At 69.6% G+C, this 115,343-nt stretch carries 92 protein-coding genes, 1 tRNA gene, 2 rRNA genes and 1 other RNA gene (1 of these 96 running past the window's edge); 34 read left to right on the top strand and 62 right to left on the bottom strand.

Annotated features, from left to right (window positions below; genetic code table 11):
* Positions 1-127 precede the first annotated feature (127 nt).
* The 3 genes from OG510_RS24330 to OG510_RS24320 all read left to right on the top strand — a co-directional run bounded on the left by OG510_RS24330 (position 128) and on the right by OG510_RS24320 (position 2,373).
* The gene (locus OG510_RS24330) at positions 128-592 is read left to right on the top strand and encodes an Asp23/Gls24 family envelope stress response protein (RefSeq protein WP_406139552.1); all 465 of its coding nucleotides are present in this window, start codon (positions 128-130) and stop codon (positions 590-592) included.
* A gap of 168 nt (positions 593-760) precedes the next feature.
* Positions 761-1,378: a hypothetical protein gene (locus OG510_RS24325; protein ID WP_406139550.1), complete on the top strand. Its 618-nt coding sequence runs from the start codon at positions 761-763 to the stop codon at positions 1,376-1,378.
* A gap of 5 nt (positions 1,379-1,383) precedes the next feature.
* Positions 1,384-2,373, top strand: a complete 990-nt coding sequence (locus tag OG510_RS24320) for an SRPBCC family protein (protein WP_406139548.1) — start codon at positions 1,384-1,386, stop codon at positions 2,371-2,373.
* A 175-nt stretch (positions 2,374-2,548) separates the two neighbouring features.
* Here OG510_RS24320 and hppD read toward each other — a convergent pair whose 3' ends face one another.
* Positions 2,549-3,694: a 4-hydroxyphenylpyruvate dioxygenase gene (gene hppD / locus OG510_RS24315; protein ID WP_164265224.1), complete on the bottom strand. Its 1,146-nt coding sequence runs from the start codon at positions 3,692-3,694 to the stop codon at positions 2,549-2,551.
* Positions 3,695-3,838: 144 nt separating this feature from the next.
* Between hppD and OG510_RS24310 the strand changes: the two genes are divergently transcribed.
* From OG510_RS24310 to OG510_RS24290, 5 genes are all read left to right on the top strand, one after another.
* Positions 3,839-4,321 (top strand): Lrp/AsnC family transcriptional regulator, encoded by a 483-nt coding sequence (locus OG510_RS24310; protein ID WP_164265223.1) that lies wholly within the window; start codon positions 3,839-3,841, stop codon positions 4,319-4,321.
* Positions 4,318-4,965 (top strand): ABC transporter permease, encoded by a 648-nt coding sequence (locus tag OG510_RS24305; RefSeq protein WP_164265222.1) that lies wholly within the window; start codon positions 4,318-4,320, stop codon positions 4,963-4,965. Before OG510_RS24310 ends, OG510_RS24305 begins: the two co-directional genes overlap by 4 nt.
* Before the next feature lie 85 nt (positions 4,966-5,050).
* The gene (locus tag OG510_RS24300) at positions 5,051-6,277 is read left to right on the top strand and encodes a betaine/proline/choline family ABC transporter ATP-binding protein (RefSeq protein ID WP_406142521.1); all 1,227 of its coding nucleotides are present in this window, start codon (positions 5,051-5,053) and stop codon (positions 6,275-6,277) included.
* The gene (locus OG510_RS24295) at positions 6,274-7,185 is read left to right on the top strand and encodes an ABC transporter permease (RefSeq protein WP_406139546.1); all 912 of its coding nucleotides are present in this window, start codon (positions 6,274-6,276) and stop codon (positions 7,183-7,185) included. The genes OG510_RS24300 and OG510_RS24295 overlap by 4 nt, the downstream gene beginning before the upstream one ends.
* Positions 7,185-8,168 carry a glycine betaine ABC transporter substrate-binding protein gene (locus tag OG510_RS24290; RefSeq protein WP_406139544.1) on the top strand — a complete coding sequence of 328 codons (984 nt, stop codon included), beginning with the start codon at positions 7,185-7,187 and terminating at the stop codon, positions 8,166-8,168. Before OG510_RS24295 ends, OG510_RS24290 begins: the two co-directional genes overlap by 1 nt.
* Before the next feature lie 147 nt (positions 8,169-8,315).
* Here the strand turns inward: OG510_RS24290 and OG510_RS24285 are convergent, their stop codons facing one another.
* The 3 genes from OG510_RS24285 to OG510_RS24275 form a co-directional block, all read right to left on the bottom strand.
* On the bottom strand, positions 8,316-9,104 hold the full coding sequence (locus OG510_RS24285; RefSeq protein WP_406139542.1) for a S16 family serine protease: 789 nt from the start codon (positions 9,102-9,104) through the stop codon (positions 8,316-8,318).
* 235 nt (positions 9,105-9,339) lie between these two features.
* Positions 9,340-9,981: a helix-turn-helix domain-containing protein gene (locus OG510_RS24280; protein ID WP_164265217.1), complete on the bottom strand. Its 642-nt coding sequence runs from the start codon at positions 9,979-9,981 to the stop codon at positions 9,340-9,342.
* Positions 9,982-10,286: 305 nt separating this feature from the next.
* Positions 10,287-10,793 carry an ATP-binding protein gene (locus OG510_RS24275; protein ID WP_406139539.1) on the bottom strand — a complete coding sequence of 169 codons (507 nt, stop codon included), beginning with the start codon at positions 10,791-10,793 and terminating at the stop codon, positions 10,287-10,289.
* A gap of 178 nt (positions 10,794-10,971) precedes the next feature.
* On the opposite strand from OG510_RS24275, the gene OG510_RS24270 reads away from it, so the two are divergent.
* From OG510_RS24270 to OG510_RS24245, 6 genes are all read left to right on the top strand, one after another.
* On the top strand, positions 10,972-11,886 hold the full coding sequence (locus OG510_RS24270; protein ID WP_406139537.1) for a Scr1 family TA system antitoxin-like transcriptional regulator: 915 nt from the start codon (positions 10,972-10,974) through the stop codon (positions 11,884-11,886).
* Entirely contained in the window at positions 11,843-11,977 is a 135-nt protein-coding gene (locus OG510_RS24265; protein WP_406139535.1) for a DUF397 domain-containing protein, read from the top strand. Before OG510_RS24270 ends, OG510_RS24265 begins: the two co-directional genes overlap by 44 nt.
* 120 nt (positions 11,978-12,097) lie before the next feature.
* Positions 12,098-12,421 (top strand): hypothetical protein, encoded by a 324-nt coding sequence (locus OG510_RS24260; protein ID WP_406139533.1) that lies wholly within the window; start codon positions 12,098-12,100, stop codon positions 12,419-12,421.
* On the top strand, positions 12,421-13,608 hold the full coding sequence (locus tag OG510_RS24255) for an RNase A-like domain-containing protein (protein WP_406139531.1): 1,188 nt from the start codon (positions 12,421-12,423) through the stop codon (positions 13,606-13,608). Before OG510_RS24260 ends, OG510_RS24255 begins: the two co-directional genes overlap by 1 nt.
* A gap of 36 nt (positions 13,609-13,644) precedes the next feature.
* A complete protein-coding gene (locus OG510_RS24250) occupies positions 13,645-14,406 on the top strand; it encodes a contact-dependent growth inhibition system immunity protein (protein ID WP_406139529.1) in 762 nt (253 codons plus the stop codon).
* 34 nt (positions 14,407-14,440) lie between these two features.
* Positions 14,441-14,944 (top strand): hypothetical protein, encoded by a 504-nt coding sequence (locus tag OG510_RS24245; RefSeq protein ID WP_406139527.1) that lies wholly within the window; start codon positions 14,441-14,443, stop codon positions 14,942-14,944.
* Positions 14,945-15,002: 58 nt separating this feature from the next.
* Here the strand turns inward: OG510_RS24245 and OG510_RS24240 are convergent, their stop codons facing one another.
* The 4 genes from OG510_RS24240 to OG510_RS24225 form a co-directional block, all read right to left on the bottom strand.
* Entirely contained in the window at positions 15,003-16,784 is a 1,782-nt protein-coding gene (locus OG510_RS24240) for a DEAD/DEAH box helicase (RefSeq protein WP_406139525.1), read from the bottom strand.
* 117 nt (positions 16,785-16,901) lie between these two features.
* A complete protein-coding gene (locus OG510_RS24235; RefSeq protein WP_406139523.1) occupies positions 16,902-17,282 on the bottom strand; it encodes a type II toxin-antitoxin system death-on-curing family toxin in 381 nt (126 codons plus the stop codon).
* Positions 17,279-17,479: a ribbon-helix-helix protein, CopG family gene (locus tag OG510_RS24230; RefSeq protein ID WP_406139522.1), complete on the bottom strand. Its 201-nt coding sequence runs from the start codon at positions 17,477-17,479 to the stop codon at positions 17,279-17,281. Before OG510_RS24230 ends, OG510_RS24235 begins: the two co-directional genes overlap by 4 nt.
* Positions 17,480-17,518: 39 nt before the next feature.
* Positions 17,519-18,970 carry an MFS transporter gene (locus tag OG510_RS24225; protein WP_406139520.1) on the bottom strand — a complete coding sequence of 484 codons (1,452 nt, stop codon included), beginning with the start codon at positions 18,968-18,970 and terminating at the stop codon, positions 17,519-17,521.
* Between the two features lie 206 nt (positions 18,971-19,176).
* On the opposite strand from OG510_RS24225, the gene OG510_RS24220 reads away from it, so the two are divergent.
* Positions 19,177-19,248, top strand: a tRNA-Cys gene (locus OG510_RS24220).
* Positions 19,249-19,456: 208 nt separating this feature from the next.
* Here the strand turns inward: OG510_RS24220 and OG510_RS24215 are convergent.
* From OG510_RS24215 to OG510_RS24170, 10 genes are all read right to left on the bottom strand, one after another.
* Positions 19,457-20,404, bottom strand: a complete 948-nt coding sequence (locus OG510_RS24215; protein WP_406139518.1) for a hypothetical protein — start codon at positions 20,402-20,404, stop codon at positions 19,457-19,459.
* Between the two features lie 56 nt (positions 20,405-20,460).
* Complete coding sequence (locus tag OG510_RS24210) at positions 20,461-21,111, bottom strand: hypothetical protein (RefSeq protein ID WP_406139517.1); 651 nt, start codon at positions 21,109-21,111, stop codon at positions 20,461-20,463.
* A gap of 265 nt (positions 21,112-21,376) precedes the next feature.
* Entirely contained in the window at positions 21,377-21,961 is a 585-nt protein-coding gene (locus tag OG510_RS24205) for a DUF1269 domain-containing protein (protein WP_406139515.1), read from the bottom strand.
* A gap of 222 nt (positions 21,962-22,183) precedes the next feature.
* Complete coding sequence (locus OG510_RS24200) at positions 22,184-24,385, bottom strand: germacradienol/geosmin synthase (protein WP_406139513.1); 2,202 nt, start codon at positions 24,383-24,385, stop codon at positions 22,184-22,186.
* Between the two features lie 265 nt (positions 24,386-24,650).
* Positions 24,651-26,966 carry a xanthine dehydrogenase family protein molybdopterin-binding subunit gene (locus OG510_RS24195; RefSeq protein ID WP_406139511.1) on the bottom strand — a complete coding sequence of 772 codons (2,316 nt, stop codon included), beginning with the start codon at positions 26,964-26,966 and terminating at the stop codon, positions 24,651-24,653.
* A complete protein-coding gene (locus OG510_RS24190; protein ID WP_406142519.1) occupies positions 26,963-28,621 on the bottom strand; it encodes a 2Fe-2S iron-sulfur cluster-binding protein in 1,659 nt (552 codons plus the stop codon). The genes OG510_RS24195 and OG510_RS24190 overlap by 4 nt, the downstream gene beginning before the upstream one ends.
* A gap of 92 nt (positions 28,622-28,713) precedes the next feature.
* Positions 28,714-29,610 (bottom strand): xanthine dehydrogenase family protein subunit M, encoded by an 897-nt coding sequence (locus tag OG510_RS24185; RefSeq protein WP_164266012.1) that lies wholly within the window; start codon positions 29,608-29,610, stop codon positions 28,714-28,716.
* A 288-nt stretch (positions 29,611-29,898) separates the two neighbouring features.
* On the bottom strand, positions 29,899-31,581 hold the full coding sequence (locus OG510_RS24180; protein WP_406139509.1) for a beta-N-acetylhexosaminidase: 1,683 nt from the start codon (positions 31,579-31,581) through the stop codon (positions 29,899-29,901).
* Between the two features lie 137 nt (positions 31,582-31,718).
* Positions 31,719-32,012, bottom strand: a complete 294-nt coding sequence (locus OG510_RS24175) for a DUF3039 domain-containing protein (protein ID WP_164266014.1) — start codon at positions 32,010-32,012, stop codon at positions 31,719-31,721.
* Between the two features lie 30 nt (positions 32,013-32,042).
* The gene (locus OG510_RS24170) at positions 32,043-32,699 is read right to left on the bottom strand and encodes a YqgE/AlgH family protein (protein WP_406139507.1); all 657 of its coding nucleotides are present in this window, start codon (positions 32,697-32,699) and stop codon (positions 32,043-32,045) included.
* 292 nt (positions 32,700-32,991) lie between these two features.
* Here OG510_RS24170 and murA point away from each other — a divergent pair, with 292 nt between their 5' ends.
* On the top strand, positions 32,992-34,338 hold the full coding sequence (gene murA / locus OG510_RS24165; protein ID WP_406139505.1) for a UDP-N-acetylglucosamine 1-carboxyvinyltransferase: 1,347 nt from the start codon (positions 32,992-32,994) through the stop codon (positions 34,336-34,338).
* A 109-nt stretch (positions 34,339-34,447) separates the two neighbouring features.
* Here murA and OG510_RS24160 read toward each other — a convergent pair whose 3' ends face one another.
* The 4 genes from OG510_RS24160 to OG510_RS24145 are packed head-to-tail and all read right to left on the bottom strand — an operon-like array spanning position 34,448 to position 38,350.
* The gene (locus tag OG510_RS24160) at positions 34,448-35,497 is read right to left on the bottom strand and encodes an ABC transporter ATP-binding protein (RefSeq protein ID WP_406139503.1); all 1,050 of its coding nucleotides are present in this window, start codon (positions 35,495-35,497) and stop codon (positions 34,448-34,450) included.
* Positions 35,494-36,321: an ABC transporter permease subunit gene (locus OG510_RS24155; RefSeq protein WP_164266018.1), complete on the bottom strand. Its 828-nt coding sequence runs from the start codon at positions 36,319-36,321 to the stop codon at positions 35,494-35,496. The genes OG510_RS24160 and OG510_RS24155 overlap by 4 nt, the downstream gene beginning before the upstream one ends.
* Complete coding sequence (locus OG510_RS24150) at positions 36,309-37,205, bottom strand: ABC transporter permease (protein WP_406139501.1); 897 nt, start codon at positions 37,203-37,205, stop codon at positions 36,309-36,311. Before OG510_RS24150 ends, OG510_RS24155 begins: the two co-directional genes overlap by 13 nt.
* A 2-nt stretch (positions 37,206-37,207) precedes the next feature.
* Complete coding sequence (locus OG510_RS24145; RefSeq protein WP_406139499.1) at positions 37,208-38,350, bottom strand: ABC transporter substrate-binding protein; 1,143 nt, start codon at positions 38,348-38,350, stop codon at positions 37,208-37,210.
* A 263-nt stretch (positions 38,351-38,613) separates the two neighbouring features.
* Here OG510_RS24145 and OG510_RS24140 point away from each other — a divergent pair, with 263 nt between their 5' ends.
* Both OG510_RS24140 and OG510_RS24135 read left to right on the top strand, forming a co-directional pair.
* A complete protein-coding gene (locus OG510_RS24140; protein ID WP_406139498.1) occupies positions 38,614-39,372 on the top strand; it encodes a GntR family transcriptional regulator in 759 nt (252 codons plus the stop codon).
* Positions 39,369-40,055, top strand: a complete 687-nt coding sequence (locus OG510_RS24135; protein ID WP_406139496.1) for an HAD family hydrolase — start codon at positions 39,369-39,371, stop codon at positions 40,053-40,055. The genes OG510_RS24140 and OG510_RS24135 overlap by 4 nt, the downstream gene beginning before the upstream one ends.
* 78 nt (positions 40,056-40,133) lie before the next feature.
* Here OG510_RS24135 and OG510_RS24130 read toward each other — a convergent pair whose 3' ends face one another.
* The 11 genes from OG510_RS24130 to OG510_RS24080 form a co-directional block, all read right to left on the bottom strand.
* Positions 40,134-40,415 (bottom strand): HU family DNA-binding protein, encoded by a 282-nt coding sequence (locus tag OG510_RS24130; protein WP_003968811.1) that lies wholly within the window; start codon positions 40,413-40,415, stop codon positions 40,134-40,136.
* A 301-nt stretch (positions 40,416-40,716) separates the two neighbouring features.
* Positions 40,717-42,150, bottom strand: a complete 1,434-nt coding sequence (locus OG510_RS24125) for an NAD-dependent malic enzyme (RefSeq protein ID WP_406139494.1) — start codon at positions 42,148-42,150, stop codon at positions 40,717-40,719.
* Positions 42,151-42,613: 463 nt separating this feature from the next.
* Complete coding sequence (locus OG510_RS24120; RefSeq protein ID WP_406139493.1) at positions 42,614-45,046, bottom strand: HelD family protein; 2,433 nt, start codon at positions 45,044-45,046, stop codon at positions 42,614-42,616.
* Between the two features lie 153 nt (positions 45,047-45,199).
* Entirely contained in the window at positions 45,200-45,781 is a 582-nt protein-coding gene (locus OG510_RS24115; protein ID WP_406139491.1) for a CGNR zinc finger domain-containing protein, read from the bottom strand.
* A gap of 155 nt (positions 45,782-45,936) precedes the next feature.
* On the bottom strand, positions 45,937-46,476 hold the full coding sequence (locus tag OG510_RS24110; RefSeq protein ID WP_406139489.1) for a GNAT family N-acetyltransferase: 540 nt from the start codon (positions 46,474-46,476) through the stop codon (positions 45,937-45,939).
* A 51-nt stretch (positions 46,477-46,527) separates the two neighbouring features.
* Positions 46,528-47,679, bottom strand: coding sequence for a uroporphyrinogen-III synthase (locus OG510_RS24105; RefSeq protein WP_406139487.1), 1,152 nt, complete (start codon positions 47,677-47,679; stop codon positions 46,528-46,530).
* Positions 47,680-47,809: 130 nt separating this feature from the next.
* Positions 47,810-48,706: a hypothetical protein gene (locus OG510_RS24100; RefSeq protein WP_406139485.1), complete on the bottom strand. Its 897-nt coding sequence runs from the start codon at positions 48,704-48,706 to the stop codon at positions 47,810-47,812.
* A 32-nt stretch (positions 48,707-48,738) separates the two neighbouring features.
* Positions 48,739-50,073, bottom strand: a complete 1,335-nt coding sequence (locus OG510_RS24095; protein ID WP_406139483.1) for an acyltransferase — start codon at positions 50,071-50,073, stop codon at positions 48,739-48,741.
* Positions 50,070-52,298, bottom strand: a complete 2,229-nt coding sequence (locus tag OG510_RS24090; protein WP_406142517.1) for a glycosyltransferase — start codon at positions 52,296-52,298, stop codon at positions 50,070-50,072. Before OG510_RS24090 ends, OG510_RS24095 begins: the two co-directional genes overlap by 4 nt.
* A gap of 68 nt (positions 52,299-52,366) precedes the next feature.
* The gene (locus OG510_RS24085; RefSeq protein ID WP_406139481.1) at positions 52,367-53,059 is read right to left on the bottom strand and encodes a hypothetical protein; all 693 of its coding nucleotides are present in this window, start codon (positions 53,057-53,059) and stop codon (positions 52,367-52,369) included.
* A gap of 208 nt (positions 53,060-53,267) precedes the next feature.
* Positions 53,268-54,260, bottom strand: coding sequence for a LysR family transcriptional regulator (locus OG510_RS24080; protein ID WP_406139479.1), 993 nt, complete (start codon positions 54,258-54,260; stop codon positions 53,268-53,270).
* A gap of 78 nt (positions 54,261-54,338) precedes the next feature.
* On the opposite strand from OG510_RS24080, the gene OG510_RS24075 reads away from it, so the two are divergent.
* Entirely contained in the window at positions 54,339-55,598 is a 1,260-nt protein-coding gene (locus OG510_RS24075) for an MFS transporter (protein ID WP_406139477.1), read from the top strand.
* Between the two features lie 226 nt (positions 55,599-55,824).
* Here OG510_RS24075 and OG510_RS24070 read toward each other — a convergent pair whose 3' ends face one another.
* The gene (locus OG510_RS24070; protein WP_406139476.1) at positions 55,825-56,526 is read right to left on the bottom strand and encodes a TetR/AcrR family transcriptional regulator; all 702 of its coding nucleotides are present in this window, start codon (positions 56,524-56,526) and stop codon (positions 55,825-55,827) included.
* 108 nt (positions 56,527-56,634) lie between these two features.
* On the opposite strand from OG510_RS24070, the gene OG510_RS24065 reads away from it, so the two are divergent.
* Positions 56,635-57,852 carry a cytochrome P450 gene (locus OG510_RS24065; protein ID WP_406139475.1) on the top strand — a complete coding sequence of 406 codons (1,218 nt, stop codon included), beginning with the start codon at positions 56,635-56,637 and terminating at the stop codon, positions 57,850-57,852.
* A 20-nt stretch (positions 57,853-57,872) separates the two neighbouring features.
* Positions 57,873-58,064, top strand: coding sequence for a ferredoxin (locus OG510_RS24060; protein ID WP_406139473.1), 192 nt, complete (start codon positions 57,873-57,875; stop codon positions 58,062-58,064).
* Between the two features lie 120 nt (positions 58,065-58,184).
* On the opposite strand, the gene OG510_RS24055 is transcribed toward OG510_RS24060, so the two are convergent.
* Both OG510_RS24055 and OG510_RS24050 read right to left on the bottom strand, forming a co-directional pair.
* Positions 58,185-58,949, bottom strand: a complete 765-nt coding sequence (locus tag OG510_RS24055; protein ID WP_406139472.1) for a hypothetical protein — start codon at positions 58,947-58,949, stop codon at positions 58,185-58,187.
* 39 nt (positions 58,950-58,988) lie between these two features.
* Positions 58,989-59,921 carry a hypothetical protein gene (locus OG510_RS24050; RefSeq protein WP_406139471.1) on the bottom strand — a complete coding sequence of 311 codons (933 nt, stop codon included), beginning with the start codon at positions 59,919-59,921 and terminating at the stop codon, positions 58,989-58,991.
* A 1,692-nt stretch (positions 59,922-61,613) separates the two neighbouring features.
* On the opposite strand from OG510_RS24050, the gene OG510_RS24045 reads away from it, so the two are divergent.
* Positions 61,614-62,168 (top strand): hypothetical protein, encoded by a 555-nt coding sequence (locus OG510_RS24045; RefSeq protein WP_406139470.1) that lies wholly within the window; start codon positions 61,614-61,616, stop codon positions 62,166-62,168.
* Positions 62,169-62,203: 35 nt separating this feature from the next.
* Here the strand turns inward: OG510_RS24045 and OG510_RS24040 are convergent, their stop codons facing one another.
* The 7 genes from OG510_RS24040 to ftsE form a co-directional block, all read right to left on the bottom strand.
* Entirely contained in the window at positions 62,204-64,294 is a 2,091-nt protein-coding gene (locus tag OG510_RS24040; protein ID WP_406139468.1) for a hypothetical protein, read from the bottom strand.
* Positions 64,295-64,315: 21 nt separating this feature from the next.
* A complete protein-coding gene (locus tag OG510_RS24035) occupies positions 64,316-64,633 on the bottom strand; it encodes a hypothetical protein (RefSeq protein ID WP_406139466.1) in 318 nt (105 codons plus the stop codon).
* 653 nt (positions 64,634-65,286) lie between these two features.
* Positions 65,287-65,675: a transfer-messenger RNA gene (gene ssrA, locus OG510_RS24030) on the bottom strand.
* Positions 65,676-65,855: 180 nt separating this feature from the next.
* Entirely contained in the window at positions 65,856-66,335 is a 480-nt protein-coding gene (gene smpB / locus OG510_RS24025; protein ID WP_164266070.1) for an SsrA-binding protein SmpB, read from the bottom strand.
* 18 nt (positions 66,336-66,353) lie between these two features.
* Entirely contained in the window at positions 66,354-67,523 is a 1,170-nt protein-coding gene (locus tag OG510_RS24020; protein ID WP_406139464.1) for a S41 family peptidase, read from the bottom strand.
* Positions 67,524-67,591: 68 nt separating this feature from the next.
* Complete coding sequence (ftsX, locus tag OG510_RS24015; RefSeq protein WP_406139462.1) at positions 67,592-68,512, bottom strand: permease-like cell division protein FtsX; 921 nt, start codon at positions 68,510-68,512, stop codon at positions 67,592-67,594.
* Between the two features lie 9 nt (positions 68,513-68,521).
* Positions 68,522-69,211 carry a cell division ATP-binding protein FtsE gene (gene ftsE / locus OG510_RS24010; RefSeq protein ID WP_164266073.1) on the bottom strand — a complete coding sequence of 230 codons (690 nt, stop codon included), beginning with the start codon at positions 69,209-69,211 and terminating at the stop codon, positions 68,522-68,524.
* 246 nt (positions 69,212-69,457) lie between these two features.
* Here ftsE and OG510_RS24005 point away from each other — a divergent pair, with 246 nt between their 5' ends.
* Positions 69,458-69,652 (top strand): hypothetical protein, encoded by a 195-nt coding sequence (locus tag OG510_RS24005; protein WP_164266074.1) that lies wholly within the window; start codon positions 69,458-69,460, stop codon positions 69,650-69,652.
* 107 nt (positions 69,653-69,759) lie between these two features.
* On the opposite strand, the gene OG510_RS24000 is transcribed toward OG510_RS24005, so the two are convergent.
* From OG510_RS24000 to OG510_RS23985, 4 genes are all read right to left on the bottom strand, one after another.
* Positions 69,760-70,662: a hypothetical protein gene (locus OG510_RS24000; protein ID WP_406139460.1), complete on the bottom strand. Its 903-nt coding sequence runs from the start codon at positions 70,660-70,662 to the stop codon at positions 69,760-69,762.
* Positions 70,663-70,965: 303 nt separating this feature from the next.
* Positions 70,966-72,072, bottom strand: coding sequence for a peptide chain release factor 2 (gene prfB, locus OG510_RS23995; protein WP_164266076.1), 1,107 nt, complete (start codon positions 72,070-72,072; stop codon positions 70,966-70,968).
* A 64-nt stretch (positions 72,073-72,136) separates the two neighbouring features.
* Positions 72,137-73,417: a serine/threonine-protein kinase gene (locus OG510_RS23990; protein ID WP_406139458.1), complete on the bottom strand. Its 1,281-nt coding sequence runs from the start codon at positions 73,415-73,417 to the stop codon at positions 72,137-72,139.
* A gap of 285 nt (positions 73,418-73,702) precedes the next feature.
* Positions 73,703-75,340 carry a serine/threonine-protein kinase gene (locus OG510_RS23985; protein ID WP_406139456.1) on the bottom strand — a complete coding sequence of 546 codons (1,638 nt, stop codon included), beginning with the start codon at positions 75,338-75,340 and terminating at the stop codon, positions 73,703-73,705.
* Between the two features lie 515 nt (positions 75,341-75,855).
* On the opposite strand from OG510_RS23985, the gene OG510_RS23980 reads away from it, so the two are divergent.
* The 5 genes from OG510_RS23980 (at position 75,856) to OG510_RS23960 (ending at position 84,393) form a co-directional block, all read left to right on the top strand.
* Complete coding sequence (locus OG510_RS23980; RefSeq protein WP_406139454.1) at positions 75,856-79,443, top strand: FHA domain-containing protein; 3,588 nt, start codon at positions 75,856-75,858, stop codon at positions 79,441-79,443.
* A gap of 154 nt (positions 79,444-79,597) precedes the next feature.
* Complete coding sequence (locus OG510_RS23975; RefSeq protein ID WP_406139453.1) at positions 79,598-81,043, top strand: ABC transporter substrate-binding protein; 1,446 nt, start codon at positions 79,598-79,600, stop codon at positions 81,041-81,043.
* A 7-nt stretch (positions 81,044-81,050) separates the two neighbouring features.
* Entirely contained in the window at positions 81,051-82,400 is a 1,350-nt protein-coding gene (locus OG510_RS23970) for a carbohydrate ABC transporter permease (protein WP_406139451.1), read from the top strand.
* Between the two features lie 119 nt (positions 82,401-82,519).
* On the top strand, positions 82,520-83,323 hold the full coding sequence (locus OG510_RS23965) for a carbohydrate ABC transporter permease (RefSeq protein WP_406142516.1): 804 nt from the start codon (positions 82,520-82,522) through the stop codon (positions 83,321-83,323).
* 272 nt (positions 83,324-83,595) lie between these two features.
* Positions 83,596-84,393 (top strand): class I SAM-dependent methyltransferase, encoded by a 798-nt coding sequence (locus OG510_RS23960; RefSeq protein ID WP_406139449.1) that lies wholly within the window; start codon positions 83,596-83,598, stop codon positions 84,391-84,393.
* A gap of 75 nt (positions 84,394-84,468) precedes the next feature.
* Here OG510_RS23960 and OG510_RS23955 read toward each other — a convergent pair whose 3' ends face one another.
* Together OG510_RS23955 and OG510_RS23950 are read right to left on the bottom strand one after the other, a co-directional pair.
* A complete protein-coding gene (locus OG510_RS23955; protein ID WP_406139447.1) occupies positions 84,469-86,472 on the bottom strand; it encodes a glycosyltransferase family 2 protein in 2,004 nt (667 codons plus the stop codon).
* Positions 86,473-86,640: 168 nt separating this feature from the next.
* The gene (locus OG510_RS23950) at positions 86,641-87,249 is read right to left on the bottom strand and encodes a TetR/AcrR family transcriptional regulator (RefSeq protein ID WP_406139446.1); all 609 of its coding nucleotides are present in this window, start codon (positions 87,247-87,249) and stop codon (positions 86,641-86,643) included.
* A 262-nt stretch (positions 87,250-87,511) separates the two neighbouring features.
* On the opposite strand from OG510_RS23950, the gene OG510_RS23945 reads away from it, so the two are divergent.
* Together OG510_RS23945 and OG510_RS23940 are read left to right on the top strand one after the other, a co-directional pair.
* On the top strand, positions 87,512-88,372 hold the full coding sequence (locus OG510_RS23945; RefSeq protein WP_239074466.1) for an ABC transporter permease: 861 nt from the start codon (positions 87,512-87,514) through the stop codon (positions 88,370-88,372).
* The gene (locus OG510_RS23940; RefSeq protein ID WP_406139445.1) at positions 88,365-89,237 is read left to right on the top strand and encodes an ABC transporter ATP-binding protein; all 873 of its coding nucleotides are present in this window, start codon (positions 88,365-88,367) and stop codon (positions 89,235-89,237) included. Before OG510_RS23945 ends, OG510_RS23940 begins: the two co-directional genes overlap by 8 nt.
* A gap of 273 nt (positions 89,238-89,510) precedes the next feature.
* Here OG510_RS23940 and OG510_RS23935 read toward each other — a convergent pair whose 3' ends face one another.
* From OG510_RS23935 to OG510_RS23925, 3 genes are all read right to left on the bottom strand, one after another.
* Entirely contained in the window at positions 89,511-94,493 is a 4,983-nt protein-coding gene (locus OG510_RS23935) for an NAD-glutamate dehydrogenase (RefSeq protein ID WP_406139444.1), read from the bottom strand.
* Positions 94,494-94,833: 340 nt separating this feature from the next.
* Positions 94,834-95,529, bottom strand: coding sequence for an HAD family hydrolase (locus OG510_RS23930; RefSeq protein WP_406139443.1), 696 nt, complete (start codon positions 95,527-95,529; stop codon positions 94,834-94,836).
* A 130-nt stretch (positions 95,530-95,659) separates the two neighbouring features.
* Complete coding sequence (locus OG510_RS23925) at positions 95,660-96,166, bottom strand: DUF6912 family protein (RefSeq protein ID WP_406139441.1); 507 nt, start codon at positions 96,164-96,166, stop codon at positions 95,660-95,662.
* 346 nt (positions 96,167-96,512) lie between these two features.
* Between OG510_RS23925 and OG510_RS23920 the strand changes: the two genes are divergently transcribed.
* Complete coding sequence (locus OG510_RS23920; RefSeq protein WP_406139439.1) at positions 96,513-96,911, top strand: Rv3235 family protein; 399 nt, start codon at positions 96,513-96,515, stop codon at positions 96,909-96,911.
* A gap of 189 nt (positions 96,912-97,100) precedes the next feature.
* Here the strand turns inward: OG510_RS23920 and secA are convergent, their stop codons facing one another.
* Positions 97,101-99,920 (bottom strand): preprotein translocase subunit SecA, encoded by a 2,820-nt coding sequence (gene secA, locus OG510_RS23915; RefSeq protein WP_406139437.1) that lies wholly within the window; start codon positions 99,918-99,920, stop codon positions 97,101-97,103.
* A gap of 280 nt (positions 99,921-100,200) precedes the next feature.
* Here secA and OG510_RS23910 point away from each other — a divergent pair, with 280 nt between their 5' ends.
* Together OG510_RS23910 and OG510_RS23905 are read left to right on the top strand one after the other, a co-directional pair.
* On the top strand, positions 100,201-100,776 hold the full coding sequence (locus OG510_RS23910) for a GNAT family N-acetyltransferase (RefSeq protein ID WP_406139436.1): 576 nt from the start codon (positions 100,201-100,203) through the stop codon (positions 100,774-100,776).
* A 73-nt stretch (positions 100,777-100,849) separates the two neighbouring features.
* Positions 100,850-102,034 (top strand): winged helix-turn-helix domain-containing protein, encoded by a 1,185-nt coding sequence (locus OG510_RS23905; protein ID WP_406139434.1) that lies wholly within the window; start codon positions 100,850-100,852, stop codon positions 102,032-102,034.
* A gap of 81 nt (positions 102,035-102,115) precedes the next feature.
* On the opposite strand, the gene OG510_RS23900 is transcribed toward OG510_RS23905, so the two are convergent.
* From OG510_RS23900 to mtnA, 7 genes are all read right to left on the bottom strand, one after another.
* A complete protein-coding gene (locus OG510_RS23900; protein ID WP_406139433.1) occupies positions 102,116-102,862 on the bottom strand; it encodes a response regulator in 747 nt (248 codons plus the stop codon).
* Positions 102,863-103,057: 195 nt separating this feature from the next.
* Positions 103,058-103,747, bottom strand: coding sequence for a ribosome hibernation-promoting factor, HPF/YfiA family (hpf, locus tag OG510_RS23895; protein ID WP_164264553.1), 690 nt, complete (start codon positions 103,745-103,747; stop codon positions 103,058-103,060).
* 349 nt (positions 103,748-104,096) lie between these two features.
* The gene (locus OG510_RS23890) at positions 104,097-104,819 is read right to left on the bottom strand and encodes a ComF family protein (protein ID WP_406139431.1); all 723 of its coding nucleotides are present in this window, start codon (positions 104,817-104,819) and stop codon (positions 104,097-104,099) included.
* Between the two features lie 146 nt (positions 104,820-104,965).
* On the bottom strand, positions 104,966-106,822 hold the full coding sequence (locus OG510_RS23885; protein ID WP_406142514.1) for an LpqB family beta-propeller domain-containing protein: 1,857 nt from the start codon (positions 106,820-106,822) through the stop codon (positions 104,966-104,968).
* An 85-nt stretch (positions 106,823-106,907) separates the two neighbouring features.
* Entirely contained in the window at positions 106,908-109,022 is a 2,115-nt protein-coding gene (gene mtrB / locus OG510_RS23880; protein WP_406139429.1) for an MtrAB system histidine kinase MtrB, read from the bottom strand.
* Position 109,023: 1 nt separating this feature from the next.
* Positions 109,024-109,701, bottom strand: coding sequence for a two-component system response regulator MtrA (gene mtrA / locus OG510_RS23875; RefSeq protein ID WP_005486885.1), 678 nt, complete (start codon positions 109,699-109,701; stop codon positions 109,024-109,026).
* A 15-nt stretch (positions 109,702-109,716) separates the two neighbouring features.
* Positions 109,717-110,835: an S-methyl-5-thioribose-1-phosphate isomerase gene (gene mtnA / locus OG510_RS23870; protein WP_406139427.1), complete on the bottom strand. Its 1,119-nt coding sequence runs from the start codon at positions 110,833-110,835 to the stop codon at positions 109,717-109,719.
* Between the two features lie 193 nt (positions 110,836-111,028).
* Here mtnA and OG510_RS23865 point away from each other — a divergent pair, with 193 nt between their 5' ends.
* Positions 111,029-112,300, top strand: coding sequence for a hypothetical protein (locus tag OG510_RS23865; RefSeq protein WP_406139426.1), 1,272 nt, complete (start codon positions 111,029-111,031; stop codon positions 112,298-112,300).
* Between the two features lie 176 nt (positions 112,301-112,476).
* Here the strand turns inward: OG510_RS23865 and rrf are convergent.
* Both rrf and OG510_RS23855 read right to left on the bottom strand, forming a co-directional pair.
* Positions 112,477-112,593 (bottom strand): 5S ribosomal RNA (gene rrf / locus OG510_RS23860).
* 78 nt (positions 112,594-112,671) lie between these two features.
* Positions 112,672-115,343, bottom strand: a 23S ribosomal RNA gene (locus OG510_RS23855); it runs 452 nt beyond the window's last position.

The raw sequence follows: 115,343 nt of genomic DNA, 5'->3' as shown, positions 1-115,343 counted from the left end.
ATGGCGGCCTGCCGGGGGCCGGAGGACATTGGGATGAGAGGGGCGTACCGCGATGCCGGTCAGCACCGGCCGGCCGCTTCCGGTCGCCCTCACCGACGCCGGCCTTCTTCTCACTGGAGGATTTCCCATGGCCAGTAACGACAGCACCGGCAGCACTCACTCGACCACTCTGGGCAACAGCGGCGACAGCGCCGGCACCCGGGGCACGACCACCATCGCGGACACGGTCGTCGCGACCATCGCGGGCATAGCGGTCCGCGAGACCGACGGTGTGTACGCGGTGGGCGGCAGCGCCTCCCGCGCCATCGGGTCGGTCCGCGACAGGGTCTCGAAGACGCCCGCGCCCAGCAGGGGAATCAAGGTCGAGGTCGGGGAGACCCAGGCCGCGATCGATGTCGAGGTCATCGTGGAGTACGGCGAGCCCATCGCGGACGCCGCGAAGGAGATCCGCAGCCGGGTGACCGACGCGGTGGAGACGATGACGGGTCTGGAAGTCGTCGAGATCAACATCAAGGTCTCCGACGTGCACCTGGCCGGATCCGACGACGACGAGGACGAAGAGGACAACGAGCCGAGCGGGCGGGTGCGCTGAGGCGGAAGCTCGCTCGTCTCCGGGCAGCCGGACGGGGGTGCGCGGAGCGGCGCCGGGGGCCGCCCACAGGGCTGGGGTTCTCCGCGCCCTGCTCCCGCTCCGCACCCTCACCGGATGCCTGTGCCCGGAGTGGAACAGCGGTGATTCGGCTCTGATTGAGGAGCGCTCATGGAAAACAGCACGAAGGTCTCACTGACCGCTGCCGTGGCGGCTGGTTATGTCCTCGGGCGGACGAAGAAAGGGAAGCTGGCCATTGGTCTTGCTTCCCTGGTGGCGGGCCAGCAATTGCCGCTGAATCCGCGGGACATGATCAGCATGGGCGCCCGGAAGCTGGCGGAGAATCCACAGGTTGCTCCATTGATCGAGCAGGTACGGGGTGAAGTGCTGAGCGCCGGGCGTACGGCCCTGTCGGCGCAGGCGAACCGCCGCCTGGAATCCGTCGCCGACGCACTCCAGCAGCGGACCAGTGCCCTGCTGGAACAGCCCGGTGAAGAGGAAGAGAACGAGGACGAGGACGAGGACGAGGAGTACACGGAAGAGGACGAGGAGGAGCCCGAGGACGAGGAAGCCGAAGAGGAAGAAGGGGACGAGGAGGAAGCGGAAGAAGAAGAGCCGCCCCGTCGTCCCACGAAGCGGCCCGCGGCGAAGAAGCCTCCCGCCAAGAAGGCGCCCGCGAAAAAGGCACCGGCCAAGAAGGCGGCGGCGAAGAAGACAGCGGCCAAGAAGGCTCCGTCGAAGAAGGCTGTCGCCAAGAAGACTTCGAGCCGTAACAGCCGTAGGAGGTAGCTCTCATGGCCAAGCAGGAGGACGCACCTACGGACCAGGGAATGTCCGCCCTCGACCGGGTCAAGGACGAGCTTTCCGCCTATCTCGGCGCCCAGGGGCAGCGGTTGATCGATTCGGCCGGCGGAAAACTCTCGGATCTGGCGGAGGGTCTTGGGGATTCCGACGGCGGCGGGGGCGGCGGCCTCCTCGACGTCGGGAAACGCGTCATGGGCGGTGAGAACCCCGTCAAGGCATTCGTGGGCGAGAAGGCCGGCTCCATGAAGGACAAGGCGGTGGACTCGGTCAAGAGCGCATTCGGCGGCGGGGGTAGCAGCAGTAAGGCCGGCAGCCCCAAGGTAATGAACATGATCGAGACCATCGATGTCGGAAAGCCACTGCGCACGGTGTACGACCGATGGGCCGAGATCGAGGAATTCAGCTCGTTCACCAAGGGCGTCACCGGTGTGAAGCAGTCGGACGAGATCGAGAGCGACTGGAAACTCAAGGTCGCCTTCTCCAACCGCAGTTGGAAGGCCACCGTGCAGGAGCAGGTGCCGGACGACCGCATCCTCTGGACGTCCGAAGGCGCCAAGGGCACGACCCGCGGCGCCATCACCTTCCATGAACTGGCCCCGAGCCTGACCCGTGTCGTCGCTGTCGTCGAGTACACGCCATCCGGCTTCTTCGAGAAGACCGGCAACCTCTGGCGCGCCCAGGGCCGCCGGCTGCGCCTGGACCTCAAACACTTCCAGCGTTACGTGACCCTGACCGGGGACGACGAGGAGGTCGAAGGCTGGCGCGGAGAGATCCGCGACGGCGAGGTCGTCCGCAGCCACGAGGAGGGCCTTGAGGACGACGAGGACCAGGGGGATGAGGAAGAGGGCGAAGAGGAGGGGGACGAGGACTACGAGGACGAGGACGAGAACGGGGAGGAGGGTGACGACGAGGGCGAGGAAGAAGAGGAAGAGGACGACGACGCGTACGAAGACGACGAGGAGGACGAGGACGAACGCTGATGCGGCAGGTGGGCGGGGGCCGGAATGAATTCCCGGCCCCCGCCCACCACGCGCCCACTGGACCACTCGGGTCAAGCCGCGCAACCGCGCAACCGCGCAACCACTCAGCCGTGCAGCCGCTCAAGCAACCAGCGCAACCGCTGAGCCGCTTACCCGCTCAGCCCGCCTCAGCCGCTCACAGATTCCCGCGTCGCTCCTGCTCCCGCTCGATCGCCTCGAACAGCGCCTTGAAGTTCCCCTTGCCGAAGCCCATCGATCCGTGCCGCTCGATCATCTCGAAGAAGACCGTCGGCCGGTCCTGGACCGGCTTCGTGAAGATCTGCAGCAGATAGCCGTCCTCGTCGCGGTCGACCAGGATCTTCTCCTGCCGGAGGGTCTCGACGGGGACGCGGGTCTCGCCCGCCCACTCCCCCAGCGTGTCGTAGTACGAGTCGGGCGTGTCCAGGAACTGGACGCCCGCCGCCCGCATGGCGCGGACCGAACCGACGATGTCGTTCGTCGCGAGCGCGATGTGCTGGACACCGGCGCCGCCGTAGAACTCCAGGTACTCGTCGATCTGCGACTTCTTCTTCGCGACCGCCGGCTCGTTGATCGGGAACTTCACCTTGAGCGTGCCGTCGGCGACGACCTTCGACATCAGGGCGGAGTACTCGGTGGCGATGTCGTCGCCCACGAACTCCTTCATGTTGGTGAAGCCCATGACCTTGTTGTAGAAGGCGACCCACTCGTTCATCTTGCCGAGTTCGACGTTGCCGACACAGTGGTCGATGGCCTGGAACGTACGCCGGGCGGGCGGCTCGACGATCGGGTCGGCGGCGGCGTACCCGGGCAGGTACGGGCCGTCGTAGCCGGTGCGCTCCACCAGCGTGTGGCGGGTGGTGCCGTAGGTGGCGATGGCCGCCAGGACCACCGTGCCGTGGTCGTCCTTGACCTCGTACGGCTCCTGGAGGCCGGTGGCGCCGTGCGCGGTCGCGTAGGCGTACGCGGCGCGGGCGTCCGGCACCTCGATGGCGAGGTCCACGATGCCGTCGCCGTGCTCGGCGACATGGCCGGCGAGGAAGCGGCCGTGGTCGGTCGCGGGCTTGATGACGGAGGTGAACACGAAGCGGGCCGAGCCGTTCGTGAGGACGTAACTCGCGGTCTCGCGGCTGCCGTTCTCCGGTCCGGAGTAGGCGACGAGCTTCATGCCGAAGGCGGTCGCGTAGTAGTGCGCGGCCTGCTTGGCGTTGCCGACGGCGAAGACGACCGCGTCCATTCCCTTCACCGGGAAGGGGTCGGCCTCACGCGCGGTGTCCGGGGTGTGCTGGGTGGTCTCAGTCATGGGGGAAGCGTCCCGCCGTATCGCAAGGTGCGCAATAGTTCGCGATTTGGCTGGGCAATCTGTTCAGTATGGGACCAGGATGGGCGGTCCATCTGTACAGGGTGACCACAGCACGGTGGCATCCGTGAGCGGCGGGAGCCACGCATGGGCATCGACGAACTGGACGGCCGGCTGATCGTGCTGCTGGCCCGCGAGCCCCGGATCGGGGTGCTGGAGGCGTCCCGGCGGCTCGGCGTGGCGCGCGGGACCGTACAGGCGCGGCTCGACCGGCTCCAGTCGCATGGAGTAATCCGGGGATTCGGCCCCGAGGTCGATCCGGCGGCCCTCGGCTACCCGGTGACGGCGTTCGCGACGCTGGAGATCAAACAGGGCCAAGGGGCCGATGTACGGGCGCACTTGAGCGGCGTGCCCGAGGTGCTCGAACTGCACACCACGACCGGTCACGGGGACATGCTCTGCCGTCTGGTGGCCCGGTCGAACGCGGATCTTCAACGGGTGATCGACCTCGTTGTGGGTTTCGATGGCATTGTGCGCGCCTCCACGGCGATCGTCATGGAAAACCCTGTGCCTCTGCGGATCATCCCGCTGGTGGAGCAGGCGAGCCGAGGAAGGGGCCCCGAGGGATGAATTTCTGGGAATACCTCGGCAACCGCTATCAGCAGTTACTGGCCGACGCGGGCCAGCACGCGAGCGCGGTGTTCCAGGCGATGGTCATCGCGACCGCGCTGGGGGTGCTGATCGGCGTCCTCTCGTACCGCAAGGAGTGGGCGGGCAACGTCGCCGTCGCCACGACCTCGTCGATCCTGACCATCCCCTCGCTGGCCATGATCGGTCTGCTGATCCCGATCGTCGGCCTCGGTGTCGCGCCGACGATGATCGCCCTGGTGCTGTACGGGCTGCTGCCGATCGTCCGCAACACCATCGTCGGGCTGCGCGGGGTGGACGAGGACCTGGTGGACGCGGCCACCGGGATCGGGATGTCCCGGATCAGCCGGCTGCTGCGGGTGGAGCTGCCGCTGGCCTGGCCGCCGATCCTCACGGGGATCAGGGTCGCCACCCAGATGCTGATGGGGATCGCCGCCATCGCCGCCTTCGCGTCGGGGCCCGGCCTCGGTAACCAGATCTTCCGCGGGATCTCCAGCCTCGGCAGCGCCAACGCGCTCAACGAGGTGCTGTCCGGCACGCTCGGGATCATCATCCTGGCGCTGCTTTTCGATGCCGCGTACGTCCTGATCGGACGCCTGACCATTTCGAGGGGTATCCGTGCCTGATCACGCAGAGCCCGCTCAGGCGCGTAAGGAGAACCCCGCCTCCCCCGCCGAGACACGTACGGAGAACGCCGTCACCGGCGCCACCATCCAGCTGGAGAACCTCTCCAAGCACTACGCGGGGACCCCGCTGCCCGCCGTGGACAGCGTCAGCATGGACATCGCGGCCGGTGAGATCGTGATCCTGGTGGGCCCTTCGGGGTGCGGGAAGTCCACCACGCTGCGGATGATCAACCGGCTGATCGAGCCCACGTCCGGGGTGATCAGGATCGGCGGCGAGGACGTCACCGGCATCGACCCGGTGAAGCTGCGCCGCAAGGTCGGGTACGCGATCCAGTCGTCCGGCCTCTTCCCGCACATGACGGTCGCCGACAACATCGCCCTCGTACCGAAGATGATCGGCTGGTCCAAGCAGCGGGTGAAGGACCGGGTCGAGGAGATGCTCGATCTCGTCGGGCTCGACCCGCGTGAGTACCACGGCCGCTATCCGCGCCAGCTCTCCGGCGGCCAGCAGCAACGCGTCGGTGTGGCACGGGCCTTGGCGGCCGACCCGCCGGTGCTGCTGATGGACGAGCCGTTCGGCGCCGTGGACCCGATCACCCGCGACCACCTCCAGGACGAGCTGATCAGGCTCCAGCACGAGCTGCACAAGACGATCGTGTTCGTCACCCATGACTTCGACGAGGCGATCAAGCTCGGCGACCGGATCGCGGTGCTGCGCGAGCAGTCGCACATCGCCCAGTTCGACACCCCCGAGGCGATCCTCACCAACCCGTCCGACGACTTCGTCTCCGGTTTCGTGGGGGCGGGCGCCGCCCTCAAGCGGCTGAACCTGACCCGCGTACGGGAGGTGGAGATCGCCGACTTCCCGACGGCGACGATCGACGATCCGCTGGAGTCCATCTTCACCCTGCTGCGCACCGGCAGTACGAACGAGGTGCTGCTCCTCGACAAGAACCGCCGCCCCTACAAGTGGCTGCGGCGCGGCGATCTGATGCGGGCCCGCGGCTCACTGGCGCGCGCCGGGACGCTCGTACACGACCATGTGACCCGGGACGCGACGCTGCGCGACGCGCTGGAGGCGGTGCTGACCGACAGCGGCGGGCGGACCGCGGTGACCGGCCGCAGGGGCGAGTTCATCGGCGTCGTCACCATGGAGACGCTGATGAACTCGGTGCACGAGATGCTGGAGGCCGACCGGCTCGCCGCGCTGGAGCACCAGCAGGATCTGGCGGATCTGCGCGCGCAGCAGACCCACGCGCTCCAGGAGGGTGTGTCCGGCGGTGTGGCCGGCGCACGGGAGGACCCGTCGTGAGCTCCGAACAGCGGCGCCCGCCGCAGCGGCCGCACGGGGAGCACGAGGTCCGCGGACTCGCGTTCCGCGACGAACAGGCCGAGCAGGCCGAACAGGACGAGCGCACCGGGACCGAGGGGGCCGGGACCGGACAGGGCCTGACGGCCGCGCCCCGGCCCCTGGGCCGCAGGCCCGTGCGCCGGCTGACCTGGCTCAAGCTGCTCTTCATGCCGGTGCTGCTGGCCGTCGTAGTGGGCGCGACCCTGATCTGGATCACCCACACGAACCTGGATTCGATCTCGCGGAACTCGCTGGCCCACGACGCGACCCAGACCGCCCTGTGGCAGCACGTCCAGCTCACCGCGATCTCCACCTTCTTCGTCCTGATCATCTCGATCCCGCTGGGCATCGCGCTGACCCGCAGCGCACTGCGCAGGGCGTCGCCTTACGTGGTGGCGCTCGCCAATATCGGCCAGGCGACCCCCGCGATCGGGCTGCTCGCCCTGCTGGTGATCTGGCTCGGCACCGGCCGGGAACCGGCGCTGATCGGCATCACGATCTACGCCGTGCTCCCGGTCCTCAGCAACACCATCGCGGGCCTGCGCGCCACCGATCCCGGCCTGATCGACGCGGCGCGCGGCATCGGGATGTCGGCGCCCGGTGTGCTGTTCCGGGTGGAGCTGCCGCTGGCCGTACCGCTGATCCTGGCGGGGGTACGGACCGCGCTGGTGCTCAATGTGGGCACGGCCACGCTGGCCACGTTCGGCGGTGGCGGCGGCCTCGGGGACCTGATCAACGCCGGGATCACCAACCAGCGGATGCCGGTGCTGATCCTGGGCTCCGTACTGACCGTGGCGCTGGCGCTGCTGGTGGACTGGCTCGCGTCGATCGCCGAAGTGCTGCTGCGGCCGCGCGGACTGGAGACGTGATGCGCGTACGGACGACGCTCGCAGCGGCCGGGGCCGGTGTCCTGGTGGGGGCGGCCGCGCTGTCGGGGTGCGGGCTCACCAGTGGCAGCCCGATGGTCGACGATGTGAAGCCGGGGTCGATCGGCCGGGGCCTGCCGCTCAAGGGGGCCAGTCTGACGGTCACGTCCAAGCAGTTCACCGAGCAGATCATCCTGGGCCAGATGATGGGGCTCGCGTTCAAGGCGGCCGGTGCGTCGGTCCTGGACCGGACGGACATCCAGGGGTCGATCGGTGCGCGCGAGGCGGTCAAGTCCGGTTCGGCGGACGGGATGTACGAGTACACGGGCACGGCCTGGATCACCTATCTCGGCCATACGAAGCCCATCCCGAGCCCGCAGAAGCAGTGGCAGGCGGTGCACGACGCGGACCTCAGGAACGGCATCACCTGGCTGCCGCCCGCGCGGCTCAACAACACGTACGCGCTCGCGGCGAACAAGAAGAACGCCGAGAAGTACCACCTCAAGGACCTCTCCGACGTGGCACGGCTGGCGAAGCAGAACCCGTCGGCGGCGACGGTCTGCGTCGAGGCGGAGTTCGCGGTACGCAACGACGGGCTGCCCGGGGTGGAGAAGGCGTACGGCTTCTCGATCCCGCCGTCGCACATCAGGAAGATGGACAGCGGGGTGGTCTACACCCAGGTGTCGGGCGGCAGGACCTGCACGCTGGGCGAGGTGTTCACGACGGACGGCCGCATCCCGCATCTGGGGCTCAAGGTCCTCACGGACAACAAGAAGTTCTTTCCCAACTACAACGCGGCGCCGGAGATGTACAGCAAGGCGATGAAGGAGCACCCGGCCATCGCGAAGGTGCTCGACCCGATCACGAAGAAGCTGACGACCCAGATCGCGCAGCAGCTGAACGCGAAGGTGGACGTGGAGGGTCAGGACCCGCACGAGGTGGCGAAGGCGTGGCTGATCAAGGAGGGCTTCATCAAGAAGGGGTGAGGGGGGTCGGCGAGGTCGGCCGGGGTGCGAGGCCGGGGCGGGCCGGAAAGGCCGGCACGGGAGGGTGAGCGGGGTGAGCGGGGCCGGCGAGGTCGGCGAGGTCGGCCGGGCAGCACAGCTCGGGAGGAGTCAGCGAAACCGGCCGGGTCAGCAGCTCGGCAGGGAGCCACCCTTCTTCAGCGTCGCCAGGACCGACACCGTGCCCTTGAGCGTGGTGACCGGGATCAGCCGCAGCCCGTGCGGAAGCTTCGACTTGGCGTCCGCGCACTCGGCCTTCGGTACGAGGAAGACGGTGGCCCCGTCCCTGGCGGCGGACTGCGTCTTCAGCGCCACGCCCCCGACCGCGCCGACCTTCCCCGCCGCGTCGATGGTCCCCGTACCCGCGATGGTCCGGCCGCCGGTGAGATCGCTGCCCGCACCGTCGCCGTCCAGCTTGTCGATGATGCCGAGCGAGAAGAGCAGCCCGGCGCTGGGCCCGCCGACATCCGCGAGGTGCAGACCCACCTTGACCTTGTCCGGGCTGTCGCCGAGATAGGAGAGCGCGGCCTCGGTCGCGGCGTCCTGCGAACCCTTCATCTCGTCGAGGTTGTGCTGCTCGATCTGGGCGTCGCTGCCGCCGCCCGGGTAGACGGCGTCGCGCGGCATGACCGCGCGGTCGGTACGGAACCAGCCGTCGACCACCTGCCCGAGATCGATGTCCGTGGACGGCCCGGTCGCCTCGATGGTCACCATCCGCAGCTGCCCGGACGTCTTCCGCACGGGCGCCCCGGAGATGCTGATCACCGGCTGCCCCTTGTCGTCACCGAGCACATTGGCGGTCAGCCCCGGCTGCGCCACCGAGAACGGCAACGGCGCGAAGGCGGCCGTACCGAGCAGGGCAAGCACCAGAACGGCACAGACGGCAAGGACACGGGAGCGCGGATCACGGAGGAGCACGAAGCCAATCTATCGGGCGGCGCGCAGCGGACTGCCCCGGCGGGTGGGGCAGGGACCGCGGTCCGGATCCGGCACAGCAGCCCGATCAAGCCCGTCCTGGGGGTCCCCCCGGACGAAGTCTGGGGGGAGATTGAGGACCGGGGTCCGGGGCAGAGCCCCGAGCCCACAGCGGCCGCCGTGGCCGCAGCGGCCCCAGCAGCCACGGCGGCCCCGGCGGCCCCGGCCCAGCCCCCTGTCACCGCAACGCCTCCGCCACCTCCCGCGCCGCGTCGACCACGCGCGGCCCCACCTCTTCCGGTATCGAATCGGCGAGCATCACCACTCCCACGCTCCCCTCCACCCCGGTCACCCCGACCAGCGGCGCGGCCGCGCCACTCGCGCCGGCCTCCAGTTCGCCATGGGTGAGCGTGTAACCGGGCCCGTCGGGCAGCCCCTGCCGGGAGGCGAGGATCGCGCGCCCGGCGGCCCCCCGGTCCAGCGGATGGCGGAAGCCCGCCCGGTACGCCACGTGGTAGTCCGTCCACGTCGGTTCGACCACCGCCACGGCGAGCGCGTCCGAGCCGTCGACGAGCGTGAGGTGTGCCGTGGCACCGATGTCCTCGGCGAGCGAGCGCAGCGCGGGCAGCGCCGCTTCCCTGACGAGCGGGTGCACCTGGCGGCCCAGCCGCAGCACACCGAGCCCGACCCTGGCGCGGCCGCCCAGGTCGCGCCGGACGAGGGTGTGCTGTTCCAATGTGGCGAGCAGTCGGTAGACCACGGTGCGGTTGACCCCGAGTTTGTTGGACAACTCGGTGACGGTCAGCCCGTGGTCGGTGTCTGCGAGCAGTTTGAGGACGCGGAGTCCCCGGTCGAGCGTCTGAGAAGTCTCGGCGGTCACGACGCCCACTCCTTACGTGGTAGTCGCGGCGGCTCACCACGAAAGTCACGGCGCCGGTTCCCGTCGGCGACGCGCGCAGCGGCCGCCGGCAGGCCAGGGCACCGGCTGCGCTCCGAGGCGGCTCTGCCACGGGGCGTATGCGTTGCCGGGACAGTAGCGAGCCGGTCCGCTCAGCGGAAGGGCAAGTCCAGAATCCGGGCAGTCGGCGCGAGGTATGCCCCCGTTGCGACGGAATGACCGCAGTCCGTGACCGGATTCCCTTTCTTTATCGTCGCCTTTTTTATGCCGAGCTTTTACCTTCGCGGTTACGGGGTGGCGACCACGTCCGCCCACACCGTCTTCCCGATAGGTACGCGAGGCTCCCATCCCCAGCGGTCGGCGAGGACATCAACGAGGAGCAGACCGCGACCCGATTCTCCCTCGGCCGTAAGGGAGACAGGATGGACCGGCAGTCGATCCGGACATGCATCGGAAACCTCGATACGGAACCGGCTCGCCCGCCCGTCAAAAGCGACGAGCAGATGGAAGTCGCGCCCGGGCACCCGGCCATGCCGAACGGCATTGGCGGCAAGCTCAGCGACCAGCAGAGCGACCGTGCACGACGCCTCCGACATCGGAGGAAACCCCCACTCCCCCAGATGCCTCACGGCCATCCGCCGGGCAAGCCGGGCGCCTCGCGGCGAAGACGTGAACTGCCTGGAGAGAACCGGTCGTTGAGGTTCAGGGGCAGCCGGATCCGGTCCGTCCGACTGCGCGGCCCCTTCTGTCCCCTTCTTCGAGCCCTCGTCCGGCGCAGTCTCTGGTTTCAACATGGCGTGGCCCTCCCGGGCGGTCGATCCTTCACGCGTCCCGCAGAGTGTGGGATTCGTGACGTTCCGTGCTCAAGAATCGGCCGTTGGCCCTAGGCTCGAAAGGTGACGAAGCCTTACCTTCCAGGCCGTAAAGAACGGAAGTGCCGTCTTGGCCAGACCAATTGACCCCCAGACCTCGATGGCCGCGCTCTTCGGCTCACGGGTACGGAAGCTCCGTACGGCGGCGGGACTGACCCAAGTCGAACTGGGCGACATGACGCACGTGGTGAGCACCCGCATCACCCAGATCGAGCGCGCATCCGGTGCGAAACCGACACGGGAGCTGACGGAGGCGCTGGACACCGCGTTGGTGGCGGACAACCTGCTGATCGACTTGTGGCCGTACGTGTACCGGGAGACGTTTCCCGACTGGTCGCGGGCATTCATGGGACACGCGGCACGCGCGGCTTCGATCCGCGAGTACGCATCGCACGCGGTGCCGGGCCTGTTGCAGACTCGGGAGTACGCCCGAGCACTTCTGAGCGTCGGCCGGTCCCTCAAGAGCGAGGAACACCTGGAGGAACGGCTCACGGCCCGAATGGAGCGCCAGGAGCGCCTGGCTGGGCCCGATGCCCCTGAGCTGTGGGCGATTCTTGACGAGGCGGTCCTACGGCGTCCTGTCGGTGGCCCGGCTGTCATGCGGGCGCAGTTGAACCGCTTGCTGGAGGCGGCCGCAGCACCTCATATCACCGTGCAGGTACTGCCGTTCAGCCAGGGCGAGCATGACGTGATGGGCGGCTCCCTCACCGTTCTCGGCCTGCCGGACGGCGCTGAAGTCGCCTACACGGAAGGCGCCCATTACGGCCAGCTGATCGAGGAACCGGAAGAAGTCAGGCGCTTCGCGGTGACCTACGATCAGCTGCGGGCAGTGGCACTGCCCCCGCTCATGTCACTGGACATGATCCGATCCGTCATGGAGGGCAACCACCGTGAAGCGAGTGTCCCGTCTCGATCTGACCGTCGCCGCCTGGCGCAAGAGCAGCTACAGCAATCAGGAGGGCGGCAACTGCGTGGAAGTGGCGGACGGATTCCCCGGCGTCGTCCCCGTCCGTGACAGCAAGAACCCGGACGGCCCCGCCATGGCATTCCCCACGACCTCTTGGACCGCGTTCATAACCGGCCTGAAGACGGACAACCAACCCTAGGAGCGCCCGGCGCGCCCGCACCAGACCACACAACACCCGTGCGCGGCAGAGACAGCAACAGTCTCTGCCGCGCACGACTTGTGCACGCGATAGGTATCCGCTCGTACGCAGGGAGACGGCATGGGGGAATCAGAAGCGACAGCCGAGTTGAAGCGGCGCGCCGAGACACTCCGTTCAGCAGCACGCCGTGCGCGTACCGCCGCTCACGGCCTTGGCAGCTATCTCGACAACGAGGTGAACCAGGCTGCAGGCACCGGAAAGGACCGAATAGCAATATGGAAAGGGCCCTACGCGGAATCCACCACTGCGAAGCTGAAGGCTCACAGCCGCACGCTCCACACGATGGCGAGTGACCTGGTTGCCGACGCCCGGCGCTGGGACAGCGAAGCACGAAACCTCGACGAGCGCGCCAAGCACGCCGCAAAGCACAAGAGCGGCCACTGATGGGATTCAGAGGGTTCGATGAGGGAAAAGTAGCGAAGCTCGCGGCAGATCTGGAGAAGGCCAGTGCCGGTGCAGGTTCGCTGCACCGCAGCATCGGCTCGATCCTGACCGACGCGCAGGAAGCGCTCGACCCCGGACAACAGGCCACCCACAACCCGAATCTGCAGCGCGTCCAGGAGACCTCTGCCGGCAGCGGGGTGCTCGCGCCGACCGCACCAGCTCCTACTTTCGCGGGCCTGCCCGGCTCACTCGGCGGGGAGCTGCACGTCATGTCTGCCGAGATCAAGCTGCGCCTGCGCATGTTCGACGAAGCAAAGGGCCCCCACGGCTTCGGCGAAGGAATTTCGCCGGTGGACGCCTTCAACGGCATCACCACACGTGCCAAGCCGGAAGCGAAACCAAAACCGAAGAAGCGTCCCTGGTGGAAGAAGTGGGTGGTCGACCCTCTCGAAAACACCGGCACCGAGGTCGCCGACTTCATGCAGGTGGCCTTCAGCCCTGATTCTCTCACCGGCGTCTTCGAAACTGCGGCAGGTATCTGGTTGATGTCAGCCGGCGTTGGCGGAGAGTTCGGCGGCGCAGCCCTCGATGCCACCGGCGTAGGCGCTTTTGTCGGCGTCCCCGTAAATGTGGTCAGCGGCGCGGCCATAGCCGGCGGTGGCGCTCTGACCTACAAGGGCTTCGACGACTTCATAACGGCGATGTCCGACGGTGACTACAACGCCTGGAATCGCGCCAGCCGCAAGGGCCCGAAGCCGCCACAGACCCGCGAGGCCGACCCGCTCAAGGACGAGGGCTACGGAGGGCACGGTGTCACCAAACACGTGGGCCGCAGCGACGAGCAGATGGCCGATCGTCACGCTCAGTGGAAGCCGAGTAGGAGGCGGGCGGATCCACCCAGGGAGGTCTCGACATATCGAACCGTCGGCGACGCGCAGCGGTTCTCCCAACGGGCCATCGACGCCAACAAGCAGAAGATCAGTAACTGGCTGAAGAACGACACCAACGGACACCCGCGGGAGTTCGACCTCAAGAACTCTGGCGAGGTCACCGGACGGTCGCTGTCGCGGGAAGACTGGCAGCAGGGCATCGGTGCCCGGGAGGTCCGCGGTGCCAGGGTGGTTCTCAAGCCCGATCCGGACGCTCCCGGCGGCTACTACGTCCTCACTACCCACCCCATAGGCTGACCAGGCACGCATGAACGGCATCGGCGAGGAAAGACCATGACGCAACCGGACATCTTTGACGACGAGGCGCCGTGGGCAGAGTGGCTGCCGGAACTGCGCCTCCTGCTGGAGTCGTACTCGGCGGTGAACCGGGAGGAGGCATACACCGACACGGATGAGGCTCCGTCAAAGGCTATGCGCAGTTATCTGCGGATGGCGACGTATTACCCCGGCCGAGCCTTCCGGGCAACTCGCGAGATTCTGGACGTGCTCAAGTACGGTCTCGACGAGGCCGATGTGGCGTCCAATCTGGCTTCCATGCCCCCGATGATCACCCCACCCGGCCGCACCCGCGAGGACTGCCTGATTGCCATGCTTCCTCACCTTGCCGCGTTCACCGAGGGTGGCGAGGTGGCCGAGCCCGCAGTCCCGGAAACCAGCTGGGAGTGGTGCGAGCGCCTGCCGAATCTCAACAACCTGCTCGGTGGCTACTTCCACCAGGATGCCGAGCTCCCGACTGACGCGCTGCTGGACGAGTACATGGCCGCCGGAGCCGGGGGGCCGGAGCACGAAGTCGCCGCTGCTGCCAAGGAGATCGGCGAACTGCTTGAGATCTGCCCCGGTGAGGACTGTGTGGAAGAAGCGGTGGAGGGGCTCGCCTGTTCGCTCATGCCACCCATGGGGAAGACCTACACGCAGTGGATGGATCACATCGCCAAGCGGCTCAACGCCCACCTGGAAGCCGTGGGATACCAGCCTCCGGTAGGGCGGAACCCCGCGTATCCGCCGCATGACAAGCGGGCGGTCGTCCAGCAGTGAGCAGCGGGTCCAGAACCCACGAGAGAGGCACGGCATGGCGAAGAAACGCTCGCCGCTGAAGAACCGACTGGCGCGGTTCGAGACTGCCGGCTGTCACGGGGTACGGGTCGCGGTGCTGCGACCCGAGGCGTCCGGCCTGTCCATCGGCGACGTGTGCTGGCAACTGCTCCAGCCAGTCTGTCCCCTTGAGGTCGCGGATGCCTCGGAGCTTACGGAGCTTCTGGAACGGCGCCCTCCGTTCACCTCGGCGGAGGCGGCCGGGTGGGTGCTGGCCGCGCTGGACGGCGATCTGGTTTTCGACAGAGACGACGACGCCCTCATGGACGACCCCAAGCTCCGTTCGATCGAGGACGATGTGATCGCGGCCTTGGGCCCGGACGCGCGCTGGTACACCAACGGCGACCACCCGCTGAAGCGGTTCCGCCCCGACGGAAGGGGCAGGTCCTGGGCGAGTGTCACGCGCGCGACTTTCGACCTGGTGGTGGCCGCCCGAGGGGGCGGCCTGGACTTGGTACTGGTCCGGGCGGAGGAGGACTGAGCCCGGGCTCACTGCCCGTATGCACTGGACAGCGCTCAGCTCGCCGCCCCACAGACCCTCACCGCATCCGCGTGGCCCACTCCTGGACCTTTGTGATCCGGTCCTTCAGCTGGCCCGCGGTTGCTTCCGCGCTCGGCGGGCCGCCGCAGGTGCGGCGCAGTTCCGTGTGGATCACGCCGTGCGGTTTGCCGCTCTGGTGGGTGTAGGCGGACACCATCGTGTTGAGCTGCTTGCGCAGTTCGAGCAGCTGCTTGTGAGTGACGACCGGGCGGGCTTCGGCGGCCTTCTCCAGCAGGTCGGCCTCCTCGGCCGGCTTCTGGCGGCTGTGTGCGATCTGCCGGGTCTGCCGCTTCTGGAGGAGCAGTTGCACCTGGTCGGGCTCCAGGAGGCCGGGGATGCCGAGGTAGTCCTGCTCCTCCTCGCTGCCCGGGTGGGCCTGCATCCCGAACTCGGCGCCGTCGTACAGCACCCGGTCGAAGACCGCGTCGGATTCGAGCGCCTCGAAGGGCAGTTGCTCCTCGGTCTCCTCGTCCTCCAGCTTCTCCGCGTCGGCGAGGAGCTTGTCCTCCTCCGCGAAGGGGTTCTCGTCGTCGCTGCCCTTCTTGGGCTTGTCGAGTACGTGGTCCCGCTCGACCTCCATCTCGTTCGCGAAGTCGAGGAGCATCGGGATCGTCGGCACGAAGACGGACGCGGTCTCGCCGCGCCTGCGGGAGCGTACGAAACGGCCCACGGCCTGGGCGAAGAAGAGCGGCGTGGAGATCGTGGTGGCGTACACACCGACGGCCAGGCGCGGTACGTCGACGCCCTCCGACACCATCCGGACCGCGACCATCCAGCGGGACTCGTCGGCGGCGAACTGGTCGATCTTCTTCGAAGCGGCCTTCTCGTCGGAGAGGACGACCGCCGGCCGGTCGCCGGTGATCTTCCGGAGGATCTTGGCGTACTCGCGGGCGGTGTCCTGGTCGGAGGCGATCACGAGACCGCCGGCATCCGGGATGCCCTTGCGTACCTCGGTGAGCCGCTGGTCGGCGGCGCGCAGCACGTTCGGGATCCACTCACCGGTCGGCGCGAGCGCCGTGCGCCATGCCTGGCCGATCGCGTCCTTGGTCATCGGTTCGCCGAGCCTGGCGGCGATCTCGTCGCCCGCCTTGGTGCGCCAGCGCATGTTGCCGCTGTAGCTGAGGAAGATCACGGGGCGGACGACGCCGTCGGCGAGCGCGTTGCCGTAGCCGTACGTGTAGTCGGCGGATGAGCGCCGGATGCCGTCGTTGCCCTCCTCGTACGAGACGAAGGGGATCGGGTTGGTGTCCGAGCGGAACGGCGTGCCGGTCAGCGCCAGCCGCCGGGTCGCCGGGTCGAACGCCTCCTGGCACGCCTCGCCCCAGGACTTGCTGTCGCCCGCGTGGTGGATCTCGTCCAGGATCACCAGGGTCTTGCGCTGCTCGCAGCGGTTGCGGTGCAGCATCGGGCGTACGCCGACACCGGCGTAGGTGACCGCGACCCCGTCGTACTCCTTGCTGACGGGCCCCGCGCTGTAGTCCGGGTCCAGCTTGATCCCTATCCGGGCCGCGGCCTCCGCCCACTGCTTCTTCAGATGCTCGGTCGGCGCGACGACGGTGATCTGCTGCACGACGTGGTGGTGCAGCAGCCAGGACGCGAGGGTCAGCGCGAAGGTGGTCTTCCCCGCGCCGGGCGTCGCGACCGCGAGGAAGTCACGGGGCTGCTCATGGAGGTAGCGCTCCAGGGCGCCTTCCTGCCAGGCGCGCAGCTTGCTGGCGGTGCCCCAGGGGGCACGGCCGGGGAAGGCGGGTGAGAGGTGGTGGGAGGCGGTAGTAGTCACGGTCTCCGTCGGTTCTCAGAGGTGCACGGGGCGGCGGTACGACAACCGGGCCACCCTACCTGTGGCCCGGTCGGCCCCTCGCGCGAACTGCACCACCCGTAAGGGATGAGACCCGGCTCACTCGGCCAGGGAGCGCAGCTCCTGGGAGATCTCCTTGACCTCTTCCGTACGCCCGGCGGCCACCGCGACCACCAGTCGCTCGGCCGCGTCGATGTCGGGCCGCAGCTGCACGCCGTTCATGGCCAGGAAGACGACACAGGACACCCAGGCCGTGCGCTTGTTCCCGTCGATGAAGGGGTGGTTGATGGCCAGCGACTGGAGCAGCGAAGCCGCCTTGTCGAACAGGTCGGGGTACGCCTCCTGACCGAACATGGACGCCGATGGCCGGTGCACGGCCGATTCGAGAAGCCCGGCGTCCCGGATGACGATGTCCTGGTCATCGACGGCACGGTCCGCGATGGCCAGGCCGTCATCACCCGTCAGATATACGGGACTCACTTGAGCCGCTCCATCAGCTCGGACCACTTGGCGACCTGCTCCCTGGCCGTTTCCCGCACGATGGCCTCATGCGCGGTCCTGGCCAGGTATTCGTCCACGGCCCGGAGCAGTATGGCGTGCATGCTGGTGCCTTCCTGCTCGGCACGCTGCTTGAGCGCTTCGGTCTGGTCGTCACGGAGACGCAGGTTGGTAGCCATACCAAAACGGTACCAACCATGGGGTCAAAGTGGTACCGCTCAGCTGGTCCGCAGCCGCGTCGCCACCCAGGCCCCCGCCAGGGCCACCGCCGCCATCGGCAGGAACACCGCGGCGAACGCGGCCGGGTGCGGGGCCGATGCGCCGTCGTGCAGGGCACCCACCGCTCCCCCGCCCAGCGCCGCGAACGCCGCGCCGCCCGCCGCGAGCATCAGCACGTTCGAGAGGCCGTCCGAGATCTGCAGGGCGGCCGAGTTCGCGCCCGCCTCCTCCGGGGCCGACAGCGTCAGCATCAGCACGCTCGTCGAGGCGATGACCGTGCCCATGCCGTAGCAGCCGAACGCCCACGCCACCGCGACCGTCCACGCGGGGACGGAGTGGATCAGGACGCTGGGCGCCGCCAGGATGGCCGCCGCCACCAGGATCATGCCGATGACCATCAGCCGCTGCCGGTACGGCTCCATGCGCGGCCGGGACTGTACGTACGAACCGAGCGCCCAGGTCCCGCCGCCGGCCGCCAGGGAGAGCCCGGCCAGCGTCGGCGAGAGTCCGCGCTGGGTGACCAGCATCAGCGGTACGAAGCTCTCGGCCGCGATGAACGACCCCGCCGCCACCCCGCGCAGCAGCACGACCGAAGGCAGCCCGCGGGCCGCCCGGCAGGTGCCGCGGGGCAGCAGCCCGAGCACGGCGGGCACCAGCAGCACCGCGCCCGCCACCGCGGGCACCAGCGAGAGCCACCGCAGGTCCTGGCCCGCGTACTGGAGCAGCCCCGCTCCGACCGAGATCCCGAGCGCGAGCCGGATGCGCCGCCGGTCGAAGCCCGGCGGCGGTACGGAGGGGTCGGCGGGGCCCGCGGCCGTCCGGCGGATCGCGGGCAGCGCGAGGGCGAGCGGCGGAACGACCAGCACCGGGATGGCGATGAAGACCCACCGCCAGCCGAGGTGTTCGGTGACCGTTCCGGCGGCGAGCGGCCCGACGACGGAGGGGACCACCCAGCTCGCCGCGAAGGCGGCCATGATCGAGGGCCGCAGCCGCTCCGGGTAGGCGCGGCTGACGACCACGTACAGCGCGACGATGACCAGCCCGCCGCCGAGGCCCTGCACCGCGCGCCCCGAGACGAAGATCCACATCGTGGAGGCCGTGCCGGAGAGCAGCAGTCCGGCCGCGAAGGCGGCGATGCCGGTGGCGAGCGGCCGGAGCGGCCCGTTCCGGTCGGCCCACTGGCCGGAGAGGACCATCGCGAAGAGCGAGGTGGTGAAGTACGCGGAGAACGCGAAGGCGTAGAGCGCGACGCCGTGCAGCTCGCGCGCGGCGACCGGCATCGCGGTGCCGACCGCGGTCGCCTCGAAGGCGATGAGCAGGACGACGGTGACGATGCCGATACTGAGCGACCGGTGCTCGCTGCCGAGAATCCCGCCGGCCACGGGGGTGGACGTACCGCCGGGCACGTCGGGCGATGCGACCTCGGCGTCGCGGGATTCCAGGGCGGCCATGGGATCAGCGTAAGGGGCGTACCGCCCGATGAACCCTGTCGGAGGGCGGGGCAGGACTGGTCCGTTGGTCGTACGACCATGAACGGGGTGTGGCAGTCGCGTTGCAGGAGGGCCCGCGGCCTTGAGGCGGCCGGCGCGGGGAGCCTACGGTCGGTGCACCGGATCGGTTCCGAGCGAGCGCACGAACGGAGCGGTTCCGGTGACTTGGCCGTGTGCCCGAGTGGTTCAGGGACTCGCCTGCAAAGCGAGTTACGCGGGTTCGATTCCCGCCACGGCCTCTGTGTACGTAAGCCCCCTCGCCCCCGCTGTTCCCGGCCGGGGCGCGGGGGTCGCCCCCGACAAGCACAGCACGCGGGTTCGATTCCCGCCACGGCCTCTGTGTACGGAAAACCCACCCGCCCCGGCTGTCCGGGGCGGGGGCGGCGGCACGGACCCCCTGGCCCCTCTTACGCTGTGCGCCGGACCAGGACGGGCCCCTGCGGCACGTCATCGGTTGATCGCCTGGATCTCCTTGACCGTCACCGGGATGTCGTTCGTGGTCTCACCGTCCGGCAGATCATTGCGGACCGGCTTCCCGCCGGGGTCGGCGGTGGGATTCCATGTGACGTCCCAGGTAATAGAGGCGTGCAGCGTATAGGTGCCCGTGCCGGAGGACTTCCGATAGGTGATCAGGCAGCCCGAGTCGCCGGACTCGACAGCGTAGGTACCGCCCTTCTTCACCAGGTCGTACGTGCACGACTGCGGGTCGGCGTAGTCGGTACCCGCTACGAGGTGGAGTTGCCTGGGGGTGGCCACGGTTGTGGCGGCGATATTGATGCCCAGTCCAGGGTTACTGATGCTGGCTGTCACAGAGACCTGGTCGAGGCGCCCCTCGAAGGAAACGCGCGTCGGCAGATTCACCTTCAGCCTGTCGGGAGCCGGCTTGAGCGTCACAGGCGGAGTCGGGAGCTTGGTACGGCCGTAGGCGAGGCCGGCGAGAATCTCGGGCGTGATGACGGGAGTGCCAGGGGGCGCAGGATCCGCGGGGCCGACCCAGGTATAGGTGTGAAGAGCTCCGCACCTGTCCATGGCCTCGCCGATATCTGCCGCGCTGCTCCGTTTGAGCATGTACCAGGAGCCGTGATCGCCCTTGTGCAGCTTACCGCCGGTTTCGTCGAGATATTCTCCTCGCTCCGACGTTCCGGCACTGCCTCCCCCATAGTCATGTTTGGCCAGATAGTCACCGAACTGCTTGGGCGTGAACTGAGGTTCGTACCAACACGCAGGCGGAGACCAATTGCCACTGACAGGCGCCATCGGCTTCGCCGACGCTCCAGGAGCACTTTCCCGGTAACGGACCGAAGAGGAGATGGCGTCGGAAGGCTCGGGTTTCTTGGCCGGGGGGTAATCCGGATCGGTACTGTCCCCGATCCCCGCAAAGGCTGGTGTCGCCATCATCCCCAGCAGACACATACTCGCGACGGCGATGGATGCCGCGCTTCGGCACCTTGTCAGCGCCGGCACGTCGCCGCCCCCCTGTCATCCAGGGTCCGCAGCATCCGCCAGGTGCCGTCCTTGCCCTTCTGCATGGTCACCCCGTGCTCCACGAAATCGTCCGCACTCGGGGTCGTCCTGATCGCCTTGCCCGTGTCTGCCCTGGTCGCATAGGCGTGGCTCTGGTCCTCGCAGTAGACAACCGAAGCCAGGTCCCCGTTGACCTTCCGCACATCGTGCTTGTAGAAAGCGACGTTGCCGGTGATTCCCTTGCCCTGGTCCTTGAACTTCAGGACGCCACCGCGCCAGCCACGGGCAGCGTCGCCGATCAGGTACTCCTTGAATACGGGAATGTCCGGATCCTGCTTCGCATAAGCGAGTTTGATTGCCTCGTTCGCGTATCCGAGATCCCGCAGAATCTTGTCCTTCACCGGATCACCCGTCGGCTCGACTTCGTTGGTGACCGTGACGCCCTTCGGGAAATCGAACTTCGGCGCACCAGGGTCAGCCGAAGCCGAGGGGCTGGCCTCATCCGACTTGCTCGGCGTCGAGCGCTCCACCCCCTTGATGTCCCCCGAGTCCTTGCTGTCGGAGCCGCCGCAGGCCGTGAGCAACATCGCGGCGGCAATGGTGGCAGCGAGAACGCCCCCGGTTGTGCACTTGTTCATGGTCCAACCAACTCCCGTACGCGAAAAGGCCGCTGGCGGCAGTTGGTCGACAGCCCGGTCGCGCCGGACATCGCTCGGCGCCCCCGCGCGCCTCAAGGTCCACGACACCCTACCGATGCACCTGAGTGCACAACAGGGGCCCCAGCACACCGCAATCACCTCGTAGCCCGGCTACGTGGCCACCTCTTCACCTGCGGGGCCCAGGGCTTCGAGGCGCGCGGGCATCACCCCTCGCGCGTACAGGATCGGTCTCGCCTCCCTGCCCTCAGGACTCCGGTCGCGTAGTCGGCTGCTGCTCCGTGGCCCCGGTCCGGGCCGCGGATGCCTCCGGCCTCGTCGTCGGCTGTTCGCTCTCGGCGCCCCGTGCCGCCCGGACCATCTCCTTCAGGTGCTCCTCGTCCTCCGACGAGAGCGATGTCTGGACCAGCTGGCCGCCGAACGGTGCCACTTCGGCCACTACCTTGTCGACCGCTTCCGTCTTGGCCAGCGCGAACAGCGCCGCCGCTCCCGGGCGGAGGTTCGAGCTGACCTCGCGCATGAAGTCGTCGTTCACCCCCGTGTCGGTGACGGCCCCGCCCGCCGCGCCCGCGGCAGCCCCCACAGCCGCGCCGAGCAGCGGTGCCAGGAAGAGCAGCCCGATGAGCCCGCCCCAGAGTGCGCCGCCGGCCGCGCCCGTCGCGGTGAGGTTGACGGCCTGGTGCAGCTTGATCTTGCCGTCGGCCTCACGGCGCTCGACCACGACCACGTCCTCCAGCTCCACGAGGTGCTGGCGGCTCAGCGCGATGAGCTTGTCGCGGACCTGATTGGCGGTGGGGACATCGTTGTAGGCGACGACGAACAGGTTGCTCATACGGCTGACTCCTCATCGGGACACAGAACGAACTCGGAATTCGGAATTCGCAACTCCGCCCACTATAGGAAATATGCCGCTAACCGGACACGCGGGAGGGGCGTCCGGGTGGACACCGGGCAGGCCCGGAGAGCCGCCCCGGAGCGCCCCGGGAGAGGAGGACTGCCCCGGAGAGCGCCGTCCGGGAGGGCACGGACACCACCGCCCCCTCCCGGCCCCGCCTCACCCCCTGCTGACCAGCTCCGCGAGCCCCAGCGCCGCCATGCCGAACCCCGTCGGGACCGGCGGCAGATAGCGGGAGCCCGGGCCGCCCGCGAGCAGGTCGGCCTCCGTGTACCTGCGGGTCTCCCGGTGCCAGTTCAGGATCGCCGCCATCCAGTCCTCCAGCTCCCGCACATAGCTCCGCAGCGCACCACGCGTCGCGTCGTCGAGCCCGAAGTCCTCGCACACGACCGGGATCTCGTGCTCGGCCACATGCCGGAACTGGCGCATGCGCGACACCATCAGGTCGTCCACCATGGCAAGCCCGGTCGGGTAGTCGACGTTGAAGAACGCCTGGACGACCAGGACCGCGTTGTGCACCTCCCCCTCGAACTCGATCTCCTTCTGGTACGAGAAGACGTCGTTCATCAGGCAGGCGTAGTCGGCCGCCGAACTCTCCAGCGACTTCACCGGGCCGCTGCGGAACACCTCGTCCGGGATCTGGTGCCCGTGGCCCAGCCTCGCCAGGGACATCGTCAGATCGGAGCCGAAGGTCATCCGGCGCATCTCGATGTAGTCGACCGGTTCCGGGATGCGGTGCTGCGCCTGGTTGGCCAGCTCCCAGAGCCAGCTGGCCGTCATGTTCTCGACGGCCGTACGGAACGTGCGGCGCGCCGCCTCGTCCATCGGGGCCGCCGTACGCGCCCACAGATCGGCCAGCGACCGCTCCATGACGTTCTCCGGCGGGGGCGCCTCCCCCTCCAGCGGCATGAAGAGCGAGAAGCGTTCGTTCTGCGCCTTCGCGCCCGCGAGGTCGCGCGTCCGCCCGAACACCAGCGGGAAGTAGTCGTCGGCGTACGTCCCCCAGGCCAGCCAGCCCGACGCGAGGTCCAGCTCGTCCGCTGTGGCGTCCGGGTCGATGCCCGCGGCGCAGACCGGGAAGTCGAACCCGGTGAGCTGCCGCTCGTCCCAGATGTCGTCGAGCATCCGCATCCGGTGCGCCCACGCCACGAGATTGCGCCGCGCGCCCTCCAGATGCGGCGAGAGCGAGAGCGCGAAGGGCATGTCGAAGTCCGGGAGCAGGGAAGGCCCGACGTGCTGATGCGGGACATGCAGATGGTTGCGCAGCCGGGACAGGCCCGTCCTCCCCGTGATCCGCTTGATGTCGGCGGCGGACGTGCCGAGCCCCGACGGCCCCGGCGGCAGGCCCCGTTCGGCCTCGGCCGCCTTGCCGCCGTCGTTCATGTAGCGGCTGGAGCGCATGTGCCACTCATGGCCGCCGGACTGCCAGTCCTGGAGCCCCTTCACATACGTCAGCGTGTCGGCCACACCCTTCGGGTCGACGCCGAACTCGGCGAAGAGCGGGCCGAGTTCCGTGAAGAAGGTGTTCTCGAACTGGTGCAGCCGCGCGGTGAGCAGATCGTTGACCGCGTCCGCCGCCTCCTGGGTCGTACAGCCGAGGAAGGTCTCCAGGACCAGGACACCGTTGCTGAGTTCGCCCTCCTCCTGGATCTCCCGCTCGTACGAGAAGAGGTCGTTGCGCAGATGCACACCGTCCGAGAACGTGTCCTTCAGTACGCGCAGCGGGCGCGAGCCCGCGATGACCGCCGGGACCTCCGCACCCGTCGCGTACTCGATGAGCCCCGCCGACCAGGGCGCACCGCCGACCTTGCGCCGCATCTCGATGTACTCGACGGGGTTGGAGACCCGCCCCGCGTTGATGTTGGAGAGCTCCCAGAGGGATTCGTTGAGCAGGTTCTCGGTGCTGACAGCGAAACGTTCCCGCCAGTCCATCGACATCCCGGGGACGGTGCGCGCCCAGAGGTCGGCCAGGCCGGCCTCCACCTGGTTCTGCGGCTCGGGGAACCCGTCGGCCAGATCCATCGGCATGAAGGCGGGCAGCCGGTCCAGATACGCCTTGCCGCCCTGCCGGTCCTGCGACCGCTTGAACAGTTCGAGGAAGTGGTCGTCGAAGAAGAAGACCCACACGTACCAGTCGGTCACGAGCGACAGTTCGGGCCCGCCGCAGTCCGGGTGGGTGTACGCGCAGAGCAGGGCGTAGTCGTGGGAGTCGAGGTCGTGCTCGTCCCAGATCCCCGATCCCTCCAGCATTCCCCTGTCCCTGGCCCACTGTTTGGTGTGGGCTCTGGCCTCTTCGAGATGGGGATTCAGCCTGGCCGGATGCGGCAGATAGAACTCCGGCAGTTCAAAAGGCTTCGACACTGACGTTATGCCCTTCGCGCGAGGTCGCTGATCAGCGCAGCACTACCCCTGCACGGGAGTGGGCATCCTCCGGCAGATCCCGGTATGCCCATATGTGTGACACGGCCGGAAACCGGATGCGGGACGGGAATTGATGTGCTGCGGACGCCACCGAGCGGCCCGGCCGACCGGCCGGGTCTCCGGAGACGGCACCTCCGGAGGGGACGGCACCTCCGGAGACGGCGCCTCCGGAGGGCTTTCCCCCGGAGGCTCATCAGCCTCGTTCTCAGCCCGTGACCACCGCGGCCTGCGGCCTGATCGGCAGCCGGCTCACCGGGCGCCCGGTGGCCGCCCGTACCGCCGCCGCCACCGCGGCCGGGGACGTGACCACCGGCACCGCGCTGGCCGCCTTCGCGCCGAACGGGGCCACCACGTCGCGCTCCTCGATGAGTTTCACGATGCGGATGTCCGGGGTGTCCAGCGAGGTGGGCAGCGCGTAACCGGTCAGGTCGGGGTGGCGCACCACGCCCCGGGTCGTACGGAGGTTCTCGGTGAGGGCCGCCCCGACGCCCTGGGTGACGCCCGCCTCGATACGGGAGGTCAGCAGCCGCGGGTTGAGGATCCGGCCGACGTCCTGGGCGACGGCCATCTCCACCACCCGGACCGAGCCCAGTTCGATGTCGACGTCCACCACCGCGCGGATCGCGCAGAACGCGAGACCGACGAAGGCGTCGCCCTGGCCCGACTCGTCGAGCGGCTCGGTCGGATGCGGGCGGCACTGGGCGGTCGCCCAGAGTTCCTTGCCGTCCATGGCCTCGGTGACCGTCGTGGAGAGCACCCCGTCGTACGAGGTGATCTTGCCGTCGGCGATCTGGAGCAGCTCGGTGGACATCCCGAACTGGTGGGCCAGCGGCTGGAGCAACTGGGTGCGGACCATCTTCGCGGCCCGCTCCACAGCGCCGCCGGAGACCCAGGTGTGCCTGCCGTGCGTGGCGGGCCCCGCCGGGGGCTGGTCGGTGTCGACGGACGCGACGTGGACCTCCTCGATACCGAGGGTGTCCTGGACGATCTGCCGGGCCAGCGTGGAGAACCCCTGGCCGGTCTCGACGGCGGCGCAGATGACCGTGGCGACCCCGTCGTGGACCTTGACGGTGGCCGTGGAGACCTCGTCGGCGCCCTCGGCTCCGAGCATGTGCACCATGCCCAGCGCATAGCCGACCCCGCGGCGCACCGCGCCCGGCTCGCCGGCACCCTCCGGGCCGCCGGGCAGCAGCCAGTCGCCCTCGGGGGTGTCCTTGGGCAGCGCGGGCAGCGGGAAGTCCTTGACGGAGCGCAGCAGTTCGGCGACCGGGGCCGGGCAGGTGACGGGCTGCCCGGTGGGCAGCAGGTCGCCGGTGGCCAGCACATTGCGCAGCCGCAGTTCGGCCGGGTCCATGGAGAGCCTGGCCGCGAGCTTGTCCATCTGGCCCTCGTACGCGGCGCAGACCTGGAGCGCGCCCTCACCGCGGACGTGCCCGGACGGCGGGTTGTTCGTACGGACCGCCCAGCCCTCGATGAAGGCGTGCGGGACGACGTACGGGCCGCAGGCGAACGCGACGGCGGCGGCCAGCGACTCGGACGAGGCGTCCGCGTACGCGCCCGCGTCGAGCAGGATCTGCGCCTCGACCTTCACCAGGCGGCCCTCGGCGTCCGCGTGGTGGCGGTAGCGCAGCAGGGTCGGGTGGCGGTGGGCGTGGCCGAGGAAGGACTCCTCGCGGGTCGCGGCCAGCTTGACCGGGCAGCCGGTGCGCAGGGCGAGCAGCCCGAGCGGGAGCTGGAAGCTGGTGTCCTCGCGGTCGCCGGTCGCGCCCGGCACCCCGGTCACCACGACCTTGACCCGGTCGGGGTCGAGGCCGAAGCAGGCGGCGGCCAGATCGCGGTCGGTGTGCGGGTCGGTGGACGCGGTGTAGATCTCGACGCCCCCGTCGGGCCTGGGCACGGCGAGTCCGGCCTCGGCGCCGATGGGCGCGGGGTCCTGGCGGCCGATCCGGTAGAGGCCCTCGACGACGACCTCGCCGGTGATGTCCGGGTCGCCGAACCGCAGCGGGATGTGGCGGATCAGATTGCCGTCGGGGTGCAGCGGTTCGGCCTCGAACGCCTTCTCCGGGTCGGTGACCGGCTCCAGGACCTCGTACTCGACCGCGATGGCCGCCACGGCGAGCCGCGCGGTGTCCGGGTGGTCGGCGGCGACCGCGGCGATCGCCTCGCCGTGGTGGCGGACCAGTTCGGACGCGAAGACGGGGCGGTCGGCGACCGCGCGGCCGTGCGCGGCGTCGCCGGGGATGTCGGCGTGCGTGACCACGGCGCGGACACCGGGCATCGCGGACGCCTCGGACGTGTCGATGGACAGGATCCGGGCGTGCGGGTGCGGGGAGCGCAGCACGGCGGCCCAGAGGAGCCCCTCGGCCCACAGGTCGGCCGCGTAGGGGAAGGTGCCCTCGGTCTTCGCGCGGGTGTCGGCCGGCGGGAGGGACACACCCAGCCCGTGCGCGGGCGGCTCCTCCTCCGGGCCGTCCACCTCCGGGGACTTCGCGGTGGCCGCGGTGGCCGCGTCGCTGCTCACGCCATGCCTCCGTCATGCTGCTGCGGGTTGTCCGGCTGCATGCCGCCGGATCCGGGTGCTGCCTGGTGCGGGATACGGGCCTCTTCGGACGCGGCGCCCGCCGCCGCGCGCCCGGCGACCACCTCGCCCACCGCGTCCAGCACACCCCGGTAGCCGGAGCAGCGGCAGAGATTGCCGCACAGGGCCTGTCTGGTCTCGAGTTCGGTGGGGGCGTGGTTGCCCTCCAGGAGGTCATGGACCGTCATGGCCATGCCCGGGATGCAGAAACCGCACTGGACGGCTCCGCACTCGGAGAGCGCCCGCTGTACGTCGGAGGGTTCACCGTTGACGGCGAGGCCCTCGACTGTACGGACCTCGGACCCGGCCGCGGTGGCGGCGGGCACCAGGCAGGAGGCGACGAGGCGGCCGTCCACCTGGACGTTGCAGGCGCCGCACTCACCCTGCGAGCAGCCGTCCTTGGCGCCCGCGAGGCCGAGGCGCTCACGCAGGACGTAGAGCAGCGACTCGCCGATCCAGGCGTCGGTGACGGGGCGGTCGGTGCCGTTGACACGCAGGACGTAGGAGGCGGGGGTGTGTTCACTCCAGGCGACGGCGGGGGCCGCGTCGGGGGCGAGCGGCACACCGGGGTCCGCGGCGCCGGTGCCGGGGGGCGCGGGGTCGGCGTGCGCGGTATCCGGGAGCGCGGGATCGGCGTGCGTGGTGTCGGCCTGTACGGCGTCACTCCGTACGGCATCACTCCGTACGGCGTCACTCCGTACGGCGTCCGGGTGCGCGGGGTCGGCGTGCGCGGCATCGGCATGCGCGGCGTCGGCGCCGTCCGTGGGCCGAGCGGTCTCCGGGTCCGCCACGGGCGCCGCGGCGAACTCGGCCACGCGGGGGTCCGGGACACCGTGGCGGTCCTGGACTTCGTGCCCGTCCGGGACATCGTGGCGGCCGGGGCCGGCCTCGTGACCGTCCCGTGGATCCGGCTCGTCGCCCGCGGTCCCCGGTCCGTCGACGGCGGGCGGCTCGGTGCCCGTCCCGTGCTCGTCCTGCGGTACGGGCGTGCCGTCGGCGGGAGTTCCGTGACCGGCAGGTTCGGCAGGCTGCTCGGCCGGCTCGGCAGGTTCGGGCTCCTGCGGTACGGCCCAGGGCGCGGGCGCGCCACCGGGCAGCGTGGCGGGGCGCATCAGCGAGGACGCGGTGTACTCACCGGATTCCTCGGGGACGTCCCCCTCGGCGACCGGGATCGTCCACTGCCCGGTGAGGTCTCCGCCGTGCTGCTGGGATTGCTGTGACTGCTGGGGCTGATGCTGCTGCTGGTGCGGCTGTTCGGGCACAGGCGGCTGCTGCGCGTCCCCGAACGTCCACTGCCCCGTGGCCACCGGCTCATGCGGGTATCCGGGTCCGGCGTGCGGATCCTGCGCGGGCTCCGGCCAGTACGGCGTCTCAGGCGCCTGGTGAGGCTGATGCGCCTGGTGCGACGGGTGGGGCTGGTACGGCTGATACTCCTGCTGCGGCTGCTGCTGCGCCGGGTCCGGTGCCTGCGGCATCTGCGGCACCGTCCACTGCCCGGTGCCGGCCGGATCCGTGCCCGCGGCGGGCGTCAACGGCAGGATCATCGGCGGTACATAGCCGTGGCCGGGCGCGGCCAGCGGTGCGCCGGACGGGTCCATGCCCTCCGGGAGCTGCACGAACGCGGTGGCCTCCGCGTCGTACTCACCGCCCTGCGGGACCGGCTGCCAGCCGCCCCGGTCGTCGTTGGTGCTCACGAGAGTGCCCTCCCCAGTGCTCGCCGGGCCAGTGCGGCGACGGTCCGCCGCAAGTGCAGTACGGCCGGGGGCAGCGGCTGTGCCTCGCCCCCTTCGGGCGGCGGTGCCGCGTCGGGGATACAGGCGGCGGCGACGTACTCGCCGAAGGCGGTGAGCGCCTCCTGCGCCAGCCCGCGCTCCCCGTCCCAGTCGATGAGCGAGGCGATCCACTGCTCGGCCTCCATCGGCCGCAGCGGCATCGGCGCGACGGCTCCCACCGCGCAGCGCACCCCGCGCCTGGCCGGGTCGAGGACCACGGCGACCGACGCGGTGGCGCGGCCGGGGCCGGTACGCCCGGTGGCCTTGAGGAAGACCTGGGGCGCGTGCAGCAGCGGTACCCGTACGAAGCCCACGAGTTCGGCGGGCTGGAGCATGTCCCGGCCCGCGAGCAGATGCGACACCGGGGTCTCACGGCGGGCGCCGCCAGGACCCGCGACGACCAGGGTGGCCTCCAGCGCGGCCAGCACGGGCAGCGCGTCGCCGGTCGGTGCGGAGGTGACGATGTTGCCCCCGAGGGTCCCCGCGTTACGGATCTGCGGCGGGCCCGCGGCGCGCGCGGCTGCGGCCAGCGCGGGGATGAGCGCGGCGAAGTCGGGCCGTCCCATCCGGGCATGGGTGAGGCCGGCGCCGAGCAGCGCGTGGCCGTCCTGGTAGTGCCAGCCGCGGATCTCGCTGATCCTGCCGAGTCCGACGAGTCCCGTGGGCCGCAGCAGCCCCGAGTTCACGGCCGCCATCAGATCGGTGCCGCCCGCGACGGGGACGGCGGCAGGCATGGCCGTCAGCGCCGCCACAGCCTCGTCGAGCGACGGCGGCAGCGTCACGGACTGCGCCGCCTGCGGTGCGTGCGTGGTCAACCCAGCTGCCCCTTCCCGGTGTCCCGGTGTCCCGGCTGTCCCGCCTGTTGCGCCGTACGGTACGTGCTCAGAGCCCGGACGTGGCAACTCTGGCACATCTTCCGCACTGCCCGACGGGAGGGTCCGCGAAGGGCAGATCCATCCCTTCCCAGACCGAACGTCCGCATTCACGCGACATTGCCGTGAAGTGCCGATTACCGCTCTTCTGCACCCGTTGCCTGAGTTGTTCGACCCGGCGGTCCATGGTTGCGGAGCGCCCGGAGCCCGGTACACACCTTGCCCGCACGCTCACACGTTTGGGGGCGCCCCCTCGATCGGGCGTCCGAGCGCCGCGGGCGCGAGACCGCCGGGAGCGGGCCGCTGCTGCGAGGGCAACGGGCCGCCGGGCGGCCGGTACTGGACACCGAGCGCGTCAAGTCGGGCGTAGTGCGCGGTCATCCGCCGGCCGAATCCGTCGAAGTCGCGGGCCGCCGGTTCCGGCAGTGCCGACCAGGCGACCTCGGCGAAGGCGGCGAGCCTGGGGAACACCTGGTAGTCCACCCGGCTCTGGTTCTCCATCACCTCGGTCCAGACGTTGGCCTGGGTGCCGAGTACATGGGCGGCGCCCTCGGGGCTCAGCTGCGGCGGTACGGGCTCGAAGCGGTAGACGTCCTCCAGGGTGCGGACGTAACCGATGGGCATCGGCTCGTCGTCGCCGCCGTCCTGCCGGTGGTCCAGATACACCTGCTGCTCGGGGCACATGACGACGTCGTGGCCCGCCTCGGCCGCGGCGATCCCGGCCGCGTAACCGCGCCAGGAGGAGACGGCAGCGCCGGGCGCGAGTCCGCCTTCCAGGATTTCGTCCCAGCCGATGAGACGCCGGCCGCGCTCGGCCAGCCACCGGTCGAAGTGCAGGATGAACCAGGACTGGAGTTCGTCCTCGTTGCCGAGTCCCAGTCCTTCGATGTTCGCCTGCGCGGCCGCGGACTCCTTCCACTGGTCCTTGGGGCACTCGTCGCCGCCGAGGTGGATGAAGGCCGAGGGGAAGAGGTCCAGGACCTCCTCCAGTACTCCTTCGTAGAAGCGCAGCGAACTCTCCGTCGGGGTGAGCACATTGGGGTTGACGCCCCAGGTGTCCCAGACGGTGAGGGCGGCCGTGTCGATGACGTCGGTGTTGCCCAGCTCCGGATAGGCGGCGATGGCGGCCTGCGAGTGGCCCGGGATGTCGATCTCGGGGACGACGGTGATGTGCCGCTCCGCCGCGTACGCGACGATCTCGCGGATGTCGTCCTGGGTGTAGTAACCGCCGTGCGGCTTCTCGTCCCAGAGCGGTGACGCGCGGTGCCCCCACTTCGTACGGGAGCGCCAGGCGCCGACCTCCGTCAGCCGCGGGTAGCGCTTGATCTCGATGCGCCAGCCCTGGTCGTCGGTGAGGTGGAAGTGGAAGACGTTGAGCTTGTGGGCGGCGAGGAGGTCGATATAGCGCAGTACGCCGTCCTTGGGCATGAAGTGCCGTGCCACATCGAGCATCATGCCGCGCCAGCCGAAGCGGGGGCTGTCCTCGATGGCGCAGCCGGGGATCCGCCACGGGGCACCCGGCCGCAGCGGGGCCCGGCGGAAGGCGTCGGGGCCGAGCAGCTGACGGAGTGTCTGCGCACCCCAGAAGAGACCGGCCGCGCTGCGGCCGTCGAGGCGGACACCGCCGCTGTCGACGGTGAGCGTGTACGCCTCGGGGCTGCCGCCCGGTGCGCCCGACGCGAGCGCGGGATCGATCCGCAGCCGGACGGCCCCGCCCGAACCGGCACCCTCCACCGCATCAGCACCAGCACCGGCCCCCAGTGGCAGTCCGGTCGCGTCGCCGAGCACCTGCCGCAGCCACCGGGCGACCCCCTCGGTGCCGGGTCCGGCGTCGATGACCGTGCCGGCGTCCAGGGTGAACGCGCCGCCGTTCTGCGTGTCCTGTGCGCCGAGGGGCGCGGGAATCAGATCCATGCGCCCATCCTGCCGGACCTACCGGCCAGTGGCATAGACCAATTCACCGGGATAGGGCGGAGGAGCGGCCCGCCTCCCCGGGGAGGCCGCGGCCGCGCCGTACGCCTGCGGTGGGACGGGCGGGGTGGTACGGGGCGCTACTTCTTGCCGCCGTCCTTGCCGCCCTTGTCCTTGTCGCCACCGGCGCCCATGGACTCGTAGATCTCCTTGCACATGGGGCAGACCGGATACTTCTTCGGGTCGCGGCCCGGCACCCAGACCTTGCCGCAGAGTGCGACAACAGGCGTGCCTTCCAGCGCGCTCGCCATGATCTTGTCCTTCTGGACATAGTGGGCGAAGCGCTCGTGGTCGCCGTCGCCGTTCGACACCTGGGGCGTCGGTTCTACGAGGGTCCCCGTACCTGCCCCGCGCTCGGGCTCAAGAGTGCTCATGAGGGCCAAGGGTACTGACTCATTCCGCCTTCAGTTCAGCGAAGGGTCGTCCGGATAGGTGGCGATCATCGCCAGACCGCTCCGCTGGCGCCTCAGCACCGACCGCCACAGCCCCTCCGGGTCGGGCGACGACACATCGCCGGGCTCCGAATCGACCACGTACCAGGCCCCCGCCGTCACCTCGGCGGCCAGCTGTCCCGGGCCCCAGCCCGCGTAACCGGCGAAGATCCGCAGCGAGCCGAGCGCCGCCGCGAGCAGCTCGGGCGGGGTCTCCAGATCGACCAGGCCGATCGCGCCGTACACCCGCCGCCAGCCGATGGGGTCGTTACGGTCCGCGCGGCGCCGCAGCCCGGTGGCCGCGTCGCCCCACGGCCTGCGCCGGGGGGTGGGCTCGTCGATGCCGGAGAGCTCGGTCGCCTTGCCGCCGCCGGGGATCACCGCGATACCGAGCGCCGAGTCCAGCGAGACCGGGCCGCCCTGGAAGACGACGCCCGGCTCCCCGGTGAGCTGCTCCCAGCCCGCCAGAATGTCACCGACGCCTACCGGGGTCGGGCGGTTCAGCACCACCCCGAGCGAGCCCTCCCCGTCATGGTCGAGGACGAGCACCACGGCACGGTCGAAATTCGGGTCCGCCAGGGCGGGGGTGGCCACGAGCAGCCGCCCTGTGAGCGAGGACACCTCCGTCATGGGACACATGATCCCGCACATTCGCGCTCCGTGGGGCGCGGGTGCCGGGAGCGCGCATCCGGCGCAGCTCAGCGCGGGAGAAGCACGGGAGGAGCGGGCTCCCGCGGGCGGCGGAGGCGGCTGCGCGCGGGACCGGTGGCGGCGGCGCGCCGTGACAGATCCCGTACGGAGCGTGTTGTAGCGAAGTCATGACGCACCACAGCCCCCCTTTGCCTTACGGAAAGGGGGTGTTCGCCCCTTACTCTGTGAGACTGCCCCTCTGTCCACCCCCCTCCACCGGAACGCGAGATTCATGACCGGCACTGGCACCGACGATGTCCTGCTCGTCCACGGCGGCAACCCGCTCGAGGGCGAGATCCGCGTTCGCGGCGCGAAGAACCTCGTGCCCAAGGCGATGGTCGCCGCCCTGCTGGGCAGCGGTCCGAGCAGACTGCGCAATGTGCCCGACATCCGGGACGTACGCGTCGTACGCGGGCTGCTCCAGCTGCACGGTGTGACCGTCCTCCCCGGTGAGGAACCGGGCGAGCTGATCCTCGACCCGTCGCACGTCGAGAGCGCCAACGTCGCGGACATCGACGCCCACGCGGGCTCGTCGCGCATCCCGATCCTCTTCTGCGGCCCGCTGCTGCACCGGCTGGGTCACGCGTTCATCCCCGGTCTCGGCGGCTGCGACATCGGCGGCCGGCCGATCGACTTCCACTTCGAGGTGCTGCGCCAGTTCGGCGCGACGATCGAGAAGCGGGCGGACGGCCAGTATCTGGAGGCCCCGCAGCGGCTGCGCGGCTGCAAGATCCGGCTGCCGTACCCGTCGGTCGGCTCGACCGAGCAGGTGCTGCTGACGGCCGTGCTCGCCGAGGGCGTCACCGAGCTGTCGAACGCGGCCGTCGAGCCGGAGATCGAGGACCTCATCTGCGTACTGCAGAAGATGGGCGCGATCATCTCGATGGACACCGACCGGACGATCCGGATCACCGGTGTCGACCAGCTAGGCGGCTACAACCACCGGGCACTCCCGGACCGTCTGGAGGCCGCGTCCTGGGCGTCGGCCGCGCTGGCGACCGAGGGCAACATCTATGTGCGCGGCGCCCAGCAGCGCTCGATGATGACCTTCCTCAACACCTTCCGCCGGGTCGGCGGCGCCTTCGAGATCGACGACGAGGGCATCCGCTTCTGGCACCCGGGCGGCCCGCTCAACGCCATCGCCCTGGAGACGGACGTCCACCCCGGCTTCCAGACCGACTGGCAGCAGCCGCTGGTGGTGGCGCTGACGCAGGCGAGCGGCCTGTCCATCGTCCACGAGACGGTGTACGAGTCCCGGCTCGGCTTCACGTCCGCGCTGAACCAGATGGGCGCGCACATCCAGCTCTACCGCGAGTGCCTGGGCGGCTCGGACTGCCGCTTCGGCCAGCGCAACTTCCTGCACTCGGCGGTCGTCAGCGGCCCCACCAAGCTGCAGGGCGCCGACCTGGTCATCCCCGACCTGCGCGGCGGCTTCTCGTACCTGATCGCGGCACTGGCGGCCCAGGGCACGTCCCGGGTGCACGGCATCGACCTGATCAACCGCGGCTACGAGAACTTCCTGGACAAGCTGATCGAACTGGGCGCGAAGGTGGAACTGCCGGGAGCGGCACTGGTCTGAGCGCGGGGGCACAATCAGCCCGTCCGGCGCTTGAGGACGAGCGCGCCGAAGGCTGCGCGATACGAACCCGCACCCTTCGGCGCCGCCCACACCCAGCACCACCCACCCGTCACCGCTCAGCCACAAGCACCGGATTCTCGTGCGGCGACAGCGTGCACCGGGCCCCCACCGTGAGCTTCCCGGCCTCCCAGCTGGGCAGATCGGCCTTGAGCGCGAGCCCACCGTCCGTGGTGAGGTGCAGCCGCGTGGTGGGCCCGAGGAAGGTCGCCACCCGCACGGTCGCCCCGGTCCCCCCGTCCGCGTCCGCCGCGCCCACCGCGAGCCCCTCGGGCCGCAGCAGGACGTCGACCTCACGGCCGGCGGCCGGCGCGTCCCCGTGGATGGGGAGCCGGCGCCCGAAGAGCTCCACCACTCCCCCGTCGCGGACCGTGCCGGGCAGCCGGTTCATCGTGCCCACGAACTCGGCCACGAACGGCGTCGCCGGACGTTCGTACAGCTCGGAAGGCGCCGCGCACTGCTCGAGCCTGCCGTCCTTCATCACGGCGACGCGGTCCGCCATGGACAGCGCCTCCTCCTGGTCGTGCGTGACGAAGACCGTGGTGATGGCCAGCTCAAGCTGGATACGGCGGATCTCCTCGCGCAGCGTGAGCCGCACCTTGGCGTCGAGCGCCGACAGCGGCTCGTCGAGGAGCAGCACCTTCGGCTGGACGGCGAGCGCGCGGGCCAGTGCCACGCGCTGCTGCTGGCCGCCGGAGAGCTGGTGCGGGTAGTGGTCCCCGCGGCCGGGGAGGCCGACCAGGTCGAGGAGTTCGGCGGAGCGGGCCCGCCGCTCGGCAGCGGCCTTCCCCCGCACCCGCAGCCCGTACGCCACGTTCTCGGCGGCTGTCATGTTCGGGAAGAGGCTGTACGACTGGAAGACCATGCCGATGTCGCGCCGGTGGGCGGGGACGGCGGTGACGTCCTTCCCGTCCATCAGCAGCTCGCCGCTGTCCGCGGATTCGAAGCCCGCGATGATGCGCAGCGCGGTGGTCTTCCCGCACCCGGAAGGGCCGAGGAGCGCGACCAGTTCGCCGGGCCCGATGTCCAGGTCGAGACCGGCGAGCGCCACCGTGGGGCCGAAGTCCCTCCGCAGGTTCCTGAGTTGGACGGGGACGCTCATGCTGTGGCCTTCCTTCGGTTGCGGCCGCCGGCCAGGGTGGTGAGGAGGAGCAGCAGCCCCCAGCTGATCAGCAGGCTCAGCATCGCGGCGGCGACGGAGAGCTGGGCCTCGCTGTCGCCGACCTGCACCATCCAGACGGCGAACGGTGCGAAGCCGAGCACGGAGGCGACGGTGTACTCGCCGAGCACCATGGCCAGGCTGAGCACGGCCCCGCCGATCACCGCGGAGCGCAGGTTCGGTACGACGACCCGCAGCAGGGTCTGGGTGCGCGACGCGCCCAGGCTCCGGGACGCCTCGACGAGCGTACGGAGATCGACCGCGCGCAGCCCCGCGTCCAGCGAGCGGAACAGGAACGGCAGCGACATCACCGTGTAGACCAGCACGAGGATCAGCGGGAAGTCCTTGTTCTGCAGGGCCTGGAAGGTCCCGTAGAGCGGGGTCGTGGACAGGTCCTGCTGCCAGGACAGGACGGTGCTGACGCCGGCGACCAGCGCGATCGGCGGCACCACGAGCGGCATCATCGAGAGGATCTCGACCGTGCGCCGCAGCCCGGGGAAGTACAGGGCGACCGCGACCGTCGTGGGCACCATCAGGGCGAGCCCGAGGACGACGGTGGCGAGCCCGAGCCCCAGCGAGAGCAGCAGGCTGCTGGTCATCCCGTCGGAGCCGAGGCCCTTGGTGTACGGGTCGAAGCTGATCCCGTCGGCGTTGTCGACCGTGAACCAGAGCGAGGCCACGACCGGCACCAGGAAGTAGAGCGCGGCCAGCACGAGCACCGGTCCGCGGGTGCGCCCGGCCGTGCCTGCTGTCGTCATCCGAGCCATCGGGCACTCCGTCGCTGCAGCGGGATCTGTACGGCCATCACGAGCAGCGCGATCACGACCATGTTGAGGCTCATGGCGAGCGCCAGGTTCTCCTGCCCGGCCAGCACGTTGCCGTTGAGGGCGTTGGAGATCTGGAGGGTGATCAGCGGCACCGAACTCCCGGTCATCACCGCCGCGGTGGCCTGCGAGGCGAAGGCGGTGCCGAACATGAGGACCGCGCCGCCGAGCAGCGAGGGCGTCAGCACCGGGATGCCGATGTGCAGCCAGAACTGCCGACGGGTGGCTCCGCAGGACGCGGCGGCCTCCTGCCACTGGGTGCGCAGCCCGTCGAGCGCGGGCAGCACGGTGACCACCATCAGCGGGATCATGAAGTAGAGGTAGGCGAGCACCAGGCCGGTGAAGCTGTAGAGGCTGAAGCCGGTGGAGTGCAGCGACAGCAGCCTGGTGAGCGTGCCGGTGGTGCCGAGGGTGGCGATGAAGGCGAAGGCGAGCGGCGCGCCGCTGAAGTTGGCGAAGACGCCGGAGGCCGCGACGACGGCCTTGCGCAGGGCCGGGCGCTTCGACGTGGCGACGGCCTGGGCGATCAGCGCGCCGAAGAGGGTGGCCAGCAGGGCGCTGACGACGGAGAGTTCGACGCTTCCGGTGAGCCCGGTCGCGTAGGCCCCGGAGAGCGAGTTGCTGACGTTGTCGGTGCCGAAGTGCGCCGCGCCGCTCGCGTCGGTGACCATGAAGGCGTTGTACGCCATGGTGCCCGCGGGCAGGCCGAAGCAGAGGGCGAGGAAGACGAAGTACGGGAGGACGGCGGGCCAGCGGTGGCGGCCCCGGCGGCGTACGGCCGGTTTCGCCCCGGCGGCGACCGCCGTACCAACGGCTTGGTCGGCCATCGTCAGCTGACCGCCTTGGCCCAGCCCTGGACGACGGCTTCCTTGGCCTTGGCCTCCTGGGCGGGGCTCGCGGTCTTCGCGGTGCCCTCCACGCGCGGAAGGGCCTTGGCGGCCTTGTCGGCGGTGCCGTTCTTCTCCATCACGTCGAGCAGCGCGGGGCGGGAGAAGCCGCGCAGCCAGATGTTCTGGCCCTCGGTGCTGTAGAGGAACTCCAGCCACAGCCGGGCGGCCGCCGGGTGCGGGGCGTACTTGTTGACGCCCTGGTTGTAGTAGTTGGAGTACGCGGCGTCGGACGGGGCGGTGACCTGCCAGTCGACGCCCTTGGCCTTCAGCTTGGCCGCGTAACCGAGGTTGAGGTAGTCCCAGTCGATCGAGATGGGCGTCTCGCCCTTCTGGATGGTGGCGAGGGTCGACTCGGCGGGGACGTAATTGCCCTTCTTCTTCAGCTCCTTGAAGAAGTCGAGGCCGGGCTGTACGTCGTCGAGGGAGCCGCCGTTGGCCAGCGAGGCGGCGAAGACGGCGGCCAGCGCCGAACTGGACTCGCCCGGGTTGCCGTTCAGGGCGACCTTGTCCTTGTACTCGGGCTTCAGCAGGTCCTTGAAGGTCTTCGGGCAGTGCGTGACGGCCTTGGCGTCGCAGCCGATCGAGATATAGCCGCCGTAGTTGTTCAGATACGAGCCGTCGGCCTGCTTCTGGGCCGCGGGTATGCCGTTCCAGCCGGTGACCTTGTACGGGGCGAGCAGCTTCTGCGCCTTGGCCTGCTGCATGTACGCGGTGCCGAGGTCGAGCGCGTCGACGGCCCGGTCCTGGCCCTTGCGCTTGGCCGCCGCGTTGAGGGCCTGCTGGCTGCTGCCGCCCGGGTTCTCGTTGTTGACCTTGATGCCGTACTTCTTCTCGAAGGCCGAGATCATCTCGCCGTAGTTGGCCCAGTCGGGCGCCAGCGCGTAGACGTTGAGCGTGCCTTCCTTCTTGGCCTCCTTGGCGAGGGCCGCCATCCCGCCGAGGTCCGCCGCCGATTCCGCCTTCGCCGCCTTGCTGTCCGCGGCGTCGGCGGTGGGGGCGGCCCCGCAGCCACTGGCCACCGCCGCGGTGGCGAGCACGGCTGCCGCGATGCCTGCGAAGCGGGCCGGTCGGGATGGGTTCACGTTGTACTCCTGCGATTCAAGGCCAGCCACTTGTCTGGACAAGCCATCAGTCAGTAAGCCTGGGCAAGCTAACAGCAAGACGACCGTCAAACAACCCCGAACGATCCTAAAAACCGCAGGTCAGAAGCGTTATCGAAAGTTTGGTTTAAGATCTCGCGGATCGGTGAGACACATACATCGACCCTCCGTGGGATGCATGACGGTGTGCACAGATGACATGATCAGCCGTCGCCCGGAACACCGGGCCCACCAGGAGGAGTGACGTGACCCGACGGCATCAGGAGATTGCCGAGACTCTCCGCCGTGACCTCGCGGAAGGCCGGTTTCCGGTCGGTTCGGCGCTGCCGTCGGAGACCGAACTCGCGGCCGTGCACGGCGTTTCGCGCGGCACCGTCCGCCAGGCCCTGGCGACGCTGCTCGCCGAGGGGCTGCTCGGGTCACGGCAGGGCACGCGCCACACTGTGCTGAGCACCACACCCAGTCAGAGCTTCACCGAACTGCGCAGTTTCGCGCAGTGGGCGCGGGCCGGCGGGCACCTCCCCGGCGGGCTCGTCCTGGACTCCGTACGCGCGGGTGCGAGCGCCGAGGAGGCCGCGCTGCTCCAACTGGCACCGGGCGACGCCGTGCTGCGTGTCCTGCGGCTGCGCACCCTGGACGGCGACCCGGTCCTGCTGGAGCGCACGGTGTACGCGGGCTGGACCGCCGACGCCGTCGAGGCGCTGCCCGCCGGCTGCGAGTCCGTCACGCAGCGGCTCCTCGACGACACCGGGCTGGTCTTCGCGCACGGCGAGCACCATCTGGACGCCGTGGCCGCCGGCACCGTCGACGCCCGTGAACTGCGGGTACGGCGCGGCAGCCCGCTGCTGCGGGTGCGGCGCACCACGCTCACCGCCGACGGACGGCCCGTCGAGACCTCGGACGACCGCTACCGCCCCGGCTCGGTCGTCTTCACCGTACGCAACTCCATACAGGCCAACCCCCTGGCCCGTACCGCACCGGAACAGAAAAGCGAGCCCTCATGACGCTCCCCGCGGCGCTGCTGTGCGACATGGACGGCACCCTCGTCGACACCGAGCACGCCTGGCTGCAGACCGTCGCCCGGCTGCTCAGCGCCGAGGGTGTCCCCGCGGGGCCCGCCGTCGTGGCGGCCTACGCCGGGGCCGCGGTGGCCGACGCGGCGGAACGCGCGGTCCACGAGCACGGCGTCGGACTGACGGTGGCCGATGCCGCGGCCCGCCTCGACCGGGACTTCACGGCGGGCGTGGCCTCCGGGGTCACCGTCCAGCCGGGCGCCCTGCGCCTGCTCGACCAGGCGGCCGCGCTGGGCATCGCGGTGGCCCTGGTGACCGCTTCGGAGCGGCATGTGGCGGACATGGTGCTCGGCACGCTCGGCGCGCACCGGTTCGCCGCGTCCGTGGCCTCGGGCGAATCGGCGCGCGGAAAGCCCCATCCGGACCCGTATCTGGCGGCGGCGGCCGCGCTGGGCGCCGATCCGGCGCGCTGTCTGGCCGTGGAGGACACCCCGACCGGGGCCGCTGCGGCGCTGGCGGCGGGGTGCCGTCTGCTGGCGGTCCCCACGGTCCCTGGCATCGCCGCGGGGCCGCGTACCACCGTCGTCGCGTCCCTGACGGCCGTGGACCTGCTGACGTTCCGGGAGAACGGCGGCCAGGGCCACAGCGCGGCCACCGGGGCCGGACAGGTCTGAGAACGCCGCCCGGACATGCCGGAGGGCGGCCCGCCCTGACCGGGTGGCCGCCCTCCGTCACGTGCTTTGCGCTCGGGGTTACTTGCCCTTCGCGGCTTCCTTGAGCTTCGAGCCCGCGGAGACCTTCACGCTGTAGCCGGCGGGGATGTTGATCGGGTCGCCGGTCTGCGGGTTACGCGCGGTGCGAGCGGCACGGTGGGTGCGCTCGAAGGTCAGGAAGCCGGGGATGGTGACCTTCTCGTCGCCCTTGGCGACGATCTCGCCGACCGTCTCGGCGAGAGCGGCCAGAACGGCGTCGGCGTCCTTACGAGTCACCTCGGCACGATCGGCCAGGGCGGCCACCAGCTCACTGCGGTTCATGTTGTTACTCCCGTGTTCTTCTTGCCTGTAAGGCGTGAGATCGAAGCCGATGCTGCCAGGGCCCTAGGACAGTCCCCGGACCCGGGTCTGACGTCAGACCCTCGCGCCCGAATATGCATCCTGCCCCCACCAACGGCGGGAAAGCCAATCCGGCACTCACCGGAGTCACACGAACGCGTCACTGTCCCGGGACGGTGACGCTCCGTCGACTCCGTGAAACCCGGCTGTGGGCGCCCAGGGGCTCATTTCCCGCCACCCTAAAGGGGCGTTTGGGGCCGCGAGTCCCGCGACGCGCCGAGCGTCAGGCGGACGTGGGCGTCGAAACCGTCACACCGGCGGCCTTCGCGGCCGACCTGACCGCTCCCGCGACCGCCCCGGCGACCTTGTCGTTGAAGACCGACGGGATGATGTAGTTCGCGTTGAGCTCGTCCGCGCCGACGACATCGGCGAGCGCGCCGGCGGCGGCCAGCATCATCTCCGTGTTGACGGTACGGGACTGGGCGTCGAGCAGACCGCGGAAGACACCGGGGAAGACCAGCACGTTGTTGATCTGGTTCGGGAAGTCCGACCGGCCGGTGGCCACAACTGCCGCCGTCTGACGGGCGATCGCCGGGTCGACCTCGGGGTCGGGATTCGCAAGAGCGAACACAATGGCGCCGTCCGCCATGGCCGCGACGTCCTCGCCGTCCAGCACGTTGGGGGCCGAGACACCGATGAAGATGTCGGCGCCGACCACGGCCTCCTTCAACGTGCCGGTCACACCTTCGGGGTTGGTGTTGTCGGCGATCCAGCGCAGCGGCGACTCGGGCGCGGCGTCGACCAGGTCCGCGCGGCCCGCGTGCACCACACCGTGGATGTCGGCGACGACCGCGTGCTTGACGCCGGCCGCCAGGAGCAGTTTCAGAATGGCCGTACCGGCAGCTCCGGCGCCGGACATGACCACCCGGACCTCGCTGAACTCCTTGTCCACCACGCGCAGTGCGTTGGTCAGCGCGGCGAGCACGACGATCGCGGTGCCGTGCTGGTCGTCGTGGAAGACCGGGATGTCGAGGGCCTCGCGCAGCCGGGCCTCGATCTCGAAGCAGCGGGGCGCCGAGATGTCCTCCAGGTTGATGCCGGCGAAGCCGGGCGCGATGGCCTTGACGATCTCCACGATCGCGTCGGAGTCCTGGGTGTCGAGGCAGAGCGGCCAGGCGTCGATCCCCGCGAAGCGCTTGAAGAGGGCCGCCTTGCCCTCCATGACCGGCAGCGCGGCCTTCGGACCGATGTTGCCGAGACCCAGCACGGCCGAGCCGTCCGTCACCACTGCAACGGAGTTGCGCTTGATGGTGAGCCGGCGGGCGTCCTCCGGGTTGTCCGCGATCGCCATGCAGACGCGGGCCACCCCGGGGGTGTAGATCATCGAGAGGTCGTCACGGTTGCGGATGGGGTGCTTGGACGCCATCTCGATCTTGCCGCCGAGGTGCATCAGGAAGGTACGGTCGGAGACCTTCCCGAGCTCGACCCCCTCGATGCCCTTGAGCTGCTGCACGATCTGGTTGGCGTGGTCGGTGGAGGAGGCGGCGATGGTGACATCGATCCGCAGCTTCTCGTGACCGGAAGCGGTGACGTCGAGGCCGGTGACCGAGCCACCGGAGGACTCCACGGCCGTGGTGAGCTGGCTGACCGCGGTCCCGCTCGCGGGGACCTCCAGACGCGCCGTGATCGAGTACGAGACGCTGGGCGCCGTTGCCATGGCCGACTTCCTTTGCTTTTCCCTGGCTGTTCAGTAAAACGCATCCGATGGTCGCACCTACCAGCCAGTAGCTGGTAATGGGGCCTTCCATTCGGAAAGTGTTTTCCACCATACGAGAAACCACCTGGTCGGGGAACCCCCAGCGGCGAACGGCCGCAGAAAGTTACGCCGACCAGGACGGAAACAGAAAAAGTCCGTACCACCCGAGGGCGGTACGGACTTTCTTCAACTGAGTGACACCGGCCCGCCATGCTCGCCTCGCGGCAAGTGGTCGCTCGAAGCGACGAAGGTTGGGCCCGGGGGCTTGGATCGAGCCGGTGTCACGACCAGGTTAACAAACCACCCGGGAAAGTGATTCCCCTGCGGCGCATTGACTCCGGAACGGTCTTCCGGAACGGTCTTGCGGGACCGCGCCCCCGGCCCGCGCCGTCGACCCGCCGGCCCGCGCCGTCGACCCGCGCCGTCAGTCCCGCAGCAGGTCGGGTACGCCGTCGCCGTCGGGCGCGTCACCGGCCGCGGAGACCACCGTGAGCTGCTGCGTGGCACGGGTCAGCGCCACGTACAGGACCCGCAGCCCGGCCGGTGACTCGTCCGCGATCTCCGCGGGCGACACCACGACCGTCGCGTCGTACTCCAGGCCCTTCGCCTCCAGGCTGCCCAGCGCCACCACCCGGTCCCCCAGCCCGGCCAGCCACCTCCTGGCCTGCTCGCGCCGGTTCATGGCGACCACCACACCGACCGTGCCGTCGACCCGGCCGAGCAGCAGCTCCGCCTCCGCCCGCACCGTGCCCGCCAGGTCACCGCCGGGTACGACGGCGAAGCGCGGCTCGACCCCGGTGGAGCGGACCGCCGACGGCGACTCCATGCCCGGCATGGCCAGCGCCAGCACCTTCGCCGCCAGCTCGGCGATCTCCGCCGGGTTGCGGTAGTTGACGGTCAGGGTGAAGCGGCGGCGCGGGCGGGCGCCGAGCGCCTCGTCGCGGGCCTCCGCCGCCTCGTCCGGGGCCGACCACGACGACTGCGCCGCGTCACCCACGACCGTCCAGGTCGCCTGGCGGCCGCGGCGGCCGACCATCCGCCACTGCATGGGCGTCAGGTCCTGCGCCTCGTCGACGATGACGTGCGCGTACTCGGTGCGCTCCTGCGCCAGCCGCTCGGCCCGCTCCCACTGGGTCTCCTCGCGGTGCGGCATCAGCTCGTCGAGACCGGTGAGCTGGTCCAGTGGGTCGTACTCGCGCTTCTTCCTCGGCCGGTGCGGTGTGCCCAGCAGCGCCTGGAGTTCGTCCAGGAGCGCCACGTCGTGCACCGAGAGCGCCTCGCGCCGCAACGAGCGGGCCAGCCTGCGCACCTCGCCCTGGTTGAGCACCCGGCGGGCCCAGCGGCCGAGCCTGCGCTCGTCGGCCATCGCGGCGAGCACCCCGCGCGGGGTCAGCTCCGGCCACCAGGCGTCCAGGAAGTCGGTGAAGCTGTCCTCGCCCGTCACGTCGTCGTCGAAGGACGAACGCAGCTCGGCGGCCAGTTCGGGGTCGCTCGCGTACGAGGAAGCGCCCCGCGCCCGGCCGCCCGACTTGGCCCACAGCGCGTCGAGCAGCAGCCGCCTGGCGCGCGGGCGCAGCAGGTTGACGGGCGCGGTGCCGCCGAGGACGTTCTGCCGGATACGCCGGAGCTCGTCCGATTCGAGCTCGAGCCGGCCGCCGAAGACGACCACCCGCAGCCGGTCGGGGGTGCCGGGTGACGGTGCGTCCTGCGGCTCCTGCGCGCCCTGCGGATCGTCGGACCGCGGGTCGGGGTCGCCGAAGGACAGCTGCCCGTCGCCCGCGCGGCCGGCTGAATCACCGCGGGTCCGCTGCCGTGCCGGGCGCGGCGCCGGGCTCTCCAGCGCCCCGCGCGCCGCCCTGCGCAGCACCTGGAGCATCCGCGACGAGCCCTTGACGCGGGCCACGGCCGGTTCGTCGTACGCCGTCGCCTCCGCGCCGTCCACCAGCGAGCCGACCGCGCGGATCGCGACCTGGCCCTCCTCGCCGAGCGAGGGCAGCACACCCTCGGTGTACGCCACGAGCAGCGGGGTCGGCGAGACGATCAGGATGCCGCCCGCGTACTTGCGGCGGTCCTGGTAGAGCAGGTACGCGGCACGGTGGAGCGCCACAGCCGTCTTGCCGGTGCCGGGGCCGCCGGAGACCTCGGTGACGGATGCCGCGGGCGCCCGGATCACCAGGTCCTGCTCGGCCTGGATGGACGAGACGATGTCCCGCATGGTGTGGCTGCGGGCCTGGCCGAGCGCGGCCATCAGCGCGCCGTCCCCGATGACGGCCAGCGGGGCGCCGTCCAGCGAAGCGCTCAGCTCGGGGCGCATCAGGTCGTCCTCGACCCCGAGGACCCGGCGGCCCTTGGAGCGGATGACCCGGCGGCGGACGACCCGCCCCGGGTCGACCGGGGTCGACCGGTAGAACGGCGCGGCGGCCGGCGCCCGCCAGTCGATGACCAGCGGCGAGTAGTCGGAGTCCAGGACCCCGATCCGGCCGATGTGCAGGGTCTCGGCGACATCGGCGGTGTCGTCGGGGCGTACGGCGTCGTCGGCCGGCTCGACGGCCGTGTACGCGCCGTCCGGGCCCTTCTTGCCGTCCTTGCCCTGAAGCAGGTCGATACGTCCGAAGAGGAAGTCCTCGAACTCGTTGTTGAGGCGGTTGAGGTGGATACCTGCCCGGAAGACCTGGGCGTCCCGCTCGGCGAGAGCGCCCGGCGTGCCGACCTGGCCGCGCTGGGCGGCGTCGTTCATGAGGAATTCAGCCTCGTGGATCTTCTCCTCGAGGCGTCGGTACACCTGATCGAGGTGCTCCTGCTCGGTGGCGATCTCGCGGTCCCTGACCGAGTCGACAGCGGCGTCCTGCGCGGCCACTGAGGCCCCCTTCTTGCATGCATTGGGCGACCGTCAACCCTATGCGAAGGGGGAGCGTATGTCAGGCGCCGTTCCGTCGGCGTTACGGCCGACGTTCCGTCGGCGTCCCGTCGGTGTTCCTCCGGCGTTCCCCGTGCGTGCGGCGGCTCTCCCTCAGGCGCGGGCCGCGACGGCCGCCCGGCGGCGGTGTCTGGCGACGCGCTCGCGGTTGCCGCACACCTCGCTGGAGCACCAGCGCCGCCGGTGGCCCCGGGAGGTGTCGAGATACAGCCGACGGCAGTTGTCGCCCTCGCACTGGCGCAGCAGCGCGCGGGCGCCCGGGTCGGTGAGCAGTTCGACGGCGTCACGGGCGACGACCGCGAGCAGCGCGTCGCGCTCGGGGGCGGCGGCCAGCTCCCGGACGAGACGGCCGCCCTCACCCCGTACCGCCCGCAGGCCCGGCGGTGCGCCCGCCGCACACGCGTTGACCTCGTCCAGCGCTCTCTCCGCGGGACGGCCCGCGACCTCGGCCCGTATCAACTCGGCCACGTACGCGCGGAGTTCGGTGAAGGCGTGCAGCCAGTCGGCGCCGAGCGCCGGGAGCCGGGTGGCGGCCGGGACGAGCCCGGCGCCGGTCAGCCAGGCGGCGAGCCGCCGCCCGCAGTCGAGTTGTTCAACGGAATCCGTCCCTGTCGCCACCAGGTCCAGGCAGATACGCCCGGAGTCGAACCGCAGCTCGTTCGCGTGCGAACCCATACCTCTTACAGTGCCCGGCCGCATGCCGTGCCGTAACCCCTGCCGCCGGCGCGCTTGGTGCGCACTCGGTCGGTACGTACTCGGTCGATGCGCACTCGGTCGGTACGTACTCGGTCGGTACGTACTCGGTCGGCGCGTACTCGGTCGGCGCGTACTCAGTTGTCGTCGTGCAGGATCCGCTGGAAGAGCCGGTTGTCGCGCCACTCGCCGTTGATGTGCAGATAGCGGGGCGCCACCCCGAAGGACTCGAAGCCGCACTTGGTGAGCACCCGCTGCGAGGCAACGTTGTCGAGGAGCGTGCCGGCCTCGATCCGGTGCAGTCCCAGCTCGTCGCGGGCGATCCGGCAGACCTCTTCGACAGCGGCGGAGGCCACGCCCCGGCCCGTACAGCCGGCATCGACCCAGTAGCCGACGACAGCGCTGCAGAGCGGGCCGCGGATGATGTTGTTGAGGGTGATGGCCCCCACGATCCGCCCGGTCGCGGTCTCCTCCAGCACCCACGGCATCAGCCGGCCTGCGTCCCGCTCGGCCAGCAGGGTCCGAAGGCGCTCCAGCTGGCCGTCGGCCGTGTAGAACGACTCGGGCCTGGCCGGGTCCCAGGGCTCGGTGTGCGCCCGGTTGCGGCAGACGGCGGCGGTGAGGGCTTCGACATCGGAGAGCTCGACCGGGCGGAGCCGGATTCCTTCGGTCATCATCCCGGCACGGTAGCGCCAGGGGCCCGCGGTACGGCCGCCGCCCCCGGCCCGTCAGCCGCCGTCGCCGTGCTCCGCGTCCCCTGCCGGTTCGGCGGCCGGCCGGTAGCCCTCCCCCGCGACCGTCCGCACCGGACCGGGCACCCCCAGCGCCGTCCGCAGCCGGTCCACCGCCGCGTCCACGCCGTGCTCGCCGGGGTCCGTGCCCGGGAGCGCCGCCAGCAGATCCGCGCGGGACACCACCTCGCCGGGGTCGCGCGCGAGCGCGCGCAGCAGCGCCATCTCCGCCGGGGGTACGGGGTGGAGCACACCGTCCACCAGTACCGCCTGGCCCCGGAGCTGCACCCGGTGGCCCGCGACGGTCAACTCCACCGCGCGGGCGGGTAGTTCCTGGCAGATGACCTGCACGAGCGGCCCGAGCCTGAAGCGCTCCGGCTGAAGGGTGCCGATGCCCTGCGCCTGGAGGGGCAGCGCCGTGACCGGCCCCACGCAGACCGCCGCCACACCGTGCCGGAACGCGGCGATCAGACCGGGCCGCAGCCCGCGCTCCTCCGCACGGGCCAGCAGGGAGGCGGCGGCGGGCGCGCTGGTGAAGGCCAGGGCGTCGACCGATCCGGCGAGCGTCGCGTCGAGCAGCCGGTCGAGCGGGCCGATGTCCTCGGGCGGCAGCCATCGGTACACCGGTACGCCGACCACGTCCGCGCCCGCGTCCCGCAGCGCCGCCACGAATTCGGTCAGCGGCTCGCCGTGGAGCTGCACCGCGATCCGGCGGCCCGCGACGCCCTGCGCGAGCAGCCGGTCGAGCACCTCGGCCATCGACTCGGAGGCGGGCGACCACTTCTCGCGCAGTCCGGCCGCCCGGATCGCACCCTTGACCTTGGGTCCGCGCGCGAGGATCTCCGCCCCGCGCAGCCGCTCGGCCAGCGCGTCGCCGAGGCCCCAGCCACCGGCGGCCTCGATCCAGCCGCGGAAACCGACCGCGGTGGTCGCGATGACGGTGTCCGGCGCGTTCCCGATCAACTCGTCGGTGGCGGTACGGAGTTCGCTGTCGTCCGCGAGCGGCACGATCCGCAGGGCCGGCGCGTGCTGGACGACGGCACCACGCCGCTGGAGCAGCCCGATGAGTTCCTCCGCGCGCCGGGCGGCGGTGACGCCGACGGTGAACCCGGCGAGCGGGCCCTGCTGGGGTGGTGCGGTGTCGTGCATGGTGCGTGAGCCTCCCGGGAGCGCGTACGGCGACGGTAACCGGCCAGGTCACGGCAGAACAAACGACACAGAAGCGGGCGGCGCCGGGGCGGCGGCAGACCCGGGCAGGACGGCGGACGCGCCCTCTGCGTCAGCCCTGCGGCGGCCCGCCGTACGCCGGGGGCGGCCCGAACGACCGGGGGTCGCCCTGCGGTGGCTGGGCATACGGCTGCGGCTGCGGGGCCGGTGGGGCATACGGCTGCGGGGCCGAGGGGGCATACGGCTGCTGGGGCTGCGCGTACGCCTGGGGCTGGGCGCCGTACGGGCCGGGGGTCTGGCCGTTTCCGGCGTACGGGCCGGGGGTCTGACCGTTTCCGGCGTACGGGCCAGGCGGCTGTGCGCCGTACGGCACCGGGCCCGAGGCCCCGTACGGCACCTGCGCCGGGACCCCGTACGGCCCGGCCCCCATCTGACCTCCCTGGTAAGGAAGTTGGCTGCCCGGGGGCAGATAGCGCACCCGGCCCGACTCGTCCGTCAGCGGTACGAAGCCCTGCGACTGCAACAGCGCGGCGAACTTCGCGTGGCGGCTGCGGTTGACGAAGAAGCCGATCACGAAGATCACCATCAGCGCCGCCCAGATGATCGCCGCGATGAGATACGAGAGGGCGTCCCCGCCGGTCCGGTAGCCGAGGATCACGGCGCCGACGGTCGTCCCCAACGCCCCGTACAGCATGCGCTGTTCGGCGTTCTTGCCGGTCAGGTCGAACTTCAGCCGGGCCTTGAGCAGTTCCACCGCGTCCGGCCTGAAGGGCGGGAGCGGCCCGCCCTCCGCGGCCTGCGGATAGTTCGCACGGTTCCACGCGGCGCGCTGCTGGACCTGCGGGTCGAGATCCGGGACGAGCTGCATCTTGAGCACGCTGTTGCGGCCGCCGGTCTGCCGGGCGTCCAGGTAGCGGTAGCCGAACTGCTCCGCGATGAAGGCGAGCCGGGCCAGTTTCCTCACCGACGACATCGGGCTCGTGAGTTCGACGGGCTCCCCGGTCGCCATATGCCTGAACATACGGCGCGTTTGCATCCTGCTCACGTGTTCCGCTCCCCCTCCGGGCGACCACCGCGCCGCCGTCGAACCACCGTTCTACGTCCCGTACGGCGCAACCGTCCAGCCGGAAGGGCGGCCCGGCCGGTCCGGCCGTCCGGCCAGAGCCGTGGCCGCCGCCGGGCGGCCAGGTCCTCGATCCAGCCGACGGCCGGCACGGTCAGCGCGATGAGCGGCCAGACCACGACGCACATCCACACGCCGTACGTGGCGGTCAGCGCCGAGTCGAACCGGTCCCCGGCGAACGGCACGTTGTAGAGCTGGTCGATGAGCGGCACGGTGGCCATGATGAGGGCGTTGTGCCAGAGGTAGATGGTGACGGCGCGGTTGTTGGTGAGCGTGATGAGCCGGTCGAACCGGGCCGGTCCGGGCGGGAGCCGGTGCCAGGACGGGGCGTACGCGAGGAGCAGCGCGCAGGCGCCGAACGACCAGGTGGCCTGGGCGAGCGGGATGTCGTTGAGGTCCCAGCCGTCGGGCCCGAGATGGCCGTGCGCCCACCAGAGGCCGAAGACCATGACGGGGACGGCGCAGGACACCAGGAAGTAGCGCGGCACCTGCTTGAGCAGTCCGTCCTGGTGGGCGAAGCCCAGGATCCAGCAGGAGCCGTAGACCGCGAAGTCGGTGAGGGCGAGGCCCGGTTCGCCGGGCACGGTCACCACCCCCGTACCGATGACCGCGGTCAGCGCGAGCGGGGCGAGCAGCGTCGGCCAGGGCAGCCTGCGGAAGGCCCGCAGCAGCAGGGGGGACAGCAGCACGAACCAGAGGTAGGCGCGCAGATACCAGAGCGGGCCCACCGCCTGGTCGGGCCAGTCCAGGTCCAGCAGGCCGGACGGGGAGCCGAGCGCGTCGGGGTAGGGCGGGGCGCCGACCGGTACGAGGTAGAGCAGCACCTTGGTGACGGAGGGCCGCCACCCGGCGTACACCATCATCCCCAGCATCAGCGCGCCGAACGCCCACATCGGCGGCAGCAGCCGGCGGAGCCTGCCCCGGATCACCTCCAGGGCGGGGCGGCTCAGGGAGCGGGCCATCAGGGAGCCCGCGAGCGCGAACATGACGCCCATGGAGGGGAAGACGACCGACAGCCAGGCCCAGCCGAACAGGTGGTAGAAGACGACACGGACGAGGGCGGCGGTCCGCAGCAGATCGAGATAGCGGTCGCGGCCGGGTCCGGGGCTGGTATCGGGGCCGGTACCGAGGCCGGGGCCAGTACCGAGGCTGGGGCCGGTACCGGGGCCGGTCCCCATGCCGGGTGCGGCTTCCGGGACTGCGGCCCCGGGACCGGGGACAGCCGGCCCGGGCGCCGGTGTGGTGGCGGTCATGCGACGGGGCTCCGGTTCTCGCCGGTACGGCTGCCCGCACCACCGCTCGTACGGCCGGCGCCCGCACCGCCGCTCGCCCCACGGCCGTCACCGCCACCGGCATCACCCGTGTCACCGCCGCCCGCAGCGGCCGGGCGCGGTGCGGGCAGTGTGCCCGGGGCCGCGACCTCTCCGGTACGGCGCAGCTTCTGCCAGCGCAGCCGCCCGCCCGTGAGAGCGGTGATCCACGACTGGAGCAGCACGACGTACATCAGCTGCCGGTACAGGATCTGCTGGAGCGGCAACGAGACCAGGTGGCGCATCCGTTCGCGGTCGAGCCGGAACGCGTACCCGGCGCACACCCCCTGGACGCAGAGCACGGCCAGCCAGGCGAGCGCGGTCCTCTCCGTGGGGCCGAAGATCAGCCCGTACAGCAGGAAGACGTCGATGAGCGGGGCCAGCAGCGGCGCCAGCACCATGAAGAGCGCGACCAGCGGCAGCCCGACCCGGCCGAACCGCCCGGATGGCCCCCTCTCGACCAGGGCCCTGCGGTGCTTCCAGATCGCCTGCATCGTGCCGTACGACCAGCGGTAGCGCTGCGACCAGAGCTGCTGGACGCTCGAAGGGGCCTCGGTCCAGGCGCGGGCGTTCTCCGCGTAGACCACGCGCCAGCCGTCGCGGTGCAGCGCCATCGTGATGTCGGTGTCCTCGGCGAGGGTGTCCTCGCTCAGCCCGCCGACGCGGTCGAGTGCGGCCCTGCGGAAGGCGCCGACGGCTCCGGGGATGGTGGGCATGCAGCCCAGCACGTCGTACATCCGGCGGTCCAGGTTGAAGCCCATCACATACTCGATGTGCTGCCAGGCGCCGATGAGGCTGTCCCTGTTGCCGACCTTGGCGTTCCCCGCGACCGCGCCGACCGCCGGGTCGCCGAAGGGCTGCACCAGTTCGCGCACGGTGGCCGCCTCGAAGACGGTGTCGCCGTCCATCATCACGATGAGGCCGTGCCGGGCGTGTGCGATGCCGTTGTTGAGCGCGGCGGCCTTGCCCGCGTTGCGCTGGCGCACCACCCGGACGTCGGGCAGCCGCAGCGCTTCCACGAGATCGGCCGTCCCGTCGGACGAGCCGTCGTCGATGACGACGACCTCGACGGGGTGGTCGCTCCCGGCGAGCGACCGGACCGTACTGACGATGCAGGCGCTCTCGTTGTACGCGGGGACCAGCACCGATACGGGTTCGGTGACCGGCGGCCCCCAGCGGAAGCCCGGTGCGCGGACCTTGCGGGCGTGCCGGAAGGAGAGCACCAGCATCAGCCCGAAGCGGGCGAACACCAGCACACCGACGACGGCGAGGCAGCCGATCAGGATGCCGGAGATGTCGTCGGAGAGCCCGACGGCGAAGACGAACGCCTTGCCGCGCCACAGCTCGGCCCCGCTGACCGGCGTCTGCGCGGACGGCGCGCCCAGTGCGTCGGTGAGGCTGGCGAACTCGTACCCCTTGCGCTGGAGTTCGGGCAGATAGCGGCCGAGCGCGGCGACGGTCTGGGCGCGGTTGCCGCCCGAGTCGTGCATGAGGACGACCGCGCCCCGGCCGCCCTCGGGGGTGGCGTTGCGCAGGATCGTGGGGACGCCGGGCCGCTGCCAGTCCTCGCTGTCGATGGAGTCGAGGACGGTGATGTAGCCGCGGCTGCCGATGTACTTCACGACCGGCCAGTTCTTGTCGTCCAGCGCGTCGGCGAACGACGAGTAGGGCGGCCGGAAGAGCGAGGAGCGGATTCCGGCGGCGCCCGCGAGGGCCAGCTGGGTCTGGGAGAGCTCCCGGTCGATACGGCTCTTCGACTGGTACGAGAGGTCGGGGTGGTTGAAGGTGTGCACGCCGACCTCGTGCCCCTCGTCGACCATGCGCCTGACCAGGGCCGGATAGCGGGAGGCCATGGTGCCGGTGACGAAGAAGACGGCGTGCGCGTGGTACTTCTTCAGCTCGTCGAGGACCTTCGGGGTCCACTCCGGATCGGGTCCGTCGTCGAAGGTCAGGACGATCCGGTGGTCGGGGATGCGCAGGCTGGTCGGCTCGCCCTTGCCCCGGGCGTCGATGACCGGGCCCCCGTCGAGGATGTGGCCGGGGACGTCGCCGGTGGGGGCCGGCGGCCTGACCCGGTGGTCGGCGACGATCTCGCTGTGGACGTAGCCGCGCATCACCAGCACGCCGAAGAGCGCCAGGAGCAGGAGCAGCGGCAGGAGATACCGCATGGGCGGCCGGAGCCGGAGCGAGCGCTTGGCGCGGGCGGCCTCCGCAGTTCGGACGGTTCTCATTTTGCTTACGGTGTGCTCTCTGCGGGTGCGGACTGCTGGGGTCCGGTCGGCGCGGTCGCGCTGTCCGAAGGGGCCGGTGCGGACGGGGGCGGCGTGTGGCCGCCGCCGCCCGCACCGGACGGCGGAGCGGACACCCCGGCCGCCGGATCCGTGGAACCGTCGCCGGGGGCCCCGGCGGGCGGCGCGGGCTTGCCGGACGTGCCGGGCGCGCGGGAGGCGGCGGCTCCGGCACCCTTGACGGCTCTGCCAGGCGGGGCGACCGGGGTGTCCGGGCGCGGGGCCACGGCCCATACCCCCTGGGATACGGCGGTGGCCGGTTCTGGCGCATCGGTGGACACGTCGTCCACCGGACCGGGCGCCGGAGTGGCTCCCGGTGTACCCGCCCCCGGGGCCCGGGACGCCACGGGCCCGGCCGGAGTCCTGGCGGTGTCCGCCTTCTTGCCGGTGGCGGGCCCGGGGATCAGCAGCCAGGGCGCGGTGGAATCCCCGCCGACCACGGTGAACACCAGCAGCACCGCGTACGAGGCACAGGCGAAGGCGAGCAGCCAGCCGATACGCCGGTACTTCCGGCCCCTTCGCCCACTCACGTCGACGAAGACGGGGCCGTCGTTGACCGGAGTCGCATCCCCGCCGTCCAGCCCGGAACGTACACCTGGCGTGGGCAACTCCCGCCCCAGTCCGTCCAGTTGGACCGTCACCTCATGCGGCTCATACATCTGCCCGAAACGGGCGTCTTCTCGCCATTTTTCCACCACTGTCCACACATCCCCCCAAGGTCGATTCACCGCACACCATTGACCGGACGAATACCGCCGGACCGAGTCCCCACTCAGGCCCGCGCACCCCCTGCCTCGCTCGTCCGGTGGGCGAATCTAGCGCAGCTTCAAGCCACTTCAGGACGGATGTTCACAGTTGCTCATATGGGCTCCTGATCTGCCCGCACATCGCCATGTCCACGGCAGGCAACCAGGCCCCGGCGGGCATATCCAGCCAGCGATGGGCGGCCACACCCTCGTCAATCACCTGGTGAAGGGCACGGAGTCCCGGGTGTCGCAAGGATTTTCGCCAGACGAGCGAGACCGGTGACAGGGGTACGGGATCGACCAGAGGGCGCAGCACCATGCCCGGGACCCCGATGAACTCCGTACTCGCCAGCACCGACCAGCGGCGTTTGCGAATCACGCGTGCGAACTCCTCCGGGCCGTCGATCTCCGGGAAGGGTTCGGCCAGCACGATCCCCCGCCCGGCGAACAGCCGCGCCGCCAGATCGGTCCACTCCGCGGTGGCCGGATTTCCCGCTGCCGCGTACAGCGTCTCCCCCGCCAGCGCGGCCAGCGGAACCTCGTCGAGGGAGGCGAGGGGGTGTTCGCCGGGCAGCAGGACCGCCATCCGTTCGAACCGGACCGGCCGGTGGTCGAGCAGCTCGACGACCTCCGGGGCGAGTCCGGCGATACGGCCGGCCGAGACGTCGAGCCGGCCCGCCACGATCTCCGCCGCCGCCCCGGTGAGCCCACTGTGAAAACGGGCCACGAACTCGATGTCGGGCGCCACCTCACGTACCCGCGCAAGCAGTTGGGAGGCCGTACCGACCGGGGCGCCCACATCGACCAGCAGGGGCCGCTCGTCATGGGTCCAGGCCGCCGCCAGCTCGTCGTACGCCGCGAGCACCCGCCGCGCGTACGGCAGCAGCCGCGCCCCGTCAGTCGTGAGCGACACCTGCCGGGTGGTCCTGACGAACAGGTCGACGCCCAACTCCCGCTCCACACGCCGTACATCACGGCTCAGTGCCTGCTGCGCCACATAGAGGCGGGCGGCGGCGCGGGTGAAATGCAGATCCTCCGCGACCGCGACGAAGGCACGCAGCAGACGGGGCTCGATGTCCGGGAGACGCGGGGGCATCCGCCGAATTTACAACGCAGCCGCGTCAATGGGCCCCGAACAGGTGTTGGACCGCGCAACCCCCGCCCCGGGAGGCTGATGCGCATGGAGCCGGAACCCACCCGCACCCACGCCCCCACGGCCGCCACCACCTCACGTACCACGGGCGGCCGTACCCTCGCCCCCTACCGCACGCTGCTGGCCACCCCCGGCGCCCGCGCCTTCACCGCGGGCAACCTCATCGCCCGGCTCCCCATGGGGATGTTCAGCGTCAGCGCCGTGATCATGATCGCCGGAGCACGCGGCTCGTACGCGCTCGCCGGGAGCGTCACCGCCACCGGCCTCGCCGCCACCGCGGTCGTCGGCCCGTGGACGGCGCGCCTGGTCGACCGTTTCGGCCAGGCCAGGGTCGCCGTACCCGCCACCCTGCTGGCGGCGCTCGGCTCGCTGGCCCTCCTGCTCTGCGTCCGGTACGACGCACCAGGCTGGACGCTCTTCGCCGCCTACGCGGCCACGGCCACCACCCCCAACACCGGCGGAATGTCCCGGGCCCGCTGGGCACATCTGCACCGCGGGGACCCGGAGACCCTGCACACCGCCAACTCCTTCGAACAGGCCGTGGACGAGCTCTGCTTCATGCTCGGTCCGGTGGTGGCGGCGTTCCTCTGCTCGTCGCTCTTCCCGGAGGCGGGCACCCTGGTGGGAGCCGTACTGCTGGTCACCGGCGTACTGATCTTCGCCGCCCAGCGCACCACGGAACCGCCCGCGGCACCCCGTACGACCGCGACCCGCTCCCCGCTGCGCACCCCCGGATTCCCGTCGCTGATCGCCGTCCTCCTCGCGACCGGTGCGGTGTTCGGCGCCATGGAGGTGACGACCATCGCCTTCGCCGACGCCCAGGGACACCGCTCGGCGGCGGGGGCGGTCCTCGCGTTCCAGGCGGCCGGCTCCTGCGCGGCGGGCCTGCTGTACGGATCGGTGCGCCCGGCACAGCACGTACGGCGGCGCCTGCTCGGCTGCCTCGCCGCCATGACGCTGCTGATGACGGGCCCACTCCTCGCGGCATCGGCCACCGGCTCCCTGCTCGCCCTGGCGGCCGCCCTGCTCCTGGCGGGCGCGGCCACCGCACCGACGATGGTCACCGGGATGACCCTGGTCCAACGCATCACGCCACAGGGCCAGTTGAACGAGGGCATGACCCTGTCCGTCACGGCGCTCCTGGGCGGTATAGCCACAGGCTCGGCGACGGCGGGCTGGGTCGTGGAACGCCTGAACCCCACCGCCGGCTACGCGGTCCCCACATCGGCGGCGGCGCTCGCCCTGGTGCTGTGCGCGGCCACGGGCGGGCGGCGGCGGTGAGGGCACCATGTGCCCCGCCGTACGGCCGCGCCACGTACGCGTGTCCTGTGACCGCGTCCCGTGCGCACGCCCTGTGAACGCGTCCTGTGAACGCGTCCTGTGAACGCGCTATGCGAACGATTCAGCCAAAGCCGCGGGGGCGGCGGGGGCGGCGCCCCGCTCGCCGACGACGGCCCGCTGGCACGACCGGCCCAGGACCGGAACGGGGTCCGGGTCCGGCCCGCCCCTAAGCATCCGGGGCGCCGGGCCCGTCACCTGGCGGGACACCCGGTGCCGAGCCCGGTACCGAGCCCGGCGAGACACTCGGTGGCGCGAGGAGAAGGGGAAGGTAGACGTCGTCGACGATCTCGGTGATGACGTCGTCCGGGATGGGGGCCCCGAAGAGCAGGTAGTGGTTGCGGAGGAGGTCGGCCGCCACTGTGGCCCGCCGCGAGGCGGGGACCCACGGTTCGAGCTCGCCGCGGGTGACGGCGCGCCACAGGACGTCCTGGATCGGGCCAGGGCCCGCGGTGTGGATCCGTTCGCGGACCAGCCGGGCGAATTCGGGGTCGTGCATGGCCTCGGTCAGCAGCCCGCGGAGGATGTCTCCGTGCGAGGTGGACAGCCTGGCGGAGAGCTGCCGTAACGCGGCGAAGACGTCGGAGCGCAGGGATCCCGTATCGGGCAGTTCGGCGTCGGACAGGCGGTGGACGGCGCAGGCGTCGATGACGAGCTCGGCGCGGCCTGGCCACCGCCGGTAGAGGGTGGCCTTGCCCGTACGGGCCCGTGCGGCCACGCGCTCCATCGTCAGTCCGGCGTAACCGACGTCGGCGAGTTCTTCGACGGTCGCCGTGAGGATGGCGTTCTCCAGCTCCTCCCCTCGGCGGCGAGGGTTTCTGCGATGGTCGCCGACCGTCCGGTCCGGCGCGTCCTCGTTGGTTGGAGGCATGACTCCCAGCCATTTGTCGAAACACCCGTTGTGGACCTCGGACGAGTCAGCCTAGCCTCCAATTAGAGAACTGACCGTTCTTTAAGCGTCGAGCACATCGAGGGAACGATGACCGAGACCGTTACGACGCCCCCGTCAGGTGCACCCGCCTTCCCCAGCAACCGCACCTGCCCCTACCACCTCCCCGACCAGTACAACGAGCTGCGGGACCGGGAGGGATCACTGCAGCAGGTGACCCTCTACGACGGCCGGCAGGCTTGGCTGGTGACCCGGTACGACACCGCGCGGAAGCTGCTGTCCGACCCCCGGCTCTCGTCCGACCGGGCGCACGACTCCTTCCCCGCGACCTCCGAGCGCGTGATGGGCTTCAAGCAGCGCCAGCCGGCCTTCATCGGCATGGACCCGCCCGAGCACGGGGCGAAGCGGCGTATGACGATCAGCGAGTTCACCGTCCGGCGCATCAAGGGCATGCGGGCCGACATCGAGCAGATCGTGCACGACTTCCTGGACAAGATGATCGCCTCGGGGCCGACCGGCGACCTCGTCAGCCAGTTCGCGCTGCCCGTGCCGTCCATGGTGATCTGCCGGCTGCTCGGCGTGCCCTACGCCGACCACGACTACTTCCAGGACGCCAGCAGGCGGCTGATCCAGTCACCGGACGCGGCGGGATCCCTGGCCGCCCGGGACGAGCTGGAGGAGTACCTCGGCGGCCTGGTGGACACCCTGCGCAGCGAGCCCGGCCCCGGCCTGCTCAGCACGCTGGTCACGGAGCAGCTGGAGAAGGGCACGATCGACCGCGCCGAGCTGGTGGCGACGGCCATCCTGCTGCTGGTGGCGGGCCACGAGACGACGGCGTCGATGACCTCGCTCAGCGTCATCACACTCCTCGAACACCCCGACCAGTACGAGGCGTTGCGCGCCGATCCGTCACTGGTGCCGGGTGCGGTGGAGGAGCTGCTGCGCTATCTGGCGATCGCGGACATCGCAGGGGCGCGCATCGCGACGGCCGACATCGAGATCGACGGGCAGCTCATCCGGGCGGGCGAGGGTGTCATCGTCACCAATTCCATAGCCAACCGGGACAGTTCGGTCTTCGCCGACCCGGACGCCTTCGACGTACACCGCGAGGCACGCCACCACCTGGCGTTCGGCTACGGGGTCCACCAGTGCCTCGGCCAGAACCTGGCCCGCCTCGAACTGGAGATCATCCTCACGGCGCTGATCGAACGCCTGCCGAACCTGCGCCTGACGGTGCCGGTCGACCGGCTGACCCTGCGTCCGGGTACGACGATCCAGGGCGTGAACGAACTCCCGGTCACCTGGTGACCACGGCGAAAGGAGCAACCATGCGCGTGACGGCCGACCGGGAGGTCTGCGTGGGCGCGGGCCTGTGCGCCCTGACGGCACCGGGGCTCTTCGACCAGGACGACGACGGCCTGGTGGCGGTACTGACCAACGACCCGGACGACGCACACCACGCCGCAGCACGCGAGGCCGGCATGCTCTGCCCTTCGGGGGCGGTGCGGGTCGTCGAGTGACCAGTGGCGGGACGGCGGGGGCGGAGGCAGTGACGGACCTGAACCGCCACTGAGCCTCCCCCTCGCGCGGGGGCCCGTTGTGGCGTTCCCCGTCGGGGGCTTTCCTGCCGTGGCCGCGAGTCAGCGGTTGACGGACTGGATCTCCTGGACGTCCATGTCGCGGGTCGACTCAAAGGTTCCGTCGGGGAGATCCCCGCCGGCCCCGCCCGACCCTGTCCACGAGATCTCCCAGGTCACGGATGCCCGCAACCGATACGGCCTGCCGTCGGTCGCCCGCAGATAGGTGACGCCGCACGGGGGCGTCCTGTCCGCGTCCCCCGTGCTGTAGGGGGCGCCGATACTGCCGTCGCCATTGATGGCGCACTCGCCGGACGCGGGGTACGTCTCCGCGTCCGGCGTCCCGGCCTCCAGGTGAAGGCTGACCGGCTTGGCGGTCGTCTCGGCCCACAGATCCGTATGCGGCAACTCGGCACGCACCTTGACGTCCTGGAACCGCCCCTTGCCTGACCACACCCAAGTCGGCAGATTCACGGTGGACTTGGCAGCCGGCTTGAGCTCGAACTTCGTGTCCGGGACGTTGATCCGGTCGTAGGCGTAGGCGGCGAGGACTTCAGGGGTGGGGGCGTGCTTGTCCTGGGGGACGGTGTTGGCGTCCTGCCAGAACAGAGTGCGCTCACAGCTGTAGGACGCCATGTCGCTCACCATGTCCTTGTTCATGACCCCACGCCAGAACATCCCGTCCTTACCCATGTTGTAGTTCTTGTAGCTCGCCTCACCCGGGCCAGGCGATTTGCCCTTCTCGTAGCTGTTCACCATCAGGTCCTCTCCCCAGCTGAGCGAGGGCGTGACCTGCACCAAGTCCCCGCCTTTCTTGAGCTGGTCCACAGCGGACTTCAGCTGCCCGGGGGTCGCGACCGGCTCGTATCAGCACGCCGGGGGCTTCCAGTTGGGATCCACCGGCGCAAGAGCTCTGGGGGCACTGCCGCCGGGCCCTCCACTCAGTTGCCTGACCCTGATACTGCTGGTACCGACGGCCGCGGTCAGCGTGTTGCTGGAGGCATCACCGGAGGGACCGGCTGGAGGCTTCACGGGCCCGTTGTCATGCTTGTCCCCGATCGCATACGCCACAGGTGACGCAAGAGCGAGGGCCAAACACGACACCAGCGCTCCGTACGCGTACGTCGAGGCGCGCATCACTTGCATGCCCCCCCGGGCGGTCTCCAGGGTTACGGTCTTCCACACTCCCTGGGACGTCTTGTTCAGTGTGGTGCGGTACTGGAGTTTCGGATTGACGTCATCAGGGGTGCCCGTCACCTTCTTGGTCTTGCGATTCTTGGTGTACGCCTTGCCCTCGTCCACGCAGTAGAAGAGCACGCCCGAACCAGTGTCATTGATTTGAACCTGCGGCGAGAAGACCCTGATCTTCCCGGTCAGGCTGTCGTCAGTGTCGACGTAGCTCTTGATCCACTTGCGAGTTGACGCGAGAGAAGCGCCCGAATTGTAGAACGCCACCGCGTCGGGGGTCGGCGTCGGATCAGCCGCAATGATGGCCGCGTATTCGGACTTCAGCTGTTCCCGGCCGTCATTCAGAATGGCTTGAAGCTTCGGGTCGCTGTTCGTCCAGCCCTCGAAGTCCGCCCGGAAGTCACCCGGGAACGTGATCACCGGCCGCTTGGCCCCACCGGGCGCCGCCGACGTCGCATCGCCGGCCGGAGCCGATGCCTTCCCGCTCGCACCATCAGCCCCCTTGATCTTGCCCGGGGCCGAGTCGCTACCGCCCCCTGAGCCGCAGGCAGTCAGGAGCAGGGCGGCGGACGCGCTGAGCGCAAGAGTCACGAGCCGGGTCGGGCGGTTCACTCTGGGTCTCCCGAAGGGGTAAAGGGTAAAGGGTAGGTAAGCATCCAACGCTATCCGTGACCGCACGGTGACACCAACGCGGTGTCACGACCCCAAGAGGCATGGTCGCAATCAGGCCGAAGTCCTGCGCCAGCGGGACGCCCTGCCACCGGTTCACCTCCGCTGCAGGCGCCTGCCCTGAAACCAACTCTGTTGAGACAGAATACGGTTGACGGCAAACCCGGAGCGTTCCGCCCGGTACCACCACGGAGTGATTACCACGCTACTCAGCGAGCCCTGGTGTCTCCGGCATTGAGCCTCGCTCGCTGAATACTCGGACAGCGTCAGCAAAATCCGCGACTCCGACATCGTCACGATTGAAGGTTTCTGTCCAACCGACGTGCACTGAGCCGAGCAGAGACCGCACATGTCCGCCGACGGCACACTCCCCTCACCCCCGACCGTCTCGCCCGCGAGCTGGCTTCAAGGTCAGCCTACTCGCCAGCGTGTGGGCTCATGGTGGACGCGTATTCACTGCCGACCACGGCGAGCATCTTCAGGTCTACGAAGACAACCCGACACGGAAGTCGATACGGCAGATACGCGACGCGTTCGCGGAGCTGGAGCGCGGCCTCATCCGAAAGCGTCTCAAGGACGACCACAGCTTCGAAGGCCGAGGCCGGCGGCTACGCGGCGGTGCGCCCCGATACGAGATGCGGGCGCAGAAGAAGGGGTTGACCGAACACACAGCAGAGGAAGCAGGCGGGCCCACGCCGAAGGACTACGCAACGAGGGACAGAGCCTCTAGCAGATCGCGGACACCCTGACCACCGAGGGACCGACCAAGCTCGGCAGCAAGCCCCCGCCCCTCCGTCGCGTGACCCACTGGCGCTCCGCCCGGCACCGCGCCTCCGGCCAATACAAGCTGCCGGCCGGAGCAGTGAAGGACACGCGTACGCGCCGGATCTCGTCGCCCTGCGGACGTCGCGTCCAGTACGTACCGGCCGGGTTTATGAATGGTCGAGGGCCGTCAGACTGCCCGTGAATTTTTTTGTCTAGCTCCGTTTGCTCCTTGTGAGCCTCCTCCACCAGCTCCTTCTCCTCCGCAGGAAAAGGAGCGAAGAGGGCCTTGAGTCGCTTCGTACCCCCTCGTAGGCCGGTCCGCCAGGCGTCGGATTCCGGGCCGATCCACGTATGCGGCAGCATCTCCTCGACCTTCTTCACGCGGGCCTGCTTGCGGTAGAGCCTCGGCCGCAGAATTGGCGAATTCCAACGCGAGCGCACCATGGCCGAGATTCGACGCCTGCAACGACATCCCGCGCAGGGTATGCCATTACGTGACATGGTCCGTGGCTCGTCCCGCCAGATGCAGGGCCTGGACGTAGTAGCGCTGCCCCAGACCGCGAGATCCCTCGTGCAGCGCCACCCACCAGGTGAGCCGGCGGTTCGCGAAGGAGACAGAGGCTGCCTACGACAGCGACGTCAACGGATCACGAAACGGGACCGATGGTTGCTCAGTTGTGGACCACCAGCAGGCAGGCCAGGGAGAGGCGGGATGTGTTGTCGCGGATCGTCGCGGCCGTTGCCAGAGCGTGAAACAATCTGGGACGGGTACCGCGATGATGCGGGGCCGGGCCAACGATGCCGACCTGCAGGAGGGACGCCCCGTGGCATCACCGTTCTGATCGCCCCGGCGATTCGTACCATCACCCGATGTCGACGTCCACGAGGAAAGTTACCGCAGTGATGCTCAGCATACTGAACCGGAAGCTTCGGATAGGCGCGCTTGCTCTCGGGACCACCGTCATCCTGGTCCTGACAACTGCCGCCTGTACGTCCAGTGATACCGAGCCTAAGAGCGGGGCTTCCTCGCCTCCCGCGACCAATTCCACGCCCAGTCCGTCACCCTCAACGACCCTGAGCGATACACAACTCCGCAAGCAGGCCGAGGCTGCGCTTCCAAAGGGGAAGGCGGCAATGCATGGCGGTGCACTGGCGAAGGACGGCGTGACACGCCGCAAGGCGACGAAGCTGCGGTGGGGTGAGCGGTACGTCCTGGAGATCGTCTGCGCCGGCGCGGGTACGGCCGTGATGCACTTCAAGGCGGAGAGTACCGGGGCAAACGGGGACAGCGACATTGTTTGCAATCGCAGGACGAATTCGTTCGCCTTCACCGGCGGCGACAATTTCTATTTCGAGGTCCGTCCGTCACCCGCTGACGGCTTCGTCGCTTGGCAGGTCGTGCAGAGGGACTACAGGGGCTCCTGAGGTGCCCCTCCACACAGACCGAACTTCAGCAGTTCCTACCTCTGGCCCAGCACCTGCAACCAGACCTTGTCGTGCCCGAACTTGGCTACGACCGCGGGGTCCGCGAGCCAGCGGCTGTACGACTCCCGTTGCTGAGGTGTCATCTTACTGACGTCGACTTCGCCGTCGTTGTCCTTGATTGCCTTGACGAAGTCATTCTTGGATGACGTGATGTACTTCGGGTCCCCCCAAGGGTTTCCCGTGTATGTGTGTCGTTTCTTATGGGGCTCGTGGTAGCTCACCGGTCCAAATTCTGGAATCTTATGTGGATCGAAGTTCTCTTCGGCCAGGACCTCTACCTTGCTACCGAATGCGCTCTGCCAGTTGTTCTTCGGCTTGTTCTCCTTCAACGCCTTGATGGCGCCGAGCAGATCCTTCGGAGCATCACTCGGCTTCACTGCGATCTCGTCTTTCACCCAGTCGGTCAACAGCCCTGTCGCGAGGTCCTGTCCGATACCGGTCGCAGCAGCCGCGGAGCCGGTCAGACCTGCACCCCCCGCCGCACCCCCACCAACGGTAAGCGCACCGTCGATCAGTGCGTTCCTGAAGCCATTGACGCCGTCAGCCCACGCCTGCGCGTCATCGCCGAGCGCCTTGTCCGTAGCGTCGTAGGCGGTTGCATAGAAGTTGCCCATCAGTCCTTGCTTGAAGGCGTTGAAGGACTTCGCCTCATCGTCCGACGTCTTAGTGAGCGTTGTCAGGTGCGTATACTTTTTCTGGTTCGAATCAAACAGTGCACTCATTGCTCCCGCAGCATGCGGCTCACGGATCGACTCCTGCATAAAGGCCTGCCAGACGTCGGGCGACACTTCGATGCCGGGAGTGTCAGGGTTCTGGCTCTTACTGAACGCTTTGTAGTCCCACTTGTCCGAATCCCAGTATCCTTCCTGAGCCGGAGAGGTGATGGCGCCCTCCATGGCCGTCCAATTCTTCGCCATGAGCTCGGAGTACAGCACCTGAGCACCGGGAAGCGCGTGAAGCCCCTTGAGGTTATCGTCCTTCTGGTGATGGAAGTTATTTATGACGAGCATTGCCGTATTCTTCTCGGAAAGTGCGGAGTTCGTCTTTCCGAGCCCGATAGTGCCGGCCTGCAATACCTTGAAGAACGCCTTCTCTCGCTCCGGGTTGCTGTGCGCTATCCCGCCCGGGTAGATGCCGTCGTCCACAACCTTGGGGTTGTGTTCCATCCACTCTCCCGCTGCCGCGGGATTCTTGAATAGAGCGGTGAACAGCTGCGAGAAGTGGTCGTTGTTCCATGGACCTTGGTCAGATCCGTTCATAAACTGATTCTCATGCGTCCGGGACTTCTCGTTGAAGACCCTGTCGCCCAGTGCCACCAGAAAGTCCTTGTCGGGAGTACCGCCTTGAAGGAGGGGTATCAACCGGTCAGGCCGGAAACCCTGGTGGTCCGGGTCGAGGGCGAACTTGTCGAACCACTGGTTCCAGTAGTCCTGCTTCTGCTTCGACGTCATGCCTTCGGTTGCGACCTGAGTGAAGCTGGCCAGCGTCGCGGCCAGGACCCCGCGGTCGAAGCCGCGCTGGTCCGGGTGGTCGGCGTACCGGTTGCCGTACGGATGATCGTCGGCGAGTTTATTGGCCAACCAGACCACCTGGCCTGGCCCCAGCGCCTTGTAGAAGGACGCCAGGTAGTCGGCGTCGTTCGAGTGGGCATCAAGGACGTGGAAGAGGTCTTCGGAAGCCATGTCTCCATTCTTCAGTGCCTTCTTGAACTCCTCGCCGAGCGCCCTGCCGTCTTTTCTCGCCTGTGTCACGGCGGACTTGCTCACGTCGGCCTCGTTGATCTGGGTCATACCCTTGAAGCCAGGGAAGTCCACCTCCATGTTCAGCGCCAAGTGATGGCGCCTGCGCAGCATGGGCAGTTCGCCATCGGCCCAACCGGCGATCTTGATCAGCCCGTTCGGGCCGGCCGTCGGGATACCGTAGCGCTCGAACTGCTGCTTGTAGTACGACGCCCTGGAATGCAGCGACTTCTGGTCCCTCTCAAGTGCGCTGATTGTCTCCTTCAGTCTCTCCGGGTTGATCCCTGAGAAGTCCCCACCGCTGCCACCTTCAACCGGTTTGCCCACTACGACCCCCTCCGCACATTCTCAGTAGTCCTGCAGATCCATTCGCATCATCTTGGCTTCCTCCGGGCTCACCTTTTCGGGAGACCGGTCGATCTCGGCCTGAACTGCGGGGACGAGATCGCTGACGAGCTTCTGTAGATGTGTGCGGTGACCTTCGATGTCTGTATGCCACTTCCGAGCGTTCCTACCGACCCAGGAGGGCGCGTGCTTGCCTCCGACATCCCCTGCAGGCTTCTTCAGAAGCTTCTTGAGATCATCGACCTCCAGAAGCAACTCACGCTTCAGAGAGACCAGTCGGGCCCGGTATGGATTGTCCACTTTCGGCTTTGCATCGGTCATGCCGTTCCCCTCCCAGCTGGGATGCTCCTCCTCTGCACCTTAGCCTCGAACGTTCATAAGTCCTCGTCAGTTCGCTGCTTGGGCTCTGTGTTCGAGTCGCACGGTTCGGCTGCCGCGTCAGGTGGACTCCGAGTTTCCGCTCTCCGGTGTGGTCGTTCAGGTTGTTGGACGTCGAATTGGCTGGTCGGTCAGGGTTCGGTAATGCTCGAACCGGTGGACCGCTCAGGTGCCGATGTCAGTCCAGGGCTGGAGGGGTGGTGAAGCGCAGTCGACGGAGTCCGCTGGTGGCGAAATACACGGCGGCGGGGAACAGTCACAGGCGGAGCTGTTTGGGTTCCCAGCGGCGGGAATTCCCCGTCAGAGCGAGCATAGGCATCGAGGCGAGGAGGTCGAGTGCCATCTGGATGATCCCCAGGCTAGATCTGGTCCTGGGCGGTGCCGTGCAGGGGGAGGTTGCGAAGGCCGGTACCGAAGGCACCTTGGACGCCGTCCTCCACCGGACAGGACAAAGGCAGGTTCGCCGTCACGGCCGCGGTGGGGACACTCGCGCCCCCACCGCGCCCAGCGAATGAGGCCGACGGAACCCCTCCCGCCCGCAGAAAAGGCTCATGCCCCACCGGAATGATCCGGCAGGGCATGAGCCACACATGGGGTGGTGGAGATGGCGGGAATCGAACCCGCGTCCAACGGTGCAGAACCAGGGCTTCTCCGAGCGCAGTTCGCTGCGATTTTCTCGGCCCCGGAGATCTCGCGAACAAGTCTCCGACAGGCCCAGTCACTGTTTGATTTCCCACCGATCCCCGTGACCGGGACCGGTGGTTTAGTTCCCTAGCTTATGCCAGGATCCGGGTCGGGAACTTCCCCGGGCTGACACCCATTTAGGGTCCTTCAGTCACTGCTTATTAGGCAGCGAGGGCGAAGGACTGGGAATCGCGCTTAGAATTGGCGATTATTTTTTGCGACATATGGTTTACGAGATCATTGCCGCTTCCTCGGCTCGCTTCACCTGCTTCAACAGCCGCTGTCGAAACCGATCATCCCCATGTTGATTTTTCAAGGTGGTACCGCGCCCCGTGGGGTGCAGTGCCATCGTACGTGACCAACGTACGGCGGTGCCACTGTATTCCCCCGCGGCGCTCCGTATCCCCGTCCCCCACCTCACGGCGCCCCCGGCAAGCCGTCAGGCCCGTCAAGCGCTCGGCCCGTCAGGCGCTCAGGCCCGTCAGGCGCGCTGCTTCCTGCGGACCGCCGAGATCGCCCGGTCCGTCTCGCGGCGGTCCTGCTTCTCGCGCAGGGTCTGCCGCTTGTCGTACTCCTTCTTGCCCTTCGCCAGCGCGATCTCGACCTTCGCCCGGCCGTCCTTGAAGTACAGCGCCAGGGGCACGATCGTGTGGCCCGACTCCTGTGCCTTCGACTCCAGCTTGTCGATCTCCATGCGGTGCATCAGCAGCTTCCGCTTCCGGCGCGCGCTGTGGTTGGTCCAGGTGCCCTGGGTGTACTCGGGTACGTGCACGTTGTGCAGCCACGCCTCGTGGTTGTCGATCTGGACGAAGCCGTCGACCAGGGACGCCCGGCCCATCCGCAGCGACTTCACCTCGGTCCCGGTCAGGACGAGACCGCACTCGTACGTGTCGAGGATCAGGTAGTCGTGCCGTGCCTTTTTGTGCTGGGCGATCATTTTCCGCCCGGTTTCCTTAGCCATAGTGCGTCCATTTTCGCACTAAGCCCCTCCCCCGAGGCCACTCAATACTGTCTCGGCTCTCGACTGGGCCCGCTCGCCCGCCGTCACGTCCGGTGTGATGCCCTTCCCGTCGACGCTGCGGCCCGCAGGCGTGCGGTAGTGGCCGACGGTGAGCTCCGCCACCGCGCCCCCGGGCAGCGCGCTCGGCATCTGCACCGAGCCTTTGCCGAAGGTGCGGGAACCGACCGTGACCGCCCGGCCACGGTCCTGGAGCGCCCCCGTGAGCAGCTCGGCCGCGCTCATCGTGCCGCCGTCGATCAGGACGACCAGCGGGCGGTCGGTGTCGCCGCCCCGGCGCGCGTAGAGGGCGCGCTGTGCGCCGTGCACGTCGTACGTGGCGACCAGACCGCCGTCCAGTAACGCGGAGGCCGCCGTCGTGGCCTCCGCGACCAGGCCGCCGCTGTTCCCCCGCAGATCGAGCAGGATGCCGCCGCCCGCGGGCGCGGCCCTGACGGCCTTGACCACTCGGGCCCCCGAGCCCTTGGTGAAGGCGGTGACCTTGATCAGCGTCGCCCGGCCGGGCAGCCGCCCCACGGTGACCGGCCGGGTGGTGAGCCTGGCTCTGCGCAGGGTCCTCGTGACGGTGTCGTCGCCGCGCCGTACCCCGACGACCACCGGCGTACCGGGGACGGACGCGGTGTCGCCGCCGCGCAGCTGCGAGAGGACATCGGTGACCGGCCTGGTGCCGACCTGGCGGCCGTCGATCGTACGGAGCAGATCACCGGCGCGCAGACCGGCCCGCGCCGCCGGGCCGCCCGGCTGGACCCCGGCCACCTCGATCCGGCCGTCGCGGCCGCGCCTGGCCAGCAGACCGACCCCGGTGTACTCGCCGTCGAGCGAGTCCTCGAACTGCTCGAAGTCGCTCCGGTCGTACACGGCGGCCCAGCGGTCACCGCTGCGGCTGACCACACCCTCGGCGGCCTTCGTGCCCGACTTGCCGTCGGCGGCCGCGTCCGATGCCGCCCTGGCGAGTTCGGCGCCGTCGACGGTGGGAGCGGCGCTGCGGACACGGGCCGGCCGGGGCGTCCGCTCGTCTCCCGGCAGGGAGTTGGTGGCGGCGGCCGTGGCGAGGACGCTCACGAAGACCAGAGTCAGAGCCGCCCCGCGGCGAAGGCTGCGGGGCGGCGCGACGAATTCCGGGCCTGACATGGCGACCACTGTAGACCGACGCCCGTGCGCCGTACGGGGCGTTCACCCCACGGCACACAGGGCGTGTCTCACACCTTCAGATACTTGCGCAACGCGAAGAGAGCGGCCAGCGCGGGCATCAACAGCCCGATCGCCAGCACCAGCGGCAGCTTCGACAGCACGGCGTCCCAGCCGATGAAGTCGATCAAGTTCAGCTTCTCGTGCAGGGAGAGGCCGTGGTCGATCAGGAAGTAGCGGCCGACGAGCAGCATCCCGCAGGCCACAAGTCCGCCCAGCAGACCGGCGAACGCGGCCTCCATGATGAACGGCATCTGGATGTAGAAGCTGGACGCGCCCACCAGGCGCATGATCCCGGTCTCGCGTCTGCGGCTGAACGCCGACACCCGCACGGTGTTCACGATCAGCATCAGCGCGATCACCAGCATCAGGGCCATCACACAGAGCGCCGCCACATTCATGCCGTTGAGGAGCGCGAAGAGGTTCTCCAGGATGCCGCGCTGGTCCTGGACGGTCATGACACCGTCCCGGCCGGCGAACGCGGTGGCGATCACCTTGTACTTGGTGGGGTCCTTGAGCTTGACGCGGAACGACGACTGGAGCTGGTCCGGTGTGATGGAGCCCGTCATCGGGGCGCCCTTGAACTCCTGCTGATAGTGCTTGTACGCCTCGTCGGTGCTCTCGTAACTGACCTTCTGGACAAGGTCGGTCATCTTGGTGAGATCGGTCTCGATCGACTTCTTCTGCGCCTCGGTCACCGGACCCTTGGCGCACTTCGGGGTGGATTCCACATCACCCTTGGAGCAGAGGAAGATCGAGACGTTGACCTTGTCGTACCAGTAGCCCTTCATCGTGTTCACCTGGTCGCGCATGAGCAGCGACCCACCGAACAGGGCGAGGGACAGGGCGACGGAGACGATGACCGCGAAGGTCATCGTGAGATTGCGGCGGAGACCCACGCCGATCTCCGACAGGACGAACTGGGCGCGCATGGCGTCCTTTCAGTGCTGGTAGCCGTAGACGCCACGCGACTGGTCGCGCACGAGACGGCCCTTCTCAAGTTCAATGACGCGCTTGCGCATCTGGTCGACGATCTGCTGGTCGTGGGTGGCCATCACCACAGTGGTCCCGGTCCTGTTGATCCGGTCCAGCAGTTTCATGATGCCGACGGAGGTCTGCGGGTCGAGGTTGCCGGTCGGCTCGTCCGCGATCAGCAGCATGGGGCGATTCACGAAGGCCCGCGCGATGGCGACGCGCTGCTGCTCACCGCCGGAGAGTTCACCGGGCATCCGGTCCTCCTTGCCGCCGAGGCCGACCAGGTCGAGCACCTGGGGCACGGCCTTGCGGATCTCACCGCGCGGCTTGCCGATGACCTCCTGCGCGAACGCGACGTTCTCCGCGACGGTCTTGTTCGGCAGCAGCCGGAAGTCCTGGAAGACCGTGCCGAGCTGGCGGCGCATCTGCGGCACCTTCCAGTTCGACAGGCGCGCGAGGTCCTTGCCGAGGACGTGCACCATGCCGTGGCTGGTGCGCTCCTCACGCAGGACGAGCCTCAGAAAAGTCGACTTGCCCGAACCGGAGGAACCCACCAGGAAGACGAACTCCCCCTTCTCGATCTCAAGGGAGACATCCCGCAGGGCGGGGCGGTTCTGCTTGGGGTAGGTCTTGGAGACGTTGTCGAATCGGATCACGAGTGCACCACGTCGGCCGGGAATAGGTGAGCGTGACATTACGCGAAGCCGGAGTGCGCCCGCATGCAGCATCCGTCGATGCGTGGTATGTCCGCGTTGGCCCCGGGTACGGACCGGGCGGAATCCGGCGGGGCGCGCCGAAACGCGCGGGAGCTGGCACAGTGGTAAGGGGAACAGTTGCGGTTCGCCGGGCGTTGTCGGGAGTGACAGCGCGTGGAACGGCTCCGCCGCATGGGAGGAGTGCGCATGACCTACGACCGATTGGTGTGCGCCAATTGCGCGTCCCCTGTCAGTGAGGGCCGCTGCCGGGTCTGCCGGGCCAGCAGAGAGCGCCTCCAGCAGGAGGAGGGCCCCTTCGGCGGACTGAGCCCGCTGGTTCTGATCGGAGCGCTGATAGTGGTGCTCGCCGCGCTCGCTCTGCTCGCCCACCAGACCGTCTGACCGTCTGCCGTCCGACCGCCTGACCGCGTCCCTACAGCCGTCCGGCATGGGGAAGGGCCCCGGGTTCCGATCGGAACCCGGGGCCCTTCCCCGTACGCGCTGAACCCTCAGGCGAGGTTTCCGCCGCGGCCGGCGAGACGCGGCAGCATACGGAAGCCGATGCCGCCGGCGATCATCGTCGCGGCACCGATGATCAGGAACGTGGTCTCACCCGCACCGGTCTCGGCGAGCTCCTGCTTGGGCTTGCCCTGCTCGACCGGCTGCGAGCCGAGGTTGTCGGGCTGGGTGACGGTGCTGGAGGAACCACCGGTCGCCGAACCACCGGTCGTGGACGAACCACCGGTGGATGAGCTGCCGTTGCTCGTGGAACCCGAGGTGCCGCCGTGGTGGCCGCCGCTGGTGGAGCCGGACGTACCGCCGTTGTCACCGCCGCCGGTCGTGTCACCCCCGGAGGTGTTACCGCCCGTGGTGTCACCGCCGGTCGTGTCACCGCCCGTGGTGTCGCCACCCGTGGTGTTCCCGCCGGTCGTGTCACCGCCGGTCGTGTCACCGCCGACAGTGTTCCCACCGGTCGTGTCACCGCCCGTGGTGTCACCGCCCGTGGTGTCACCACCAGTCGTGTCACCACCAGTCGTGTCACCACCGGTCGTGTCACCGCCGACAGTGTTCCCACCGGTCGTGTCACCACCGGTCGTGTCACCGCCCGTGGTGTCACCGCCGACAGTGTTCCCACCGGTCGTGTCACCACCGGTCGTGTCACCGCCCGTGGTGTCACCACCCGTGCTGTTGCCACCCGTTGTGTCGGTGCAGGTCGGGTCGATCGGCGAGCAGTCGCCGCCACCGCCGTTGTCGCCGTCGTCGTCGCCCGCCTGGACGGAGATGTCGGCACCGGGAAGCGAGACATCGATACCCGCGGCCTGGGCCGCGCCCGCGGCGGTCAGCGAAGCGCCTGCGGCGATCACTGCGCCTGCAGCTATGCGCGCTACGCGAATCCGCGTCTTCTTGGTCATCTGGCTGCTACCCCCAGTAGCTCATTGTCAATGGTGCAGCGCACGGGGCAGGCAGGCCGTAGGGATCGTGTGGTCCGTCCCCCCGATCACACGCGCCCCAGAATTACGCATGCCGAGTGTCACTTTTCCCAGTTTTAAGGAACGCGTCAAGGCCGTTGCGGGCGCGATGCCTGAAATGCAATGACTTGCCCGGCGTACGGGAATACGACTGTGACGCAGTAGGGGAACTCCCGTCTCCAGGACGGCAGTTCCCCTACTGACTATGTCGATAAAGCGCTGGTTCGACGGTGCGGGAGACGCGGTCTACTTCTCCTGCTGCTTGCGCCAGCGAATTCCGGCCTCCAGGAAGCCGTCGATCTCACCGTCGAGCACCGCCTGCGGGTTGCCGACCTCGTACTCCGTACGCAGGTCCTTGACCATCTGGTACGGGTGCAGGACGTACGAACGCATCTGGTTTCCCCAGGAGTTGCCGCCGTCGCCCTTGAGCGAGTCCATCAGCGCCTGCTCCTCCTGGCGGCGGCGCTCGAGGAGCTTCGCCTGCAGGACGTTCATCGCGCTGGCCTTGTTCTGGATCTGCGAGCGCTCGTTCTGGCAGGAGACGACGATGCCGGTGGGGATGTGCGTCAGCCGGACCGCCGAATCCGTGGTGTTGACGCCCTGGCCGCCGGGGCCCGAGGCGCGGTAGACGTCCACGCGCAGCTCGGTCTCGTCGATCTCGATGTGGTCGGTCTTCTCCACCACCGGGAGCACCTCGACGCCCGCGAAGGACGTCTGGCGGCGCCCCTGGTTGTCGAAGGGCGAGATACGGACCAGCCGGTGGGTGCCCTGCTCGACCGAGAGCGTGCCGTACGCATACGGCGCCTTCACCACGAAGGTGGTCGACTTGATGCCGGCCTCCTCCGCGTACGACGTCTCGTAGACCTCGGTGCCGTAGCCGTGCCGCTCGGACCAGCGGAGGTACATGCGCTGGAGCTGTTCGGCGAAGTCCGCGGCGTCGACGCCGCCGGCCTCCGCACGGATGTTGACCAGTGCCTCACGCGCGTCGTACTCGCCGGAGAGCAGGGTGCGGACCTCCATCTCGTCGAGCGCCTTGCGCACGGCGAGCAGCTCCGACTCCGCCTCGGCCAGGGTGTCGGCGTCGTCCTCGGCCTCGGCCAGCTCGAAGAGCACACCCAGGTCGTCGATCCGCCCGCGCAGCGTCGCGGTCTTGCGGACCTCGGCCTGCAGGTGCGAAAGCTTGCTGGTGATCTTCTGGGCCTCTTCCGGGTCGTCCCACAGGGACGGCGCCGCGGCCTGCTCCTCAAGCACGGCGATATCGGCCCTCAGCTTGTCGAGGTCCAGGACGGCCTCGATCGACCCCATGGTCGAGGAGAGGGACTTCAGCTCTTCGGATACATCGACGACTGCCACGTCACCAGCGTAACGGCTTGCAGCGGGGACGGTCCCCGGCCCCGGTGATCGGGGCCGGCGCCCCTCACGGTCCTGACGGCGCCGACCGGTGGCTGTCCTGCGGCGCCGGTCCGCCGTCGTCGCCCGACGACGTGGCCAGCCAGCCGCCCACGCCCACCGCCGCGGCGACGACCAGCGCGGCCGCGCCCAGCTTGATACGGCGTCTGCGCACCGCCTCGGCCGTCGAGCGGTGCCGTGCCGAGCCCGGCCTGCTCGGCGAGCGGGGCGCGCGAGCCGTGCCCAGCGGGCCGCCCGCCAGCTCGTCGGGGCCCGGGACGCGCATGCTCGTGTGGGTGTCGCGGTTGGAGTCGGCGGACGAGCCGGGCACGAGCGGGACCGCGCCGCGGCGGCGGGTCTCGGTGGGCGTCGCCGGTTCGTACGGCGTCTCCTCGTACGTCTGCTCCCCCGGCTCCGATTCGTCGGGCTCGTCCACGTCGAGCGGGGGGATGCCGGCCAGGTGCGGGAGCTGCTCGCGCAGCCGCTCGCCCAGCTCCGACGCGCGCAGCCGGGACGCGGGGGCCTTGGCGAGGCACTGGACCAGCAGCTGCCAGAGGTCGTCGGGGATGCCCGGCAGCGGTACGACGGTCTCGGTGACATGGCGGCGCAGGACCGCGCCGGGGTGACCGCCGCCGAAGGGCGTGAAGCCGGCGAGCAGTTCGTACAGGACGGTCGCCAGGGCGTAGATGTCGACGGACGCGCGCGGCGGCAGACCCTCGATGATCTCGGGCGCGAGGTAGTCGGGGGTGCCGATGATCTTCGACGCCTGCGGGCGGCCCGGTCCCGCCGGGCTCGCGGGCAGGGCGCGGCGCGGGGCGTCGATGAGCTTGGCGACGCCGAAGTCGGTGAGCAGCGCCGGGTGCGAGCCGCCGGGGCCGAGCGGGCCCTGCATGTCCAGGAGGATGTTCTCCGGCTTGACGTCGCGGTGCACCACACCCGCGGAGTGCGCGGCGGCGAGACCGTCGGCGATGTCCGCGACGATGGCCACGGCGGCCTCCGGGCTGAGGCGGCGCTCGCGGTCGAGCCTGGTGCGCAGATCGGTGCCGCGGACCAGGTCCATCACGAGGGCGAGGTCGTTGCCGTCCACGACGAGGTCGCGTACGGAGACGACGTGCGGGTGGTCGAGGCCGAGCAGCGCGGTGCGCTCCTGCACGAAGCGGCCGACGAGCTCCTGGTCGGCGGCGAGGTCCTCGCGCAGCAGCTTGACGGCGACGGGACCCGACGGCCCCTCGCCCAGCCACACCGTGCCGGCGCTCCCGCGCCCCAGGATCTGGTGCGCGGTGTACCGGCTGCCGATCTTCCGTGCCAAGACTGCTCCCTCAGCGGCTGGCGCTGTGCCGGGCCCGGGGGCTGCGCCCTGGGCAGGCGCAAGGTTCCGGGCGGTCCCCGGCTCCCAAAATACGCGGGCGTCGGGGTGTTGAGTGCCCCGGATGGCACGAACCCTCACTTCTGCGGGGGTAATTCATTTCGCAGAAGTCGACATGTATACAGACCGGCCGCGCGGGACGGCCGGTGCGGCCCGGCGGCCCCGCACGCGGTGGGCGCCGTCACCCGCGCGCCGTGGGCGCCGTCACCCCGCGCGCGGTGGGCGCCGTCAGTTTCCGCCGGATCCGCCCAGGCCCTGCACGAAGTCCCGGACCGAGTCGAAGCCGGAGGAGATCTCCGAGATGAAGCTCTTCGACGTGCCGATCCACTCCTGCAGCGGGGTCAGTTCCCAGATCAGCCAGGAGCCGACGAAGAGGATCACGACCATGACGAGGCAGCCCTTGAGGCAGCCGAGGCCGGGGATCTTCATCGGGTTGGCGCTGCGCTGCCGCGGCGGCCGGGGCTCGCGCGGTGCGGGCGCCTGCGGCTGCTGCGGGGGCGCGTACTGCTGCTGCGGGCGCTGCTGGGGCTGCCGCTGCGGTGCGTACTGCTGAGGCTGCTGCTGGGGCGCGTACTGCTGTTGCTGGGGCGGGTACTGCTGCGGCCGGCGCTGGGGCGGCTGCTGGGGCCGCTGCGGCCGGTGGCGGAGCGGGTCCTGCTCCGGCGCCAGATACTGCACCTGGGTCTGCTCGTTGCGGTCGCGGGCCGCGCTGAGCTGGCCCTGCCAGGGGTGCGGCTGCTCGGGCTGGTCCGGTGCCCGGCCGGGCACCGGCGGCAGTACGGCGGTCGGGTCGGCGGCGCCGGGTCCGGGACGCCCGCCGGGGCCCGGTGCGCCGGTGCTGGGCAGCACGCTGGTGCGCGCGTTGGGGTCGCTGGGGTCGTACGCCCCGGCGTTGTTCGGCAGGACCTGGGTGGGGTCGGCGGCGCCGGGCGTCGCGGGCACCTCGGCGGGCGCGGGGTCAGGTGCGAGCAGCGCGCCCACCCCGAGCGCGGCGGCGACCTGCGCGGGGGTGGCGTGGACGCCGATCCCGTCGGCGGCCGTACGCAGCCCGCGGGCCAGGTTCTCGGCGCTGGGCCGGCGGTCCGGGTCCTTGCTGAGGCAGCGCTCTATGACCGTCCACAGCGCCTCGGGGACGGTGGTGGGCCTGCGCGGGTCCTCGTTGAGGTGCCGCTGGAGGACTTCCAGGGCCGTGCCGCCCGCGAACGGGGGCCGCCCGGTGACCAGTTCGTACAGCAGGATGCCCGCGCCGTAGATGTCGACCGCCGAGGTCTGCGGGCGGCCCTCGGCCGACTCCGGTGCGACATAGGCGGGCGTGCCGACGAACTCGTGGGTACGGGTCAGGCCGGGCGAGTCCGCGAGGCGGGCGATGCCGAAGTCGGTCAGCATCGGGTGCATCTGACCGTCGGCGTCCTGCTTGACCAGGACGTTCGCGGGCTTCAGGTCGCGGTGGACGACGCCGTCGGCATGGCTGGCGGCGAGCGCGTCGGCGATCTGGGCGGTGAGCAGCGCGGCGGCGACCGGGCTGAACGGGCCGTTCTCCCGGAGGTAGCGGTGCAGGTCAGGGCCGTCGATCAGGTCCATGACGAGCGCGAGGAGATCGCCCTCGACGACGAGGTCCCTGGTCCGCACGATGTTGGGGTGGGTCAGCCGCAGCAGGACGGAGCGCTCCCGCAGGAACCGCATCACCACGTCCGGGTCCTCGGCCAGCTCCTCCTTGAGGACCTTGATCGCCACGGTCTCGCCGGGCTGACCCGCGACGGCCGCCTCGGCGCCCGCGGTCTCCCGCTGGCTGGCACGCCAGACGGTGCCCGTGGCGCCGCGTCCCAGCGGCTCCTCGAGCAGGTACTTGCTGCCTACGGGCCGCACGTCATGCGCTCCCTGTGATCGTCGTCCCTTGCCTGGTCCACCGGCCCCCCGCCCGGATGTCCGCCCCACTCTAGTGCCGCCCGCGGGGGCACTGGCCGACGATCTTCCGGAGCTGCTTCCGCTGTGTGCGGCCGGTGTGACGGCCGGTGGCCCGGATCAGGTTCCGGAGCCGGTTCCGACCGGATTCCAGCCGGGTTCCAGCCGTATTCCGGCCATCTTCCCGACATATTCGAAGGGAAGACGCGAAGACCGCTCCGTCGGTTGCCCCCGTACGCCCCCTGACACCTCCTGGCAGGTCAGGTGCGATCCCAACCAGGCACTTTTACGTCCAGAGCCGACCATTCAAGATCACTTAGCGGTGACCGCCGGGCGTGTTGTCAGTGGCAGATGCGAGGATGCCTCCAGCACGGCGTTGTGGGGTCGGGAGTCCCTGGATCCGTGCCGACCTGCCGGGTGGGGGAGATCACAGGGCGGCTCCTGCCAGGCACCCTCCGCAGAAGGGACCGCTGACGGCTATGCAGATCCGGCTGACCGTCCTCGCGCCGCGCAGCGGCCGTTCCGCGTCCGAGACGCGCTCCTGCGACGTGCTCGTCACCGCCCCCGCCGGGGCCGCGCTGGCCACGGTCGCCTCGGGGCTCGCCACGGCGGCCGCGGGCCCGGATGGCCCGGGGTCGGGGAGCGTCGTGCTGTACGCGGGCGGCCACCGCCTCGACCTGCAGCGCGCCGCACTGGGCGAGCCCCCGCTGGTGGACGGAGCGGTGCTCTCGCTCCAGGTGCCGGCCGACGAGGACGACCGGGGCGACGGATCGGCCACGCAGCTCCATGTGGTCGCCGGGCCGGACGCGGGCGGTGTCCATCTGCTGCACGGCGGGCAGATCCGCATCGGCCGCTCCGCCGACGCGGACGTCCCGCTGGACGACCCGGACGTCTCACGGATGCACTGCACGGTGACGGTGGAGCAGGACGGCCGGGTGACGGTCACCGACCTCGGCTCGACGAACGGCACGACGCTGGACGGCGCGGGCGTCGGCGACACCCCGGTGCGTATGACCCCCGGGTCCCTGCTCCGGGTCGGTGAGTCGGCACTGCGGATCACCACGGCGGCGGACGGATCACTGGGCGGCGGATCGCTGAGCGCCGGCCGACCGGGCAGTGGAGCGCAGAGCGGCGGGGCAGGCGGGATCGCGGCCGTCCCGGACGGCGAGGGCCATCTGCGGGTGGCCCGTGACGGCGCGGCCCGGGAGGCCGCCCCCGGCACCGGAATCGGCACCGGCCCTGCCCGCGGCGGCCCGGCCGTTGGTACGTCAGGGGGCCACGGCGCAGCTGCGGCGGCTCACGGAGCAGGAGCGGAAACCGGCCATGGGACGACGGGCCGCGGTACGGGAGCCGCCCCGTACGTATCCGTGCCCGCCCAAGCGACCGGCCCCACCGGCGCCCGCACAGCAGGACCCGGCTCCGGCCCCACTCCCAGCGGCGCCGGCCCCACCCACAGCACTGGCCCCGCCCACAGCCCCGGCGCGCGGCCGGGCACCGCCGCACCCGCCGACGCCCGGATACCCGAGCAGGGCGGCGGACCGGGCTCGCGGCGGGTCAGCGCGGTCGGCGCCCAGCGGCCGCACGACCCGTACAGCAACTTGCACGACGAGGCCGCCGCTGCCTACGCGCAGGACCCCGGATTCGCCTCCAGGGGCCGCCAGGGCACACCACCGCGCGGCACCCGCCTGCGCTCCGACCGGGGCGCGGAGCCGCATGAACGGACACCGGACGCCTTCGACAGCGGCCACACCCGGGGGACGGGCTCCTACGGTGCCGACGGCGCGGATGCCACCACCACCCGGAGCAGCGGCGGCCCCAGCGGCCAGGGCTTCGAAGACCCTTCCGGCACGGACGACAGCGCGCGCAGGCGCGGCGGCATAGGCGCCTGGGCGCGGCGGCTCGCCGGCGGCCGGCCCGACGCCGTACGCGACAGACCGGCCGCGCAGCCCGCCGAGCCGTCCGGCGCGGACGCGCCCCAGGACGTGGCGGCGGTCCCCGGCGCCGACACCTGGCCCGATCCGGCCGCCCTGCTGCTCACCGCGCTGGGGCCGGGCCCCCGGCTCTGGGAGCGCACCCCAGGCCACCGTGAGGCGCTCGTCATCCGGCTGGGCACCGCCGACAGGACCGGCCCCGGCGGGGTCGGGGTGGTGCCCGCCGTGCCGGTGACGGTCTCGCTCCGCGAGGCCGGTTCGCTCGGCCTCGCCGGTCCCCGTGCGCGGCTGGCCGGTCTGGCCCGTTCGGCCGTCGCCCAGCTCGCCGCGCTGCACCCGCCGACCGATCTGGAGATCGTGCTGGTCTCCACGGACCGGGCGCGCCCGCTGGAGGCGCGCAGATCCGACTGGGGCTGGCTCGGCTGGCTGCCCCATGTGCGGCCCGCGCACGGCCAGGACTGCCGGCTCCTGCTGGCGTACGACAGGGACCAGGCAGCCGCCCGTACCGGCGAGCTGGTGCGCAGGCTCGACGACAGCCCGCTCGGCACCGGCTGGGCCTCGGCCGACCCCGGGGCGGTCTCGGCGGCGGCCGAGCGGTACGACGGCCCCCGCACCCTGCTCATCGTGGACGGCGACCCCGGTTCGGCCGCCCTGCGCGAGACCACCGCACGGCTGGCATCGGCCGGCGCCGTCTGCGGGGTCCATGTCCTCTGTCTCGCCGAGACCGCGCCGGCCTCGCCCGCATCCCCGCTCGAAACGACCTATGAGGCGGCCTGCGCCGCTTCGCTCGCCTTCCGTGAGTGCGGCGCCGCCGCACTCCTGAGCGGTGACGTGGCCACCGCGCTGCGGCTGCTGCGCACCGCGCGCGGGATCCATCCGGCGGGCGGACAGTCCGCGAGCCGCGGCACGTTCGCCGTGGTCGACGCGGTGTCGGCGGCCTGGGCCGAGCGGTTCGGCCGAGCGCTCGCGCCGCTGCGGGCCGACGCGTCGGTGGCCGGCACCCCGGCCAGACAGGCCGCGGCACTGCCCGCGTCCTCCCGGCTCCTCGACGAGCTGGGGCTGGCCCGCGCCACCCCGGCGTCCCTGATGGCCCGTTGGGCGGCGGCCGCCGAGACGACCGCCGTGCTCGGCGCCGGGCCGCGCGGCCCGGTCACCGTGGATCTGGCCACCGAGGGCCCGCATCTGCTGATCGAGGGCCCGGCGGGCAGCGGCCGTACGGAGCTGCTGCGCGCCACAGCGGCCTCGCTGGCGGCAGCCGCCCGGCCGGACAGGCTGGGGCTGATCCTGGTCGACGGGGCGGGCGGTGAGCGGGGCGAGGGCCTGCGCGCCTGTACGGAGCTGCCGCACACCTCGACCTATCTGGTGGCGTCCGACCCGGTCCGGATGCGGGAGTTCGCGCAGGCGCTCGGCGGCGAGCTGAAGCGCCGGGCCGAGCTGCTGGGCGCGGCGGGGACCTTCGCCGACTGGCACCGGACCCGTGAGGTGGCGGAGCGGCTGGTCGGCCGGCGGCAGCCGGGGACGGCCGAGCAGAGCGGCGACATCGAGTCGCCGACCAGCGGCACCCTGCGGCTGCGCCCGGCAGGTGCGCGTACGGACCCGATGCCGGGACCCACACCGCTCCCCCGGCTGGTGGTGATCGTCGACGACTTCGACGCCCTGGTCGCACCGGCGCTCGGCAGCCCGGGGCGCCCCACCGCCGGCTCGGTCGTCCGGGCGCTGGAGGCGGTGGCCAGGGACGGCGAGCGGCTCGGCGTCCATCTGATCGCCGCGTCGGCCCGGCCGGACCGTACGGCCGACACCGAGCTGGCCCGCATCAGCAGACTGCGCGTGGTGCTCGACGCCCCGCCGGCCTCGCCAGGGCCGGACAGTCCGGCGCCGGGCCGGGGCAGGCTGGGCCGGCCCGACCGCGGGGTGACGCCGTTCCAGGGCGGCAGGGTGACCGGCCGCATTCCGCGTACGGCGACGCTGCGCCCCACCGTCATACCCCTGGAGTGGGAGCGGATGGGCGACCCGCCCGCCCGCCGTCCCGTCCGCGAACTGGGCAATGGGCCAACGGACTTGGCGCTGCTGGCCAGCGCACTGGAACGGGCCGCCAGGTCCGTCGACGCGATGTCCATACCCTCCCTCACCGCCTGACGTAACGTCACAGGCCCATCACAATCGGATAGTTGGACCAAGGCCCGGTATTGCGGCGCCGGAGTGACTCGGCGTAGGACTGTGCTCACGGGACAACGGCGTCGCCGATGTCATGGGCGCGCCGGCCGCACGCGCATGGGAGAGGTCGGGGCAAATGCGCACAACAGGCACAGCTCTACGGTCACGTCTACGGTCACGCAGAGCCGTTCTGCATTCACACCGAGCCGTTCTGCGTTCACACCGGGCCGCACTGCGTTCGCGCAGGGCCGTGCTGGCGGTGCTGGCCGCGGGCTCGCTCGTGCTGGCCGCGGGATGCGGCAGTGACGGCAAGAAGGACAGCGGCGGCGACAAGCCCACGGGGAAGAGCAGTGCCTCCGGGGTCGAGCTGCCCCGGCTGAGCGGTACGAAGCTCGAAGTGGCGGCCGTCTGGACCGGCCCCGAGCAGGCGAACTTCATCAAGGTGCTGAAGGAGTTCGAGAAGCGGACCGGAGCGTCGGTCACCTTCGTGCCCGCGCAGGACCCGATCGTCAACTTCCTCGGTACGAAGATCGCCGGTGGCGCCCCGCCGGATGTGGCGATGATGCCGCAGGTCGGCGCGATCACCCAGGCCGTGGCCAAGAAGTGGGCCAAGCCGGTCGGCCCGGCCGCGCAGGCGCAGCTGGACAAGAACTACTCGCAGGTCTGGAAGGACCTCGGCACGGTCGGCGGCAAGCAGTACGGCGTGTACTTCAAGGCCGCCAACAAGTCCCTGGTCTGGTACAACGCCAAGGCGCTGCAGAACGCGGGGGCGAGCGAGCCCAAGACCTGGCCCGCCTTCCTCAAGACCGCGGAGACCGTCTCGGCGTCGGGTGTCACCCCGGTCTCGGTCGGCGGCGCGGACGGCTGGACGCTGACCGACTGGTTCGAGAACGTCTATCTCTCCCAGGCGGGCCCGGACAAGTACGACGAGCTGGCCCAGCACAAGATCAAGTGGACGGATCCGTCGGTCAAGGCCGCGCTGACCACGCTCGCGCAGCTCTTCGGCAAGCCGTCGCTCATCTCGGGCGGCGCGGACGGTGCGCTCCAGACCGAGTTCCCGGCGTCGGTCACGCAGACCTTCACCGGCGGTGACCAGCCCAAGGGTGCGATGGTCTTCGAGGGCGACTTCGCGCAGACGAACATCGCGCAGACCAAGGCGAAGGTGGGCACCGACGCCAAGGTCTTCCCGTTCCCCGCGGTGGGTGCCAAGGCCCCGGTGGTGACCGGCGGGGACGCCGCGGTGATCCTCAAGGACTCCAAGGGCGCGCAGGCGCTGCTGACCTGGCTGGCATCCACGGACGCGGCGAGGATCGCCGCGGGGTCGGGCGGTTTCGTCTCGCCCAACAAGGGCCTCGATCTGTCGGCCTACCCCAATGACGTGCAGCGCACCATCGCCAAGGCGCTGGTCGCGGCGGGCGACGACATCCGCTTCGACATGTCGGACCAGGCACCGCAGTCCTTCGGCGGCACGCCGGGCAAGGGCGAGTGGAAGGACCTCCAGGACTTCCTGAAGAACCCGAAGGACATCGCGGGGACCCAGCAGAAGCTGGAGTCCGACGCGGCCAAGGCGTACAAGAACTGACGCGGCGATGACTTCCGCTGTCGCGGGGGGCGTCCTCAACGGGGCGTCCCCCGCCGGAAAGCCGCGCAAGAGCGTGACAGGCACACGTAAAGTCCTGGCGGCCGCCTTTCTGCTGCCCGCGCTGGTGCTGCTCGGTGCGCTCGTGGTCTACCCGATCGGGTACTCGGTCTACCGGTCGTTCTTCGACCAGGCGGGCTCCAGTTTCATCGGCATCGACAACTACAAGACCCTCTTCACCGACGACGCGATCCGCACTGCGATCAAGAACACCGCGATCTGGGTCGTGGTCGCCCCGACCGTCGCCACCGTGCTCGGCCTGATCTTCGCCGTACTCACCGAACGGGTGCGCTGGGGAACGGCGTTCAAGCTGGTCGTCTTCATGCCGATGGCCATCTCGATGCTCGCCGCCGGCATCATCTTCCGGCTGGTGTACGAGCAGGACCCGGGGCGCGGGGTGGCCAACGCCGTCTGGGTGGGCGTGCACGACACCTTCGCCGAGTCGGCCGGGTACCCGGGGGCGCATCCGCTGCCGGTGGCCCCGCTGAAGTCGGGCGGCGGTGGCGCGTTCCTGACCAAGCAGCCGGTGCATGCGGGCACCCCGGTCCGGCTGCCGCTCGTCGGCGTACTGCCCACGAAGATGCCGTCGTCGGCGAAGCCCGCCAAAGCCCCGAAGGCCGCGGCCGGTTCGGTGACCGGCACGGCCTGGCTGGACTTCACCCTGGGCGGTGGCGGCAGGCCGAACGTCATCGACCCCAAGGAGCTGGGCCTCAAGGGCGTCACGGTCGAGGCGGTCAAGGGCGGCAAGGTCGTGGCACGCGCCAAGGCGGCGCCCGACGGTACGTTCACGCTGCCTGCGGCGGCCGACGGGGCGCTGCTGCGGCTGCCCGACTCGAACTTCCGCGAGCCGTACAACGGCGTCAACTGGCTCGGGCCGACCCTCGTCACCCCGTCGATCATCGGCAGTTACGTGTGGATGTGGGCCGGGTTCGCCATGGTCCTGATCGCGGCGGGCCTGGCCGGGCTGCCGCGTGAACTCCTCGAACAGGCCCGGGTGGACGGGGCCGGTGAGTGGCAGGTGTTCCGCCGGATCACCATCCCGCTGCTCGCCCCGGTCCTCGCGGTGGTGCTGGTCACGCTGATGATCAACGTCCTGAAGATCTTCGACCTGGTCTTCATCGTGGCGCCCGGCTCCTCGCAGGACGACGCGAACGTCCTGGCGCTCCAGCTCTACCGCTCGTCGTTCGGTACCGACGCGGATCTGGGCACCGGCAGCGCCATCGCCGTACTGCTGCTGCTCCTGGTCGTCCCGATCATGCTCGTCAACATCCGCAGGATGCGGAAGGAGGGGCGCCGATGACCACCGAAGCCCAGGTGCCCGCGCCACGGGCACCCGACGAGCGGCTGCCCGTCGCCTCGGCGACGCGGCGGAAGGAGCCGCTGGCCTCCCGGATCGTGGCCCGTGCGGGCGGCACGGCGATGCGGGTCTTCCTCGTCCTGGTCGGCCTGTTCTGGCTGATGCCGACGATCGGCCTGCTGCTCTCCTCGCTGCGCGGACCGTCCGACATCGCGGCGTCCGGCTGGTGGAAGGTCTTCACCGCGCCCTCGCAGGTGACCTTCGACAACTACGCCAAGATCCTCGACAACAAGGTCATCACCGACTCGCTGCTCAGCACGGTCATGATCACCGTCCCGGCGACCGTGCTGGTGGTGGTCATCGGCTCGCTGGCCGCGTACGCCTTCGCCTGGATGGACTTCCCCGGCCGCGACTGGTGGTTCCTGATCGTGGTGGGCCTGCTGGTCGTGCCGGTCCAGGTGGCCCTGATCCCGGTCTCGAAACTCTTCGGCGAGATCGGGCTCTTCGAGACCACGGCGGGGGTGGTCCTCTTCCATGTGGCGTTCGGGCTGCCGTTCGCGATCTTCCTGCTGCGCAACTTCTTCGCGGAGATCCCGCGGGAGCTCCTGGAGGCGGCGCGGCTGGACGGGGCCGGGGAGATCCGGTTGTTCACGCGGGTGGTGATGCCGCTCGGCGGGCCGGCCATCGCCTCACTGGGGATCTTCCAGTTCCTGTGGGTGTGGAACGACATGCTGGTCGCGCTGATCTTCGCGGACTCCAAGCACCCGCCGATCACGGTCGCACTCCAGCAGCAGGTCAGGCAGTTCGGCAACAACATCGATGTGCTGGCGCCCGGGGCGTTCATCTCGATGGTGATCCCGCTGGCGGTGTTCTTCGCGTTCCAGCGGCAGTTCGTCAACGGTGTGATGGCGGGGGCGGTGAAGTAGGCCGTCCGGGAGGCCGTCCGCCGGGGGAGGCGGACGGCTTCTGCCCTGGCGCACTGGGGGCGTGGGGGGGGCGAATGACCCGTGGCGTACGGATGACCTGGGGTACGCGGGGGCGTACGGATGACTTGCGGTACGCGGGGGCGTACGGATGCCCGAACGGGTGGTTCGCGCGGCCGGGATGTGCTCCGGCGCAACTGCCTCATCAGACCTTCGTTAAGCCCGACATGGCCTTTTGATCACGATGTGCCATCCCCCCACGTGAGAGAGCCCCCATGCACAGGCACGAATTCCTGCAGCGGTTGCACGAGGCGCTGAAGCCGCGCACCTATCTGGAGATCGGCACCAACGACGGGCGGAGCCTCGCGCTCTCCCGCGTCCCCACCATCGCGGTCGACCCGGCTCCGAAGATCCGGACGCGGCTGCACTGCGACCTCCAGCTGGTGACCTCGACCAGCGACACCTTCTTCGGCGGCCGGCAGCCCATGGGCCACCTGATGAGCTGCCGCAACCCGCTGCGCAACATCCGCAAGGGCCGTCCGCTGCTCGGCGCGTACACCGGGTCCAACCAGGTGGACCTGGCGTTCATCGACGGGATGCACCTCTTCGAGTACGCGCTGCGCGACTTCATCAACACCGAGCGGTTCAGCGGCTGGTCGAGCGTGGTGGTACTGGACGACATGCTGCCGCGCAACAACGCGGAGGCCGTCCGCGAGCGGGTGGCCCCGTCCGGCCCGTGGACCGGGGACGTCTACAAGTTCATCCCGGTGGTGGCCGAGCACCGGCCGGACCTGATCACCGTCCAGGTCGACACCCAGCCGACCGGTGTCTTCCTGGTGTTCGGCATGGACCCCTCGAACACCGCCCTCAAGGCCAGGTACGACGCGATCGTCCGGGAGTGGGTGACGCCGGACCCGCAGAAGGTCCCCGAGTCGCTGCTCGAACGGGTGGAGGCCGTCGAGCCCGCGGCCCTGCTCGGCTCCCGGATCTGGCCGACGCTGGCCCGCAGGCGGGGCCGCGCGGCCGGGCTGCGTACGGTACGCGAGGAGCTGGCGGCCCTGCGCGGCTACTGAACCGCGCGGGCGAGCGGACGACAGGGCCCGAGGGGCGCGAACGGTGACGTCCGCGCCCCTCGGCCGTGCTGCGGCCTACCGCGTCGCGGCCATCCGGCGGGCCTTGCGCACCGCGCGCCCCAGCACACCGCGCCTGAGCCTTCGCATCAGCCGGGTCCGGCGGTGTGCCAGGCTCTCGCGCGGACGGCGGACCGTCAGCGCGCCGGAGGCCCCGGTGGCGACGAGCACCAGCGGCAGCGGTGTGGGGTTCGCGTCCGCGCCGCCGACGCTCACCGCCATCCGCCAGGTACCCGCGGGCAGTTGCCCGGCGGGCCGCTCGGCGCACAGAACCGTTCCCGCACGCCCCTTGGACGCGGTGAGCGTCGCCGCCGTCGTCACGGTGTCGCCGGAGCCGGCCCGCTCGGTGAGGTGGAGCTCCGCCGGTACACCGTCCGGGGCCTCGGTGCGCAGCGGCAGCAGCATTTCGAGCAGCAGCGGTTCGTCCATCACCTGGACTTCCCGCATGCCGACCTTCTTCCGGTACTCACCGCGCAGCACAGTGGTCGTCGCGCCGACGTCGAGCGAGAGGTTGTCGTGCGCGGTCCAGTACGGCACGACGACCTGTACGGGGTCGCCCACCAGCGCCGCCTGCCGGCCGGCCGTGACCGCCTCGGTCCGTACCGAGCCGAGCCTGACGTTCTTGTTCCATCCGCTCTGGTGCACGCGCACCAGGACGTCCCAGATACCGGCGCCGAGCGGTGCGCCGCCGGCCGCTGTGCCGGGCGTGATGACCGCAGTCCCCCGCAGCACCAGCCGGAACTGGGCGGGGCCGGGGCCGTCCACGCGTTCCCGGGTGAATTCGACGGGCTGGTAGAACTCGGCGGCGCTCGACCGCTCCCGTACGACCAGCTCCATCTTGGCCCGGTCGACCGCCGCCAGGGGCTTCACCCCGAGCTGTGCGAGAGTTTCGGGGCTGTCCAGGCCGTCGGGCAGACCGATCAGCTCGTCGCCGCCCTCCCTGACGTAGTGGACGGGGTCGTCACCGGCCCGCAGCCCGGCGGTGAAGGCCAGCTTAAGCGTGCCGTCCTCCCAGGCGAGCCCGGTGAGTTCGGAGTGTGCGGCGACACCGCGCTCCCAGCGGGCGAACAGCTCGACGTCCTGGTAGCGGTCGGCCTTGATGAGCGCGCCGACGAGCTGCTGCGTCGGCAGCAGGGACGCGGAGACCCCGGGGCCGAACCGCTCCACGGCGATCTTGTGCATCTCCTGGAACATGTCCTGGCGGTAGCCGTCGTCGGGCGTGGCCAGCAGCCGGGCGCCGCGCATCCGCTCGATCATCTCGTTGCGGAACCAGCGGCGGTACAGCTTGTCGCGCAGCGGCCCCGGTTCGGTGTACTTCTCCACCACGTCGAGTGCCTCGCCGAGGTTGTGGAAGTAGCCCACCGGGTCGATGCGCCGGAAGCCCGCGTTGGAGGCGTCGTCGCGCTTGACGTGGTAGTAGCAGACGTAGTCGCTGAGTACGGCGACGCTCTTCGCCCGCAGATACGCCTCCGTGACGAAGACGTGGTCCTCCAGACGGCGGCGCCCTTCGAGGAAGCGCAGCCCCGTCTCCTCCAGGAAGGCCCTGCGGAACATCTTGTGCGGGGTGAGGCTGTCGATCAGCGGGGCGTTCTTGACGGTGGCGCGCGGCCGGTTGACGCGGAAGAGCTCACGCGGCACGGGCCGCCCCTTGCCGGCCATCTTGCCCACGACGACGTCGGCGGCGTTCTTGACGCCGTAGTCGTACATGCGCTCCAGCGCTTCGTCGCCCAGCCAGTCGTCGTTGTCGACGAACATCACGAACTCGCCCCGCGCCGCGTCGATCCCGACGTTGCGGGGCTTGCCCGACCAGCCGGAGTTCTCCTGGTGGACGACGTGGATCAGGGGGTGTTCATCGGCGACCCGGTCCAGACGCTCGGCGGTGCCGTCGGTCGAACCGTCGTCCACGAAGATCGCTTCGTACGCGTCGTCAGGGAGGGACTGTCTCAGCAGCGATGCGATGCAGTCCTCGATATAGGGCCCGGGATTGTAGACCGGGATGATCACGCTGACTCTGATGGTCATGCTGTGCACTCGTTTCCCACTGCTCTGCGCCGGCGATCTCTCGTTGCGGGTGCACAGTACTATCGCCGCGAACTTTCGACCCATCGGGCCGACCTGTCGTGTCCAAGCCGAACCGGCCCGGGTCTCACCGCTGCTCAGGGGCCGCACGGCCCGGAGGCTGTCCGGCCGTCACGCCTTGAGAGCGGCCACCGCGGCCGCCGCGAGTCCGTCCAGATAGCCCTTCGGCAGACCGTCCCTGACCACCGCGAGCCGCCAGTAGAGCGGGCCCACGATCAGCTCGAGCGCCCGTGCGGGGTCGGCGTCGGCGGGCAGCTCGCCGCGGGCCACCGCGTCACGGACCACCGCGGCGGCGACACCCTTCTGGTTGTCGAGCAGCGCCGCCTTGATCGCGTCGGCGATCTCCGGCTGGCGCGCGGCCTCGACCAGCAGATCGGGGATGACCTGGGACGCGACCGGATGGCGCAGCGCCGTCGAGGCCACGGCGAGCAGGGCGCGTACGTCCCCGTACAGCGAGCCGGTCGCGGGCGCGGGCAGGCCCTGGGCGGCGAACGCCGTGACCAGGTCGAGGACCAGGTACAGCTTCGACTTCCAGCGGCGGTAGACCGCGGTCTTGCCGACTCCGGCCCGGCGGGCGATGGCCTCGATGGACATCCGCGCGTACCCGACGGCGGCCAGCTCCTCGAAGACGGCGGAGCGGATCGCCTCCGTCACGTCCTCGCGGAGCACCGCGGCTCCGGCGGGGGCCCGGCGGTTCGTACGGGGATCAGGGAGTGCCATGGGGAGAAGTTTACCTATTCGTCGCGACGAGACGGTTGCGTTTCGACGTCAATCCGTCCTAACCTCGGCGTTACGACGATACGGATCCGTTGCGACGTATGTCGGGGCGCCCACGCCCGCCCTTCCCCGGTGAATCCCGTCGAATCACGTTGAATCACGTCGAACTCCGTCGAAAGCGAATGCCGTGATCCCCACAACAGCCCGGACCGCGCCCGCCACGGAGGCGGCGGTTCCGAGGGTCTTCCCGCAGCCGCCCCAGGATCTGGCCGCGCTGGCAGCCGCTCACGGGCTGACCATCAGCGGCGCCCGTCCCCCGCTGTTCACGTACATCCGCAGGACCTGGGGGCGCAGGCACTTCATCACCGCCTTCGCCACCGCCAGGCTGACCGCCCAGTACAGCCAGGCGAAGCTGGGGCAGATCTGGCAGATCATGACGCCGCTGCTGAACGCGGCGGTCTACTACTTCATCTTCGGTGTCCTGCTCGGCACCAGCCACGGCGTCCCGGACTTCATCCCGTTCCTGGTGACCGGCGTCTTCATCTGGACGTTCACCAGCAACTCGATCCAGACCGGCACCCGTGCGATCAGCGGCAGCCTCGGCCTGGTGCGGGCCCTGCACTTCCCGCGGGCTTCACTCCCCATCGCGTACGCCGTGCAGCAGCTCCAGCAGCTGCTCTTCTCGATGGGCGCGCTGATCGTCATCCTGGTCTGCTTCGGCGAGTACCCGAAGATCAGCTGGCTGCTCGCGATCCCCGCGCTGGTCCTCCAGTCGCTGTTCAACACCGGGGTCTCGATGGTCATGGCCAGGCTCGCGGCCAAGACCCCGGACGTCTCGCAGCTGATGCCGTTCATCCTGCGCACCTGGATGTACGTCTCGGGCGTGATGTGGAGCATCAAGAAGGTGCTGGCGCACGACAACCTCCCGCATCTCGTCCTGCTGTCCCTGCAGGCCAATCCGGCCGCCGTCTACATCAGCCTGATGCGTTACGCGCTGATCGACAGCTACCACGCGAACCAGCTTCCGCCGCACGTGTGGGCGCTGGCCGTCGGCTGGGCGGTCGTCGCGGGAGCCGGCGGCTTCATCTACTTCTGGAAGGCAGAGGAGCAGTACGGACGTGGCTGAGTACCGCACGGGTGAACTGCCCCCGACCATGACACCGATCTCCACCGCGGCCCCGGACACCGGCGCCCCGACGGCCCCGGCGCGCCCGGTGGGTCCGACGACCCCGGCGGCCCCGACCGTCATCGCCGACGACCTCCACATCGTCTACAAGATCCAGGGCACCGGATCGGGCAAGGGCAGCGCGACCTCCGCCCTCAACCGGATCGTCTCCCGCAAGCCCCGGCCCGGCACCCGCGAGGTGCACGCCGTCCGTGGGGTGACCTTCGTCGCGCACAAGGGCGAGGCCATCGGCCTGATCGGCTCCAACGGATCGGGGAAGTCGACCCTGCTGAAGGCCGTCGCCGGGCTGCTGCCCGCCGCCTCGGGCCGGGTCTACACCCAGGGCCAGCCGTCGCTGCTCGGCGTCAACGCGGCCCTGATGAGCGACCTGACCGGCGAGCGCAATGTGATCCTCGGCGGGCTGGCCATGGGGATGACCCGCGAGGAGGTCCGCGAGCGGTACCAGGACATCGTCGACTTCTCCGGCATCAACGAGAAGGGCGACTTCATCTCGCTGCCGATGCGCACATACTCGTCCGGCATGGGTGCCCGGCTGCGCTTCTCCATCGCCGCGGCCAAGAGCCACGACGTGCTGATGATCGACGAGGCGCTCTCCACCGGCGACGCGCGGTTCCAGCGCCGCAGCCAGGACCGGATCGCCGAACTGCGCGAGTCGGCGGGCACCGTCTTCCTGGTCAGCCACAGCAACAAGTCGATCCTGGAGACCTGCGAGCGCGCCATCTGGCTGGAGTCGGGCACGATGCGGATGGACGGCCCAGCGGAGGAAGTCGTCGCCGCGTACGAGGAGTTCACCTCGAAGAAGTAACCGTGGTGCGGGCGGGCGAGCTGCGGCCGGCCCGCTTCCGGCCGACCGGCTTGGGGCTGACCCGCTTCCGGCCGACCGGCCGCACCACGGAACGCGCTCGGCCCCGGTCCGCCTGCATGGACACCAGGCGGGCCGGGACCGCGGAGGGGGGCACGCCACACGGCGTGCCCCCCTCTCACTCACCTCTCACCGAGTACGCGCCTCACTGAGTACACACCTCACCGAGTACACGCCTCTCACTCAGCAGGGCGCCTCCCAGCCGGGCCCGGCGTCTCAGACGTGCGTACGCAGGAGCGAGCGCATCGTCCGCATCGCGACCGACAGGTTCGCCAGGTCGAAGGCGTCCGAGGACTGGATCTCGTCGAGCGTGGTGCGCGCACGGCCGAGGATCGAGGCGTTCTTCTCCTCCCACGCCTGGAAGCGCTCGTCCGGCGACGACGCGCCGTTCCCCGCCGAGAGCACGTCCAGGGTCAGCCCGGCGTGCGCCGCGTACAGGTCCGCGCGGATGGAGGCGCGGGCCATGGACTGCCAGCGGTCGGCCCGCGGCAGCTCGATGATCCGGTCCATCAGCTGGGAGATCGCCAGCCGGTCACCCAGTGCGTAGTACACCTCGGCGACGGCCATCGGGTCCTTGTCCGTACGGTCGGCGATCGCCACGATGTCCAGCGCGGGGAAGGCCGCCGAGAACCCGGCGACCTGCCGGGCCAGCTCCTCCGGCACGCCGGCGCCGGTCAGCTCGTCGAGGATGCCCTGGTACCACTCCAGGTCGTCGCCCTTGAGCAGGTTCGGCAGGCCGTTCCAGACCTTGGCCACGCCCTCGGTGAAGAAGGCGATGGTCTCGCTCAGGTCGAGCGGCTGCGGGCGGTTGCCGAGCAGCCAGCGCGCACCGCGCTCCACGAGCCGGCGCGAGTGCAGCCTGATGCGGGTCTGGACATCGGCCGCGACCTTGTTGTCCAGCTCCTCCACGGAGTCCCAGACCTCGGCCAGGCCGAAGATCTCACGGGCCGCCGCCTGCGCCCGTACGATCTCCTCGATCGAGGCGCCCGTCTCCTCCCGGAGGCGGTGCAGGAAGGTCGAACCACCGGTGTTCACCGTGTCGTTGACCAGGACCGTCGTGATGATCTCGCGGCGCAGCGCATGCCCCTCGATCGCTTCGGGGTAACGCTCACGCAGCGGCTTGGGGAAGTACGCGTGCACCAGCTTCTGCAGATACGGGTCGTCCGGCAGGCCGGTGCTGATCAGCTCCTGAGCGGCGGTGATCTTGGTGTACGCGATGAGCACGGCCAGCTCGGGCTGGCTCAGCCCCTTGCCCGCGCTGAGCAGTTCACGGACCTGGCGGTCGGTCGGCAGGAACTCCAGCGCCCGGTCCAGATGTCCGTCACGGACCAGCCTGCGCATGAAGCGCTGGTGGGCGTGGAGGAGTGACGGCGCCTGGGACTCGGCGTTGGCGAGCGCGGTGTTCTGCGCGTAGTTGTTGCGCAGGACGAGCGCGCCGACCTCGTCGGTCATCGAGGCGAGGATCTTGTTGCGCTGCTTGACGGTCAGATCGCCCTCGGTGACCATCCCGTTGAGCAGGATCTTGATGTTCACCTCGTGGTCGGAGGTGTCCACGCCCGCGCTGTTGTCGATCGCGTCGGTGTTGATCTTGCCGCCCGAGCCGTCGCCGCCCGACCTGGCGTACTCGATACGGCCCAGCTGGGTCAGGCCCAGGTTGCCGCCCTCGCCGACGACCTTGGCGCGCAGGTCCTCGCCGTTGACGCGGATGGCGTCGTTGGCCTTGTCGCCGACGTCCGCGTTGGACTCGGCGGAGGACTTGACGTACGTACCGATGCCGCCGTTCCACACCAGGTCGACCGGGGCCTTGAGGATCGCCCGCATCAGGTCGGCCGGGGTCATCTTGGCCACGCCCGACTCGATACCGAGCGCCTCACGCACATGTGCGTTGAGCGGGATCGACTTGGCGCTGCGCGGGTGGATGCCGCCGCCGGGCGAGAGCAGTCCGGTGTTGTACTCGGCCCACGAGGAGCGCGGCATCTCGAACAGCCTGCGCCGCTCGGCGTAGGACGTCGCCGCGTCGGGGGTCGGGTCGATGAAGATGTGGCGGTGGTCGAAGGCCGCGACCAGACGGATGTGCTCGGAGAGCAGCATGCCGTTGCCGAAGACGTCGCCGGACATGTCGCCGACGCCGACCGTGGTGAAGTCCTCGGTCTGGGTGTCGTGGCCGAGCTCCCGGAAGTGCCGCTTGACGGACTCCCAGGCACCGCGGGCCGTGATGCCCATGCCCTTGTGGTCGTAACCGGCGGAGCCGCCGGACGCGAAGGCGTCCCCGAGCCAGAAGTCGTACGACTCGGCGACCTCGTTGGCGATGTCGGAGAAGGTCGCGGTGCCCTTGTCGGCGGCGACGACGAGGTACGTGTCGTCCTCGTCGTGCCGCACGACGCCGGTGGGCGGCACGACCTCACCGGCCACCAGGTTGTCGGTGATGTCCAGCAGCGCGGAGATGAAGGTCTTGTACGCCGCGATGCCCTCGGCCATCCAGGCGTCCCGGTCCGCGGACGGGTCGGGCAGCTGCTTGGCGACGAAGCCGCCCTTGGCGCCGACCGGCACGATCACCGTGTTCTTGACCATCTGCGCCTTGACCAGGCCGAGCACCTCCGTACGGAAGTCCTCACGCCGGTCGGACCAGCGCAGCCCACCGCGGGCGACCTTGCCGAACCGCAGGTGCACACCCTCGACCCGCGGCGAGTACACCCAGATCTCGTACGCCGGGCGGGGCGCGGGGAGGTCGGGGATGGCCTGCGGGTCGAACTTCATGGAGACGTACGGGTGGTACGCGCTCTGCTCGGTGCCCAGGCCCTTGCGGTCGCCGCTCTCACCCGCGGTCTGGAAGAAGTTCGTCCTGAGCGTCGCCTTGATGACGGTGAGGAAGGAGCGCAGGATGCGGTCCTCGTCCAGGCTCGCCACCTGGTCGAGCGCGCCGTCGAGCTCTTCGAGCAGTCCGTCGGTCAGCTCGGTGCCGGCCCGCTGGCGGCCCGGCGACATCCGCGCCTCGAAGAGCGAGACGAGCAGCCGGGTGGTGTGGACGTTGTTGCGGAGGGTGTCCTCCATGTAGTCCTGGCTGAATGTCGATCCGGCCTGGCGCAGGTACTTGGCGTAGGCGCGCAGCACCATCGCCTGCCGCCAGGTCAGCCCGGCGCCGAGCACCAGGGCGTTGAACCCGTCGTTCTCCGCCTGGCCCGTCCAGGTGGCGGCGAACGCGTCCTGGACCCGCTCCCTCGCGTCGTCGGCGAGGTGGTCGCCGCCCGCGCCCTCGATCTGCGGAATCCGCAGCCCGAAGTCGTAGATCCAGGCGTGCGTACGGTCGGCGCAGCGCAGCTCGTACGGGCGCTCGTCGGTGACCTCGACGCCCAGCTTCTGGAGAACCGGGAGCACCGCGGACAGGGAGACCTGCGAGCCGATCCGGTAGATCTTGAAGCGGCGCTCGCCGGGGCCTGCGCCCACCGGCTCGTACAGCGAGAGCGCGAAGTCCTTCTCGCCCGGCTGCAGATTTTCCAGCCGGCCGAGGTCGGCGACGGCGGCACGCGGCGAGTGGTCGGCCTTGTAGCCCTCGGGGAAGGACTGGCCGTAACGGCGCAGCAGTTCGGCGGCGCGCTCCTCACCGCACTCGGCGGTCAGCGCCTCGGCGAAGCCGTCGGCCCAGGAGCGGGCGGCCTCGACGAGCTTGGCCTCGATCCGGTCCGCGTCGGCGTCGGTCAGCTCGGCCAGCTCGGTGCCCACCGGGACCCGTACGACGAAGTGCAGCCGGGAGAGGATCGACTCGGTGTTGCGTGCGGTGAAGTCGACGCTGGTGCCGCCGAGCTCCTCCTTGAGGATGTCGATGAGGCGCAGCCGGACCGCGGTCGTGTAGCGGTCGCGCGGCAGGTAGATGAGCGCCGAGTAGTAGCGCCCGTACTCGTCCTGGCGCAGGTAGAGCCGGAGGCGGCGCCGCTCCTGGAGGTAGAGGACGCTGGTGACGATGGAGCGCAGCTGGTCGACGGGCGTCTGGAACAGCTCGTCGCGCGGGTAGGTCTCCAGGATCTGCATCAGGTCGCGGCCGTCGTGGCTGTTGGGCGTGAACCCGGCGCCTTCGAGGACCTCGGCGACCTTGCGGCGGATGACGGGCACCCGGCGGACGGACTCGGTGTACGCGGCGGAGGAGAACAGCCCGAGGAAGCGCCGCTCGCCGATGACATTGCCCTTGGCGTCGAACTTCTTCACGCCGACGTAGTCGAGGTAGCTCGGGCGGTGCACCGTGGAACGGCTGTTGGCCTTGGTGAGCACGAGGATCTTGTGCTCACGGGCCTTGGCGCGGGCATCGGCGGGCAGCCTGCCGAACGACGGCGAGACCGGGTGCTCCTCGTCGACGCTGTGGTGCGGGTCCGAGCGGAGGATGCCGAGCCCGGTGCCGGGGACCGCGGTCAGCGAGTCGTCGTCGGTGAGCTGATACTCGCGGTAGCCGAGAAAGGTGAAGTGGTCGGCGGCGAGCCAGCGCAGCAGCTCACGGGACTCCTCCACCTCGCGCCGGGGCAGATCGCCCGCGGTCGGCTCGGCGGGCAGCTCGTCGGCGATGCGCAGCGCGGCGTCGCGCATCTTCTCCCAGTCCTCGACGGTCTCCCGTACGTCGGAGAGGACGCGCAGGAGGTCGGTGCTGATCTGCTTCAGATCGGCGCGCTCGGCCTCGCGGTCGATCTCCACATGGATCCAGGACTCCACCAGGGCGTCGTGGACGCCTTCGCCTGTCTCGTCCTTGCCGAGGACCTCGATGAGCTTGCCGGTGACGTCACGGCGTACCAGGAGCTGCGGGTGGATCACGACGTGGATGCCGCGACCCTGGCGGGTCAGCTCGTTGGTGACCGAGTCGACCAGGAACGGCATGTCGTCGGTGACGACCTCGACGACCGTGTGGCTGCAGGTCCAGCCGTTCTCCTCGACGCTCGGGGTGTGCACCCGGACGTTCGCGGTGCCTTGCGGGCGCTTCTCGGCCAGCCGGTAGTGCGAGACCGCAGCTCCGAAGACATCCTCCGGGTCGCGGTTCTCGACGTCCTCCGGAGCGGTATGCAGGTAGTAGCGCTGGAGATACGCAAGGACAGTGTCCCGGTCCGGACTCCCCCCGCTCGTGGACCCGCCCGGAAGTTGTCCTCCGGCCTGTCCGTTCTCAGCCACCTGGGCCGCGCGTGCGAGCAGTTCGGCCTTGGGTTCGTCCAGCTTGGTCTGCATGTCCTCTGGCTCCTGTCGCGCGCCGTTGCGTGACGTAGGTGAAAGAAGCGGTACAACGCCACGACCACGACGCGAGGTATCCGGTCGAAGTCGACGTTATGCCGCAATGAGAGATACCCGTGACGTTATTGGCCATTTTCGAAGGCCGGTCCGGGTGAGGGGTGCCAGCGATGACCCGGACACCGTAGTGCTCCGGGCGCAGGGCAGGGGCGTCAATGCCCCCGCGAGATATCGCGCTGATCACGGGACCAGGCTATCGCCCCGGGACCGGTGGCAGTCACGGCCGCATCTGTCTAAGTCGTCACACGTACTTCGACACTTGGGCCAGGTGCATGACCGGTCACAGCGGCCACTCCCGTGCGACCCCGACCGCCTCCGCCAGCGAGTCCACCACCGGCACCCCGGCGGTCTCCAGGCTGGCCCGGCTGTGCGATCCGCCCGTGTACAGCACGGCACGTGCCCCCGCGTGGGCGGCCGCCACCGCGTCGTCGACGGCATCACCGATCACCACGACACGCTCCGGGGCGACACCGTCGAGCCCGGCCAGATGGCGCACCATGTGCTCGGCCTTCCCGCCGTTCGACGGGCCGGTCCTGCCGTCCACGCGCAGGAAGTGCCGCTCGATCCCGTGCGTGCGCACGATCGGTATCAGATGGTCGTGCGGCGCCAGCGAACAGAGCGACTGGGTGAGCCCGGACGCCTGCCACTCCATGAGCAGCCGCGCCGCTCCCGGGGCGAGCCCGGCCCCCTCGGCGAGCGCCCAGTAGTGCCGGTGGAACGCCTCGTCCATGACCGCCCACTCGGCGTCCGTCGGCAGCCGGCCCATCAGCCGCTCGTAGAACCGCGGAACGGGGACGCAGTACAGGTCCCGGTACCGCTCCCGTGTGATCGGCGCCAGACCCACCTCGCCGAAGGAGGCGTTCGTCGCCTGGATCACCGCGTCGATGTCGTGGAACAGCGTCCCGTTCCAGTCCCAGACGATGTGCGTGCCTGTGCCTGCTCCTGCGCCTGTTCTTGTGCCGGCGTCCGTGCTCATGTCCAGCCCCCGTTCGAACCTCTCCCGGACCGTGAGGGGCACCGCCCGTCCCCCGCGATCCCCACTTCGACAACCGTACGCGGGGGGTCCGACAACGGACCGGCCGTGCGGGGATCGGGCGGTCAGGTGATCAGGCGATCAGGTGCGGGATCTCCTGCACACCGAACCAGAGCAGTTCATGGTCATCGGCGCCGTCCACCGTGAACTGCGCGTCGTCGTCACCGTGATCGGCCGCGCCCAGCGCAGCCGCGGCCGCGGCGACGTCCGGCTCCGCGTCGTCGGCGTCGGCGTGGACGGCCGCGGCCTTCGACAGCGGCACCGCGGAGGCGATCCGCACCTCACCGAGCGAGCTCGCGTCAAGACCGCGGTCGGGGTCGGCCACCGCGTCCTGGTCCGGCACGTCCACCGCGACGACCACCCGGCGGCGGACGACGTCCGGCGCCCCGGCCAGGAGCCGCAGCGAGGCGGACGCGGCCCGGTTGAGCGCCGCGTACTCCAGCTCCTCGATGTCGTCGGAGACGTACCACTCCCGCAGGCCGGGCGTGACGGCGTACGCGGTCAGCGGGCCGGGGCCCAGTTCGCCCGCCGCGTGCGCCGCTGCGAGACCGGGGAGGGTCAGTGGGACGTACACACGCATGGCCGGCCGCTTTCGTCGTCGGATGGGCGCCACGGCCTCCGTCCGGAGGCCCGGAAGGCGGCCCGGCGGAGCCCGGTGATACCTGGTGAAGAGGGTCCCAGGATACGTACCCGGTCCCCCTTCGTGGTGCCGGGAGCAGCCCGTGACGGCGTCCACCCGGAGCCGCCGGGACCGCGCCCCGTCCGCCCCCGGCACCGGCCCGTCACCCGGATAGGTGATTCCGGTCGGCACCGGCCGCACCGCGGTGCCTCCCTTGCCACCCCTCCACGGGCCCCCGTAGAAGAGCCTCAGCAGAAGCTACCGCCCGGTATCGAACCGGGCCCGGCAGAGCGGGGGCTCTCACTTCATGCAGCGGACCAGGCCGGCGGGCCGGCACGACCAGCAAAGGCCAGGCACCACCCCGATCCAGCGCCGGCGGCTCAAGCCGCACTACTGGTTCGCCGAACGGCTCCTCGCCGTACTCAGCGGCCAGCGGCCCGTCCACTGGATGCTCGGGCACACGGTCGGCGGGGCCTACGAACAGCTGGTGCTGCTGGCGCCATGCACACCGCTGCGGGCTTCGGGCGTGCGGCCCGTCGTACGCCACTGCGGCGAATTCGTCCCGGCGCCCGGTGTGATCGAGGCGTTCGCCAGGATCGGCTCGGGCGAGCACGTACAGGCGATGGCGTTCCGGCTCGAACAGGGCGCCGATCTGCGCTGGCGGTGCGCGGCGGTGGAGCTGGGCGGCGAACGCGTCGGCGTATGAGCGGGTGACAGAACGGGCGGGTGACAGACGGACCAGTCGCAGAACGGGCCGCTGACAGAACCGGGCGGTGGCAGAAAGCCCGGTCACAGAACGGGCCGGGCCGGACCCCGCAAGCTTCTGCGGTGTCCGGCCCGGCCCTACGGCACAGAGGAAACGGCGGCGTTGGCGGCGGCCCGCGCCGCCCGGCCGCTACTTCTTGCGGCGGCGGCCGCCGCCCTTCTGCGCCTTGCGGCGCTCGGCGCGCGTCATCCCGTCTGCCTCGGAGCGGGACGGGCCGTCCTCGTTCTCGAAGTCGCCCTCGACGACACCGCCCTCGCCGTCCACCGTCGGGGCCGAGAAGTGCAGCCTGTCGGGGCGCTGCGGGGCCTCCAGGCCCTTGGCGTGGATCTCCGGGCGCTGAGGAGCACCGGCGGGCACCGCGTCCTTCTCCAGCGAGGTCTTCTCCGCCGTTTCCTGGACCGGAACCTCCTCGACCTGCTGCTCGACCTGGACCTCCAGGTTGAACAGATAGCCGACGGACTCCTCCTTGATGCCCTCCATCATGGCGTTGAACATGTCGAAGCCCTCGCGCTGGTACTCGACCAGCGGGTCCTTCTGCGCCATGGCCCGGAGGCCGATGCCCTCCTGGAGGTAGTCCATCTCGTAGAGGTGCTCACGCCACTTGCGGTCCAGCACCGACAGGACCACCCGGCGCTCCAGCTCACGCATGATCTCGGAGCCGAGCTGTTCCTCGCGGCCCGCGTACTGCTCGTGGATGTCGTCCTTGATCGACTCACCGATGAACTCGGCGGTGATGCCGGCCCGGTCGCCCGCCGCGTCCTCCAGCTCCTCCACGGTGACCTTCACCGGGTAGAGCTGCTTGAACGCGTTCCACAGACGGTCCAGGTCCCACTCCTCGGCAAACCCTTCGACCGTCTCCGCCTGGATGTACGCGTCGATCGTGTCGTCCATGAAGTGCTGCACCTGCTCGTGCAGGTCCTCGCCCTCCAGGACCCGGCGCCGCTCGCCGTAGATGACCTCGCGCTGGCGGTTCAGCACCTCGTCGTACTTCAGGACGTTCTTACGCGTCTCGAAGTTCTGCTGCTCGACCTGCGACTGCGCCGACGCGATGGCCCGCGTCACCATCTTGTTCTCGATGGGCACGTCGTCGGGGACATTGGCCATCGCCATGACCCGCTCGACCATCTGGGCCTTGAACAGCCGCATCAGGTCGTCGCCGAGCGAGAGGTAGAACCGGGACTCGCCCGGGTCGCCCTGACGTCCGGAACGGCCGCGCAGCTGGTTGTCGATACGGCGCGACTCGTGGCGCTCGGTGCCCAGCACATACAGCCCGCCGAGGTCCGTGACCTCGTCGTGCTCGGCCTTGACCGCGCGCTCGGCCTTCTCCAGCGCGGCGGGCAGGGCGGCGGCCCACTCCTCGACGTTCTCGTCGGGGTCCAGGCCGCGCTGGCGCAGCTCCGCCTCGGCGAGGTCGTCCGGGTTGCCGCCGAGCTTGATGTCGGTACCGCGCCCGGCCATGTTCGTCGCGACGGTGACGGCGCCCTTGCGGCCGGCCTGCGCGATGATCGGCGCCTCCCGGTCGTGCTGCTTCGCGTTGAGCACCTCGTGCTGCACGCCGCGCTTGGAGAGCTGCTGCGAGAGGTACTCGGACTTCTCGACCGACGTGGTGCCGACCAGGATCGGCTGGCCCTTCTCGTGCTTCTCCGCGATGTCGTCGACGACCGCGTCGAACTTGGCGACCTCGGTGCGGTAGATCAGGTCGGACTGGTCCATGCGGACCATCGGCCGGTTCGTCGGGATCGGCACGACACCGAGCTTGTAGATCTGGTGGAACTCGGCGGCCTCGGTCATGGCCGTACCGGTCATGCCGGAGAGCTTGCCGTACAGGCGGAAGAAGTTCTGCAGGGTGATCGTGGCGAGTGTCTGGTTCTCGTCCTTGATGTCCACCCCTTCCTTCGCCTCGATGGCCTGGTGCATGCCCTCGTTGTAGCGCCGGCCGGCGAGGATACGTCCGGTGTGCTCGTCGACGATCATGACTTCGCCGTCGATGACGACGTAGTCCTTGTCGTTCTTGAAGAGCTCCTTGGCCTTGATCGCGTTGTTGAGGTAACCGACGAGCGGGGTGTTCACCGACTCGTAGAGGTTCTCGATGCCGAGCCAGTCCTCGACCTTGGCGACACCGGGCTCGTGGATGGCGACCGTGCGCTTCTTCTCGTCGACCTCGTAGTCGCCGGTCTCCTCGATGCCCTTGAGCTGGTTGCCCGCCTCGCCCTTCGTCAGCCGGGTGACGAGCTTCGCGAAGTCGCCGTACCACTTGGTGGCCTGGTCGGCGGGGCCGGAGATGATCAGCGGCGTACGCGCCTCGTCGACCAGGATCGAGTCGACCTCGTCGACGATGGCGTAGTTGTGGCCGCGCTGGACGAGCTCGTCCTGGGACCACGCCATGTTGTCGCGGAGGTAGTCGAAGCCGAACTCGTTGTTCGTGCCGTACGTGATGTCGCAGGCGTACTGCTCGCGGCGCTGCGCCGGGGTCATGTTGGCGACGATGCAGCCGACTTCGAGCCCCAGGAACTTGTGGACCCGGCCCATCATCTCGGAGTCACGCTCGGCCAGGTAGTCGTTCACCGTGATCAGGTGGACGCCCTTGCCCGACAGCGCGTTCAGATAGGCGGGGAGCGTGCCGACCAGGGTCTTGCCCTCGCCGGTCTTCATCTCGGCCACATAGCCGAGGTGCAGGGCGGCGCCGCCCAGCAGCTGTACGTCGTAGTGACGCTGGCCGAGGACGCGCTTGGCGGCCTCACGGACCGTCGCGAAAGCCTCGGGCAGCAGGTCGTCGAGGCTTTCGCCGTCGGCGAACCGCTCCTTGTACTCGTCGGTGAGGGCCCGCAGCTCGGCGTCGGAGAGATTGATGAAATCCTCTTCGATGGAGTTGACCTGGTCCGCAATGCGGTGCAGCTTGCGCAGGATCTTTCCTTCGCCTGCACGCATGAGCTTGTTGAAGACGGACACGGGGGTTGGTCTCCTTGCCGGTCGGGCCTGGCGCGGTCGAGTTCATGGGCTGAACCTCCCGGGGTGCTACCCCCGGACCCGGGCCGGAGAAACAGACCGACCAGGGAGCCCGGCTTACTTTCACGCGGCAAACCGGGGTAGAGCAACGGCCATCGTAAGCGAGGACCCCGCCGCGCCGGGAGGCCCGCCGCTCAGGACAACGGTCGGGGCGTCCGGAAGGTGCCGGGAGATCCCCGAAAAAGCCATGGCACCTGCTCGGAGCGGGCAGCAGAATCAGCCGATGGACCCCGTCACGCTGACCTCAGAGCGGCTGCTGCTGCGCCCCTTCACCACCGCGGACACCGAGAGCGTGTTCCAAGCCTGCCAGGACCCCGACATCCAGCGCTGGACGGTCGTCCCGTCCCCTTACCGGCGCGAGGACGCGGAGAGCTTCACCGGACAGATCGTCCCGGACGGCTGGCGGGCGGGCACCAGCCTGGCCTTCGCCGTGCTGGCCCGCGCGGACGCCCGGCTGATCGGCGCGATCTCCGTGTTCCGGCACGGAAGGCCCGGCACCTGGGAGATCGGCTACTGGATGGCGAAGGAGCACCGGGGCCACGGGTACACGGCGGAGGCCGTGACCGTACTCACCCACTGGTCGCTGGCCAAGCTGGGCGTGGAGCGTCTGGAGTGGCGGGCCGAGGTCGGCAACGCGGGATCGCGGGCGGTCGCGGAGAAGGCCGGATTCCGTATCGAGGGCACCCTCCGTGCGGACCTGCTGAACAAGGGCACCCGAAGAGACGCCTGGCTGGGCGCGATACTCCCGTCCGACCTGGGGCTGCCCACGGAGCACGCCTATCTCCCGGCCGGCCCCTGAACCGCGCCCCCGTCCCCGGCCCCGTTCACCGGCCCGTGCCCCGTTGTCAGTGGTGCCCCCTATCGTTCGGGACATGACTCCTGTGCCGTCCCCGACCGTCGAACTCTCCGCCGACGAGGCCCGCCGGACAGCGCTGCGCGCCCAGGGTTTCCTGGGCGCGCCCGACCGCCGGGGCGGGGTGCGCGGGGTGCTGCGGCATCTGGGCGCGGTGCAGCTGGACACCATCTCCGTGCTGGCGCGCTCGCACGAGCTCATCCCGTACGCGAGGCTGGGCGCCGTCGGCCGCCGGACGGTCGACGAGGCGTACTGGTCGGGGGGCCGCTCCTTCGAGTACTGGTCGCATGCCGCCTGCATCCTGCCCATCGAGGAGTGGCCGCACTTCGCCTTCCGCCGCCGCGCCTACCGCGACCGCCCGCACTGGAATCACGATCTGCCCGAGTCGGCGTACGAGACCGTGATCAAGCAGTTGCGCGCGGAGGGCCCGCTGACGGCCACCGAACTGGGCGGCGCGAAGAACGGCGGCGAGTGGTGGGACTGGTCGGCATCGAAGGTCGCCGTCGAGCGGGCACTGATGTACGGAGAGGTGGTGTGCACCGAGCGGCGCGGCTGGAAGCGGGTGTACGACCTGGCCGAGCGCGCGATCCCCGGCCCCCTGCTCCATGACGAGCTGAACGACCGGGAGTGTGTCCGGCGGCTGGTCGCGCTGGCGGGAAAGTCCCTGGGGGTCGGGACCCGTACGGACATCGCGGACTACCACCGCCTCAAGGCCGAGCAGTTCGACGCGGTCGTCGCCGATTCGGGCCTGGTCCCCGTCAGGGTCGAGGGCTGGTCCAAACCGGCCTGGGCCGACCCGGACGCCCTGTCGTCCCCGCTCCGCGGCCGCCACCGTACGACGCTGCTCTCACCGTTCGACTCCCTCGTCTGGGAGCGCGCCCGTACGGAGCGGATCTTCGGCTTCACACACCGGCTGGAGGCGTACGTCCCCAAGCCCAGGCGGATCCACGGCTACTTCGCGATGCCCCTGCTCGCGGGCGGAAAGCTGGTGGGCCGGGTCGACCCCGCGCGGGAGGGCAGCACCCTGGTGGCCAGGCAGGTCTCCCTGGACAACCGGAAGGCGGTGCGGCCGATGGCCGAGGCACTGGCCGAAGCGGCGGCCTGGGTGGGGTGCACGGACGTGCGGGTGGAGCGGATCAACGACGCGGAGCTGCGGGCCCCGCTGACAGCGGCCCTGACAGACGCACTCGACACGGCCCGGTAACGAGCCCCGGGGGGGGGGAGGGTCCGGGGCGGAAGCGGAGGCGGGTCCGGGGCGCGACCGGGTCCGGCCCGGCGCCCGCCCTCAGCGGATTTCGAGGATCTTCTCGCGCATCGCGTAGACCACGGCCTCCATCCTGGAGTGCAGCTGCAGCTTCTCCAGGATGTTGCGGACGTGGTTCTTCACGGTGTTCTCGGAGATGAACAACTCCTTGGCGATGTCCCGGTTGTTCATCCCGGTGGCCACCAGTTTCAGAACCTCCAGCTCCCGTTCGGTCAGCCGCGGGGCCGGTACGAGCCGGCGCTCGTCGGTGCGCTGGATCATCGACTTGAACTCGGTGAGCAGCTTCGACGCCATGGAGGGGCTGATCTGGGACTGCCCGTCGGCCACCGCCCTGATCGCCGTCGCCACCTCGTCGGTCGAGATCTCCTTCAGCAGATAACCGGTGGCCCCGGCCTTGATCGCGTCGTAGAGGTCGGCCTCCTCGTCGCTGATCGTCAGCATGATGATCTTCGCGCTGGGTGCCACCTCCTTGATGGAGGTGCACGCCTCGATGCCGCCGCGCTTGGGCATCCGTACATCCATCAGCACGATGTCGGGCAGCAGATCGGCGGCCTTGTCCACCGCTTCCGCGCCGTCGCCCGCCTCACCGACGACCTGGATGTCCTCCTCGGCCGCGAGAACGATCTCCAGGCCACGCCGGAAGAGCGCGTGGTCGTCCACCACCAGGACCCTGATCGGCTCCTTGCACGAAGCCCCGCCATGGTCAGCCCCGCCATGGTCCATGGGGTCCTCGTCCCGGTCGTGCGCGGGACCGAAGCGGTCCGCCATCGTTCCTCCCCCTGAAGCATGGGCCCGAAGTTCATGTACGACGTCAACCGCAGCTCACAGAAGCCCGATTGGCGCGTGCCGCCATGATTTCATGCCGGGACGACGGAACGGTGATCCCCAACCCCGATCCCCACCGCACGGCGGCGCCCCCGGTGCACATACGTACGTCCAGGGGCACCGCAACGGTTCATGAAGTCATCCGCCGAGCGCACCGCCGGCGCCGGCCGCCTCCATGTCGGCGAGCGGGTCGGTCGTCAGGTGAATGACACCGTAGTCGTAGGCGTGCCGCCGGTAGACGACACTGGGTTCCTTTGTCTCCGCGTCGACGAACAGATAGAAGTCGTGCCCCACCAGTTCCATCTCGTAGAGCGCCTGGTCGAGCGACATCGCTGCTGCCACATGGGTCTTCTCGCGTACCACCAGCGGTCCATCGCCCTGGATCTCCAGCGAGCCGATCCTGGTGGTCGGGATGGTCTGGGTCGCCACATCGGCGGTGAACTCGCCGTTGCCGTTGACCTGCGCCGTCTCCGGCACTGCGTCCACGACTTCGGCTGCCGAAATGCGCCCCGCACCACGCCTGTTGTGGCGCTTCTCGTTCTGCTTCCGCAGCCGCGCCTCCAACTTGCCGGTGGCCAGATCCAGCGCTGCGTACGGGTCGCCTGCCGCTGCCTCCGCCCGGATCACCGGGCCTCGGGAGTGCAGCGTGATTTCCACACGGTCCGAACGGTCGGCCTGCCTCGGATTGGGCTCCTTGGACACCTCGACGTCCAGGCTGATCACCTTGGCGTCCAGCTTCTGGATCTTCTCAATCTTCAGCTTCTCGGCGACGTGCTTGCGGAACCGCTCGGGTACTTCGGTCTTGCGGCCCTTGACGACGATGTCCACGCAGAACTCCGTTCCCGGATCGCTCCGCTCAGTGGCGGAGCAGCTCCCTCTTGCACCAGACCCCGGTGAGCACCGGAGTCTCGGACTTGGTGGCTTTCACCTCCTCCTCCCCCGTCGGGAAGATCCCCACCCGCACCAGCCTCCGGCCTCGCAAGTCTCCGGCATTCCACGGAACCTGCAGAAACCGGAAAGTGCCATGCACGTCCGTGTATTCAAGTGAGCCACAGCTTTCGCCATTCCTCACAACCGAACATAGCTCGCCGGGACGGGTATCGGCACCCGCTACTCACGCGTACCCCCGTTCAGGTGGTTTTTCTCCCTCACTACCTGCAACGATGGAACTTAGCTGTCAGTTCCGGTTTATTCCGAAAGACAACGGTGGTGCGGCGACGACCGCAGCCACCGGTTCCGCAGGTCCGGGGAATTCCCGGCCTGCCACTGCCCGTACCGCACGAGCCGCTTCCACCAGTGATGCTCCGGTCGTCATGAGATCGTCCACCAACACCACCCTGCCCCCGTCCAGCAGCCCTACGCCCCCCGGTATCACTTCGAGTGCGCCCGACAGATTCGCCAACCGCTGCGGGGCGTCCAGGCCCGCCTGATCGGCCACCGCACGCCGCTGTCTGAGCGCCCCCACCGCGCGTGCGGGCGTCCCGCCCCTGCGCAGCTCCGCCGAGGCCACGCGGGCGATCCTGCGCCCCGCGTCATGCCCCCTGGCCCGCACCGCACCACGCGACGAGGGCACCGGGACCAGCAGCAGCGGCCCCTCGCCCGCGCTCCGCCGCGCCGCGGCCAGCACCGCCGCCGCCAGCGCACGGCCGAGCGCCCCCGCCAGCCCCAGAGCGCCCCTCTCCTTGTGCGCGAGCAGCACCGCCCGCACCGCGTCCTCGTACACCGCGGCACCCCACACCACCGGGAGCCCGGGCGGCTCCGGGTCCGGTCTCGCCCTGCGCACCGGACCGCCGCACAGGGCATCGGCGCATTCCGCGCAGAGCGCCGTACGCAATCTGCCGCAGCCTCCGCATGCGCTCGGCAGCACCACTTCCGAGATTTCCCGCCACCACCCCCGCATGACTTCACTCTGCCAAGCGGGAGATCTTCCTGCCACCCCTGTGGATAACCGGGGACGGAACGGGCCGGCCCCGCCCGATGACGTCCGCCCCTACGCCTGCCCGTACAGCCGCAGAGGAGACGTGGAAGCCGCCCAGGGACAGCCCGCTATCCGGGATAGACCGGCGACTTTCCTTCCTCCACCACCGTTTTCCAATTCGCCCGCGGCGGCAGACGCACAATTCCGTCCTCGTCCGAGAGCGCCATGAGCGGCAGCCTGTCGTCGTCCGAAGCGGCGACGGCGGTGATCCGGTTGGCGCCCGGCAGCGGGTTCACCCCGGAGACCGACCCGTCCGCCTGCATATAGCGCACCTGCTGGACCCCTCCGGCCTCCTTGCCGACCACCACGAGACGGCTGCGGCCCGCCCAGGACACCGCCGTCACATCGGCCATCTGCGGTGCGGCCGGGCGCAGTTCGTCCACGGCCGTGACCGTCGGGTGGTCGGCGTTGCCCTGCCGGACCACCCGGCCCACCTTCAGCGTCGTATGCCCGTCCTTCGTCAGCAGCAGCGCGATCCGCACCCCGTCGGACGACATCCGCAGCCCCGCGACGCGCGCACCGTCCAGACCGAGCACCGGGATCTGCTGCGGCTCGCCCGAACCGCCCGCGAACCGCAGCAGCTGCGGATTCGCCGGGTTGCGGTCAGCCACCCAGAGGTCGCCGCAACCGTCCCAACTCGGGGCGGACAGACGGTCCTTCTCCTGCTTGGCATGGCTGGTGTACAGCTTCTCGGCCGCTCCGCCGCCGGAGACGATCGAGGCCGTCGTCAGCGTGGCGCTGTCCTTCGAGACGCCCGCCGCACGGCGTTCGTCGCGCGACACCGCGACCGTGCTCAGCGGTTTGGCGCCCGCGCCGAGCGGCCCGTCGACCGGCTTGGGATCCGCCTTCCCCGACGTGTCGTCGCCGATGGCCCGCATCCGTACGAGCCGGCCCTTGGCATCGACGAAGTACTCACCGGCCGGACTGCCCGACGTCTGATCGGGGGCGTACTCCTGCGACTGGTCCGCGCCGAGCACGCACAACTGTGCGCCGTCCGTACGCTCCAGCTCCACCTGCTCGACCCGCATGGACGTCACATCCCGCAGGGTGAAGAGGAGTTGGGCCGCCATCTGCCGGCACTGGCCCTGACTCACGCCCGACGCCTTCTCGTTGAGCGGCACCTTCAGGCCGTTCCGGTCGTCGAGCGTCAGCGTCCTGACGCCCTTCTTGAGCGCCGTCCCGGCCGGGAAGCGCGAAGCCACCACCGGGCCGAGCCAGTTGGTCGGCCCGTCCAGCACCGACGCGACCGTCTGCGTCAGCGGATCCATCCGCGTCTCGGGGTCGATGCCCTGGCGCAGATAGACCGGGTCGGCGACGAGCCAGTTCCGGCCGGAGGGACCGTCGGGCGCCCCGGACGCACCTGACGTGCCGTCGGAAGTACCGGACGGCCCGGACGCACCGGTCGCCCCCGGCACCCCGGACGCCGGCACGGAAGCGAAGTAGTACTTGTTGACCGAGTGATAGTTGCGCTGGAAGTCGGAGAGGCTGAGCAGCAGACCGGCCGGCAGATCGTCGATGCGCCACTCCCTGCCGTTCTGGTGCACGAGGTGGATGGAGTTGCGGTACGTGCCCTTGTCGGGCTGATACGCGTGCTGCTTGTCGACCACGGCCACTTCCGTGCCGCTCAGTTCGAAGGTGGACGAAACCTGCGGCGCATCACGGTCGTTGGCCGGATTCGCCCGGCGGGTGGGGCCGTCGGCGAGCACCGTGGTCCGCGCGCCCGGATCCCACGTGCGCGACGCCGCCTTCGTCAGATACTTCCTGGCCGTGGCGAACTGCAGATCGTCACTGGTCATCGCCTCCAGGAAGCCGTCCACGATCTCGGCGGGCGCGGCCCCCTCGCGCGGCGGCACCGCGTACACCTTGACCTGCGAGTCACTGCGCTGCGAAGGGTCGACGGCCTCGATGTCACCGGTGTTGGGCATCGAAGCGCAGCCGGCCAGCAGCAGGCCGCCGCAGCCCAGCCACGCGTACGCCCGCAGCCCCCGTGTGCTGCGGCTGCCCCCACGATCATCGCCCACGGGCGGTGTCCTCCCGGTCCGGGTCCGAAGCCTGATCCGAAGCTTGCAGTGCGGAGCCGGCCCGCCCCGCGGATTCGGCCGATTCCGCGGAACCAGCCGGCCCCGCGGAATCGGCCTGCCCCCCACAGTCACCGGCCCTGGCGACCACCCGCGCGCCACTCCCCGGCAGCGCCGTCGGATCGGCCGGTATCGCACGCGGCAGCGGCGGGAGCGGCGAGCGGTCCGCGCCCGACTGGGCGGGCACCGCGATCAGCCGCCCCGCATCGGCCTGCGTCATGGAGCGGGCGCGCCGCGAGTCGTCGGGCTCCAGCGGGATCGGGGAGCCGCGCAGCGGTTCGTCCGCCGTACGCGGCAGGGTCAGCCTGAACTGTGAACCGCCGCCCGGCTCGCCCCACGCCTGGAGCCAGCCCCCGTGCAGCCGCGCGTCCTCGACGGCGATGGAGAGCCCGAGCCCGGTACCACCGGTCGTACGGGCCCGCGCCGGGTCGGCCCGCCAGAAACGGCTGAAGACCCGGGTCGCCTCACCGGGCTTCAGCCCCACGCCGTAGTCACGCACGACGATCGCGACGGCGCCCCCCGCGACACCGAACCTGACCACCACATCGTTGCCCTCGCCGTGCTCCACCGCGTTGACGACGAGATTGCGCAGCACCCGCTCGATCCGGCGCGCGTCGACCTCGGCGACCACCGGCTGCTCGTCACCGACCACCCTGATCCGGCTGCCCTTGCGCTCCGCGAGCGGATCGGCGCCGGATATCACCCGGCGCACGGTCTCCCGCAGATCGATCGGCTCGGCCTCCAGCGCGGCGGCGCCCGCGTCGAACCGGCTGATCTCCAGCAGATCCGCGAGCAGCGACTCGAAGCGGTCGAGCTGGTCGCCGAGCAGTTCGGCGGAGCGCGCGGTCACCGGATCGAAGTCGCTGCGCGCGTCATGGATGACGTCGGCGGCCATCCGTACGGTCGTCAACGGGGTACGCAGCTCGTGCGACACATCGGAGACGAAGCGGCGCTGCATCCGGGAGAGGTCCTCCAGCTGCTGGATCTTCGACTGGAGGCTCTGCGCCATCTTGTTGAAGGCTTCACCGAGCCGGGCGATGTCGTCCTCACCGGTGACCTTCATCCGCTCCTGGAGGCGCCCCGCCGAGAGCCGTTCGGCGATCCCGGCGGCCATCCGTACGGGCGTGACCACCTGCCGCACCAGGAACCAGGCGATCGCCCCGAGCAGCACCACCACGAACAGGCCCGCGGTGGCCAGGGTCCGCTTGACCAGGCTGAGGGTCTTCTCCTCCTGCGAGAGCGGGAAGAGGTAGTAGAGCTGGTACGGCTTGTGGTCGATGTCCTCGAGGCGCTGTCCCACGACCAGACCGGGCTCGGCCGCCCGCCCGTCCGCGTACTTGATGTCCGTGTACGTCTTGTACGGCGCCGTCCCCTGGTCGACGCTCCTGCGCAGCTTCTCGGAGACGCTGTCGGGGCTCACCTGGCCGGACGTACGCTCCCCGCCGTTGCCCGCGCCCGTCTCCTCGGAGGCCGGGGCGAGCGTCACCACGCTGTAAGCGCCCTGACCGCCACTGGCGAGCTGGGCAACGAGGTCGGTACGCCACTGGCGGGAATTGCTGGCAGCCCCGGTGTCGGCGGAGTCGCTGTCGGACACCGTCGTCGCGTTGGCCTTGTCCTTGGCGACGGTGAAACCGCCGGCCGCCTGACTGACCGCGGCCTTCTCCTTGGCGTCCAGCAGACCGTTGCGCACCTGGCCGATGACCACGAACCCGAGCACCAGGACCACGGCAAGCGACATCAGAAGCGTGCCGGCGACCACCCTGAGCTGGATGTTCCGCCGCCAGAGACGCGCAGCGGGCAGCAGCGGACGGCGCACCCAGCGCGCGAAGAGCCGCAGCACGGGACCGCCGGGCGCCCCGTCCTGGAGCAGCCGGCCACCCCGCAGAAAACGGTCGCCGAACCGGCGCAGCGCCGGCCGCCGCGCGGAGCCCCCGCCGGTGGAACCGGCAGCGGCGGTGAACCGGGACGCGTTCACCGCGGGTCCGGCAGGCCGCCCCGGCCGTACTCCCGGCTCACCGGGCGCCGGAGCGGCGCTGCTCCGAGCCATGTCAGCTCGGTCCTGCCTTGTATCCGACACCGCGGACGGTCACCACGATCTCCGGCCGCTCGGGGTCCTTCTCGACCTTCGAGCGCAGCCGCTGAACGTGCACATTGACCAGCCGGGTGTCCGCGGCGTGCCGGTACCCCCACACCTGCTCGAGCAGCACCTCACGGGTGAACACCTGCCAGGGCTTACGGGCCAGCGCGACCAGCAGATCGAACTCCAGCGGGGTGAGAGCGATCGACTGCCCCTCCCGCTTCACGGAGTGACCTGCCACATCGATGACCAGATCACCGATCGCCAGCTGTTCCGGCGCGGGCTCCTCCGACCTCCTCAGCCTCGCCCTGATACGGGCGACGAGCTCCTTGGGCTTGAACGGCTTGACGATGTAGTCGTCGGCCCCTGATTCGAGCCCCACCACCACATCGACGGTGTCGCTCTTCGCCGTGAGCATCACGATCGGCACACCTGACTCGGCCCTGATCAGCCTGCAGACCTCGATGCCGTCCCGTCCGGGCAGCATGAGATCGAGCAGCACCAGGTCCGGCTTGGCCTCACGGAATGCAGCCAGTGCCTTGTCGCCGTCCGCTACAAATGACGGCTCAAAACCTTCACCACGCAGCACAATGCCGAGCATCTCGGCCAGTGCGGTGTCGTCATCGACGACAAGGACGCGTCCCTTCATACCGACATCATCCCATTAGCTAATCGTTACCTGGCGTGACCTGTCACACAATGCGGTGAGTGCGTCCCTGGTGACAGGAGATACGGACCCCGATTCCGTGACGACGGCCGTCACGAGCTCGGGGGGTGTGACATCGAACGCGGGGTTGTACGCCTGCGTCCCCAGCGGCGCCACCGACACCCCGCCGAACTCCATGACTTCCGCGCCCGCCCGCTGCTCCACCTCGATGGACGCACCGTCCGGCGTGGACAGATCGACCGTGGTCGTCGGAGCGACGACGATGAACGGCACATGGTGGTACTTGGCCAGCACGGCCAGCGGATAGCTGCCCACCTTGTTCGCCACCGAGCCGTCCGCCGCGATCCGGTCGGCGCCGATCAGCACGGCGTCCACCTCACCCGCCGCGAAGAGCGAACCGGCGGCGTTGTCGGTGAGCAGTGTGTACGCCATCCCGTTCCGGGCCGCCTCGTACGCCGTCAGCCGCGCCCCCTGAAGGAGCGGCCGTGTCTCGTCCACCCACAGACGCCGCAGACTGCCCGCACGATGCGCCGCCAGAGCCACGGCGAAAGCGGTGCCCTCACCGGCCGAGACCAGAGCCCCGGTGTTGCAGTGTGTCAGAATCCGGTGCCCGCCGCCCGGCAGCAGCTCATCGAGCAGCTCCAGACCCCGGACCGCCATCTGCCGGCTGGCCTCGACGTCCTCCTGCTCCAGCGCCCTGGCCTCCGCGAGCGCCGCCGACGCCGCGGTACCGGGGTCCGCGCCGCCACTGACAGCCGCCCGGTACGCCGTGGCCACCCGGTGGACCCCGTACCCCAGATTCACCGCGGTGGGCCTCGCACCGGCGAGGAGCGCCGCTGCCTCCTCCACGTCGTATCCCCGTACGGCAGCGAGCGCGATCCCATAGCCCCCTGCGACACCGAGCAGCGGAGCGCCCCGCACAGCGAGCGTCCGGATCGCCCGGACCAGCGCGGGAACATCCGTGCACACCAGCTCGGCCTCCTCGCCGGGCAATCGGGTCTGGTCGAGCAGAACGACAACCGCGCCCTCCGCGCCCTCGGGCGGCTCGTCCCAGCGAAGCGAAGGAAGCATGGACGGCCCCGCGCCCAGCATGGTTTGCGCATCCTGATCAGCCATCCGCACAGTCTGCCCCGTGCGGTACCGACAATTGAAGGCGCAAGGGAGACACACGGGGATACCAGAGGGGATACGCAGGGGAATACAGCAGCTGCTCCCCTCCCCCGGCTCGCATGACACGATGGCTGCCGCCAACCTGCTGCCTCGACGCGCGGACAGGCATGTGGCGGACCAGGCATGTGAAGGAGCAACCATGAACGACTCTCCGGGTTCGGCCTCGCCCGGATCCGCCCCCTCCGACGGCCAGGAGCCGGGCGTCCCCTGGCCCGCCGGACCGCCCGGCCAGGGGGAGGCTGCTCCGGAACCCCCGACGGCTCCGACGCCGCCGAAGTGGTCCAGCAATCAGCCGCCGGCCGCACAGTGGACCGCACCGAACCCGCCCGTACCACCGCAGCAGACGTCCGCCCGGGGCCCGCGCGCCCAGAGCGGCACCAGCGGCGGCCCGCCGAACACCGGCTGGGGCGGACCGCAGCCGGGCGGCTGGAGCAACCAGCAGCCCATCGCGGCCAAACCGGGCGTGATCCCGCTCAGGCCCCTCGGCGTGGGAGAGATCCTTGAGGGCTCGGTATCGACGATGCGCGCCCACTGGCGCACGGCACTCGGCCTCACGATCGGCGTGGCAGCCGCCATCCAGCTCTGCTCGATCCTCGTCCAGCACTATCTGCTTCCCGAGCCGGCCCGGATCGACAGCGGGGCCGACCCCGCCGAGCAGCTGCGCCAGAGCCTGGACTCGCTGCGGGACAGTCTGCTGAGCCTGGGACCGGTGTACGCGATCACCCTGATCGGCACCATCTTCACCACCGCGGTACTGACGATGGTCGTGAGCCGTTCCGTACTGGGCCGCCCGGTGACGCTCGCCGACGCCTGGCGCGAGGCCAAACCCCAGCTCTCCCGGCTGGTAGGCCTGAGCCTGCTGCTGCCTGTCGGCTATGCGGCGGTGATGACGATCGGGCTCCTCCCCGGCCTCCTGGTCGGCGGCTCGGCCGGCGCCGGACTGGCCGCCATCGGCGGGCTCGTCGCGACCGTCGTCGTCATCCGGCTGTGGATCAGCTTCAGCCTGGCCGGCCCGGCGCTGATGCTGGAGCGCCAGGGCATCGCGGCGGCACTGCGCCGCTCCGCGAAGCTGGTCAAGGGCGTCTGGTGGCGCATCCTGGGCATCACGCTGCTGACCCTGGTACTGACCGCCCTGGTATCGGGCCTGATCGATCTGCCGTTCAACGCGGCTGCCACGATCGCCGACGGCAAGGGCATCAGCGACCTGGTCTCCAGCGAGACTCCGGACTTCGGCTGGCCGTACCTGATCGTCAGCGGCATCGGCGCGATGCTCACAACGGCGCTCACGTACCCGTTCACGGCAGGTGTGACGGTCCTTCTCTACGTCGACCAGCGCATCCGCCGCGAAGCACTCGACATCGACCTCGCGCGCTCGGCGGGCGTACCCGGTTACGAGAACACCGGGAACTGATACGGCAGAACGGCGGATGGGCTGCCACGGAGCGATCCGTGGCAGCCCATCCGCATATACACAGGCCGGGGCGCACAGGACTCCGTTCTGCTCCGGCTCTGTTGGTGAACTGCACGTGGACGCAGAAATGCCTCAGCCCCGAACCAGTAAATGGTCCGGGGCTGAGGCTAAAAATTGTTCGGCGGCGTCCTACTCTCCCACAGGGTCCCCCCTGCAGTACCATCGGCGCTGAAAGGCTTAGCTTCCGGGTTCGGAATGTAACCGGGCGTTTCCCTAACGCAATGACCACCGAAACACTATGAAATTAACCAACACCGGATACAACACGGTCGTTCGTTATTTCAGAACTAACACAGTGGACGCGAGCAACTGAGGACAAGCCCTCGGCCTATTAGTACCAGTCAGCTCCACCCGTTACCGGGCTTCCACATCTGGCCTATCAACCCAGTCGTCTACTGGGAGCCTTAACCCCTCAAAGGGGGAGGGAACACTCATCTCGAAGCAGGCTTCCCGCTTAGATGCTTTCAGCGGTTATCCTTTCCGAACGTAGCCAACCAGCCATGCCCTTGGCAGGACAACTGGCACACCAGAGGTTCGTCCGTCCCGGTCCTCTCGTACTAGGGACAGCCCTTCTCAATATTCCTACGCGCGCAGAGGATAGGGACCGAACTGTCTCACGACGTTCTAAACCCAGCTCGCGTACCGCTTTAATGGGCGAACAGCCCAACCCTTGGGACCGACTCCAGCCCCAGGATGCGACGAGCCGACATCGAGGTGCCAAACCATCCCGTCGATATGGACTCTTGGGGAAGATCAGCCTGTTATCCCCGGGGTACCTTTTATCCGTTGAGCGACAGCGCTTCCACAAGCCACTGCCGGATCACTAGTCCCGACTTTCGTCCCTGCTCGACCCGTCGGTCTCACAGTCAAGCTCCCTTGTGCACTTACACTCAACACCTGATTGCCAACCAGGCTGAGGGAACCTTTGGGCGCCTCCGTTACTCTTTAGGAGGCAACCGCCCCAGTTAAACTACCCATCAGACACTGTCCCTGATCCGGATCACGGACCGAGGTTAGACATCCAGCACGACCAGAGTGGTATTTCAACGACGACTCCACAACCACTGGCGTGGCCGCTTCACAGTCTCCCACCTATCCTACACAAGCCGAACCGAACACCAATATCAAACTGTAGTAAAGGTCCCGGGGTCTTTCCGTCCTTCTGCGCGAAACGAGCATCTTTACTCGTAGTGCAATTTCACCGGGCCTATGGTTGAGACAGTCGAGAAGTCGTTACGCCATTCGTGCAGGTCGGAACTTACCCGACAAGGAATTTCGCTACCTTAGGATGGTTATAGTTACCACCGCCGTTTACTGGCGCTTAAGTTCTCAGCTTCGCCACACCGAAATGTGACTAACCGGTCCCCTTAACGTTCCAGCACCGGGCAGGCGTCAGTCCGTATACATCGCCTTACGGCTTCGCACGGACCTGTGTTTTTAGTAAACAGTCGCTTCTCGCTGGTCTCTGCGGCCACCCCCAGCTCACACCGTAAAGATGATCACCAGGAATGGCCCCCCTTCTCCCGAAGTTACGGGGGCATTTTGCCGAGTTCCTTAACCATAGTTCACCCGAACGCCTCGGTATTCTCTACCTGACCACCTGAGTCGGTTTAGGGTACGGGCCGCCATGAAACTCGCTAGAGGCTTTTCTCGACAGCATAGGATCATCCACTTCACCACAATCGGCTCGGCATCAGGTCTCACCCACATGTCATCCGGATTTACCTGGACAACGGGCTACACCCTTACCCCGGGACAACCACCGCCCGGGCTGGACTACCTTCCTGCGTCACCCCATCGCTTACCTACTACCACCTTGGTTCAGCGGCTCCACCACTCCCCTTTCCCCGAAGGGTCCAGGACGGCTTCACGGCCTTAGCATTAATGGGCTCAGTACTGGGCGTTTCAAAGCGGGTACCGGAATATCAACCGGTTGTCCATCGACTACGCCTGTCGGCCTCGCCTTAGGTCCCGACTTACCCTGGGCAGATCAGCTTGACCCAGGAACCCTTAGTCAATCGGCGCACACGTTTCTCACGTGTGTATCGCTACTCATGCCTGCATTCTCACTCGTGAACCGTCCACAACTCGCTTCCGCGGCTGCTTCACCCGGCACACGACGCTCCCCTACCCATCCATACAGGCGTTAGCCCTATGTGTATGAATGACACGACTTCGGCGGTACGCTTGAGCCCCGCTACATTGTCGGCGCGGAATCACTTGACCAGTGAGCTATTACGCACTCTTTCAAGGATGGCTGCTTCTAAGCCAACCTCCTGGTTGTCTCTGCGACTCCACATCCTTTTCCACTTAGCGTACGCTTAGGGGCCTTAGTCGATGCTCTGGGCTGTTTCCCTCTCGACCATGGAGCTTATCCCCCACAGTCTCACTGCCGCGCTCTCACTTACCGGCATTCGGAGTTTGGCTAAGGTCAGTAACCCGGTAGGGCCCATCGCCTATCCAGTGCTCTACCTCCGGCAAGAAACACACGACGCTGCACCTAAATGCATTTCGGGGAGAACCAGCTATCACGGAGTTTGATTGGCCTTTCACCCCTAACCACAGGTCATCCCCCAGGTTTTCAACCCTGGTGGGTTCGGTCCTCCACGACCTCTTACAGCCGCTTCAACCTGCCCATGGCTAGATCACTCCGCTTCGGGTCTAGAGCGTGCAACTCAAACGCCCTATTAGGACTCGCTTTCGCTACGGCTTCCCCACACGGGTTAACCTCGCTACACACCGCTAACTCGCAGGCTCATTCTTCAAAAGGCACGCAGTCACGACCCACATTCCGAAGAACATGAGCGACGCTCCCACGGCTTGTAGGCACACGGTTTCAGGTACTATTTCACTCCGCTCCCGCGGTACTTTTCACCATTCCCTCACGGTACTATCCGCTATCGGTCACCAGGGAATATTTAGGCTTAGCGGGTGGTCCCGCCAGATTCACACGGGATTTCTCGGGCCCCGTGCTACTTGGGAA

This window comes from Streptomyces sp. NBC_01089 (genome assembly GCF_045162975.1).
Lineage (GTDB): Bacteria > Actinomycetota > Actinomycetes > Streptomycetales > Streptomycetaceae > Streptomyces.
Note: the sequence above shows the minus strand (reverse complement) of the source record. Positions and strands in the feature narration are given on the sequence as shown.

What these genes read in the sequence shown, in the direction of transcription:
- OG510_RS23910 (WP_406139436.1), top strand. Translation starts at nt 100,201, where the DNA reads ATGGACCCCGTCACGCTGACCTCAGAGCGGCTGCTGCTGCGCCCCTTC.
- OG510_RS23885 (WP_406142514.1), bottom strand. Translation starts at nt 106,822, where the DNA reads ATGCCCAACACCGGTGACATCGAGGCCGTCGACCCTTCGCAGCGCAGT.
- OG510_RS23960 (WP_406139449.1), top strand. Translation starts at nt 83,596, where the DNA reads ATGCACAGGCACGAATTCCTGCAGCGGTTGCACGAGGCGCTGAAGCCG.
- OG510_RS24095 (WP_406139483.1), bottom strand. Translation starts at nt 50,073, where the DNA reads ATGACCGCCACCACACCGGCGCCCGGGCCGGCTGTCCCCGGTCCCGGG.
- OG510_RS24170 (WP_406139507.1), bottom strand. Translation starts at nt 32,699, where the DNA reads ATGACGGAGGTGTCCTCGCTCACAGGGCGGCTGCTCGTGGCCACCCCC.
- OG510_RS23905 (WP_406139434.1), top strand. Translation starts at nt 100,850, where the DNA reads ATGACTCCTGTGCCGTCCCCGACCGTCGAACTCTCCGCCGACGAGGCC.
- OG510_RS24215 (WP_406139518.1), bottom strand. Translation starts at nt 20,404, where the DNA reads ATGGCGACACCAGCCTTTGCGGGGATCGGGGACAGTACCGATCCGGAT.
- OG510_RS23965 (WP_406142516.1), top strand. Translation starts at nt 82,520, where the DNA reads ATGCGGGTCTTCCTCGTCCTGGTCGGCCTGTTCTGGCTGATGCCGACG.
- OG510_RS24150 (WP_406139501.1), bottom strand. Translation starts at nt 37,205, where the DNA reads ATGGCCGACCAAGCCGTTGGTACGGCGGTCGCCGCCGGGGCGAAACCG.
- OG510_RS24115 (WP_406139491.1), bottom strand. Translation starts at nt 45,781, where the DNA reads ATGGGTTCGCACGCGAACGAGCTGCGGTTCGACTCCGGGCGTATCTGC.
- OG510_RS24275 (WP_406139539.1), bottom strand. Translation starts at nt 10,793, where the DNA reads ATGTTGAAACCAGAGACTGCGCCGGACGAGGGCTCGAAGAAGGGGACA.
- OG510_RS24035 (WP_406139466.1), bottom strand. Translation starts at nt 64,633, where the DNA reads ATGACCGATGCAAAGCCGAAAGTGGACAATCCATACCGGGCCCGACTG.
- OG510_RS24125 (WP_406139494.1), bottom strand. Translation starts at nt 42,150, where the DNA reads ATGGCAACGGCGCCCAGCGTCTCGTACTCGATCACGGCGCGTCTGGAG.
- mtnA (WP_406139427.1), bottom strand. Translation starts at nt 110,835, where the DNA reads ATGGCTGATCAGGATGCGCAAACCATGCTGGGCGCGGGGCCGTCCATG.
- OG510_RS23920 (WP_406139439.1), top strand. Translation starts at nt 96,513, where the DNA reads ATGCAGCGGACCAGGCCGGCGGGCCGGCACGACCAGCAAAGGCCAGGC.
- OG510_RS23970 (WP_406139451.1), top strand. Translation starts at nt 81,051, where the DNA reads ATGACTTCCGCTGTCGCGGGGGGCGTCCTCAACGGGGCGTCCCCCGCC.
- OG510_RS24260 (WP_406139533.1), top strand. Translation starts at nt 12,098, where the DNA reads ATGGGGGAATCAGAAGCGACAGCCGAGTTGAAGCGGCGCGCCGAGACA.
- OG510_RS24190 (WP_406142519.1), bottom strand. Translation starts at nt 28,621, where the DNA reads ATGGACCCGTCCGGCGCACCGCTGGCCGCGCCCGGCCACGGCTATGTA.
- OG510_RS24045 (WP_406139470.1), top strand. Translation starts at nt 61,614, where the DNA reads ATGTCGACGTCCACGAGGAAAGTTACCGCAGTGATGCTCAGCATACTG.
- OG510_RS23955 (WP_406139447.1), bottom strand. Translation starts at nt 86,472, where the DNA reads ATGACCATCAGAGTCAGCGTGATCATCCCGGTCTACAATCCCGGGCCC.
- OG510_RS23950 (WP_406139446.1), bottom strand. Translation starts at nt 87,249, where the DNA reads ATGGCACTCCCTGATCCCCGTACGAACCGCCGGGCCCCCGCCGGAGCC.
- OG510_RS24005 (WP_164266074.1), top strand. Translation starts at nt 69,458, where the DNA reads ATGACCTACGACCGATTGGTGTGCGCCAATTGCGCGTCCCCTGTCAGT.
- OG510_RS23980 (WP_406139454.1), top strand. Translation starts at nt 75,856, where the DNA reads ATGCAGATCCGGCTGACCGTCCTCGCGCCGCGCAGCGGCCGTTCCGCG.
- OG510_RS24250 (WP_406139529.1), top strand. Translation starts at nt 13,645, where the DNA reads ATGACGCAACCGGACATCTTTGACGACGAGGCGCCGTGGGCAGAGTGG.
- hppD (WP_164265224.1), bottom strand. Translation starts at nt 3,694, where the DNA reads ATGACTGAGACCACCCAGCACACCCCGGACACCGCGCGTGAGGCCGAC.
- OG510_RS24225 (WP_406139520.1), bottom strand. Translation starts at nt 18,970, where the DNA reads ATGGCCGCCCTGGAATCCCGCGACGCCGAGGTCGCATCGCCCGACGTG.
- OG510_RS24080 (WP_406139479.1), bottom strand. Translation starts at nt 54,260, where the DNA reads ATGCCCCCGCGTCTCCCGGACATCGAGCCCCGTCTGCTGCGTGCCTTC.
- OG510_RS24090 (WP_406142517.1), bottom strand. Translation starts at nt 52,298, where the DNA reads ATGCGGTATCTCCTGCCGCTGCTCCTGCTCCTGGCGCTCTTCGGCGTG.
- OG510_RS24105 (WP_406139487.1), bottom strand. Translation starts at nt 47,679, where the DNA reads ATGCACGACACCGCACCACCCCAGCAGGGCCCGCTCGCCGGGTTCACC.
- OG510_RS24255 (WP_406139531.1), top strand. Translation starts at nt 12,421, where the DNA reads ATGGGATTCAGAGGGTTCGATGAGGGAAAAGTAGCGAAGCTCGCGGCA.
- mtrB (WP_406139429.1), bottom strand. Translation starts at nt 109,022, where the DNA reads ATGGCTCGGAGCAGCGCCGCTCCGGCGCCCGGTGAGCCGGGAGTACGG.
- OG510_RS24000 (WP_406139460.1), bottom strand. Translation starts at nt 70,662, where the DNA reads ATGACCAAGAAGACGCGGATTCGCGTAGCGCGCATAGCTGCAGGCGCA.
- OG510_RS24135 (WP_406139496.1), top strand. Translation starts at nt 39,369, where the DNA reads ATGACGCTCCCCGCGGCGCTGCTGTGCGACATGGACGGCACCCTCGTC.
- OG510_RS24130 (WP_003968811.1), bottom strand. Translation starts at nt 40,415, where the DNA reads ATGAACCGCAGTGAGCTGGTGGCCGCCCTGGCCGATCGTGCCGAGGTG.
- OG510_RS24160 (WP_406139503.1), bottom strand. Translation starts at nt 35,497, where the DNA reads ATGAGCGTCCCCGTCCAACTCAGGAACCTGCGGAGGGACTTCGGCCCC.
- OG510_RS23930 (WP_406139443.1), bottom strand. Translation starts at nt 95,529, where the DNA reads ATGAGCACGGACGCCGGCACAAGAACAGGCGCAGGAGCAGGCACAGGC.
- ftsX (WP_406139462.1), bottom strand. Translation starts at nt 68,512, where the DNA reads ATGCGCGCCCAGTTCGTCCTGTCGGAGATCGGCGTGGGTCTCCGCCGC.
- OG510_RS24155 (WP_164266018.1), bottom strand. Translation starts at nt 36,321, where the DNA reads ATGGCTCGGATGACGACAGCAGGCACGGCCGGGCGCACCCGCGGACCG.
- OG510_RS24110 (WP_406139489.1), bottom strand. Translation starts at nt 46,476, where the DNA reads ATGATGACCGAAGGAATCCGGCTCCGCCCGGTCGAGCTCTCCGATGTC.
- murA (WP_406139505.1), top strand. Translation starts at nt 32,992, where the DNA reads ATGACCGGCACTGGCACCGACGATGTCCTGCTCGTCCACGGCGGCAAC.
- OG510_RS24100 (WP_406139485.1), bottom strand. Translation starts at nt 48,706, where the DNA reads ATGGCGACCGGGGAGCCCGTCGAACTCACGAGCCCGATGTCGTCGGTG.
- OG510_RS23935 (WP_406139444.1), bottom strand. Translation starts at nt 94,493, where the DNA reads ATGCAGACCAAGCTGGACGAACCCAAGGCCGAACTGCTCGCACGCGCG.
- OG510_RS24325 (WP_406139550.1), top strand. Translation starts at nt 761, where the DNA reads ATGGAAAACAGCACGAAGGTCTCACTGACCGCTGCCGTGGCGGCTGGT.
- OG510_RS24060 (WP_406139473.1), top strand. Translation starts at nt 57,873, where the DNA reads ATGCGCGTGACGGCCGACCGGGAGGTCTGCGTGGGCGCGGGCCTGTGC.
- OG510_RS24205 (WP_406139515.1), bottom strand. Translation starts at nt 21,961, where the DNA reads ATGAGCAACCTGTTCGTCGTCGCCTACAACGATGTCCCCACCGCCAAT.
- OG510_RS24290 (WP_406139544.1), top strand. Translation starts at nt 7,185, where the DNA reads ATGCGCGTACGGACGACGCTCGCAGCGGCCGGGGCCGGTGTCCTGGTG.
- OG510_RS23975 (WP_406139453.1), top strand. Translation starts at nt 79,598, where the DNA reads ATGCGCACAACAGGCACAGCTCTACGGTCACGTCTACGGTCACGCAGA.
- OG510_RS24075 (WP_406139477.1), top strand. Translation starts at nt 54,339, where the DNA reads ATGCGCATGGAGCCGGAACCCACCCGCACCCACGCCCCCACGGCCGCC.
- OG510_RS24245 (WP_406139527.1), top strand. Translation starts at nt 14,441, where the DNA reads ATGGCGAAGAAACGCTCGCCGCTGAAGAACCGACTGGCGCGGTTCGAG.
- OG510_RS24175 (WP_164266014.1), bottom strand. Translation starts at nt 32,012, where the DNA reads ATGAGCACTCTTGAGCCCGAGCGCGGGGCAGGTACGGGGACCCTCGTA.
- OG510_RS24305 (WP_164265222.1), top strand. Translation starts at nt 4,318, where the DNA reads ATGAATTTCTGGGAATACCTCGGCAACCGCTATCAGCAGTTACTGGCC.
- OG510_RS24210 (WP_406139517.1), bottom strand. Translation starts at nt 21,111, where the DNA reads ATGAACAAGTGCACAACCGGGGGCGTTCTCGCTGCCACCATTGCCGCC.
- OG510_RS24020 (WP_406139464.1), bottom strand. Translation starts at nt 67,523, where the DNA reads ATGTCAGGCCCGGAATTCGTCGCGCCGCCCCGCAGCCTTCGCCGCGGG.
- OG510_RS23900 (WP_406139433.1), bottom strand. Translation starts at nt 102,862, where the DNA reads ATGGCGGACCGCTTCGGTCCCGCGCACGACCGGGACGAGGACCCCATG.
- OG510_RS23865 (WP_406139426.1), top strand. Translation starts at nt 111,029, where the DNA reads ATGAACGACTCTCCGGGTTCGGCCTCGCCCGGATCCGCCCCCTCCGAC.
- OG510_RS24310 (WP_164265223.1), top strand. Translation starts at nt 3,839, where the DNA reads ATGGGCATCGACGAACTGGACGGCCGGCTGATCGTGCTGCTGGCCCGC.
- OG510_RS24070 (WP_406139476.1), bottom strand. Translation starts at nt 56,526, where the DNA reads ATGCCTCCAACCAACGAGGACGCGCCGGACCGGACGGTCGGCGACCAT.
- OG510_RS24230 (WP_406139522.1), bottom strand. Translation starts at nt 17,479, where the DNA reads ATGGCTACCAACCTGCGTCTCCGTGACGACCAGACCGAAGCGCTCAAG.
- OG510_RS24320 (WP_406139548.1), top strand. Translation starts at nt 1,384, where the DNA reads ATGGCCAAGCAGGAGGACGCACCTACGGACCAGGGAATGTCCGCCCTC.
- smpB (WP_164266070.1), bottom strand. Translation starts at nt 66,335, where the DNA reads ATGGCTAAGGAAACCGGGCGGAAAATGATCGCCCAGCACAAAAAGGCA.
- OG510_RS24180 (WP_406139509.1), bottom strand. Translation starts at nt 31,581, where the DNA reads ATGGATCTGATTCCCGCGCCCCTCGGCGCACAGGACACGCAGAACGGC.
- mtrA (WP_005486885.1), bottom strand. Translation starts at nt 109,701, where the DNA reads ATGAAGGGACGCGTCCTTGTCGTCGATGACGACACCGCACTGGCCGAG.
- OG510_RS23890 (WP_406139431.1), bottom strand. Translation starts at nt 104,819, where the DNA reads ATGCGGGGGTGGTGGCGGGAAATCTCGGAAGTGGTGCTGCCGAGCGCA.
- OG510_RS24330 (WP_406139552.1), top strand. Translation starts at nt 128, where the DNA reads ATGGCCAGTAACGACAGCACCGGCAGCACTCACTCGACCACTCTGGGC.
- OG510_RS24270 (WP_406139537.1), top strand. Translation starts at nt 10,972, where the DNA reads ATGGCCGCGCTCTTCGGCTCACGGGTACGGAAGCTCCGTACGGCGGCG.
- OG510_RS24065 (WP_406139475.1), top strand. Translation starts at nt 56,635, where the DNA reads ATGACCGAGACCGTTACGACGCCCCCGTCAGGTGCACCCGCCTTCCCC.
- OG510_RS23925 (WP_406139441.1), bottom strand. Translation starts at nt 96,166, where the DNA reads ATGCGTGTGTACGTCCCACTGACCCTCCCCGGTCTCGCAGCGGCGCAC.